Source organism: Mycobacterium aquaticum (assembly GCF_002086485.1).
In the GTDB taxonomy this organism is placed as follows: Bacteria; Actinomycetota; Actinomycetes; order Mycobacteriales; family Mycobacteriaceae; genus Mycobacterium; species Mycobacterium aquaticum.
This window is the reverse complement of record NZ_MVHF01000001.1, coordinates 1-115,343: the sequence shown is the minus strand read 5'-3', so window position 1 is coordinate 115,343 and position 115,343 is coordinate 1. Positions and strand designations below refer to the sequence as shown.

The following is a 115,343-nucleotide window of genomic DNA, read 5'->3' as shown; positions in this document are numbered from 1 at the left end:
GCTTCTCGACGATATCGATGTCCCGCTGCCCATCCCGTTGACGCACAGCGTCGCGCTGCTCACCCCCGACGCCACCGGGCTGGCGGAGGGTGCCTTCACCGCGGGAACCCCGGGTGTGCGCATCGTGCCGACCGTCCTCGGCAAATCCGGATACACGGGTCCGCGGCCGATAACCGGGCACGGCACGCACCGTTACCGGTTCCATGTGCTGGCGCTGTCGCGATCACCTGCCGACAGCGGTTCGGTGAAAGCTGTGCTGGCCGCGGCGGCCGGTCACGTGTTGGCGCGGGGCACCCTCACCGGTACCTACCGCCGGTGATCGTCAGCCCTCCGGGATCTCGCGGTCGATCTCGTCGAGCCAGATCCGCGCCGACATGTCCGACGGCGCCCGCCAGTCTCCGCGCGGCGACAGGGATCCGCCGGCCGCCACCTTGGGACCGTTGGGCAGCGCCGAACGCTTGAACTGGGCGAAGGAGTAAAAGCGCTGCGCGAACACCTGCAGCCAGTGCCGAATCTCTTTGAGCGAGTAAGCCGGTCGCTTGTCCTCGGGGAAACCGGCAGGCCAGTCACCGATACTCGGATCGTGCCAGGCGTGCCAGGCCAAGAACGCCACCTTCGACGGGCGAAACCCGTAGCGCAGCACCTGGAACAACGAAAAGTCTTGCAGCGCATAAGGTCCGACCTTGGCTTCGCTGCTCTGGATCTGCTCCCCCGCTTCGGCCGGCACCAGTTCAGGGGTGATCTCGGTGTCCAGCACCGATTGCAATACGGCGTTCACGTCGGCTTCGAACTGTCCCGACGAGATGACCCACCGGATGAGGTGCTGGATCAGGGTTTTCGGAACACCGCCGTTGACGTTGTAATGCGACATCTGATCGCCGACACCGTAGGTCGACCACCCCAGGGCCAGCTCCGACAGGTCCCCGGTGCCCAGCACGATGCCACCGCGCTGGTTGGCGAGCCGGAACAGATAGTCGGTGCGCAGACCGGCCTGCACGTTCTCGAACGTGACGTCGTAGACCTTCTCGCCGCGGGCGTACGGATGATCCAGACCGGCCAGCATCACCTCGGCGGTACTCGTGATGTCGAGTTCGGCGAAGGTCACGCCGAGCGCCTCCGCCAGCCGCGTCGCGTTGTTCTTGGTGTGGTCACCGGTGGCAAACCCGGGCATGGTGAACGCCAGAATGTCACTGCGGGGCCGGGATTCGCGGTCCATGGCCCGGGCGGCGACGATCAAGGCGTGGGTGGAATCCAACCCGCCGGACACCCCGATGACGACCTTGGGATAGTTCAGTGCCCGCAGCCGCTGCTCGAGACCCGACACCTGGATGTTGTAGGCCTCATAGCAATCCTGTTGCAGCCGTTGCGGATCGGCCGGCACGAACGGGAACCGCTCGATCTCGCGCAGCAGCCCGATGTCGCCGGTGGGCGGGTCGAGCTGGAACTCGATGCGCCGGAAGGCATCACCGACGGCGCGGTAGTGCCGCGCGTTGTCGTCGAACGTGCCCATGCGCAGCCGCTCGGCGCGCAGCAGGTCCAGATCCACATCGGCGACCGAACGCCGCTCGCCACGCGGGAACCTCTCGGTCTCGGCCAGCAGCAGCCCGTTCTCCCAGATCATCGTCTGGCCGTCCCAGGCCAGGTCGGTGGTGGATTCGCCTTCCCCCGCGGCCGCGTAGACGTAGGCCGCCAGGCACCGCGCCGACGCCGACCGGGCCAGCAGGCAACGATCCTCGGCGCGGCCGACGGTGATGGGGCTTCCCGAGAGGTTGGCCAGCACCGTGGCACCGGCCAGCGCGGCTTGCGCGCTGGGCGGGACCGGGACGAACATGTCCTCGCAGATTTCGACGTGCAGGACCAATCCGGGCAGGTCGGAAGCCACGAACAACAAGTCGGGCCCGAACGGCGCGTCGGCCCCGGCGACCCGGATGGTGCCGCGTACATCGTCGCCCGCCGCGGCCTGCCTGCGCTCGTAGAACTCGCGGTAAGTGGGCAGATACGACTTCGGCGCCACCCCGAGCACAGCGCCGCGGTGGATGACCACCGCGGTGTTGTAGATCCGGTGCCCGTGGCGCAGCGGGGCGCCGACCACGAGCACGGGTGTCAGGACGGCCGAGGCCGCGACGACCTCGACGAGTGCCTCCTGCACCGATTCCAGCAGGGTGTCCTGCAGCAGGATGTCCTCGATCGAATACCCAGACAGCGTCAGCTCGGGAAAGACCGCGACGGCCACCCCGTCGTCGTGGCAGGCCTGGGCGAGTCGCAGCACCGATTCGGCGTTGGCCGGCGGGTCCGCCAATGCCGTGTGAAGGGTGCACGCGGCGACCCGGGCGAAACCATGCCGGTAAGCGGAGTAGAAGTCCATCGCCTCCATTGTCACCCGCGGGCTGTCCGATTCGGGGTATCCGGCCCGATCTGGCCCGCGTCCGCGCGGCCCGGCTCAGCGTGCGCCTATCCTCGTCAGGGTGGATGCCCCCGAACTCGTCGCCCTGTTGCAAGGCCGTCGTGTCGCGGTGCTGACCGGCGCAGGCATGTCCACCGACTCGGGCATCCCCGACTACCGAGGTCCGGATTCGCCGCCGAACAACCCGATGACCATCCGGCAGTTCACGTCCGATCCGGTGTTCCGGCAGCGGTACTGGGCCCGCAATCACATCGGCTGGCGGCACATGGACGAGACGATGCCCAACGCCGGGCACCGGGCATTGGCGGCCCTGGAGTCCGACGGTGTGCTCGTCGGCCTGATCACCCAGAACGTGGACCTCTTACACACCAAGGCAGGCAGCCGCACGGTGGTGAATCTGCACGGCACCTACGCCCAGGTGGTGTGCCTGGACTGCGGGCACACCATGCCGCGCACCGCACTGGCCACTGCGCTCGAAGCCGCCAATCCGGGGTTCCTCGAGCGGGCCGAAGCGGTCGGTGGCATCGCGGTGGCCCCCGACGCCGACGCGGTGGTTGCCGACACCTCATCGTTCGTCATCGTCGACTGCCCGCTCTGTGGGGGCATGCTCAAGCCCGACATCGTGTATTTCGGGGAAAACGTCCCCAAAGACCGCGTGGAACAGGCCTATTCACTCGTCGATTCCAGTGATGCGCTGCTGGTGGCCGGTTCGTCGCTGACGGTGTATTCGGGTTACCGGTTCGTCCGTCACGCTGCCGCCCACGGGATCCCGGTGGCGATCATCAACCGGGGACCTACGCGGGGCGACGACCTGGCCGCCGTGAAGGTCGACGCCGGCTGCTCCGAGATGCTGACCCTGCTCGCCGGGGAGCTGGTCAGAACGTGCACGGCATCGCCCGGATAGCGTGCACGAAATTGCCCTGGAGGTAGGCCGGCTCGCCCGCCGCGATGTCGGGTAGCCGGCGCAGCAGCTCGCCGAACAGCGCCCGCAGTTGCGTCCTCGCGACGTGGGCACCGAGGCAGAAGTGCCGTCCGCCGCCGCCGAAGCCCAAGTGGGGATTGGGCTTTCGACTCAGATCGAAGCTTTCCGGGTGTTCGAAGACCTCGGTGTCCCAGTTGCCCGACGCATAGAACATCACCACCTTTTCCCCGGCCGCGATGTGCCGGCCGGCGAGCTCGACGTCGACCGCCGCGGTGCGACGGAAGGTCATCACCGGCGTCGCCCACCTCACGAACTCCTCGACCGCGCCACCGATCCGGTCGTCGAAATTCGCCATCAGCCAAGCCCGCTGGTCTCCGAAGTCGGTCAAGGCCTTCAGCGCGTGACTGGTGGCCTGACGGGTGGTGTCGTTGCCCGCGACGGCGAGCAGCACGAAGAACGCCGCGACCTCGGCATCGGTGAGCCGGTCCCCGTCGACCTCGGCGTGGACCAGGGCGCTGATCAGATCGTTCCCCGGGTTCCGCCGCCGATCGGCCGCCAACGCGTGGGCCACCTGGTGCAGGTAGAACTGGTTGGCGCCCAACACCTCCAGCGGATTGCGCCCGGCCAGATAGATCGGGTCGGCCCATGACACGAGCGCGTCGGCGGCGTGCGCAACCTGTTGCCGCTCGGATTCGGGGATACCGACCATGTCCGAGAGCGTGCGGATGGGCAGTTCCTTGGCGCACTGGTCGGCGAAGTCGGTGCCGCTACCTGCCGCCGCGAGCTCCTGGACGATCTGGCGGGCGTTGTCCTTGATCGAGGATTCGATGCGGGCCACCTGCCGCGGGGTGAATGCCGAGTGCACCACCTTGCGGATCAGCGTGTGCCGCGGCGCATCCATGGCCAGGAACGACTGCGACGCCTCCAGCAGCTCCTGCGGCACCGTGTCGAACAGCACGCCCTGGCCTGACAGGAATGTCTCGCTGTCCCGGCTGACGGTGAGGATGTCGGCGTGCCGCGTGACGGCCCAGAACCCGGGGTCCTCGGGGTCGGGCATGAGCGTTTCCTCGACCGGCCGATGCCAGCTGACCGGTCGTTGCTGCCGCAGCACGGCGAACGACTTCTCGCGTTCGGCGGCGGTGGTGGACCAGAAGGCCTTCGAGGAGATGTCGATCGGATCGTAGGCACGCGAACCGGCTGATGTGATCGGTGACACAGACATGAAGCTGACGCTACGTCTAGACACTATGTCTAGTCAAGATGTGACCAGGCCCGATAGGCTGAGGCGCATGGCATCGGTGACCCGGAAGCCGCAGGCCAACCGTGAAGAGCGGCGCGGACAGATCGAGCGGCAGCTTCTGGACGCCACCGATCGATTGATGGCCGACGGCACGAGCTTCACCGAGCTCAGCGTGGACCGGCTGGCCACCGAGGCAGGAATCTCGCGGGCCAGCTTCTACATCTACTTCGAAGACAAGGGGCACCTGCTGCGCCGGCTGGCCACGCAGGTTTTCGCCGACCTGTCCGGGGCCGCCGCACAGTGGTGGGACGTGGCCGACCGCACCGATCCAGCCGACGTGTATGCCGCCATGGCAGGCATCATCGCGAGCTATCGACGCCACCAACCGGTGCTCATCGCACTCAACGAGATGTCCGGTTACGACTCCCTCGTCGGCGAAACCTATCGCGAGCTGCTCGTCGGGATCGCCGCCCAGCTGACCCGCGTCATCGAAGCCGGGCAGGCCTCAGGGGCCATCCGGGCCCGGCTGTCCGCCCAGACCACCGCCAGCACACTGACCTGGATGGTGGAACGCACCTGCCACCAGAATCTGCCGTCACAGCCTGGCTCCTACGATGCCGAGCTCGCCCGGACCCTCACCGACATCATCTGGGGTGCGCTGTATCTGCAAGCTCCCGACTTGTGATTTGCCGCTTACAGGGCGACCAGATCGTCGGCGTGTACCGCGGGCCGGCGCATCTCGACGGGCAGATCGCGAGTGGACCGTCCCATCATGGTCGCAAGTTCCGATGCCTCGTAGGCGACGACACCACGGGCGACCGTCTGCCCGTCGGGCGCACGTAGATCGACCACATCGCCGCCGTGGAACCGGCCGGACACCTGGGTGATCCCGGCAGGCAGCAGCGATCGCCGCTGCCGGATGACGGCCCGCACTGCGCCGTCGTCGAGGGTGAGCGCCCCCGCCGACTCGGCGGCATACCGCACCCAGAAGCGCCGCGCCGACATCCGTTCGGGCCGCGGTGCGAAGACCGTGCCCACCGACGCATCGCGCAGTGCCGCAGCGGCATCGGCGGCCGCGGCCAGCAGCACCGGCACGCCGGCATCCGCGGCCAACAACGCCGACGACAGCTTCGAGGCCATGCCGCCGGTGCCGAGATGGCTGCCCCGGCCCGCGACGACGCCGTCCAGGTCACCTTCTGCGGCGACCTCAGAGATGAAGCGCGCGTTGCCTTTCCGCGGATCCGAGTCGTAGAGCCCGTCGATGTCGGACAACAGCACCAGGGCGTCGGCGCCGACCAGCTGCGCCACCAGCGCCGAGAGCCGGTCGTTGTCGCCGAACCGGATCTCGTTGGTCGCCACGGTGTCGTTCTCGTTGACGATCGCGACCGCGTGCAGCGCCCGCAACCGGTCGAGGGTGCGTTGGGCGTTGTTGTGCTGCACCCGCATCGAGATGTCGTGCGCGGTCAGCAACACCTGACCGACGGTCCGGTTGTAGGCGGCGAACGCAGTATTCCAGGCATTGATCAAGGCCACCTGACCGACGCTGGCGGCGGCCTGCTTGGTAGCCAGATCCGTCGGGCGCTTGGTCAGCCGCAACGGCTCGATGCCCGCGGCGATCGCACCCGAGGACACGATCACCACATCGGAGCCGGCCTTCATCCGGCCCTCGATGGCCTCGACCAGGTATGCCAGCCGGGCCGCGTCGAACACGCCGGTGGACGTGGTGAGCGCGGTGGTTCCAATCTTGACGACGACGCTGCGCGCGGTGCGGATCGCCTCCCGATGAGCAGAGGGCGTGCCGGTCACTCGTCTTCGCTTCCGGGCCTGCGGCGCTCGCGACGGGCGGCCTTGCGCTCAGCAGCACCGACGCGCTCCGTCTGCTCCAGCCGGATGTCGGTGCCGCGACCGGTGAGCGGCACGTCGATACCGGCCGGGGTCTGCGGCTCCCAGTCGAATGTCATGTCGCCGATGGTCACCGCGCAACCCGGCCGCGCACCAAGCTTGAACAGCTCGTCCTCGACACCCAACCGGGCCAGCCGGTCACCGAGATAGCCGACCGCCTCGTCGTTGCCGAAATCGGTCTGCGCAATCCAGCGTTCGGGGCGCACACCGCGAACGATGAAGCCGCCTTGACCGTCGGAGGTCACGGTGAACCCGCTCTCGTCGACGGCGATGGGCCGGATCACCGGGCGTCGCGGTGCGATCTCAGGCTGCGCGTCGCGGTAGGCCTTCACCATGTCCCACAACGCAAAGGTCAAGGGGCGCAATCCCGCACGGCTCACGGTCGACACCTCGAACACCGGCCAGCCGAACCGGCGGGCCACTTCGTCGCGGACGAAGTCGGCGAGCTCATGCGCGTCCGGAACATCGATCTTGTTGAGCACCACCGCGCGTGGCCGTGAAGCCAGGTCACCCAGCGCCGAATCGCCTTGCAGCGTAGGGGTATACGCGGCGAGTTCGGCCTCGAGGGCATCGATGTCTGAGATCGGGTCGCGGCCGGGTTCCATTGTGGCGCAGTCCACGACGTGCACGAGCACCGCGCAGCGCTCCAGATGCCGTAGGAACTCCAGGCCAAGCCCGCGTCCTTCGGATGCACCGGGGATGAGACCGGGGACGTCGGCCACCGTGTAGGTGTGGTCGCCGGCCGACACCACGCCGAGATTCGGCACCAGGGTGGTGAACGGATAGTCGGCGATCTTCGGTTTGGCCGCCGAGATCGCCGACACCAGTGAGGATTTGCCTGCCGACGGGAATCCGATCAGGCCGACATCGGCGACGGTCTTGAGTTCCAGGGTGAGATCGCGGGCCTGGCCCTTCTCACCGAGGAGTGCGAAGCCGGGGGCCTTGCGGGCCCGGGACGCCAACGCGGCGTTGCCCAAGCCGCCCCGACCGCCTGCGGCAGCTTCGAAACGGCTGCCGGCTCCGACCAGGTCGGCGAGCATGCGCCCATCTTCGTCGAGGACGACAGTGCCGTCGGGTACGCGGACTTCGAGATCGGCGCCCGATGCGCCGTCACGGTTGCTGCCTGCGCCCTGCTTACCGGAGGGCGCCGCGACATGCGGATGAAAGTGAAAGTCCAGCAGGGTGTGCACCTGCGGATCTACAACAAGGATGACACTGCCGCCGCGGCCACCATTGCCGCCATCAGGGCCACCGAGGGGTTTGAATTTCTCGCGGTGCACCGAGGCACACCCATTGCCGCCGTTACCGGCCCGCGCGTGGATGACGACGCGGTCGACAAACCGGGACATCGGACATCCTCTCCGTCGAATGTGAAGCTATCGCGATATCTCAGTCGAGAACTCGCAGCTGCTTCACATTCGCGGAGAATCCTCGATGTCTCAGGCCTCCGGGCGCGCCACGGGAACGATGTTCACGTTCTTACGGCCACGCTTGGAGCCGAACTCCACAGCGCCGGGAGCCAGCGCGAACAGCGTGTCGTCGCCGCCACGGCCGACGTTCACGCCGGGGTGGAAGTGGGTGCCACGCTGACGGACGATGATCTCGCCCGCCTTGACGACCTGGCCGCCGAAGCGCTTGACGCCGAGCCGCTGCGCTGCGGATTCACGGCCGTTACGCGAGCTGGAAGCGCCCTTTTTGTGTGCCATTTAAATGTCCCTCGCCCTGTGCTGTCGGTTCTTCGCCTGACGGCGCATCACTTGATGCCGGTGACCTTGAGCACGGTCAGCTGCTGACGGTGCCCCTGGCGCTTGTGGTAGCCGGTCTTGTTCTTGAACTTGTGGATACGGATCTTGGGGCCCTTGGTGTGCTCCAGCACCTCGCCGGTCACGGCGACCTTGGCCAGGTCATCGGCCTTGCTCGTGACCTTGGCACCGTCGACCACCAGCGCGACCGGCAGCGACACAGACGCGCCAGGCTCGGCGTCGAGCTTCTCAACCTTCACCACGTCACCGGCTGCAACCTTGTACTGCTTGCCGCCGGTCTTGACGATTGCGTATGTCGCCATCGTGTCCTCTGCTGTGCGGGCGCGCGCTACCGGTCGGTGCGTGCGCGGGTCTTGGGTGGCGGGGGTACCCCGCCGTCACCGGCCTGCGACTGCAGACACTGGCGACAACTGGTCAAGGGTACGTGACCAGCGGGTAGAGGGTCAAACCGCCCGGACACCCCTGCTAATCATGGGTGGGCGGGCCCGCAGGGCGGGCCGCTGCCCGGCGACGCGGTCGCCGGGCGACGGTGATCACCTGCGGAAGCTCGACCTCGTGGTCGTCCTCGTCGTCGGAGTCGTCATCGATGACCTCGATGTCATCGTCGATGTCGACTTCCTCGTCATCGGAGTCCAGGTCGATCTCGTCCTCGTCCGACTCTTCGTCGGAGTCGTCGTCCTCGTCCGATTCTTCGTCGTCCTCCTCATCGGAGTCGACGTCTTCGTCGTCGGAGTCCTCGTCGTCGGTGTCCTCGTCGTCGAGGTCTTCCTCGGCGGTCTCACGCGCCACCTGCTCGGCGGTGTCGTCGCCGTGGGCGGTCTCGACCACGCCGTCCTCGGCGCTCTCGAGGTCGTCGAGTTCCTCGTGCTCCTTGGCGTGCTCATCGTGCGACTCGTCGTCGTGATGGCGACCGTTGGCCGCAGCCATGGCCTTGAACATCGGATGCTCGCCTGCCGGATGGTCAGGCACCTTGACCACCGGAACGTCCTCGGGCTTGCCGGTCTTCTTGCCACGCTTGCTGCGCCGACCACTGCCGCTCGCAGGCTCGGACTTGCGTCCACCGCCGCCTGCCGACACGGAGTCGACCGGATCGCCGTGGAGCACGATCCCGCGGCCACCGCAGTGCGTGCACGACGTGGAGAACGCCTCGATCAGCCCTGTTCCCAACCGCTTACGCGTGAGCTGCACCAAGCCCAGCGAGGTCACCTCGGAGACCTGGTGGCGCGTGCGGTCCCGCGCCAGCGCCTCGGTCAGCCGCCGCAGCACCAGATCACGGTTGGACTCCAGCACCATGTCGATGAAGTCGATCACGACGATGCCGCCGATATCGCGCAGCCGGAGCTGCCGGACGATCTCCTCGGCGGCTTCCAGGTTGTTGCGGGTGACGGTCTGTTCGAGATTGCCGCCCGAGCCGGTGAACTTGCCGGTGTTGACGTCGACGACGGTCATCGCCTCGGTGCGGTCGATGACCAGGGTGCCGCCCGACGGCAGCCACACCTTGCGGTCCATGGCCTTGGCCAACTGTTCGTCGATGCGGTGCACGGCGAACACGTCCGGGCCGGACCCGCCGTCGGCGCCCGCGGCCTCGTACTTGGTCAACCGGCCCACCAGATCGGGGGCCACGGTGTTGACGTAGGAGTTGATGGTGTTCCAGGCGTCGTCGCCGGACACGATCAAACCGGAGAAGTCTTCGTTGAACAGGTCCCGGATGACCTTGACGAGCACATCGGGTTCCTCGTAGAGGGCGACGGCCGCGCCGGCCTTCTTCTCGGTGATCTCGGCGGCTTTGGCCTCGATCCCTGCCCAGCGCTCCTGGAGCCGGTTCACGTCCGAACGGATGTCGTCTTCGCTGACACCTTCGGAGGCGGTGCGGATGATCACGCCGGCATCGGCCGGGACCACCTCGCGCAGGATCTCCTTGAGGCGCTGACGCTCGGTGTCGGGCAACTTGCGGCTGATGCCGGTCGAGGACGCCCCGGGGACGTAGACCAGATAGCGGCCGGCGAGCGACACCTGCGTGGTGAGCCGCGCTCCCTTGTGCCCGACCGGGTCCTTGCTGACCTGGACGACGACGTAGTCGCCGGGCTTGAGGGCCTGCTCGATCTTGCGCTGAGCCCCGCCGAGGCCTGCGGCCTCCCAGTTGACCTCGCCGGCGTAGAGCACACCGTTGCGGCCACGACCGATGTCGACGAACGCAGCCTCCATCGAGGGCAACACGTTCTGCACGATGCCCAGGTAGATGTTGCCGACCAGGCTTGCCGACGCGGCCGAGGTGACGAAGTGCTCGACCACCACACCGTCTTCGAGCACCGCGATCTGGGTGTAGCGGGCGCCTTCGTGCGGCGGTTCGGTGCGCACCTTGTCGCGGACGATCATCGTGCGCTCGACGGCCTCACGGCGCGCCAGGAACTCGGCTTCGCTCAGGATCGGCGGACGGCGCCGCCCGGCGTCGCGACCGTCACGCCGGCGTTGACGCTTGGCCTCCAGCCGGGTCGACCCGGAAATGCCCTGGATCTCGGATTCGTCTCCCGTGGACTTGTCCGACCGGTCGGCACGCGGAGCCCGCTCGTGCACGACGGTGTTGGGCGGATCATCGGGCGACCCACTGTCCTCGGAATCACCCGAGCCGGTCTTACGGCGCCGACGACGACGCCGCCTGCGGGTGCCGCCGTCGGTGCCGGTGCTGTCCTCGTCGCCGCCTTCGTCGGAGTCTTCGGACTCGTCGCCGAAGTCCTGGTCGGACTCGGCCTGGTCGTCACCGGATTCGGTCTCGCCCTCGGATTCGGGGCCGTTGTCGTCGCTCTGCTCACCGCGGCCGCGACCCCGGCCCCGGCGCCCGCGGCGGCGCCGGCGAGCGGCAGGCCGGTCAGCCTGGTCATCGTCGGAGTCGCCGTCGGAATCACTGTCGGAGGACGCATCGAAGTCGTCGTCCTCGTCGTCGGTGTCGACGGGCTCGAAAACGATCGGCTGGGGTGCGACGAACAGCGGCAGGTAGTCGGCACGTTCGGTGTGCGCCTCACGCGCCGGGGGGATGTTCGCGGTCTCCAGGATCAGCCGGGACTCGGGCTCGTCACCCACCACGACAGCCTCGGCCTGCGCGGCTTCAGGTGCCGGCTCAGGCTCTTGTCCCGCTGCCTCGGGCTCCGGCTCGGATGCCACGGACAGGGGCTCGGCGGGCGGTTCCGATTCGGTCGCCGGTTCCGGCGCGACGTCCGTCGGGAGCGTCTCGGTCACCGCGGCGGGCTCCGTCACCGTCGCCGGTTCGACGGACTCGACCACGACGGCCTCGACCACGCTAGGTTGGACGACGGATTCGCTCGGGGCCAGGGCCGCACGGACTCGCTCGGCGTCAGCCTTGTCGACGGTCGAGTGCGCACTGCGCTGGCGTCCGTCGAACTCGGCGAGCGCGTCGAGCACCCGCCGGCTCGTGGTACCGAGCACTCGGGCGAGCGAATGGACCCTCAGGCGTTCTGGGAGTCCGTCCTGCTGCGGAGTCTGGGTGGATTGGTCTTCGGTATGGGCATCTTCGGCCACGTATTCTCCTCAAGCCCCCGGGCGCGTCATAGTGACGCGGCCACGCGAGGGCTTCCGCTATGGGCCCGGGATACTTCACCCGGACTTGTTGTGGTCTCGCTCCGGGCGGCTCGATAGTGAACCCACCCGGTGCCTGGCTGAATGATGGCTGGACGGTCGGCGCCGCACCGGATTGCGGTGGTCGCGCTCGTCGAAGTCTTCATCCGGGTGTTCAGCCTCGGTTGAGGCTGGCTACCCGCGACCAGTATCCCACATCACCGCGGCTGTACCGACCAGACCGCGTGAGGAGTTACTCCCCGGCAGATTCTCCGGGGAACCAAAGGGCGATCTCGCGGGCCGCCGACTCGAGCGAATCCGAGCCGTGCACCAGGTTGTCCTGGGTCACCAGGGCCAGGTCGCCACGGATCGTGCCCGGCACGGCCTTCTCCACCGGATCGGTGCCGCCGGCGAGCTGACGGAACGCGGCCACCGCGCGGGGGCCCTCGACGATCGCGGCGACCACGGGACCGGACGTGATGAATTCGAGCAGCGAACCGAAGAACGGCTTCTCCGCATGCTCGGCGTAGTGCTGCCGCGCCAGCTCATCGCTGACGTTCTTCAGCTCCAGGGCCGCCAGGGTCAGGCCCTTGCGTTCGATCCGGCTGATGATCTCCCCGACCAGGTGGCGCTCTACGCCGTCGGGCTTGATCAACACGAGGGTCCGCTCAGTCACGGCGCACAGCGTACCGGCTGCCGTTCAAGCGATCGTCGCCACTCCCGTATCGAGGCTGTAGTACGCGGTGACGACCTTGACCGCACCGGAATTCAGCCGGTCACGGATCACCGATGTCGCCACGATCGCGTCCTTCGACAACTCGGCATTGGCCCGCACGGTGTTGTCCAGCAGGTCGCCCTGCCGCTGCTCGGCAACGGCGATGGCAGGCGTGATCGCCGAGACCAACGCCTTCATGTCTTCTTCGGGCGCCTTGTGGTCCTGAACGGTCTTGAGCGTCGCCGACACCGCACCGCAGCTCTGGTGGCCCATGACGACCACCAGAGGCGCGCCCAGATGCGCGACGCCGTACTCGATGCTGTCCAGCAACGCGGCGTCGACGATGTTGCCGGCGACGCGCGCGACGAACAGGTCGCCCAGACCCTGGTCGAAGATCACCTCTGGGGGCAGCCGGGAGTCCGAGCAGCTGAGCACCACCGCAAAGGGCTGCTGAGACTTCGACAACGACAGCCGGATGGCCGGATCCCGGTTCGGGTTGCGCATCTGGGCGTCGACGAACCTGCGGTTGCCGTCGCGCAATTGCTGCAGCGCCATGTCGGGGTTGGTGATCACCGGTCGCGGGGACTCGGTGACGAACACCTCCCCCGGTGGAACGGTCACCGTGTCGGCGCCGCCCTCCGATGCGGGCTTGCCGCAGGCTGCCAACGCTGTCGCCGCACCGACGCCGACGAGCCCGAACCAGCGGCGCCGCGAAAATGTAAGGCCCACCGCACCACTCCCGTCGCCGGCGTCAATATCTGACAATCATCGGCGGCCGGTGGCGGCGTCGTCAGCTTTCCGGAGAATCCTGTTGGCCGGGCAACAGGCCACGGGCCTGCCGCCGCTTCACCTCTCCGCGCAGATACAGGATCAGCAGCCAGACCAGCAGGAACACCAGGCCGATGAAGCCGATCCCGGCGTGGATCACCACCCCGGCGATCACCACGAACTGCAGTCCCAAGTTCACCCAGAGCGCCCACGGCCTGCCCTGCATGCCTGCCATCAGGATGAGGACCACCGCAAGCCCGACCAGATAGCCTCCGGACCACACGGTCAGCCCGTTTGCGCCGGTTGCGACAACCGGCAGGGCCAGCAGCACGACGATGGCTTCGAGGATCAGGGTTCCGGCCATGACGCCGCGGAAGCTCTTCCACGGATCAGGTGGCGTACTCACTGTGGGTCCTTCCCGAAGAGGGTGCGTGCGGCGCCGGCCGTCACCACCGAACCGGTGATCACCATGCCCGCCCCGGACAGGCCCTCGCCCTCGGCTCCGGCGTCCTCGACCAGCGCGGTGGCGATTTCGATGGCGTCGGGCAGCGTGGCCGCCGTAATGACCCGGTCCTGGCCGAAGCGCTCCTCGGCACGTTGCGCCAGCGACTCGACGTCGAGGGCGCGTGGTGAGCCGTTGTGGGTCACCACGAGTTGATCGAACGCCGGCTCGAGCGCGGTCAGGATGCCGTCGACGTCCTTGTCGGCCAGCACCGACACCACCCCCACCAGGTAGCGGAAGTCGAACTCCTCGCGCAAGGCTTCGGTCAGCGCCTGCGCGCCGGCGGGATTGTGTGCGGCATCGATGAAAACCGTTGGCGCACTTCGCATCCGCTCCAGTCGGCCGGGGGTGCGCACCGCCGCGAAACCGGCCCGCACCGCGTCGATGTCGAGTTGGCGGTCGGCGCCTGCACCGAAGAACGCCTCGACCGCCGCCAGTGCGACCACCGCGTTGTGCGCCTGGTGCTCGCCGTGCAGCGGCAGGAAGATGTCGGAGTACACCCCGCCGAGGCCCTGCAGTTCCAACAGCTGGCCACCGATGGCGACCTGGCGACCCAACACCGCGAACTCCGAGTTCTCCCGGGCCACCGCGGCGTCCGCGCGCACCGTCTCGGCCAGCAGTACCTCCATCGCCTCGGGCGGCTGCTGGGCAATGACCGCAACGGTGTCGGTCGGCACCAGATCGTCGGGCTGGCGGGTGATGATCCCCGCCTTCTCCCCCGCGATCTCGGCGAGCGTGTCACCGAGGTAGTCGGTGTGGTCGAGACCGATCGGCGTGATCACCGCGACGGGCGCGTTGACGACGTTGGTGGCATCCCATCGGCCGCCCATACCGGTCTCGATGACGGCGACGTCGACCGGCGCATCGGCGAATGCCGCGAAGGCCATCGCGGTGAGCACCTCGAACTTGCTCATCTTCGGCCCGCCCGCCGCTTCGGACTGCTGATCGACGAGCAGCACGAACGGCTCGATCTCGCGGTAGGTCTCGACATAGGTGGCGGGCGAGATCGGTTTGCCGTCAATGGAAATGCGCTCCACCGCGGACTGCAGGTGCGGGCTGGTGGTGCGCCCGGTCCGCCGGTGCAGAGCGGTCAGCAGCGCGTCGATGATCCGGCACACCGAGGTCTTGCCGTTGGTACCCGCGACGTGGATGGACGGGTACGCCCGCTGCGGTGAACCCAGCAGCTCCAGCAGCGCGACGATCCGGGTGGTGCTGGGTTCCAGCTTCGTCTCCGGCCACCGCTGGTCGAGCAGATGCTCGACCTGAAGCAACGCGGCGATCTCGTCCGGCGATGGAATCGGGTCGGTCCCCGGATCCGTCATTTGAGCCCGGCCAGGCGCGCGGTGATGCGTTCGACCTCCTCGGTGGCCACCTGCTGGCGACCACGGATCTTGTCGACCACCTCGGCGGGCGCCTTGGCCAGGAACGCGTCGTTGCCGAGTTTGGCTGCGGTGGTGGCCATTTCCTTCTGCGCGACGGCCAGGTCTTTTTCCAATCGGCGGCGTTCGGCGGCGACGTCGACGGCGCCCGACGTGTCCACCTCGACCACGACGGTGGTCTGCGACAACCGCACCTCGACGGCGGCCGACGGCGTGAACCCGTCCCCTGCCTCGGTCAGCCACGCCAGGGACGTGATCGCGGGGAGCTGCTCGGCGAGCTGCGCCGCGGCGATGTCGGACAACCGCGCGGGCACCTTCTGCCGGTCGGCCAGCCCCTGATCGCTGCGGAACCGCCGCACCTCGGTGATGAGCTTTTGCATATCGGTGATGCGTTGTGTCGCAACAGGATCCGGGGCGAAGCCGGACGGTTCCGGCCACGCCGCGATCACCACCGACTCGCCACCGGTGAGGGTCTTCCACAGCGTCTCGGTGACGAACGGCATCACCGGATGCAGCAGCTTGAGCAGCGTGTCGAGGACTGCCGCGAGCACTGCCGTGGTGTGCGGCAAACCGCCGAAGATCTGCACCTTGGCCAGCTCGACGTACCAGTCGCAGAACTCGTCCCAGGCGAAGTGGTACAGCGCCTCGCAGGCCCGGTTGAACTGGTAGGAGTCGAGCGCTTCGTCGACCTCGGCGCGGACCTCTTCCAACCGGCCGAGAATCCAGCGGTCGGCGTCGGTCAACTCGGCCGCCGGCGGCAGCGGCGCCGGGGCCGCGCCGTTCATCAGCGCGAACCGGGTCGCGTTGAACAGCTTGGTGGCGAAGTTACGTGAGGCACGGGCGTGGTCCTCGCCGATCGAGAGGTCGCCGCCGGGGCTCGCACCGCGCGCGAGGGTGAACCGCAGCGCGTCGGCGCCGAACTTCTCGACCCACTCCAGCGGATCGATGCCATTGCCCCGCGACTTGCTCATCTTGCGGCCGAACTCGTCGCGAATCAGGCCGTGCAGGAACACATTTTCGAACGGCACCTGGCGGCCACGCTTGCCCTCCAGCGTGATCGCCGGGTCGTCACCGACGAAGGTGCCGAACATCATCATGCGGGCCACCCAGAAGAAGATGATGTCGTAGCCGGTGACCAGCACGCTGGTGGGATAGAACTTGGCCAGGTCGGCCGTGTGGTCGGGCCATCCCATGGTCGAGAACGGCCACAGCGCCGACGAGAACCAGGTGTCGAGCACGTCGGGGTCCTGCTCCCAGCCTTCCGGCGGGGTCTCGTCGGGCCCGACGCACACCGTCTCGCCGTTCGGGCCGTGCCAGATCGGGATGCGGTGGCCCCACCACAGCTGCCGCGAGATACACCAGTCGTGCATGTCGTCGACCCAGGCGAACCACCGGGGCTCCAGGCTCGGCGGGTGGATCACGGTGTCGCCACCGCGCACCGCGTCACCGGCGGCCTTGGCCAGGCTCTCCACCTTGACCCACCACTGCAGCGACAGCCGCGGTTCGATGGGCTCGCCGCTGCGCTCCGAGTGCCCCACGCTGTGCAGGTACGGACGCTTCTCGGCGACGATCCGGCCCTGCTCGGCCAGCGCCTCGCGCACCTTGACGCGGGCCTCGAACCGGTCCATCTCGTCGAATTGCGTTCCGGTGTCGGCGATCCGGCCCTTGCTGTCCATGATGGTCGGCATCGGCAGCTGGTGGCGCAGCCCGATCTCGAAGTCATTCGGATCGTGCGCGGGCGTGACTTTGACTGCGCCCGTACCGAATTCGGGGTCGACGTGGGTGTCGGCGACGATGATCATCTCGCGGTCGAAGAACGGGTGCGGCAATGTGGTGCCGACCAGATGGCGGTAGCGCTGGTCGTCTGGGTGCACGGCAATCGCGGTGTCGCCCAGCATGGTTTCGACGCGAGTGGTGGCCACCACGATGTGGGGCTCGTCGTCGTTCATCGAGCCGTACCGGAACGACACGAGTTCGCCCTCGACGTCCTCGTACTTGACCTCGAGATCGCTGATCGCGGTCTCCAGCACGGGTGACCAGTTGACGAGTCGCTCGGCCTGGTAGATCAGCCCGGCGTCGAACAGGCGCTTGAAGATCGTGCGGACCGCGCGGGACAGGCCGTCGTCCATGGTGAACCGGTCGCGGCTCCAGTCCACGCCGTCGCCGAGGCGGCGCATCTGGGCGCCGATGGTGCCGCCGGACTCACGCTTCCAGTCCCACACCTTCTCGACGAACAGTTCCCGGCCGAAGTCTTCCTTGGTCTTGCCGTCGGTGGCGAGTTGCTTCTCGACCAGGGTCTGAGTGGCGATGCCGGCGTGGTCCATGCCGGGCAGCCACAGCACTTCATAGCCCTGCATCCGCTTACGCCGGGTCAGCACGTCCATCAAGGTGTGGTCCAGGGCATGGCCCATGTGCAGGCTGCCGGTCACATTCGGCGGCGGCAGCACGATCGAGTAGGCAGGCTTGTCACTCGAGGCGTCCGCGGTGAAGTAACCGGCATCCACCCAGCCCTGGTACAGCTCGGCTTCTACCGCACCCGGCTCCCAGGACTTGGGGAGGGCGTCGGCGCGATTGTCAGGGGTGGAGGTCACCGCGCCATTCTAGGAAGGAGTCGCCCGGATACGCTAAAGCCCCCGACGTCGCGTTATTCGCCGACGACAGGGGGCTTGCGCGGAAACCGATCGCCGGAGCTACTTCTTCCCACCCAGCAGGCCGCCGAGGATCTCGCCGATCGCGTTGCCCTGGCCTCCGCCGCCACCGCCAAGCACGCTGCCGAGGATGCTGCCCAGCGGATTGTTCGCGGCGCCGCCGCCTGCGTTCGCGCCGCCAAGGATGCTGCCGAGGATGTCCCCGAGCCCGCCGCCGCCGGATGCCTGGGCCGCCGGCTCGGCAGGCGCGTTCTTCTGGGCGAACTGCTTGCCGATGTAGGCCAGCACGATCGGGGTCAGGATGGGCAGCAACTTCTTGATGAGGTCGCCACCGCCGGCACCCGTGCCGGCCAGCGCCGAGGCCACCTGCCCGCTGTCGTTGCCGCCGAAGATGTGGGCGACCAGCTGGTCGCCCTCCTTCTGGTCCACGTCGTCGACCTTCACCCCGCCGTCGAGCAGACCGCTTGCGCCCTGCGCGGTGACCGCGGACTCCAGGTTGCTCGAATCGATGTCCTCGGCCTGCACGTTCTGCTGCACGCCGCCGACGAGCGCGGGAACCAGCGTCTTGATGGCGTTGTTCACCTCGCCTTCATCGGCGCCGAGCTTGTTTGCAATCTCCGCTACGGGAATCTGTGCGAAGAGGTCGTTCAGATCGGCCATATTGTTCCCACCTTCGTTGCTGGCGTTGATGAAGTCCTCGCCGACGACCCTAGTCGAATTGATCTTGTTACACAGGTGTTCCGCGCGCCCCGATCATTTCGGTTCTCCTCAGCGCGGTGGTCTCCAATTGCACGTCGGCAGCAGGGAATCGGGCCAGCAGCGCATCGCCCATCGCGGCCGCCGGAGTGAGCACACCGCGCAGGTCGGAGAGCTTGTCGCGATCCAGCGCCAGGGCCAATCCGCATTCGCCGAGCAGCACCGCGGTGGCCTGATATCCGGGGTCGCCCTGCTGGGCCATCGACGCCACGTAGCGCGCACCCGACGACGTTGTCGTGTACGTCTCGACGCGGTAGCGCCCACGCATGCGAGTTTGTTCGCTGGGGCCGGTGCCCGGTTTGGGTGCCACCCGTTCGACCAGGGTGGCGGGCAGCCGGTCGAAGTAGCGGCCGCCCAGCCCGAGGGCCACCGCACTGGATCCGGTGACCACGGCGGCCGCGAGCGGTGCAGCGAGGGAGCGGCCCAGGCTCATCTGCTCGCTGTAGGCGAACCGGCGGCCGTAGGCATAGTCGAGGAGCGCGTTGCTGCGCCGCACGATTCGGGTGTTCGGCCCCGCCATCGCGAAGGCGCCCGTCCAGTAGCCCGCCAGCTCGGGTGCGATCTCGCCGCCGCGGCGCCACCGGATGTCGGGCTGGCCACCGAGTTCGGGCTCGGCAGCACGGTCGGGGCTCAGCGTGTATGGGTCGTTCATCAGCTGTCGGGCGTGCGGGTCCCGCGACGACGTCCGCATGAACTCCATCGTCGAGGCCACCGTGCCGCCCGACACGCCTCCGGCCAATGTACGCACCACCAGATCGGTGTCGCCGAGGTGACCCGCGCCGTCGGCCGCAGCCCGCCGGTACAGCGCATAGGTGGTGAGATCCGATGGGACCGAATCGAATCCGCACGAGTGCACGATCCGGGCCCCGGTGTCGAGCGCCTGTTTGTGGAACTGATCGATGCTCTCGCGGATGAACATGGTCTCGCCGGTGAGATCGGCATAGTCCGTTCCGGCCTCGGCACATGCCGCCACCAATGGCAGGCCGTATTTCGTGTAGGGCCCGACGGCGGTCACCACCACCTGAGTGCGGGCGGCCATCGCGTCCAGGGTGGCCGGCACCGACGCGTCAGCGGTGAGCAGCGGCCAATCCCGGGCTCCCGCACCGAGGCTGTCACGGACCGCCCGCAACCTTTCCTCCGACCGGCCTGCCAGGGCGATCCGCGCCTGGGCACCCGACCGGGCGAGGTATTCGGCCGTGAGCTTGCCTGCGAACCCGGTCGCCCCGTACAGCACCAGATCGAACTCACGCTGGGTCATCACACCGACGCTACCCGAGCAGATCAGGCAACCGAGCGTCCTCGTCGCGCAGGTGCTGACCGAGAAACGCCGTCACCACCTGGTACCAGATCTTGGCGTGTTGCGGCGCGAGCACCCAGTGGTTCTCCGTCGGGTAGTACAGGAAGCGGTGCGGGCTCTGGCCGTTCTCGTCGGCGGGTAGACCCGAGGACGACAGCAGCTCGTACCAGAGCCGCAGGCCTTCGCCGATGGGTACGCGATAGTCCTTGTCCCCGTGGATGACGAGCATCGGCGTGTGGATCCGTCCGACGTGGGAGTGTGGTGAATTGCGCTGCGTCATTTCGGGTGTCATCTCGCGAGCCCACCAGAACGCGCTGTCGGTGGTCGGCCCGAACTGGTCGAGCGCCCACAGGCTGGCGTGCGTGACGATCGCGTCGAACCGGTCGGTCTGCCCCGCGATCCAGTTGGCCATGTAGCCGCCGAACGAACCGCCCATCGCCGCCGAGCGTGATTCGTCGATCCGCGGGTGCTCAGCTGCCGCGTCGACGGCGGTCATAAGATCGGTGTACGGCTCGGCACCCCATGCGCCCCAACCTCTTTGGATGAACCGCTGCCCATAGCCCGTCGACAGGCCCGGATCGGGCATCAGCACCGCATAGCCGTGCGCGGTGAGCAACCACGGATTCCACCGCCAGTGCCAGGTGTTCCAGCTGCCCAACGGTCCCCCGTGGATCCACAACACCAGTTCTGCCGGTTCGTCGCCCTCGGGCAGCGTCAACCATGAACGGATCGGGGTCCCGTCGGCGGCGGTGGCGACCAATTCAGTGAGGGTTCCGGGGATTTCGGGAATCTCGACGCACGGCAACTCGGTGATCGTGCCGTCGGGGTCGAGCCGTATCGGATGCGGCGGCACGGCATACGAGCTGCGCAGTGCGTAGATGACGCCGTCCGGTGCGGGGCACACGTCGGTGTAGGCGTAGTCGTCGTCGGTGAGTTTGGCGACCGTGCCGCTGAGCGGGTCCACCGCGAAGATGGGCCGACGCCCGGCATCGTCGGCGGTGACGATCAACGCCGACGAGTCGGCCGCCCACGCCACAGACGCGGGCCAGCGATCCCAATCCGCGGTGATCTCGACATGGTCTTCGCCGAAGCGCATGCAGCACAGCGTGATCCGCGGCGCTTCCGTCGGGGTCGAATGGGTCTCCCTGGTGAACGCCACGGAACTGCCGTCGGGCGCGATGACGGGGTGCTCCAGCTCGGCGTCGGGGTCCTCGGCGATGACGGTGTGCGTCCCGGACACCCGGTCGACACGCACCAGCACGGACCGGTTGGACACGCCCGGCCCGGGCACATGCCAGGACGTGACGAGGAAATCCCCGTCGCTGCTGAGGTCGAACGTGGTCTCGCGCAACGCGTCAGCGGGATGCGGGGTGAGATCGTTCGGCCCGTCGGCATCGATCAGGTGGGGCTGGTCGGGACCGAGGTCATGATCCCAGAACCGGACGGGATACCCGGTGTGCAGCACCGCCGACACCGCATTGTCCTTGCGCCGTTCGCGCAGGGCCTTGTCCTCGTCAATGCTCTCGGCCGAGGCCAACTGTGCTGCGGTGGCCACGGTGGCCTCGGCGGCGCGCGCACTGGCCACAGCACTCACGCCGCCCGGCATGCTCAGCATCTCGGCCGCTTCACCGCCTGCGGCAGGCAATCGCCACACCGCCGCAGGCGCCTTGTCGTCGTCGCCGCCGGGCGCCGGGCGGGCAGCCAGGAACAACAGGTCACCGGTGCTGGTGAACGTCGGTGCGGACTCCCCCTTGGCGCCGTGGGTCAACCGACGCGCGGGCTGGTTCCCCATCGCGTCCAATTCCCAAATCGCCGTGGTGAATTCGGTGTGTTTGTCATTGAGCACGCTGACCGTGGTGACCACGCGCGAACCATCCTGCGACACCGCAAGGCCGGAAACCCGGGGCAATGCAAGGTACTCGTCGAGATCGTGAAACGGCGTCATGGTCACTCACGGTAGCCGCGTGGCCTCAGCCCACCTGGGTGACCTGGCCGGTGCGGTCGGCACGAACCTGCGTGCTCCCGTTTGGCTACATTCGAGCCATGGCTCAGTCCGTACTCGTCGTCGGAGCCGGGATCACCGGCCTGGCCACCGCAGTCGCGTTGCAACGCCAAGGATTCGAGGTGCACGTCCTGGAGGCCCGCGACGACACGTCGGCGGGTACGGGAATCAGCATCTGGCCCAACGCTTTGGCCGCCCTCGACGAGCTGGGCCTCGGTGACGCGGTTCGCTCGGCGGGTGGCCGGGTAACGGCCGGGGCGGTGCGCCGGCACGACGGCACCTGGCTACGTCGTCCCGAGCCCGAACGGTTCATCCGCGCCCTCGGCGAACCACTTGTGGTGATCCGGCGCGCCGATCTCACCGACATCCTGACCGGTCCGTTGTCACCCGACACCGTGGAATACGGCGTCGGCGTGCGCGCCCTCACGACGACCGCCGACGGCGTTCGCGTCACCTTGTCGGACGGTTCGACGCGCGACGCGGCAGCCGTGGTCGGTGCCGACGGTGTCGATTCTGTGGTGTCGCGACATCTGAACGGACCGCTCGCTCGGCGCTACGCCGGCTACACCGCGTGGCGCGGCGTGGCCAAACATCGGATCGACCCGGACATGGCGGGCGAAACGATGGCCGCCGGACGAGAGGTGGGGCACGTGCCGATGGGCTCCGAGCACACATATTGGTTCGCGACCGAGCGGGCGCCCGAGGGGCGCACCAGCCCTGGCGGGGAGTTGGCCTATCTGCAGCGTGCCTTCGCGGCTTGGGCCGAGCCCATCCCCGCCTTGCTCGCCGCCGCAGACCCGGCCGAGGTGCTGCGCAACGATCTTTATGACCGCGCGCCGGCCAGGTGCTGGGCGCGTGGACCCGTGGTGATCGCCGGGGACGCCGCGCATCCGATGCGCCCCCATCTGGGCCAGGGCGGATGTCAGGGGCTTGAGGACGCAGCGGTCCTGGGTGAGCTGGCGGGCCGGGCTCCGGACCTGCCGACAGCTTTCGCGCAGTTCGCGATGCAGCGGCGCCGCCGCGTGCAGATGATCGTGCGCGAGTCGCGGCTGATCGGGCGGATCGTGAATCTGCGCCCGGCGGTCCTCGGCGCGGCAGCAACCCGGGCCAGCGTGCTGATTCCCGAGTTCGTGCTGACCCGGCACCTGGCGAGCATCGCGGCGCGCTCGGCGTTCACCACCGGGCGCTGACGTCTCAGCGGGGCGCGCCGAGCGAGGCGAGCGGATCGAGCAGCGTCGAGCAGAGCCGGCGCAGGTCCAGGATGCCGAGCACGGAGCCCGGGCGGACGGCTGCACACCCGCTGGTCGCCGCGGGGGCCGGAGCGGCCCAGCCGGCGGGTGCTCCGGCTTGCGCGCCGCATTTCGGCCAGGCCCCCAGGCCCTGTGTGGCCAGGACGTTCTCGGCGACCCTGATCTGTTCCTCGCGCGACGCGGTGGCCGGGGATCCGACGCCGCCGTGGGCGGCCCATGTGGCCGGTTTGAACTGCAGTCCGCCGTACGCGCCGTTCCCGGTGTCGGTGGACCAATTGCCGCCGGATTCGCATGCGGCGATGGCGTCCCAGTTGACGGTGTCGGCGCCGGCGGTCGCCGTGGATACCGCCAATGGGGCCAGCATCAGCCCCGCGGTGACTGCGGCGAGCCAGAAACCCCTGATCAATGCGCTCCGGATGGTGCTCATCGTGGTCCTTCCCCGACCCTCGACTCCAGGACCCACACCAACAAGGTCACGATCTTGCATCTGTGCGGTCACTGTTTGCATCGTGTGACCAAATTCACGCGTTACAGGGGAGGCTGAAGATTTTTTTGAGGCCAGAGCAACCCAAGGGCCTGCTGAGCAAAAAAGGAGCGGTGCCGGGACGATTTCCCGGCACCGCTCCAATTACCAAGCGTCTGGCTTGCGCCTGATCAGCCGCGACGGCCGCACACCGGCCACGCGCCGATGCCCTGGGAGTGCAGCACGTTCTCGGCGACGCGGATCTGCTCCGAGCGCGACGCGTTGTGGGGCGAGCCGGAGCCACCGTTGGCGCGCCAGGTGCTCATCGTGAACTGCAGGCCGCCGTAGTACCCGTTACCGGTGTTGGTCGACCAGTTGCCGCCGGATTCGCAGGCTGCAACGGCGTCCCAGTTGACACTGTCCGCATTGGCGGTGCCGGAGGCCAGCGCCATCGGGGCCACAGCGAGGGCTCCGGCGATAGCGGCCATGCCGAACGTCTTGCGGATGTTCTTCACTTCGTTCCTTTCGCCAAGCGCGCGCCACCCACACCCGCTCACGCGGGTGCGGCAGCCTGTGACAGGCCAGAGGAGTTGGTTCGTGCCGTCTCGGTCAGGCACGAAAGGGGGGGCCGAAACGCCCGGCGGGCATGACACCCGGCCTCCGCATGGGCGCTCTCGCCGCCGCGGCCCCGCTCACACGCAGGTTCTTGGTTTTGGAATTGTTTGCTCCGTTTTGGAGACGCTAGGGACCGTACAAAGGTCTCGAAGAGAAGTCATATCGATCTAGAACCGATCGCGGAAAGATAACGGTCAGATCACGGGACGATGAGAGATTCGTTTATGCAGGTCAACTCTGCATTTGTCCGGGTTCCGCCGTTAAACCTTCTACCAGCATAAAGTGACGCATATCACCGCCATTTTGTGACCTGAGCCACCGGAAAACCGCATGAAAACCGACCCAGACAGCCGCGAACCGGCACAAAACGACTGGTCAGTGCCATTGACGAGTGCTACAAACGCTAGGCCGTCGAATTTGTTCGCTGCGAGCACCGCGGCAGAGTGGCCTCACTTATCGCGAAAAGCGTTGATACACAACGGATGTTGTATCGCGGCGCGATCACCCCGAAACCGGAGGCGAGGTAGGTCGATCCGTTAATCTGTTATCGCACAGTTCGTTTCACTCACTCCGGAAGCGCCTCCGCCACATCAGACGGCGCGTCGGATTCTCAGATTCTCTTAGACAGCGCGGTCAACGCCACTTTTTCCGGCGTTCCGGGCGGCATGTTCGATGACCGTCACCTCGACCCGATCGAGTCGAATCGACCAAACCAACACGGGCACAAGAACTTTCGTCGACCCTCAAGGCCTGCACCGACCGCGGGGCTCCGGATCATCCGAAATGGGCGCCCATCAAATATGAATAGAAAATTGCCGAATAATATCGAAACGATAAATTCAGCTTTATAAGACTGCAAATGCGTTATTTGCTGACCTGCAGAACGCCAGCGCCGGACCCCTCACGGCAGGTCTGCGGTGGTGTTGACGTTGGTCAGCGCGGGCTCTTCGGCGGCCAGCACCACTCGCTGGGTGTCGACGGATTCGGCCAGCGCCCGCATGCTGCGTTCACCCGCTGCCACCAACTCGGCGATGCGGTCGGTAAGCGCACTGCGGTAGATGCCCGCCAGGTAGTGATCGCGACCGTCCCACGGCAGCACGATGTCGGCATGGAGCCGGACAGCCGGGGCGACCAGCTCATCGATGAGCGCGGCGGACAGGTACGGCATGTCGACCGCACAGACGAAGGCCAGCTCACGGCCGGCATCAGCGGCCGCGCGCAGCCCACGGCCCGTCGCGACCAGCGGACCCACGCCGCGGATCTCGTCGCGAAGCACCTGCGCAGTGAGGGTCGGTAACGGCTGGCCGGGCGCGGCGATGACGAACACCGGTGAACAACGAACGCTGACCGCGGCGACCACGCGCTCTACCAGCGTCGAACCCTCGAACGGGAGTGTGGCCTTGTCGCGGCCCATACGGCGGGAGGCTCCACCCGCAAGGACCACTGCAGCCAACGGCACGGGCGATGTCACGCCCGTGACGTTAGCGCACGCGCACGCGAGGAGCGGTTAGACAGGCGCGCACGCGAGGAGCGGTTAGACAGGCGCGCACGCGAGGAGCAGAAGGCAGGTCCGCGAACTCGAGGAGCACAAGGGTGAACCGACGCAGCTCAGTCGACAGTCCAAGTATCTTTACCGCGCAGCAGCGCCTGCAGGGCTGCCGTGTCGTGAGCCTTGGCCTCGCGCGCCGAGCTGATCTGTGCACGGGCGGCGTCGTCATAGGTCGGCTTGGCGACCTGACGGAAGATGCCCATCACCATGTGCTCGAGGTTCTGCTCCGAGAGCCGCGACAGCGCGAACGCATACGCCGGATCCTCGATCTGGGCGTTGTGCACCACGATCTGCTCGGCGGACACGTCGGCGGTCTTGGCGACTTCGAGGCCGTAGCCGGACTGGACCACGCAGTACTCGCCGTCGGCGCCGAAGGTGATCGGCTCGCCGTGGCGCAGGTTGATCAACCGGTCCTCGGCGCCCTCCTTGCGCAGCGCGTCGAACGAACCGTCGTTGAAGATCGGGCAGTCCTGCATGATCTCCACGAGCGCAGCGCCGCGGTGGGCGGCGGCGGCGCGCAGCACCTCGGACAGGCCCTTGCGGTCGGAGTCCAGCGCGCGGCCGACGAACGTCGCCTCGGCGCCGAGGGCCAGCGAGACCGGGTTGAACGGGTAGTCGAGCGAGCCCATCGGGGTCGACTTGGTGACCTTCCCGGTCTCCGACGTCGGCGAGTACTGGCCCTTGGTGAGACCGTAGATCCGGTTGTTGAACAGCAGGATCGTGAGATTCATGTTGCGGCGCAGCGCGTGGATCAGGTGGTTGCCACCGATCGACAGTGCGTCGCCGTCACCGGTCACGACCCAGACCGACAGGTCCGGCCGGGCCAGCGCCAAGCCGGTCGCGATGGTCGGGGCGCGGCCGTGGATGGAGTGGAAACCGTAGGTCTCCAGGTAGTACGGGAAGCGGCTGGAGCAGCCGATGCCACTGATGAACGCGATGTTCTCGCGACGCAGGCCCAGCTCCGGCAGGAAGTTGCGGATGGTGTTGAGGATGACGTAGTCACCGCATCCGGGGCACCAGCGGACCTCCTGGTCGCTGGTGAAGTCCTTGCCCTTCTGCGGGGTGTCGGTGGTGGGCACCAGCGCGGTCTTCGTCAGGCCGGCGGTCAATCCGAGGTCTGCACCGATCAACTGACTCGATGCGCGATCCGTTTCGCTTCTCGCTGTTGTCATGCGTTGGCTCCCACAGACTCGACAGTGGCCGCCGCCAACCGCGCGAACTTGCCCTTGTCACTTTCCTTTTCACCCAATGTTCCGTCCAGGGCGGCATCGATGATGCCTTCGACCTCGTCCGCCAGGAAGGCCATGCCCTCGACCTTCGTGACCGACTGGATGTCGACCAGGTACCTGCCGCGCAGCAGCAAGGCAAGCTGGCCCAGGTTCATCTCCGGCAACACGACCTTGGGGTAGCGCTTGAGCACCTCGCCGAGGTTGGCCGGGAACGGGTTGAGGTAGCGCAGATGCGCCTGGGCGACCTTGATGCCCTTGCGCCGGGCACGCCGGCAGGCTTCACCGATCGGCCCGTAGCTGCTCCCCCAGCCCAGCATCAGCAGTTCGGCGTCACCGCTCGGATCGTCGACCTCCAGATCGGGCACCGCGATACCGGCGACCTTCTCCTGGCGCAGCCGAACCATCAGGTCGTGGTTCTTCGGTTCGTAGGAGATGTTGCCCGAACCGTTGGCAGCCTCCAGGCCGCCGATGCGGTGCTCAAGACCGGGGGTGCCCGGGACGGCGAACTGCCGCGCCAAGGTTTCCGGGTCACGGGCGTAGGGCTGGAACGGCTCGCCTTCCTTGGCGAAGGTGTGCTCGATCGGCGGGTAGGTGGTCACGTCGGGGATGCGCCACGGCTCCGAGCCGTTGGCCACCGCGCCGTCGGACAGGACGATCACCGGAGTGTGGTAGTGCACCGCGATGCGTGCGGCCTCGACTGCGATGTCGAAGCAGTCAGACGGTGAGCGGGGTGCGAGTACCGCGACCGGCGATTCACCGTTGCGGCCGAACATCGCCTGCAGCAGGTCGGCCTGCTCGGTCTTGGTCGGCAGGCCCGTCGACGGACCACCGCGCTGCACGTCGATGACCAGCAGCGGCAGCTCGGTCATCACGGCGAGGCCGATGGCCTCGGACTTGAGCGAGATGCCCGGGCCCGAGGTGCTGGTGACGCCGAGCGCCCCGCCGTAGGAGGCGCCGATGGCAGCGCCGATGCCTGCGATCTCGTCCTCGGCTTGGAAGGTGAGGACGTTGAAGTTCTTGTGCTTGGACAGTTCGTGCAGGATGTCCGAGGCCGGGGTGATCGGGTAGGTGCCCAGCACCACCTGGATACCGGCGAGCTGGCCCGCGGTGACGATGCCGTAGGCGAGCGCGGTGTTACCCGAGATCTGCCGGTACTCGCCGGAGTCGAGCTTGGCCGGGGAGACCTCGTAGGTGGTGGCGAAGGCCTCGGTCGTCTCGCCGTAGTTCCAGCCCGCCTTCAGCGCCAGGACGTTGGCCTCGGCGATCTCGGGCTTGCGGGAGAACTTCTCCCGGATGAAGTTCTCGCTGTGCTCCAGCTCGCGGCCGTACATCCACGACAGCAGCCCGAGCGCGAACATGTTCTTGGCGCGCTGACCGTCCTTTTTGGTGGCGCCGATGGCCTCGACCGCCCCCAGCGTCAACGTGGTCATCGCGACGGACTGCACGACGTAGTCGGACAGCTCGTCGGACTCAAGCGGGTTGTTCTCGTAGCCGACCTTGGCCAGGTTGCGCTTGGTGAACTCATCGGAGTTGGCGATGATCAGGCCACCGCGCGGCAGGTCGGAAACGTTGGCCTTGAGGGCGGCCGGGTTCATCGCGACCAGCACGTCGGGGCGGTCGCCCGCGGTGAGGATGTCGTAATCGGCGATCTGGATCTGGAACGACGACACACCGGGCAGCGTGCCCTGTGGCGCGCGGATCTCGGCGGGGTAATTCGGTTGCGTGGCAAGGTCATTGCCGAAGAGCGCCGCCTCAGAGGTGAAGCGGTCACCGGTCAGCTGCATACCGTCGCCGGAGTCTCCGGCGAACCGGATGACGACCTTCTCCAGCTTCTGCCTCGGCGCGGCTGCATTGCCGTTGCCGTTGTCACCCACGGCTCCCGCCTTTCACGCTGTTCGGCCGCCTCACCGTGTCGCTGCCCCGCAGGGGCGCGCCGTCGGTTCGGCGTGCGCCAAAATTTTGATGTCACTAGCAGTACCGATTATTGCACTGCTCTTAGGTTGGCCTTTACCGCGGCGTAGCCCGACACGCGGGCGATCCCTGATCGAAGGTGCTGTTCAGTGACGTGAAGCTCGCTGAAGTGAGACACAATTGTGGTATTCGTCACGTTCAGGAGAATGTCATTCTCTAAGGAAAAGCTACCGATGAGTAGCTGTGGGCTAGCACTTGGCCAGCGGGTCATACCTACAGTTCCGGTACCACCTGGACACGTTTGTCGAGCTCGCGCGCCACCAGCTCACTGGCCAGCTCAGCGGCGCGGCAGGGACTTGCCCCGGCAGCCCGGTTGGCGACGTAACACGCGGTGAACATGTCTCCGGCCCCGGTGGTCTGCACGCCCATCACCCGCCAGGCCGCGGGCACGCGGACCACCGTGCCGTCGGTATAGATGTCGCAGCCCTCGGAGCCGTAGGTGACCACGATCTCCGGCACCCCGAGCCGCTCGGCGACCGCGGCGTCGAACGGGCCGTCGGCGACGATCACCGCCTCGTCCTCGGCCAGTTTGAGCACATCGAGATGACGCAGCAGATCCCACGAGAAGTTCCGGTCCTGGACCAGAGGGCCCAGCCGGTCGGCACGAACCAGTCCCTGGCCGTCGTAGGCGATGCGGTGGCCACGGGCAGCCAGGTGCGCGAGCGTGTCAGCGGGGAAATCGGTGCGCAGCAGCGGGGCCAGGTGGATCCAGGTGGTCTGCGGGTCATCGGCGTCGATATCGGCAGGCGTCCACACCGGCCCGAGCGCGTCGACGGACATGTGCCGGTGATCGGTGTCGTCGTAATCGAGGCGGAAGCCGCTCGTGCGGTCTGCGGGCAGGAACCGCACCATCGACCCGAAGCGGTCCAGCACGCCGTCGAACAACTCATGGTCGGCCTCGGCGCCCATCGCCACGATGTGCCGCATGCCCATCGCCGACTCCAGCGCCACCCCGGCGAACGACGCACAACCACCAGGACTGGGCGGCGCACCGTCGATGACGTCGATCGCCAGATTCCCCAGCACGGTCACGCCCGGGACTAGCTGTTTCGACATCGAACGGATCTCCCCCGGGCTGGTCTATGTGGTCTTGGCGCACGCGCGTGGCCGTGGGGCGAAATGGTAGCGGGATGGACTGTGAGCTGAACAATTGATGATCAAGGCAGGTTGTACGGCGTGACGATCTGGATCGGCGTCGGCTTGGCAGCCTCGGCAGGCAGAGCGCCGTTCTGCTGCAGGATCAGCCGCACCGCCGTCCGGGCATCGGCCCGCAGGTCGTTGTGCAGCACCGCCGAAATCCTGCCGTCGCGCAGCAGACGCCGGTTGTCGGCGTCCAGGTCGTGGGCGATGAAGACGCTGCAGTCCCGGCCGAGCCGGTCGAATGCCGCCAGGGTCGCCGTGTTGCCGCCACCGGGCGAGTACACCGCGCGCACCGACGGATGACGCTGCAGGGCGTCGAACACCAGGCGTTCGGTCGTCGCGTCGATACCGTCGCTGTCGGTGACCTCGACGACGGCCCGCCCCGACGCCCGCAAACCTGACCTGAACCCCATCTCCCGCTCGCCCTCGCCGCGGAAAACCGTGCGGCTCACGGTGATCAAAACATCCGCTGCGGTGGCGCCGAGCCACTGATCCACCAGGTATGCGGCGGTGAGCCCGGCGCCGTGGTTGTCGATCCCGACATAACCGCAGCGCATGCTCGTCGGCACGTCGGTGGCGTAGGTGACCACCGGTACACCCGATCCGACGAGCCGATCGATCGCCTCGACCACGTCGGGTTCGTCCTGCGCCTTGAGGACCACCCCGTGGCTGCCGCGGATCCGCGTCAGCGCGTCGACCATCTGCGCGGTTGTCCCCGATTCCCACAGGTGGAACCGCGCACGCACCAGCGCGGGCGCAAAGGCAGGCAGTTCGGCCTCGACCGCCGACCGGAAGGCATCGGAAAACCGTTGCGGCGTATGCATGATCACGTCGATCAGGAAACGTCGGCCGTTGAGCCGCAGCTGCGCCCGCTGTTTGTCCAGGTCAGCGATCGCCTGCTGCACCTCGGCGCGGGTGTTCTCCCGCACACCGGGGCGATCGTTGAGCACGCGGTCGACAGTGGCCTCGCTCAGCCCGCACTGTTGCGCGATCTCGCGCACCTTGTACCGGTGTGCCATGTGGCCTCTCGCTTCCTTCTTCTCGCGAGCAGTCGCTGCGGTACGCGACACGCCGCCGTTCGCGGACCCCAGTGTCTTTTCGCCGGGAAAGGTGATGGTTTTTTGAGGGCTTTTTGCCGTTGATTGTGTCACAGAACACCGCAAGACTGTCTGTCATGGCCGCTCGACTGACCACCGTCCATCGCCCGTGGATCACCGAATCCGATTGTTCGCTGGATGATTTCCGTGAGCAGGTGTCCCGCGAAACCGACCCCACCGATTACCCGCACGCCGTGGACATCCGCGCGAACGTGCCGGTGTACGCGGCATCCGCACCCACCGACCGCAAGGCCCTGCAGTCCGAGCTGATCCAGGCGCTGACCGACGGTCCCGGTGTGGTCGTGTTCACCGACGCGTTCGACCACACGGTGATCGACGCCGCAAGCGCCGCATTCACGGAATTGATCGAAGCCCAGCACGCCGAGGGCGCCGCCGCGGGCGACCATTTCGGCAAGGCCGGCGCCAACGACCGCATCTGGAACGCAGCGCAGAAGCTGGCATTGCACTCCCCCACGGTGTTCGCCGAGTACTACGCCAACGACACGCTCGCGTTGGTGTCGCAAGCCTGGCTGGGTCCGCGCTATCAGGTGACCTCCCAGGTCAACGTCGTCAATCCCGGTGGAGCAGCGCAGGTTCCGCACCGCGACTATCACCTGGGGTTCGTCAGCCCCGATCAGCTGGCCGACTATCCGGCCCATCTGCACCGGCTCTCGCCCGCGCTGACCCTGCAAGGCGCAGTGGCTCATTGCGACATGCCCCTGGCGAGCGGCCCGACCATGCTGCTGCCGTATTCGCAGCGCTTCGAGGCCGGCTACATCGCGTTCTACCGGCCCGAGTTCATCGAGTTCTTTGCGACTCACCAGGTGCAGATTCCGTTGGCCAAGGGCGATGCGGTGTTCTTCAACCCCGCGCTCTATCACGGGGCCGGCGCCAACACCTCGACTGGCATCCGGCGGATGGCCAACCTGCTGCAGATCTCCTCCCCGTTCGGCCGGGCGATGGAATCGCTGGACCGCACCGCGATGGTCCGCGCGGTGTACCCGGCGCTGCTGGCCATGAAGAAGTCCGGCCGCTCCGAACAGGAGCTGGCCAACGTCGTCAACGCGACGGCGGAGGGCTACGCGTTCCCCACCAATCTCGACCATGACCAACCCATCGGCAGCCTGGCCCCGCCCAGCCAGGTCGACACCGTGCTGGCCGGGCTGGCCGACGACCTCGACGTGAACGAACTCGACACCATCCTCGCCGCACAGAACGAACGGAGAACCCCATGACCACCCTCGGCGTGATCGGATTGGGCCGCATCGGCGCCTTCCACGTGGACACCCTGTCGAACCTCGACGGCATCGACCGGCTGGTCGTTGCCGACGAACGGCCCGACGTGGTGGCTGCCGTCGCCACCAAACATGGTGCCACGCCTGCTGATTCAGTCGAAGACCTGCTCGACTCAGGTGTCGACGGCGTCGTCGTCGCGGCCGCGACCCCGGCGCACGCCGAGCTGACCCTGGCCGCCGTGCACCGCGGCCTGCCGACCTTCTGCGAAAAGCCCATCGCCGCAACCGCCGCCGAGAGCGCACATGTGGCCGACGTGATCGCCAGATCAGGGGTCCCGGTCCAGGTCGGTTACCAGCGTCGGTTCGACGTCGCGTTCGCCGCGGCCAAACAAGCCGTGGATTCCGGCGCGCTGGGCCCGCTGCACACCGTGCGCAGCACCACGATGGACCCGGCTCCGCCGCCGATGGAGTACATCGCCGGATCCGGCGGCATCTTCCGCGATTGCGCCGTCCACGACTTCGACGTGTTGCGCTGGATCACCGGGCAGAACGCCGTCGAGGTGTACGCCACCGGAACCAATCAGGGCGACCCACGGTTCGCCCAGTACGGCGACGTCGACACCGCCGCAGTGGTGGTGAAGTTCGATGGCGGCGCCATGGGCATCGTCTCCGCGGCGCGGTACAACGCGCGCGGCTACGACTGCCGGCTGGAGGTGCACGGTTTCCACGACACGGTCGTCGCCGGCTGGGACCAGGGTGTGCCGATGCGTAACACCGACCCCCACAACGACTTTCCGACCGGTCCCTACCATCATTTCTTCATGGACCGCTTCACCGACGCGTTCCGCGCCGAGCTGGCCGGTTTCGTCTCGGTCGTCAAGGGCGAGGCGATTCCGGGTGCCACCGTGGCCGACGCCGTCGAGGTGGCCTGGCTCGCCGAGGCGGCCACCGAGTCGTTGCGGCGCGGAGTTCCCGTGCGAATCGAGGAGGTTCGGAACGCGTGAGCACCATAAAGATTGCCGGAGCGCCGATCTCGTGGGGCGTCTGCGAGGTGCCCGGCTGGGGTTACCAGCTGCACCGCGACCGGGTGCTCGCCGAGATGCGCGACACCGGACTCACCGCAACCGAACTGGGACCCGACGGATTTCTGCCCGCCGATCCGGCCGAGCTGACCGAGGTCCTTGACGCACATGGGCTCTCGTGTGTCGGCGGGTTCGTCCCTGTCGTGCTGCACGACGCGGGCCACGACCCGGCCGACGATCTGGCCGGGCCGCTGGCCTCCCTACGTGCGGCCGGCGCGGGTGTCGTGGTGCTGGCCGCCGCCACCGGAGCCGACGGGTATGACTCGCGGCCCACACTCGATGAGGACCAATGGGCCACCCTGCTGGCCAATCTGGACCGGCTCTCAGATCTGGCCGCCGCGGCAGGCCTGCTCGCGGTGCTGCACCCGCATGTCGGGACCATGGTGGAGACCCGTGGCGACGTCGATCGCGTGCTCGCCGGCTCGGCCATCCCGCTGTGCCTGGACACCGGGCATCTGCTGATCGGCGGAACCGACCCGCTCGAGCTGGCGAAGGCCGTGCCGCACCGCATCCAGCACACGCACCTCAAGGATGTCGACGCCGCCCTGGCCGCCCGCGTGCAATCGGGAGAGCTCACCTACACCGACGCCGTGCGGGCGGGCATGTACACGCCGCTGGGCACCGGGGACGTCGATATCGCCGGGATCGTTTCGGTGTTGCGGAACAACGGTTTCGACGGCTGGTTCGTCATGGAGCAGGACACGATCCTCGACGGTGAGCCGACCGACGAAGGACCGGTCCGCGATGTGCGCAGCAGCGTCGCATACCTGACCGGCGTCGTGGCGTGAGCTTGCGGATCGGGGTGCTGGGCGCCTCACGCATCGCCGAGAAGGCGATCGTGGGGCCGGCTCAGCAGTTGGGCCATCGGCTGGTGGCTGTCGCGGCCCGCGATCCGCACCGGGCTGCCGCCTTCGCCGACAAGTACGGCGTCGAACGCACACTGGCGTCCTACGCCGAGGTGATCGAGGATCCCGAGGTCGACGTCGTGTACAACCCGTTGGCCAATTCGCTGCACGCACCGTGGAATCTGGCCTCGATCGCGGCGGGCAAACCGGTATTGAGCGAAAAGCCGTTCGCCCGCAACCGATCCGAAGCGAGCGCGGTCGCCGCGGCAGCGGAGTCCGCCGGGGTGCCGGTGTTGGAGGGGTTCCACTACTTCTTCCACCCGGTCACCCAGCGTGCCTTCGCGCTGGCCGCCGACGGATCGCTGGGCCCCGTCACGCGGGTCGAAGTGCGGATGGCCATGCCCGCTCCCGCCGACGACGACCCGCGGTGGTCGCTGGAGCTGGCGGGCGGGGCGTTGATGGATCTCGGCTGCTACAGCCTGCACATCATGCGGTCGCTGGGCCGGCTGACGGTCGACGGCCTGCAGGGGCAGCCGTCGATCACCCGGGCCCACGCCGAGGAACGCACTGCGGGCGTCGACGCGCGGTGCGACGTGGAACTCGACTTCCCCGGGGGTGCAACGGGATTCGGCAGCCACTCGATGGTGGCAGAGGAATACTCCTTCACGCTCAGGATCAGCGGTACGGCCGGGGCCGTGTTCGTGCACGACTTCATCCGGCCCGATCTCGACGATCGGCTGACCGTCACCGGGCCCACTGGCCAGCGGGTGGAACGGCTCGGGACGCGGTCGTCGTACAGCTACCAGTTGGATGCGTTCGCCGCTCACCTGCACGACGGCGCACCGCTGCCGTACGACCTCTCCGATGCGGTGGCGAACATGTCGTATGTCGATGCCGCCTATCGGGCGGCGGGCTTGGCACCGCGCTAGGTTCCCGGCGCGGTCGTCGAGCTCCGCACCACCAATTTGGGCTCACACACCACGTCGACCGGGACCCCCGGTGTGTCGATGCGTTCGATGGCCCGCGCGACGGCGAGTTCGGCCAGCCGCCCGCTGTCCTGCCCGACGGTGGTCAGGTCCACGTGGGCGAGGCCGGCCAACGGGCTGTCGTCGTAGCCGACGACCGAAACCTCTTGCGGCACCTTGATACCCGCGCGGATGGCGACGTCGATGAAGCCGACGGCGCAGCGGTCATTGAACGCGAAGACCGCTGTGGGTAGCGGCAATCCGGCGCCGACGAGGGCTGTGGCGGCGGCCGCTCCGGCGTGTTCGGTGGTGCCGCCGGCGACGGTCGTGACCGTCACACCGGCTGCTGCTGCCGCGCGCCGGACACCCTTGCGCCGCTCGGCGGCACCAGGTGCGCGGCCACCGTCGAGGTAGGTGATCGCGGTGTGCCCGAGTTCGGCGAGATGGTCGACCGCCAGGCCGGCCCCGACCGCGTCGTCGCTGCGCACTGCGTCCACGCCGCGCACCTTGCGGGCCAGCGCCACCACCGGCAGCCGGCTGTCGAGATCGGTGAGGTCACGCGCAGCCAACTCACTGCCGATCAACAGCAGTGCCTCACACCGGTCGTCGAGCAGAGTGCGGACGGCCTTGGCTTCACCGTGGTGCGGGGTGACGCAGCTGAGCAACACGTCGTAGCCGTAAGCCTCGGCCGCGCAGTACACCCCGTCGACCAGACCGGCGTGGAACTCCTGTCCCGCGGTGAACACCACGCCCAGCAGGTTGGAGCGCTGCGAGCGCAGCAACCGGGCGCGCGGATCGGGCCGGTAGCCGATCTCGTCGGCAGCCTGGCGCACCCGAGCCCGGGTGGCCTCGCTCGCGCCCGGCACGTCGCGCATCACGATGGACACCAGGGCGCGGGACACCCCGGCCCGTTCGGCGACGTCCTGCAGCGTCGGTCGATCCCGCATGACGATCAGTCTAGAACGTTCTAGCAATTTTCTTGACGAACCTTCCCCGCACGGGCTTTACTCATCACAGTTCTAGAACGTTCTAGTGGCTCAGGAGTCCGTCATGTCCCACCCTGTTCGCTTCGGCCTCATCGGCACCGGATGGATCGGCCGGTTCCACGCCGAGTCCCTCGCAGGCCGGGTTCCCGGCGCGTGCCTGGTTGCCGTCGCCGACCCGAATCTCGAAGCCGCACAAGCGGCTCTGTCCCCCGTCGCCTCGCTGGCCCGGCCCGGAGCACCACGCGCCTACGCCGACCCGGCCGAACTGATCGCCGACCCGACGGTCGACGCCGTCGCCATCAGCTCCCCCGCCGCCACCCACACTGATCTGGTGGTCGCTGCCGCGCAGGCCGGCAAGCACGTGTTCTGCGAGAAGCCCATGGCGCTGACACTCGATGACGCCGACCGGGCGATCCGCGCCGCAGAGACCGCCGGAGTGGCACTGCAGGTCGGGTTCAACCGCCGCTTCGCGACCGATTTCGCCGCGGCTCATGACGCCATCGTGGCGGGTGCCATCGGCACACCGCAGTTGCTCCGCTCGCTGACCCGCGACCCTGGGATCACCGCCGAGGTGGCGGCGCGGGTGAAACCGAGGACCATCTTCAACGAGACCCTGATCCACGACTTCGACACACTGTGCTGGCTCAATCCGGGCGCCCGGGTCACCGAGGTCTACGCACAAGCCGCGGCGCTGATCCACCCGCAGTTCGCCGACGCCGGGTTCCTCGATACCTCGGTGGTCCAATTGCGCTTCGACAACGGCGCGTTCGGCACCGCGGAGGCCAGCTTCCAGGCGGTGTACGGCTACGACGTGCGCGGGGAGATCTTCGGCCCCAACGGCGTCCTGCTGGCCGGACGCGAACCGGCGCACGCCGGCAGGCTCAACACCGAACTCTTCCACGATGCCTACGTCGCACAGTTCGTCCACTTCGTCGACAGCGTCGTCGCAGGCACCACCCCGTCCGTCACCGGGCACGACGCCCGCGTCGCCCTCGAAATCGCTTTGGCGGCGGCCGAATCCGTACGCACCGGCGCTCCGGTGACACTCACCGAGGCGGTGCCCGCATGAGTTTCGAGCTGGCCGTATGCGCCGAGATGGTATTCACTGATCTCGACATCGCCGACCGCGCCCGACGGATCTCCGACCTCGGTTTCGCGGTGGAGATCTGGAGCTTTCACGACAAGGATCTCGACACGCTGGCCGCCACCGGCGCCCGGTTCTCGTCGATGACGGGGTATCTGCACGGTGATCTCTACGATCCGCAGGGAGCTCAGGAAGTCGTTCGCACTGCCGGGCAGGCTGTCAAAGCTGCTGCATTGCTCGGTGTTCCGCGTCTGGTGGTGCATCCCGGCGAGCTCGTCGACGGAAAAGCCGCCCGCCCGCAGCACCGACCAACCGGCCAGATGTGGCTCGCTGCGCAGCGTGGTCTGGAAGCCCTCGGTGAGCTCGGCGCCGACGCCGGCGTGACGTTCTGCCTGGAGAACCTCAACACCCTCGTCGACCATCCGGGTGTTCCCCTGGCGCGCGCCAAGGACACGCTGGCACTGGTCGAGGCGGTCGGGCATCCCAACGTCAAGATGATGCTCGACCTCTATCACGCTCAGATCGGCGAGGGCAATCTCGTCGAACTCGTCCGCAGGGCCGGCACCGCGATCGGCGAGATCCAGGTGGCCGACGTGCCCGGGCGATGTGAACCGGGCACCGGCGAGATTCACTACCCCGCCGTAGCAAAGGCATTGCGCGACAGCGGATACACCGGAGTCATCGGCATGGAGGCCTACGCGGCCGGTGACAGCGTCGTAGCGCTTGAAGCGTTCCGCGCGGCCTTTTCCTGATCCGCCGAAACTACGCTTTGTGGCGTAATTCGGTCACGCCACAAAGCGTAGTGTCGGTGCGATTGATCTCTGGTCATGCAGCGTGATCGTGGTTGTGGCTGACCACCTGCGGTTCGGTGACAGCCACCGGAGGCACCGGCGCGACCGCCGGCTGCGGAGCCGGTTGCAGCGGTTGGCCGGCGTCGGCCGGCAGCACGTTGCGTCGTTTTGCCCTGCGCAGCAACACGAATAGCACCGGCGAAACGATGAGCAGTAGCGCGGCCAGCCCGCCGCCGATCCCGACCCACAGCCACGGGAACGGTTTCGCCGGTGCGGCAGGAGTCACCAACTGCACACTGTTCTTGACCAGGAAGGCCCGCAGCGCCGCCGCATCTGTGACGAAGTTGAACGGCTGGTTCTCCCCCGAGAGGCTGAAGTCGTTGAGACCCACGACCTGGCCGGTCGTGTTGTCGACTGTCGGCCCGCCGCTCATTCCCCCGGAGATGGCTGCGCTGATCTCGGTGCGGGCCGCACCGCTCGGCGTCACCTGCTGACTGGATGCCGAACCGTCCTTGAAGCTGGGCTCCTGCAACCGCGACGCGTCCATGTTCTCGCCGATGTCGCCCGGGAATCCGGCCGAGGTGAGGCTGGTGCCCGGTGCGGGGGCCTTGTCGGCGACGGGCAGCGCCGGCAGCGCGGGCTGGTTGGCGACCTTGATCAACGCGTTGTCCCCGTCGTCGAACTTCTGGAAGTCGACGACCTGGGCGGTCACGAAGTGATCGATGACGCGGCCTTGCCCCTCGGGCTGGATCACCTCGACACTGCGGTCGATGGGAGATCCCGGCTGCTGTCCTTCGATCTGCCATTCCTCTGCGAAGGCGTTGTCGGCATCTTTGGTTGCGGCATCGATGTCTTCGCCCGAGTTCAGGTACAGCTGAGTGAGTATGGCCTGCTTGACTTCTGCGTTGTTGGGGTCGACACAGTGCCCCGCCGTCGCGATGTAGCCGGCCGGGTCGACGATCACCCCGGAGCAGGAGAAGTCGGCCTTGATCACTTTTGACCAGAAGCCTTGGCCGTCGGTGGTGGCGGACGCCGGGACATAGACCTGCCCGGAGTACTCCGTCGAGATGTAGACCAGTGACTGCTTGACGTGCTGGTCGATCTCCGTTTGGTTCTGGGCGTGCGCATACGGCGTACCGAGTGCAACTCCGAGCATCGTCAGCGGCATAGCCGCCATTGCAACGGCGGGTCCCGGCAGAAAGGTAGACATGTCACTTTTCCCCTTGGTGATGTGGTTCGTATCGGTCGATACCCGAGCAACGTATGGCGGCCGGCGGCGGGAATCGCGAGTAGTCGCTACTCGTATGGGTACGTGCCCGCCACGGCTCGCAGGGGTACGGATAGTTGCTGACGGTGAGAGTTGGCCAGCGAATTGTTCAGCAGTTCCACAGCGTATCTACAGCATTCGGCGCCGGGTGTGCACTTCGCCCAGAATTGCTGACCATCGAGCGGCGTTCCGCTTCTTCCCGCGTGGTAGGTGATATTGACGCCTACACTTTTGAACGTGGCCCGCCGTTGGCAGCTACTGGATCGTCGCGCCGAGCACGATGCGATCAGATCGGCACTGACCGCCACCGACAGCTGCGGCGTCGTCCTGGTGGGCGCGGCAGGTGTCGGTAAGACAACGCTGGCCCGCACCGTCACGGCGTCGTTGCGTTCGAACGTCCGCTGGGCTGCATGCACCGAATCCTCGCGGAACATCCCACTCGGCGCTTTCGCGTCGTGCGTGAGCCCGTTGGCCTCCCGCGACCCGGTCGCCCTCATCGCGTCGGCCCGGGCCTCGGTCCTCGATGGTGACAGCACTGTGATCGGCGTCGACGACGCCCATTTGCTCGATCAACTGTCAGCGATGCTGCTGCACCAGATCGCCGTCGATCGGGCCGGACACATCGTGGCCATCATTCGTAGCGGCGAACCGGTGCCCGATGCTGTCACGTCGCTGTGGAAGGACGGTTACCTGGAGCGTTTCGAACTCCTGCCGTTCTCCAAACAGCAGAGCATCGCACTCGTGGAGTCGGTGCTCGGCGGGACGCTGGAGGGCTTGAGCGCCGACGTGATGTGGGAATCATCGGGCGGAAATCCGCTCTTCCTAAGGCATCTGGTCGAAGGGGCATTGGAGGCAGGCACCCTCGCCGAGGTCAACGGCGTCTGGCAGTGGCGCGGGCGCACGGTGGTCCCTTCGGGTTTGGCTGCGCTGATGAAGAGCAGGCTCGACCACGCAGATGCTGATGTGATGAATGCGCTGACACTGTTGGCGCTGTGCGAACCGCTCGACATCGACGCGCTCTACGAACTGGCCGGTGAGCAAGCCGTGGACGCCGCCGAGGCGCAAGGACTGATCCGACTTGCCCCCGACGGCTCGCGAATCGTCAACGCGCGGTTCAGTCACCCGCTGTACGGAGACGTCATCCGATGCCACGTGCGGACCGGAGTGGCGCGCAAGCTCAGAGGTCGCCTCGTGCAGGTTTTGCGTGACCGCAAACTGGACTCGCCCGTCAGCCGCATCCGACTGGCACAGCTCTACGTCGACAGTGATCAGCCAGTCGACACCGACCTGGTCGTCGCCGCAGCCAAGGATGCGATGTTCCTGTCCAACCTGCCACTCGGTCAGGAGTTGGCTCGAACGGCACTCGAATGCGGCGGTGGTCTGCGGGCGGCCGCGCTCTTGTCGCGGGCACTGCTGTGGCAGGGCCATCCGAAGCAGGCCGACGAGATCCTCGCAGGGTTTGATCCTGCGAGCCTGGACGAACTGCAACTCGTCCAGTGGGGCATTCCCCGCCTCTCCCTGCTCTTCTGGTCTATGGGCGATGTCACGCGGGCGCATGAAGTGCTGGACGTGCTGTGCGCGCGAGTCACCAATCCCAGCCTCAGGTTGATCGTCGATGCGACAGCGTCGGCACTGGCGGTGCACGAGAACCGAATTGCCGACGGGCTGGCCGCAGCTGAGCGCATCCTCGCCGATACCGGCGCGCCCGACCAGGCATTTGAATTCGCCGCTTTCAGCGCAGGATTGGCCATGCCGGTCGCCGGCCGCGGTAACGACTTCGAACCGATCGCAGCCAGGTGCCGTGCCGAACAGAAGGCCACCGACGGCATGATCCGCATCATGGTGCGGTACTGCGACGTGCTGGCGCTGACCTATGTCGGTCAACTGGATCTGGCCGATCGCCGGGCAGCCGATTACGTGGATTTCTCGTCACCCGGTCAGTTCGCGGGATGGGCGATCGCGAAGATCATCGCCGGGCTGGTCGCCACATATCGCGGCCACTTCCCGCAGGCCATAGCGTCCATCGAGCAGGCTTTGGCGGCGCTCACCGCCGAGGCTTCGTTGCCCTGGCGGCTACCCGCGCGGCTGCTGCTGGCCCGGGCGTACGCCGCGCTGGGCAGGGCGGAGCAGGCCGAACGGGTGCTCGACGATGCGATGGAGCATGCCGGAGAGTTCATGGCACTGCACGAACCGCAACGGTTGATCGCCAGATCGTGGCTGGCCGCCGCCAAGGGCCACGATCGTTCGGCTGTCGAATTGTCCTGCGCTGCTGCTGATCTCGCAGAGTATTCGGGCCAGTCCGCCGCCGCAGCCGAGGCGCTGCACCACGCGGCACGCTTCGGTTCCCGCACTGTCGCGACCCGTCTCGCGGCGCTCGCGGAGCGCGTCGACGGCCCGGTGGCGGCCGTCTATGCCCGCCACGCCGCCGCGGTCGCCGCATCGGACGGCCAGGCTCTCGACGCGGTCAGCGCCGAATTCGAGAAGGCCGGCTTGCTCTTGTCGGCCGCGGATTCGGCCGCGCAGGCCGCGCCACTGCACGACCGCGCCGGGCTCCGGCGGCAAAGCGCCGAGTCGGCGGCGCGGGCCCTGCGGCTGGCGGCCGACTGCGGCGGGGCCACAACGCCTGCCATCAGATCGGCCGCGCGTCCGCTGCCGGTGACGTCCCGGGAGCGGGAGATCGTCGCGCTGGTTGCCGAGGGGTTGTCCAACCGAGAAATCGCCAAGCGGTTGACGCTCTCGGTGCGCACTGTCGAAGGACACCTGTATCGCGCGTGCACCAAGCTCGACGTCACCGACCGCGACCAGTTGGCCAAGGTGGTCCTGCACCACGCCGACTCGAATGCGGTACCGAAAACGAACTGACGCGGGTGTGCGACGAGCCCCTACTTGCGGCCCAACTCGTGGCTGAGGGCCTCCAGTTCGTCGCCACCGGCCATCTGCTGGGTGAGGTGCTCGAGCGTGATCTCGTCGTAGGTGCAGTCCAGCTTCTGCCTGCCACGGTTGAGCAGCACGAAGTGGTCGCCCACCATGTGCGCATGGTGCGGGTTGTGGGTGATGAAGATGACCCCGAACCCCTGTTCTTTGGCGGCGGTGATGTAGCGCAGCACCATTCCCGACTGCTTGACGCCCAGCGCCGCGGTGGGCTCATCGAGAATGAGGACCCGCGCACCGAAGAACACCGCCCGCGCGATCGCCACACACTGGCGCTGGCCGCCGGACAGCGACCCGATCGGCGCGTCCACGTCAGGCAGGTCGATTCCCATCTTGTGCAGTTCGGAGATGGTGGTCGCCCGCATGGCGCTGATGTCCAGGGACTTCAGCAGGCCCTTCTTGCGCAGTTCGTTTCCGAGAAAGAAGTTGCGCCACACCGGCATCAGCGACACCACCGCCAGATCCTGATATACGGTGGCGATGCCGGAGTTGAGCGAGTCCTTGGGCGACTCGAACACCGTGGGTTTACCGTCGATCAGCAGCTCTCCCTCGGTGGGCTTGTGCAAGCCGGCGATGATCTTGATCAACGTGGACTTGCCCGCGCCGTTGTCGCCCAGCACGCCCGTCACCTCACCGGCACCCACCCTCAGGTTGATGTCCTTGAGAGCGATGATGTTTCCGTAGCTCTTGCCGACGTGCTTGAGCTCGACCAGCGGCACCTCGCCACCCGACGGAGTCTCGGCGATCGGTGCCTCAGCAGTTGTGCTCATCTACTTACCTTTTCGCTGCGTAGTTACGGACGACGTTGTTGGCGATCACCGCGAACAGCAGCATGGCGCCCAGGAAGAACTTGAACCAGTCGGGGTTCCAGCCGGCGTACACGATGCCCTGGTTGGTCATGCCGAAGATGAATGCGCCGATCAAGGTGCCGACGGCGGTGCCGTAGCCACCTGTGAGCAGGCAGCCACCCACGACCGCGGCGATGATGTAGAAGAACTCGTTGCCGATGCCCTGGCCGGATTGCACGGTGTTGAAGGCGAACAGCAGGTGCATGCCCACGAACCAGGCGCAGAAGCTGACCAGCATGAACAGACCGATCTTGACCTTGGTGACCGGGACACCGACCGCACGGGCACTGTCCTGGTTGCCGCCGACCGCGAAGATCCAGTTGCCGATCCGGGTTTTGAACAACACGTAGGTGGCGATGACGGTGAACAGGATCCACCAGATCACCGTGATGCGCACGGACACCCCGAAGAGCGTGAACGACGACGCGAAAACGGCTCGGCCGGAATCGAATCCCTGCATGTCCGACACGCTGGGGGTGGCCACCTGGCCCGAAAGCAGCTTGGTCACGGCCAGGTTGATACCGGTGAGCATGAAGAACGAACTGAGCGTGATCAGGAACGACGGAATCTTGGTCCGCATCACCATGTAGCCGTTGAAGAACCCGACGGACAGTGCGATCACCAGCGACAGCGCCGCTCCGGTCCACAGGTTGAGGTGCAGGTTGTAGCTGAGCATCGACGCCGACAGTGACGCGGTGGTGACCGCGACGCCCGAGGAGAGGTCGAATTCGCCGCCGATCATCAGCACGCCGACACCGACCGCCATGATCCCGATGGTCGAGCTCGCGTACAGCACGGTGGCCAGCGCCTCGGGGGTACGGAACGGCGGCGCCACGATGAGGAACAGGACGAAGATTCCGACGGCGCCGACGAAGGCACCCATCTCGGGCCGGATCAGTAAGCGCTGCAGGCGATTCTGCTCCTTCACCCGTTCGTCGCGGACGACCTTGTGGGTCTCGAGATTGAGGTCTGCCTGGGTACTCATGTCTAGCGGGTTCCGTTCTTTGCGTATTCGGCGACCGCGTCGATGTTCGACTTGTCGATGAACGACGGCCCGGTCAACGTCGGCTGGCCGCCGCCGATGACGTTGCCGTTGTTGATGTAGAGCCACAGCGAGTCGACGGACAGGTAGCCCTGCAGGAACGGCTGCTGGTCGATGGCCCATTGCACATCGCCGTTCTGGATCGCACCCACCAGCGCGGCGTTGGTGTCGAAGGTGCCGACCTTGGCCTTGCTGTTGGCGTTCTTCACCGATTGCACCGCGGTCATCGCGAACGGCGCACCGAGGGTGATCACATAGTCGATGCTCGGATCCTGCTGCAGTTTCGCGGTGATGGTGGACTCCACGGACGGCATGTCCTTGCCGTTGACGTTGAGCACCTCGGCACCGGGGAACGTGTTCTTCACACCGGCACAACGGGATTCGAGGCCGACGTGGCCCTGTTCCTGGATGACGCAGATAGCCTTCTTGGCGCCTTCGGCGGCGACGCGCTTGCCGGCCCCCTGACCCGAGATGTACTCGTCCTGGCCGAAGAACTCCTTGACGCCCATGGCCCGCCACGCGTCGGCGCCGGCGTTGAAGGCGACCACCGGAATGCCCTTGGCCGTGGCATTCTCGATCGCCGCCTTCATGGCATCCGGCTTGGCCAGCGTCACCGCGATGCCCTTGACCCCGCTGTCGACGGCGGTCTGCACGAGATTCGCCTGGTTGGGCGCCTCGGGGTCGTTGGAGTAACGGAGCTCGATGTTGTCTTTCTTGGCCGCCGTCTCGGCACCCTTGCGGACCAGGTCCCAGAAGGAGTCACCCGGCACCTCGTGGGTGATCATCGCGATGGTCGCCCGCGGGGTGTCGGCCGTGCCCGAGCCCATGCCCCCGCCGTTGCTGGCAGGCTTGCCGCCGGTGCTCGAACATGCGCTGGCGCCGAGCACGAGCACACTCGCCCCGGCCGCCGCGATGAGCCGACTGAACCTCATTGCTTCTCCTCGTCCTCGACTTCACCGCGGGCTTGTGCGCCTGGACTCCAGTGGCAAGCGACACGGTCTCGCCCATGATGTAATACCGCTCACATCTGAAAGTCAATACTTTGTTCGGACATTAGGACTGCATATCAAATGCATGGGAGGGTACGGTAAGAAGCCCGGACGGTGCGGCGGCGGCCGGGTTCAGCGCGAGATACGCTAGGGCACAACTGATTTCGTGGCAGGTTAGCGATCCACCAGCGTGGTGTCGAAGTAGTACCGCGACGCGCGGTAGACGTGACTGCCGTATTCGACGATCCGGCCGGAGTCGTCGAACGCCGTGCGCTCCATGACCAGCAGCGGCGCCTTGGGCTTCTCGTCGAGCAGCCGGGCCTCTTCGCGGTCGGCGGCCCTGGCGCCGATGCGCTGACGGGCCAACCGGATGTGAACCCCACGTGCGCGCAGCGACTGATACAGCCCGGAATGCTCCAAGTCAGCCTGGTCGGGAGCCACCGCGGCAGGCAGATAGTTGGTCATGAGCGCCAGAGGCTGACCGCCCGAACTGCGAAGTCGACGCATCATCACCACCTCGCTGCCGGGCGCGAGATTCAGCCGTTCCGCGATGTCGTCGGCGGCGGGGCCGGCCACGTAATCCAGCACCCTGGTGGCCGGTTCCTGACCCGCCCGTGCCAGATCGTCGTACAAGCTGGTCAGTTCGACCGGCCGGTGCACGGGCGTCTGCACCACCTGGGTGCCGACCCCGCGCTTGCGCACCAAAAGCCCCTTGTCCACCAGCTCCTGGATGGCGCGCCGCGTCGTCGGCCGCGACAGATTGAGCCGGCTGGCCAGCGCAAGTTCGTTCTCGAAGCGGTCCCCCGGCTTGAGTTGCCCGTCCAGAATGGCCTTTTCGAAGACCTGGGCCACCTGGAAGTACAGCGGTATCGGACTCGAACGGTCGAGTTCGACAGACAGCGTCGGGGTCACTCTCGCTCCGATCCTCGGGGCCTCCGCGCGGGTTCGCTGGAGTGACTACACAGAGTACCTGCAAATGACGGAAAGTAAGAATGTCCGAACAAAGTCTTGACAGCATGCGGTGACGGGGCGCACAGTCGACACCGACAGCAGACGCAGCCGATCGCCGTGCGCGCCGTCCCGCCGAAACCGCATATGCCCACACCACACTCGGGAGTTCCCTCGTGACCGATACCCCCAACCAGGCCTTCGATGTCGTCGCCATCGGCCGCAGCGGCGTCGACGTGTATCCCCTGCAGGTCGGAGTCGGTTTGGAGCATGTCGAATCGTTCGGCAAGTTCCTCGGCGGCAGCGCAGCCAACGTGTCGGTGGCCGCGGCCCGGCTCGGCAACCGGGCGGCACTGATCTCCGGGGTCGGCGACGATCCCTTCGGCCGCTTCGTCCGCAACGAGCTCGCGAGACTCGGCGTCGACAACCGTTTCGTCACCACCCACGGCGAGTACCCGACGCCGGTGACGTTCTGCGAGATCTTCCCGCCCGACGACTTCCCGCTCTACTTCTATCGCAAGCCGTCCGCACCCGATCTGCAGGTCCGGGCCGACGAACTCGACCTCGACGCCGTACGCACCGCCCGGTTGTACTGGTCGACGGTCACCGGGCTCTCCGAAGAGCCCAGCCGCAGTGCTCATTTCGCGGCGTGGGAGGCCCGTGGGGCGAGCGCAGCGACGGGGAATCAACACAGCCGCAAGCCGCTGACGGTGCTCGATCTCGACTACCGGCCGATGTTCTGGGCCACTCCTGCCGCTGCCACCGAGCAGGTGCAGCGTGCCCTGCAGTACGTCACCGTCGCTGTCGGCAACCGCGAGGAATGCGAGATCGCCGTCGGTGAGACCAACCCGCACAGGGCCGCCGACGCGCTGCTCGACCTCGGCGTCGAGTTGGCGATCGTCAAACAGGGACCGCGGGGCGTGCTGGGCAAGACCAGGCACAGTGCGGTCACGGTGCCACCGAACCAGGTCGACGTGATCAACGGGCTCGGCGCCGGAGATGCCTTCGGCGGCAGCCTGATTCACGGCTTGCTGCACGACTGGCCGCTGGAGAAGACGCTGCGTTACGCCAACGCCGCCGGTGCCATCGTGGCGTCCCGGCTCGAATGCTCAACCGCGATGCCGACCGCCGCCGAGGTGGCCGACCTCGCCGAACAAACCGCCGTGGAGGCCGTCAATGTCTAAATGCCGAGACTATGCCGAAGTGACCCAGCTTCGGGCCACGGAGCCTGGTGCCGTCGCAAAAGCCTGGCAGGAACGCACCGCCCGCCCGACCGTACGTGGTGACGGCAGGCTGATGATCGTCGCCGCCGACCACCCGGCCCGCGGCGCGCTCGGCGTCGGGCCCCGGCCCACCGCGATGAACAGCCGCACCGATCTGCTGGACCGGCTGCGCGCGGCCCTGGCCGTCCCCGGTGTCGATGGCGTGCTCGCGAGCTCCGACATCCTCGACGATCTGGTACTGCTCGGCGCGCTTGAAGACAAGGTCGTGTTCTCCTCGTTCAACCGCGGCGGTCTGGCGGGCGCATCGTTCGAGCTCGACGACCGGATGACCGGGGCCACCGCCGCATCGACCGCCGCCGCCCGGATGAACGGCGGAAAGATGCTGTGCCGCATCGCTCTTGACGATCCCGGTACGGTGTCCACGCTGACGGCATGCGCACAGGCGATCGACGATCTGGCAGCTCATGGTCTGATCGCGATGCTCGAACCCTTCATGTCGGCCCGCGTCGACGGCAAGGTCCGCAACGACCTGTCCCCCGACGCCGTGATCAAGTCGGTCCACATCGGTCAGGGACTCGGATCGACCTCGGCCTACACCTGGATGAAACTGCCGGTGGTCCCCGAGATGGACCGGGTGATGGAAGCCACCACCCTGCCGACGCTGCTGCTCGGCGGCGATCCCGCCGATCCCGACGAGGCGTTCGCGTCCTGGGAGAAAGCGCTGGCGCTGCCGTCCGTGCGAGGCTTGGTGGTGGGCAGAACCCTGCTGTATCCCAACGACGACGACGTCAGCGGCGCCGTCGCGACCGCCGTGAAGATGGTGCGCTGACATGCAGGACAAGTTGTACATTCCCGCCAACAGCGCAACAGCCCCGTACACCGTCGACATCACCCCGGAATCGGCAGGCTGGGCGGAATGCAGCCTGCATGTGGTGGATCTCGACGGCGTCGAATCGATCACCCGCAGCACCGGCGACACCGAAGTGATGATCCTGCCGCTCGCCGGCGGCGGCACCGTGCAGTGCGGCGACGAGACGTTCGAATTGTCGCCTCGCGCATCTGTGTTCGACGGTCCCGCCGACATGGTCTATGTCGGTACGGGTCAGACCTACACGTTGCGCGGCCACGGCCGCGTCGCGATCTGCGGCGCCCGCGCCACCCGCTCCTACCCCAACCGGCGGGTCGCCGCCGCCGACGTCGCGGTGGAACTGCGCGGCGCGGGTAACTGCAGCCGGCAGGTGCACAACTTCGGCACGGCGACGGCGTTCGAAGCCGACTCGCTGATCGCCTGTGAGGTGATCACCCCCGGCGGCAACTGGTCGAGCTACCCCGCGCACAAGCACGACGAGAACACCGACGTCGAGACGCAGCTGGAGGAGATCTACTACTTCGAGATCGACGACAGCCCGGCTGGGACACCGGGTTTCGGCTACCACCGGGTCTACGGCACGCCGCAGCGTCCGATCGAGGTGCTCGAGGAGGTGCGTTCCGGTGATGTCGTCCTGGTGCCACACGGCTACCACGGTCCGTCCATCGCCGCACCCGGCCACCACATGTACTACCTCAACGTGATGGCCGGGTCCGGTCCCGAGCGCGCGTGGAAGATCTGCGACGACCCCGCTCACACATGGCTGCGCAGCAGCTGGGAACACCAGTCCGTCGACCCACGCCTCCCCTTCACCGCCTCCGAAGGAGCCTGAACATGGTTTCGACCGCACCCAAGTCGACCGAGAAGTACACCGACACCGAACCCACCGTGCGACTCACCGTGGCGCAGGCGGCCATCCGGTTCCTCGCCAACCAGTACGTCGAACGCGACGGCGAGCGCACCAAGTTCTTCGCAGGCTGCTTCGGCATCTTCGGCCACGGCAACGTGGCCGGCCTGGGCCAGGCGCTGCTGCAGGACGAGGTCGAGGCCCGCGAGGCCGGGCGCGAACCAGGTCTGAAATACGTGCTGGGCCGCAACGAACAGGCCATGGTGCACAGCGCCGTCGCCTACGCCCGCCAGAAGGACCGCCTGCAGGCCTGGGCTGTCACCGCCAGCGTGGGCCCCGGCGCCACCAACATGCTCACCGGTGCGGCGCTGGCCACCATCAACCGCCTGCCTGTGCTGCTGCTGCCTGCCGACACGTTCGCCACCCGGGTCAGCGCGCCCGTGCTGCAGGAACTCGAGCTGCCGTCCTCCGGGGATGTCACCGTCAATGACGCCTTCAAGCCGTTGTCCCGGTACTTCGACCGGGTGTGGCGGCCCGAGCAGCTGCCCGCGGCGCTGTTGGGTGCCATGCGGGTGCTGACCGACCCCGTCGAAACCGGGGCCGCCACGGTGGCGATCCCGCAGGACGTACAGGCCGAGGCCCACGACTGGCCGGAATCGCTGTTTGCCGAACGAATCTGGCATATCGCCTGCCCGCTGCCCGAGCGCTCAGTGATCGCGCGTGCGGCCGAGGTGATCCGCTCGGCGCGCAAGCCGCTGATCATCGCCGGCGGTGGCGTGCACTACTCATTCGCCGAGGACGCACTCGCCGCGCTCTGCGAGCAGACCGGTATCCCGGTGGCAGAGAGCCAGGCCGGTAAGGGATCCCTGCGCTACGACCACCCCCAGTCGGTCGGTGCCGTCGGCTCCACCGGAACCACGGCCGCCAACGCCCTGGCCGCCGAAGCCGACGTGATCATCGGTATCGGTACCCGCTACAGCGATTTCACGTCGGCGTCGCGCACCGCCTTCAACAATCCCGACGTACGTTTCGTCAACATCAATGTGGCGTCACTCGATTCGGTCAAACAGGGCGGCATCAGCGTCGTCTCCGACGCGCGGGAAGCCATCGAGGCCCTGGGCCCCGCACTCGGCGACTACGCCGTGAGCGACGAATACCGCTCGCGGATCACCGAACTCGCCGCCGACTGGGAGGACAACGTGTCCTCGGTGTACGCCACCTCCGACGACGGCGCCGCGCTGAACCAGAACCAGGTCATCGGTCTGGTGAACACGCTGTCGGATCCGCGCGACGTGGTGGTGTGTGCCGCCGGCTCGATGCCGGGCGACCTGCACAAGCTGTGGCGCACCCGCGATCGCAAGGGCTATCACGTCGAATACGGCTACTCCTGCATGGGATACGAGATCGCCGGCGGCATCGGGGTACGGATGGCTGCGCCCGACCGCGATGTGTTCATCATGGTCGGCGACGGTTCGTACCTGATGATGGCCACCGAGATCGTCACCGCCGTACAAGAAGGCATCAAGGTGATCCCGGTACTGGTGCAGAACCATGGATTCGCTTCCATCGGTGGGCTTTCTGAATCGCTGGGCTCGCAGCGGTTCGGCACCTCCTACCGCTACCGCAGCGCCGACGGCCGGCTCGACGGCGAACTACTGCCTGTCGATCTGGCTGCCAACGCGGCGAGCTTGGGCGCCGACGTCATCAAGGTCGGCACCGCAGCCGAGTTCACCGATGCGGTCAAGGTCGCCAAGGCTGCCGACCACATCACCGTCATCCACGTGGAAACCGATCCGCTGATCTATGCGCCCGACAGCCAATCCTGGTGGGACGTCCCGGTGTCCCAGGTCTCCACGCTGGAGTCCACCCAGACCGCATATGAACGTTATGCGGACTGGAAGAAAGTGCAACGCCCCCTCATCAACCCGTCAGATCGTTAGAAGGACCCCGTAGTGAGCAAGATTCTCGTTGGTTCGGCCCCCGACTCCTGGGGCGTGTGGTTTCCCGATGACCCCAAGCAGACGCCGTACCCGCGCTTCCTCGACGAGGTCGCCGAATCAGGTTACGAGTGGATCGAACTGGGACCGTTCGGCTACCTGCCGACCGACCCGCAACAGCTGGCCGACGAACTGGCCAAGCGCAACCTGAAGCTGTCGGCGGGCACGGTGTTCGAGCACCTGCATCAAGACGACGCGTGGGATGCGGTCTGGACCCAGATCGAGGACGTCGCGCGCCTCACCGCCGCGGTCGGCGGCAAGCACGTCGTCGTGATCCCCGAGATGTGGCGCGATCCGGCGACCGGCGCGGTGCTGGAGGACCGCACCCTCACCCCCGAGCAGTGGCGCAAGAAGACCCAGGGCATGAACGAACTGGGCAAGGCCATGTTCGAGAAGTACGGTGTGCGTGCGCAATACCACCCGCACGCCGACAGCCACGTCGACACCGAGGAGAACGTGTACCGGTTCCTCGACGGCACCGACGGTGAGTTCGTCAACCTGTGCCTGGACACGGGTCACATCAGCTACTGCGGCGGCGACAACATCGCGATCATCCGCCGCGCCCCCGAGCGCATCGGCTACCTGCACCTCAAGCAGGTCGATCCCGAGGTGCGGGCCAAGGTCGAGGCCGAGGACCTGCCGTTCGGTGAGGCCGTCAAGCTCGGCGCCATGACCGAGCCGCCGCTGGGCATCCCGGAGATGCCGCCGCTGCTCGCCGAGATCGAAAAGCTCGGCATCGACGTGTTCGCGATCGTCGAGCAGGACATGTATCCCTGCGAGGTTGACGCACCCCTGCCCATCGCCAAGCGGACCCAGTCCTACCTGGGGTCCTGTGGTGTTCCGTCTGTGAAGTTCCGCTAGGAGAACAATGTCCGACCTGCGTATCGCCGTGCTCGGCGTCGGCATCATGGGTGCCGATCACGTCGCGCGGCTGGCCACCCGCATCTCTGGTGCCCGGGTGACCGTGGTGAACGACTTCCTCACCGAGAAGGCCGAGGCCGTCGCCGCGGGCGTCCCCGGCTGCCGCGCCGTCGGCGACCCCTTGGACGCGATCGCCGATCCCGACATAGACGCGGTGGTGCTGGCCACGCCGGGGCCCACCCACGACAAACAACTGCTGGCATGCCTGGATCACGGCAAGCCGGTGTTGTGTGAAAAGCCGTTGACCACCGACGTGGAGTCGTCGCTCGAGATCGTCAAGCGCGAGGCCGAACTGGGCAAGCGACTCATCCAGGTCGGGTTCATGCGCCGTTTCGACGACGAGTACGTCCAGCTCAAGGCACTGATGGATGCCGGCGAATTCGGCCGGCCCCTCGTGCTGCACTGTGTGCACCGCAACCCGGCCGTGCCGCCGAGTTTCGACAGTTCGATGGTGGTCAAGGATTCGCTGGTCCACGAGGTCGACGTGACGCGGTTCCTGTTCGACGAAGAGATCGCGTCCATCCAGATCATCAAACCGGCCACCAATCCGGGTGCGCCGCAAGGCATCCAGGATCCGCAGATCGCGATCATGCGGACGAATTCAGGCAAACACGTCGACGTCGAGCTGTTCGTCACCACCGGCGTGGCCTACGAGGTGCGCACCGAGCTCGTCGGCGAAAAGGGTTCGGCTTTCATCGGACTCGATGTCGGGTTGATCCGTAAGGGTGGAGCCGGTACCTGGGGCGGGCAGATCACACCCGGCTTCCGGGAGCGGTTCGGCCGGGCTTACGACACCGAGTTCCAGCGGTGGGTCAATGCGGTGCAGCGTGGGAACGCCACCGGGGACTACACCGACGGGCCCAGCGCGTGGGACGGCTACGCCGCCGCGGCTGTGTGCGCCGCAGGCGTCGAATCCCTGCAATCCGGACAACCCGTCACGGTGGATATGGTCGACCGCGCCACCATCCCCGGCGCCTAGCCCCTCCACCGTTCACCTCTGCACCCCTGCACCCCTGCACCGCGAGCGTGCGTGTCTGTCCCCCGACACGCCGCTTGCGGTCGGCATTTTGCGCACACTCACGGGAGACGACAGTGACACAAGCGCGCTTGGTGGCAACGGCATGGACCAGCGCCGGCGACACCTCACCGATGCACAGTCCCGCGACGAGCCCCGTGCCCATCGCCGAACGCGTCGCGGCCGCGGCCGAAGCCGGGTACACCGGCCTCGGTCTCATCGCCGACGATCTGCGTGTGATCCGGGATACGTTGGGCTACCAGGGTCTTCGTGATCTGATCGCCGAGGCGGGGCTCACCCACATCGAGATCGAACTGCTCGAGCGGTGGTGGCTGCCCCGCGGGACGGCCGGCGATTCCTACGACGTCCGCGAGCTGTTGTTCGAGGCCGCTGACACACTCGGCCCGGCATTCATCAAGATCGGCTCCGAACTCGGGTCCCGCACAGCGCATCCCGAGGCGCTGGTCGCCCCACTGCGGGAACTCGCCGATCAAGCGGCCGAACACGGCACTCGCATCGCCATCGAGACCATGCCGTTCTCGATCATCTCGACGGTGCAGCTGGGAGCCGACATCGTCACGGCCGCAGCCCATCCCGGCGTCGGGCTGCTGGTGGACGCCTGGCATGTGTTCCGCGCGGGCACGTCCCTGGACGAGCTGCGCAGCACCTTGTCACCCGGGATGGTGTTCGGGGTCGAGCTCGACGATGCCGCCGCCACCGTCGTCGGATCGTTGTTCGAGGACACCGTCGAGCGCCGGTTGCTCTGCGGCGAAGGCATATTCGACCTTGCCGGCCTGGTGGCGGTGTTACGCGACCAAGGTTTCGACGGTCCGTGGGGGGTGGAGATCCTGTCGGCCCCATTCCGAAAGCTGCCGGTTCGCGAAGCGCTCAAACTGGCGGCCGACTCGGCGCGTTCGGTGCTCTGACCCGGCGGATCGCCGGATGTGGGGCTGCGGTTACCGGGGTCCCGGACGGGACCAACCCCACACCCGGCGACGACCACCTCAGAGGATGTAGAGCATTTCCTGGTAGGTCGGCAACGGCCACAGGTCGTCTGCCACCACACCCTCCAACGCATCTGACGCAGCCCGCACCTCCGCCATCGCGGGCAGCAGCGCGTCCCGGGCATTGCCCGCCTCTTCGAAGGCATCGGCACTGTCGTGGGACAGCCCCGCCTTCAGCTTGGCCAAGGCGGCCGTCAGGGCACTGATCGATTCCGAAACCTGTTGCAGCAGCGTCATATCCGGCTCAACACCGACGGCCTTGAGGGAAGCGGCGTTCTGTGCCAGCTCAGTTTGGTACCGGATCGCCGCGGGCAGGATCACCGTTGACCCGATCTCGAGTGTCAGCTTTGCTTCGACGCCTATGGTCAGCGCGTACTGCTCCAACCGGACCTCGTAGCGACTGTGCAACTCACGCTCGTTGAACACCCCGTACTTCTCGAAAAGCTCGACAGAATCAGGCGCGATCAGCGCAGGCAACGCGTCCAACGTGGTCTTGAAGTTGGGCAGGCCCCGAGCGGCGGCTTCGATCTGCCAGTTCTCCGAGTAACCGTCACCGTTGAACACCACCGCGCCATGCTCAGTGATGATGTCGGTGAGCAACTTCTGCACTGCGGTGTCGAAGTCCTCCCCTTCGGCCACCGCATGCTCCAGGAGTGTCGCGATGTGATCGAACGACTCGGCCATGATGGTGTTGAGAATGATCATCGGCACCGCGACGGTCTGGCCCGAACCCGGTGCCCGGAATTCGAAACGGTTGCCGGTGAAGGCAAACGGGCTGGTGCGGTTGCGGTCACCCGGATCGGTCGGCAGGACTGGCAAGGTGTCGACGCCGATGATCATCGAGCCCTTACCCTTTGACGACGTCGCCGCGCCCTTGGCGATCTGGTCGAACACGTCGGCCAGCTGGTCGCCGAGGAAGATCGAGATGATGGCCGGTGGTGCCTCGTTGGCACCCAACCGGTGATCGTTGGTGGCCGAGGCCACCGAAACACGCAGCAGCCCAGCGTATTTGTGCACCGCACGGATGACCGCCGCGCAAAACACCAGGAACTGGGCGTTCTCGTGAGGAGTATCACCGGGCACCAGCAGCGATCCGAGTTCGGCGTTGCCGACCGAGAAGTTGACATGCTTGCCCGACCCGTTGACGCCGGCGAACGGCTTCTCATGGAACAGGCATTCCATGCCGTGCTTCTTGGCGATGGTCTTGAACACCGTCATCAGCAACTGCTGGTGATCGGAGGCGAGGTTGGCCCGCTCGAACATCGGGGCCACCTCGAACTGGCCGGGCGCCACCTCGTTGTGCCGAGTCTTGGCGGGGATTCCGAGTTTGAACAACTCGCGCTCGGTGTCCATCATGAAGCCCAGCACCCGCTCGGGTACCGCGCCGAAGTAGTGGTCGTCGAATTCCTGTCCCTTGGGCGGTTTCGCGCCGAACAACGTCCGCCCGGCGTTGATGAGGTCCGGCCGAGCCAGGAAGAAGTGCCGGTCCACGAGGAAGTACTCCTGCTCGGGACCGCAGAACGATACGACCTTCTCCAGGTTCTTGTGGCCGAACAGCTTCAGGATGCGTTCGGCATGGATGCCCATGGCCTGTTGGCTGCGCAGCAACGGGGTCTTGTAGTCCAGGGCCTCACCGGTCATCGATACGAAAACCGTTGGGATACAGAGCGTATTACCGTTCGGGTTCTCCAGGATGTAAGCGGGGCTGGTGACGTCCCAACCGGTATACCCCCGCGCCTCGAAGGTGCTGCGCAGCCCGCCGGAGGGGAAGCTCGAGGCGTCGGGCTCACCCTGGATGAGCGTCTTGCCGGCAAATTCAGCCAGCGTCTGGCCGTCGGAGACGGGTTCCAGGAAGGAATCGTGCTTCTCGGCGGTCAGCCCGGTCATCGGGTAGAACACATGCGCGTAATGGGTGGCACCCATCTCCAACGCCCAGTCCTTCATCGCCGCGGCGACTGCATCCGCCACCGACAGGTCGAGCTTGGCGCCCTTCTCGATGGTTGCGACGACGGACTTGTAGACCGATTTCGGCAGCCGCGCTTGCATCTCGGCCTTGGTGAACACGTTGGCGCCGAAGATCGAGCCCGGCGCTTCGCCAGGGACGAAACTGATTGCCGGCGGTACGTAGGCTTCGACGTTGGTGATGGCCTGCAGACGGGCTGCGTTTGCGCTCAATGGACTTCCTTATCGCTACATGTGCGTGACCGGCCAACAGTAGGAAGGCTCGATGGCGGGCCTGTTACTTGCACGTCAAGGGCGGAATACCGACGTTAACGCTGGCGTCAGGGCTGTCGGCCCGCCCTGAACCGCACACCCGGTGCACCAACCGCCCCCGCCGCGCGAGGGACTAAGTTGGAACCATGACCGGGAGGCGGCAACCGTGGGCCGAGTGACCACACGACGCCGGGCCACCCACCTGAACGCGACCGGGGTGGAGAAGCGGCCGGAGACGCTCGTCGTCGAAGAGCCACTGGAGATTCGGCTCAACGGGACACCCATCACCGTCACCATGCGCACGCCCGGCTCGGATGTCGAGCTGGCACAAGGCTTTCTGCTCACCGAAGGCGTCATCGGCAGTCGCGACGACGTGCTGACCGTGCGGTACTGCCGCGGCGCGACCGAGGACGGCACCAACACCTACAACGTGCTCGACGTGACCTTGGCGCCCGGCGTGGAGGCACCGGCGGTCGACGTCACCCGCAATTTCTACACCACCTCGTCGTGCGGGGTGTGCGGCAAGGCGTCGCTGGAGGCCGTGCGACTGATCAGCCGCTACTGCCCGGGTGACGATCCGTCGACGATAGCGGCCGAGACGCTCTCGGCGCTGCCGCCCCGGCTGCGGGAGGCGCAGAAGGTTTTCGCCAGCACCGGTGGTCTGCACGGGGCCGGCCTGTTCACGACCGACGGCACCCTACTCGTGGTACGCGAAGACATCGGCAGGCACAACGCGGTCGACAAGGTCATCGGCTGGGCTCTCGAACAGAACCGGATACCGCTGACGGGCACCGTGCTCCTGGTCAGCGGCCGGGCCTCGTTCGAACTCACCCAGAAGGCCGTCATGGCGGGCATCCCGGTGCTGGCCGCCGTGTCGGCGCCGTCCTCGCTGGCTGTGGACCTGGCCGCGCAATCGGGTCTCACCCTGGTCGCGTTCCTGCGGGGCGATTCGATGAACGTCTACACCCGCCCGGACCGGGTCCTCTCTTCGTAGGTCGTCGAAAATGCACTGAGGGTCGTGATCCGCTTGGAATCACGACCCTCAGTGCAATCTCGACGAAAGCTAGGCGCTCTTGTCGCGGCGCTCGGCCCGCGAGGGCTTGCGCGGCACGATGGTCGGCAGCACGTTGTCCTGCACGGTCTCCTTGGTGACGACCACCTTGGCGACGTCGTCGCGGCTGGGGATGTCGTACATGACCGGCAGCAGCACCTCTTCCATGATGGCGCGCAGGCCGCGGGCACCGGTGCCGCGGTGGATCGCCTGATCTGCGATGGCTTCCAGCGCCTCGTCGGTGAACTCCAACTCGACGCCATCCATCTCGAACAGCCGCACGTACTGCTTGACCAGCGCGTTCTTGGGCTCGGAGAGGATCTTGACCAACGACTCCTTGTCGAGGTTGATCACCGACGCCACCACGGGCAACCGGCCGATGAACTCGGGGATGAGCCCGAACTTGATCAGGTCCTCGGGCATGACCTCGGCGAAATGGTCCTGGGTGTCGATCTCGGCCTTGGACCGCACCTCGGCACCGAAGCCGAGGCCGCGCTTGCCGACGCGGTCGGAGACGATCTTCTCCAGGCCAGCGAAGGCACCCGCCACGATGAACAGCACGTTGGTGGTGTCGATCTGGATGAATTCCTGATGCGGATGCTTGCGACCACCCTGCGGGGGCACCGAGGCCTGCGTGCCTTCGAGGATCTTCAGCAGCGCCTGCTGCACACCCTCACCGGAGACGTCGCGCGTGATCGACGGGTTCTCGCTCTTGCGGGCGATCTTGTCGACCTCGTCGATGTAGATGATGCCGGTCTCGGCCCGCTTGACGTCGTAGTCGGCGGCCTGAATCAGCTTGAGCAGAATGTTCTCGACGTCCTCGCCGACGTACCCGGCCTCGGTGAGCGCCGTCGCGTCGGCGATGGCGAACGGGACGTTGAGCATCTTGGCGAGAGTCTGCGCCAGATAGGTCTTACCGCAGCCGGTGGGCCCCAGCATGAGGATGTTCGACTTGGTCAGCTCCACCGGTTCCGAGCGCGAGTCGCGGGACTTCTCGCCGGCCTGGATGCGCTTGTAGTGGTTGTAGACGGCCACCGCCAGGGTCCGCTTCGCGGTGTCCTGGCCGATCACGTAGCCCTCGAGGAATTCGCGGATCTCCGCGGGTTTGGGCAGCTCGTCGAGCTTGACGTCGTCAGCGTCAGCGAGCTCTTCCTCGATGATCTCGTTACACAGGTCGATGCACTCATCGCAGATATAGACGCCGGGACCCGCGATGAGCTTTTTGACCTGCTTCTGGCTCTTTCCACAGAACGAGCACTTCAGCAGGTCACCGCCGTCTCCGATGCGCGCCATTCGGGGGGTCCTACTTCCTGTTCACGGTCAGTCGTTTCGCCATTTCGAGGGTTTCCCCGGGCGTTAAACCCGACGCTACCCGTTCGCTCCTCCGCGGTGCGACCGATAAAGCCGAATCGCGTCGGTGATATTTACCTGTGCAGGAGAACATATCGTCTCCGGCCGCTCACGGCCCTCAGTGCGCTGACTGTTTCGGGGGCGTGTCGCTGCCGGAGACGATCGGTCGGGCCTACGACTTCTGCGCCGACAGCTTCCGGTACTCCAGCACCGTGTCGATGATGCCGTAATCCTTGGCCTGCTCGGCGGTGAGAATCTTGTCGCGGTCGGTGTCCTTGCGGATGACCTCGGGATCCTTGCCGGTGTGCCGCGCCAGCGTGGTCTCCATCAAGGTACGCATGCGCTCGATCTCGGCGGCCTGGATCTCCAGGTCGGAGAACTGGCCCTGGATGACGCCACCCAGCGAGGGCTGGTGGATGAGCACCCGGGCGTTGGGCAGTGCGAGACGCTTGCCGGGGGTTCCGGCGGCGAGCAGCACCGCGGCGGCCGACGCGGCCTGACCCAGGCACACGGTCTGGATGTCGGCCCGCACGTACTGCATGGTGTCGTAGATCGCCATCAGCGAGGTGAACGAGCCACCGGGCGAGTTGATGTACATGGTGATGTCCCGGTCGGGATCCAGCGACTCCAGCACCAGCAGCTGCGCCATGATGTCGTTGGCCGACGCGTCGTCCACCTGCACGCCGAGGAAGATGATGCGCTCCTCGAACAGCTTGTTGTACGGGTTCGACTCCTTGACGCCGAAGCTGCTGTGCTCGATGAACGACGGCAGGATGTAGCGGGCCTGCGGCTGCAGGCGGGGATCAGTGTGGTCGGTCATTTGTCTAGTCCTGCTCCCGGTCCGGTGCCGTTGACGTTGGCGCTGGTGATGATGTGGTCGACGAACCCATACTCCAGGGCTTCCGGTGCGGTGAACCAGCGGTCGCGGTCGGAGTCGGCCTCGATGCGCTCGATCGTCTGCCCGGTGAACTCGGCGTTGAGGCGGAACATCTCCTTCTTGATGACCGTGAACTGCTCGGCCTGGATCGCGATGTCGGCCGCGCTACCGGTGACACCGCCGAGCGGCTGGTGCATCAGGATGCGGGCGTGCGGCAGCGCGTAGCGCTTGCCCTTGGTCCCCGCGGCGAGGAGGAACTCCCCCATCGACGCGGCCATGCCCATCGCGTAGGTCGCGATGTCGCACGGCGCCAGCACCATGGTGTCGTAGATCGCCATGCCCGCGCTGATGGAGCCGCCGGGCGAGTTGATGTACAGGTGGATGTCCTTGGTCGGATCCTTCGCCGACAGCAGCAGAATCTGCGCGCACAGCCGGTTGGCAATGTCGTCGTCAACTTGGGAGCCCAGGAAGATGATCCGCTCGGAGAGCAGTCGCTCGTACACCGAGTCGACAAGGTTGAGCCCTGCCCCGGCGCCACGCATGTCAGTCACGACTGGATACCTGCTTTCTCTTACGTCTTGGTACTGACGACATTAACCAACCTGGAACGCCACGCACTCCCAGACAGGGGCGCGTTCGCTCACAGCGTCACTCGGCGCTGTCGGCGTCCTTGTCGGCCTCGTCGCTGCTGACCTGCTCACCCTCGGCTTCGCCGTTACCGACCGGACCGAAGAGTTCGGTGGTGTCGACGACCGTGCCCTCGGTGTCGGTGACAGTGGCGGCGTGCACGACGGCGGCGATGGTCAACGCGCGCCGCACATCGGCGAACATGGCCGGCAGCTGGTTGTTCTGCTGCAGGAGCTGGATCAACTGCTGCGGCTCGATGCCGTACTGACGCGACATCAGCACCAGCCGCTCGGTGAGGTCGTTCTGGCCCACCTGGACGTCGAGCTTGTCGGCCAGCGCATCCATCAGCAGCTGGGTCTTGATGGCCTTCTCCGCGTGCGTGCGGTTGTCGGCGTCGAATTCCTCACGGCTGCTGCCCTGTTCGGTCAGCTGCTCGGCGAACTTGTCCTCGTCGTGGTCGAGGGCGTGGATCCGGTTGTGCAGGGTGTCGTCGATCTGGGCCTGCACGATGTTCTCCGGCAGCGGAACCTCGGTCTGCTCGAGGAGTTCCTCAAGCGCCTTGTCCCGGATCTGCTCGGCCTGCTGCACGCTCTTGACGCGCTTCACCTGCTCGGCGAGGCTTTCCTTGAGCTCTTCGAAGGTGTCGAATTCGCTTGCCAGCTGGGCGAATTCGTCATCGGGCTCGGGCAGCTCGCGCTCCTTGACCGACTTGACGGTCACGGTCACCTCGGCGTCCTTGCCCGCGTGCTCGCCTGCGGCCAGCTTGGTGGTGAAGACCTTGGACTCACCCGCGGTCAGGCCGATGATGGCGTCGTCGAGACCGTCGATCAGCTGTCCCGAACCGACCTCGTGCGAGAGCCCCTCGGTCTTGGCCTCGGGCACATCCTCGCCGTCGACGGTGGCCGACAGATCGATGGAGACGAAGTCGCCCTCCTGCGCGGGGCGCTCGACACCGGTCAGGGTGCCGAACCGGGCGCGCAGCGACTGCAGCTCGGCGTCGACCTCTTCGTCGGTGACCTCGATCGGATCGACAGTGATCTTCAGCGCCTCCAGGTCGGGCAGCGTGATCTCGGGGCGGACATCCACCTCGGCGGTGAACACCAGCTCCTCGCCGTCCTCAAGCTTGGTGACCTCGATCTCGGGCTGGCCGAGCGGCTTGATGTCGGACGTCGACACGGCCTCGCTGTAGCGGCTGGGCAGGGCGTCGTTGACGACCTGCTCCAGCACGGCGCCGCGGCCGATGCGGGCCTCCAGCAGCTTGCGGGGGGCCTTGCCGGGACGGAAGCCGGGCAGGCGGACCTGCTTGGCCAGCTCCTTGAACGCCCGGTCGAAGTCCGGCTCCAACTCGGTGAAGGGCACCTCCACATTGATGCGCACCCGGGTGGGGCTCAGCTGCTCGACCGTGCTCTTCACTCTTGTTGCTCCTAGATAGTTCTGTCGTACTGGCGGGTGAGTCGGGGTGACAGGATTTGAACCTGCGGCCTTCCGCTCCCAAAGCGGATGCGCTACCAAGCTGCGCTACACCCCGTGTGCATCGTTTGTCTGCGTGGCCGATCGCGGGCGCGAACCCACAAAAGGACCACGCGAGATACTACGGCCTGACCACCTGAAGCCTTCAATTGGATTTGATTGGGGGCACACCGGTACAGTGCTGGTGCTGCACATGCGGGCGTAGCTCAATGGTAGAGCCCTAGTCTTCCAAACTAGCTACGCGGGTTCGATTCCCGTCGCCCGCTCCACAGAGACCGCCCTGCCAGGGCGGTTTTTTTGTGTGTCACCGTGCGCCCCGTGTGGCAACTGCGCATCAGAGTTACCGATGTTGCGCGTCATCACGGCCCGCTGACGTATGCCGAAGGGCTCACCGGCGGACAGTATTGGTTCGGGCTCGGTACGCACGTGGGTGGCGCGGGCGATTCGGGTGCCCGCAGCATCTCCTCCCAGCGCAGCCTGGTCTTGCTGCTCTGGTTCAGTGACAGCGTGACCGTGTTGGGGCACACGGTGGTAGGCCCGAAGTAGCTGCCTGACCCGTCCGGCCCGCACAGTTGCTCGCCGGCCGCATTCGTAGGGCCCAGGACGGTCGGCAGTAGCGTCACCGGAACGATCTGCCTGGTGTTGTCGTCGGCCAGCCGCTCGAGCCGCAGCATCGTCCCGTAGAACACCAGGCCGTCCTCGGCGCGAACCGCCAGGATCTTGACGTAGCCCAACTGGAAGTTGTCCGGGTTGGCACTGTCATTGTCGATCTCCCACCGGTCGGGCCCGAGGTCCGCCGAGACGGTCGACTGCCAGCGCAACGTCCCGGCGTTGCCGCTGTGGGTCTTGAAAATGTCCCGGAGTCGCGGCGTACCCGGTCGGGCGAGTACGGCCTTGGCGCCTGCCTTGGTGTACCCCAGCCACACATTGAAGCCGGCACCTTTGGAATCGATGACCTGCCAGGCGTCGGTCTCGGTGGTCGCTTGAATCTTGGCACCCACCGGCAGGGTCAGGCCACGCTTCATCAGGATCGGGCCGGCGTTTACGATGTCGCCCTGCTTCAGGTAGGTAACGAGCTGATCGACCGGCGTCCGGTCCGGGCCGGGCGCGAGCTCCACCGGGAACATCGCGGCGGCCGCGGCTGTCAACTCCCCTACGACGTCCTTGACCACACCAGCGTCAGAAATCTTGAAAAGGTAAGCACCTGAAGTCGTTCCAGACAGCCTCACCGACACGGCGGCGTATTCCAGGTTCGCGCCGTCCATGTGGCAATCGGTGAAATCGGTGCCCTGCAGGCTGGCGTAGGACAGAACCACGCCGTGGGTCAGATCCACCCCCTTAAACGTTGAGTTGACCAGATTGGCATAACTGAGGTTTACGCGGTGCAGCGCCTTTACCCCCAGGTGACTGCCAGCCAGATTGGCGTTCGAGAGCGTGGCCTCGTCCAGGATCGCTCCCTCCAGATGAACCTCCCCGTATAGCTGAACACCACTTGCCGCTACGCCGTTCAGATTGGCGTCGGTCAACCGGGCATTCGGCATATAGGCACCGGTCAAGGTGGCGGCCTTGGTCTCGGTCGAGACGACCAACGACTTGCTGCCGCCCGACGATGTCCAGTTCAGCACGGTGTAGGGCGTCGGCCGGGAACGATGAGACAGCCGCCATGACCGTTGTGGCACATGCGTTTTGATCTCCAGGGCGGTCACGCCCTCGAGCGGATGGCGGAAGGCCTCGAAGAGGCTGACCACCTCGGCACCGTCGGCTCGTTCCAACGCTGTCAGCAGTCTGTGATAGTTGCCAGAGGTTTCCGGAACAGCGAATTGCGCTGCCAGCGAGCCGAGCTGGGCGCCGCTGAGGTCGGCGCCTTTGAGGTTGGCGCCGGCGAGATTGGCGCCGTGTAGGAACGACTGAGCGAGATTGGCTCCGACCAGAGCCGCCTGACTCAAGCCCACTCCGTTCATCTTCGCACCCACGAACTTGGCACCGGTCGACGGATCATGAGGATCGACGGGTCCGAGGTCTGCCTTGCTCAGATCTGCACCTGCCAGTTCCGCGTTCGTGAACGTGGCACCCCGAAGTACCGTTCGAATCCCTTTGTCGGGGCCCAGCCTCGCGTCGGTGAGCCTTGCGTTGTCGAACCGGGTGATCCGATTGGGATCCGTCACCACCAGACTGTTGGCACCGTCGACGGCGATAGTCCTGACTTCGTAGCTGCGTTTGGCCGAAGGGTCGGTGACGATCCACCCATGATCGCCATCGGAGCGAATTGCCGTACCGGAAGGCGCAACGGTATAGCCGTGGACGGCAAAGATTTTCGCTACCGCGGGCACCGTACGCTGCTGCAGGGCCGACAAGAACTCGTCGTACTCGCCGCGCGCGGACACCCGGAAGGCTTCGTACGTGCTGTGCACGCCGCACATCTGGGCATTGTCCAGCGTGGCGCTGGTGAAGTTCGTACCGGCGAGCGTCGCTCCCGTCAAGTCGGACTTGCTCAACTTCGCATTGGACAGATCGAGACCGGTCAGCGCGCTGTACTGCGCGCGCAGCGTCAGCGAGGCACCGTCTTTGATGGCGTCGGCCAGGCCGACGATGGTGGCGTCCGTGAGGTCAAGGTACGACCACGCCGTCCCGATGGACATCAGCTTCAGCTTCGCCCCACGGAACGACGTCAGTTTGGTCGTGCTCGTCGCCCGGGTGGCGTTGGTCAGGTCGCATCCCACCAGATTGGTTCCGTCGAAACAGGTGCCGTCGATGGCACTGCGGGCGAACGACGGCTTTCCCACAGCGGAGTCGGAGAAGTCGGCGCGAGTGAAGTCGGCGCGGCTCAGGATGCAGTCTGCAAGGCTTCCGGAAGCCATGGTGATGCCGGTCAAATTGGCGCCGGTGAGGTCGCACCGCGCGCTCAGTGCCGGATCGAACCGTGCGCCGGTCAGCGTCGCCTTGGCGAAGTTGGCGCCGCGCAGGGCCACCCCCGCGAAGCGCGCGTTGGAAAGTATGCGACCGGCGAAATTGAATCCCGCCAGATTCGAACACGTGACCTTCAGATCGCCGAGTTGGTTCGGCAGGTCCACGACGACAACGTCGGTGAGGTCAAGGTAATCCCAGTGCAGCCCCACCGCCTGCGCCGGAACCTTTGCGCCGACGAGTTTAGTCAGGGCGTAAGGACTTCCGCCGAGCCCCGGCGTGGACCCGAAGTTCACCTGGGACAGATCACAGCCGGTGAAGTCCGTGCCGTCGCCGATGATCGCTCCGGAGAGGTCCGCTCCCACAAGGCTGAGCACACCATTGAAGACCGTCCCGAGCAGCTTCGCGTTCTGCAGCTTGGCGTTGGTCAGGTCCTTGCCACCCAGATTCATTCGGCTCAGGTCGCAGCCACGGAGGTCATACGGTGGTGGTCCGCTGAACGGCCCGGTTGGTGCGGTCATGCGGGGTGCGCCTCGCTTCGTGGCAACGTATTCCATTGGCTCACAGTGGGTTCAGCCCTTCCATCGCGACCGAGCATTTGCTCGTAGTTGAGTGTGAAGATGGTTCGCCACCGGTCGACCTGCAGCCGGGCGGCGTTGACCTGGCCCTGATGAGCGTTCGCGCTCAGTGGTGTGCCGTCGGGCTTGTAGATGTCGATTCGGTAATCCGTGGGACGGGCCCCGTCGTTCACGTAGGACAGCACATAGATGAAACCTTTGGCCTCCACAGCGATGTCGAGATAAGTGACCGTGGCCGACGATTCCTTCTTGAGGGGCAGGCACGATGTCAGGTTCCGGAATCTCAGGCCACCATCCCGCGCGGTGACAGCGAAACTCAGCGTGTGCGTCTTGTCCTGCAGTAGCCATTCGGCGCCCGGCGCCCTGACCTCGACCATCGGGGTGAAGCAGCGGTACACGTCGATTTCGCGGGCACCCTCGCCGCTCAGTCGAACGTCATAGTCGAGGCCCTCATCGGCGTCGAACACCAGCCAGCAACCCGGCGCGGTACGCACAATGGCGGCATCGCCGTTGAGCGTCAGACCGTGATCATCGAACCGCTTGGCCAGGTCCTCGGTGACCCGGCCCGCATCGAGAAGCGGCGCATCACTGCTCGGCAGGCTGAGAACGGGCGCACACAGGTAACGCGGCTGACAGGCGTTCGCCGACGCCTTGCCCGCCGGGACATTGAGCTGAAGTGCCTGCAACAGCGCGGGTGTTACTGCGCCCCTGTCCAATTCGGCCGCGAGGTCACCGTCGGCGACGCTGAATTCCAGCGTTCCGGAAAAGCATCGGACCGGGTTGGCCTGCGTGTCGAAAGCCTGAATGCGAGCGTTGGTGCGCTCGAGCACCAGGATGCGGCCGTCCAGGGAAATGGTCAGGCCCACCGGACCGCCCAGCAGCCCCTCACGCACACCACTACCGCAGTGCGGTAGCGCCTGCGGGGCGTCCGCTTCGGACACCTGTGCGGTGGGCAGTTTGAGGATCGCCAGTTTGTCGTCGTGATAGCTGACGGCGACCACGTACCCGTTCGGATGCACGACCATGGCGTGCAGGCCCAGAAATCCGAATGCCCCCCAGCTTTGAGTGGAGTCGTAGCGAAAGACCCTGTCGCCGTTGGCTGCTAGGTCGACCCGACGCAGGTGGGTCAGACCGGTGCAACCGTACGTCCGGGTGTCGAGGTAGAAGTTCTGGGCTCCGGAGATCACAGAGCCGTCGGCTGTCTCACTGCCGAAGTGGTCGTAGGCAATCTGGGGTTGCAGCGAGAATCCCCGCGCGGGCGACAGCATGCCCTCCATCGGATTCACCAGTGTGGAAATGCTCCGGAACACATACATCGGATTCGCGCGACTCGCGGCGTCGTAGTCCATCGGCAGGTTCTGATTTCTCGCCTGGTAGCAGTAGCCGAGTCGGTGCGCCGGATCGTTCATCGTGACCCCGGTCAGCTCAACCAGATCCTGCCCCGGCGTGGCGAGGCTGGCGGTGGTCTGAGATGGCGCGGTTGCGGTCGCTTTCCAGAGGTAGCCCTTGGTTGCCGCGTCGAAGTCGAGCTTCTTGGTGTGCGTATACCGGGTATTCGCGTCCAGTGGCACTACTTGCTCGGTGATGGCACCGGTCTCGCTCCGGGAGGAGCCGTCGTTGGGCACCGCGTCGATCTCATCGCTGACCCACTTGCCGCACAACCAGTTCGACGCCGTATAGACGGAGGCGACGATGCGGAACTTCTGACCTCGTGCGGCAGGCACGGCGTCGCCGGTGTCCGACGAGTAGGTGACCCTGATCGGCGTGTCACCGCCGACGGGCATGGCTCCGGTCTTGGTCAGGGTGGTGCCGCCGGGGTAGCAGACATCGATGACGAAGTGGTCGGCTCCGTTCGGCCAGATGCGATGTGCTGAGTCTGGGGTCACCGAGATATCAAGGGTCATCGAGCGTTTCGCCTCAACCTTGTAGGTGGCCGGCGAGAGGCTGACCGCCACACTCGTGGCCGCCATATCGGCGACGGTGCCCGCGACGGCCGCGACGCGCAGCGCCCAGCCGACGAAGGGGGCGTTGTCGACGATCTCCGATACGGTCACGTAGCCGGTGATCGCTTTGGCGAGTTTCTCCAGCGCCTTCGAGAAGATGATGCCGGCCACCTTGCCGGAAGCCCATATCAGCGTCTGCTTCGGACCGACGATCCCGTATTTCACCAAGATCATCCCCTCGGCGATCAAGCCCTTGATGACGTCGTTGTCCTCAAGGACCGTTCGGTACCACTTGGTGCTTTTCACGCCGATCGAGAGTGCGGAAAGAAAGGCAGGTATGCCGTAGCTGGCCACGCAGGTGTAGATCAGACCGACCTTGTCGACGTCCATGTCCGTGTCCCCGCTACCGAGGCCACCCACGAGGATGTTCGCACCTGCCGCCCCGACGGGAACGACAAAGGAGATCGATTGTCTGTCCGTCCAGACCGGAATACCGAACACAGTGTTGCCCGCACCGATATGGCGCAGGTACTTCTTGCTGGGACTGGGCTGAAGCTGCTCACTCAAACTACGCGGCCAGCCCGACAGCCGGTCCTTCCAGCCTTCGGGGTTGTCCATCGGCGCGCCCGCGACGTCGATGAACTGAATGTAAACGCCAAGTCCGCGGTTGGGCCAGTTCTTGACGTCGAACGTCAGTGTCTGGGCCGACTCGTCGAATGCAATCGAATCCTGATACAGGTCGAGACCGTACATGGAGGTCTTGTTGACCAGCGTCCAATGGGTCTGCGCCGGCACTCCCGCTTCGGATGTTTTCGGTTGGGGCGCATGCGCATTCGTCCGTACCTGGTTGGTCACGCCGTGCTGGGTGGACCATTGTTGCCCTTTGAAGCTCGGTTCTTGTGCCACTGCCCGGACCACCTCTTCGATCACCGGCCTGAGCAGGTCATCGAGATCCTTGACGAGTCGGTGTTGAGGTATGACGGGAATCTCTCGGCCGTCGACCATCGTGGTCGGCCAGGGTGCGGGCGGAGCGTCTGCGTCGGTGAGCTGGGCTGTCGGCTCCACGGGATTGCCGTCGTCATCGGTCACATAGGTGTTCTCATACCACGCATCGTCACCCTCGGGCGGGTGCCGAGACACGTACGTCCACAGCGCCGTGAACGAGGGCTGTTTGGAGACAAGCCTTTCGGCGATGGACCAGTGATCTTCTGGTATCAACGTTGCGATGGCGGGATGCTGCATCACCATGGTGGTCGCCGTCTCCGCAGGGGTGACCAGAAGCGACGCGTCGAGGTGCACCGCCTCGACGTCACCCTCATCGCCAATCACGTCGACCCCGATCGCCTGCAGCCGATGCGGCACAGTCAACTCGCCGGTGCGGCGCGAGGTGCGGAGCGCGCGACGAGCCGCACTGCGGGGAACATGCTGAAAGATGACGGCGCTTTCTTCCGACACCGCACCCGGGCGGCGAGCCGGATAGCCGACCCAGCAGAAGCTGACGGCGTCCGTCGGCAGGAGGACCCTCTCCGCGTAGTGCGTGAAACGGCTCCGTTGGTCCTGGTTCAGTTGTGCCAATGCGGAATTCGACTCGGCATTACGGCTGAGCGTCTGGGCGGTGTGGCGCATCAGCGTTCTTCGAGCGCCGGGCATCTTGAGCGTGAAACCCTGCTCCGGCCCGAGGTGGCCCAGATGCGTGAGGTCGAAGTGCAGTGTGACCGTTTCCATCTCGCGCGCCATCGCGATCCCCTCGATCGGCCAAGCCACTGGACTCGGCGATGTCGACGCCGATAGCACACTGTGTCATAGGAAATTGACGTCGGGGACAACAATTGCAAATGCCATCCGAACCTGAGAGCCTGATCACGGCCCGGTCTCGAATCGCTTCCAATCGATTTCGGCCCTTGTGGTGGTCATGGCCACGGCCCGTACATTGGTGGTCGTCCCCGACTCACCGGCCAACGGCTCCGGTCCAACACGCAGGAGCCCGCATGATCACCACAGCTGCCCCGATATCCGGCACGTGCCTGCCACAATTCGTCCGGGTCCGAGACGAGTTCGAACGCAACTTCGCCGAGCGTGGCGAGGTCGGCGCTGCCGTCGCGGTCTGGGTCGACGGCGAGCTGGTGGTCAACCTGTGGGGCGGATCTGCCGATGCGGCAGGCACTCGCCCGTGGCGAGAGAACACGCTGGCCAGCGTGTTCTCCGGATCCAAGGGCCTGTTGAGCAGCTGCGTGCATCTGCTGGCCGATCGCGGTGAGATCGACCTCTACGCACCGGTCGCTCGGTATTGGCCGGAATTCGCCCAGGCCGGCAAACAGGACATCACCATCGCCATGGTGCTCGGGCACCGGTCCGGGGTGATCGGCCCGCGCGAACCCATGGACTGGCGCGATGTGACCGACTGGGACGGCGTCTGCGCGCGCCTGGCCGCGGCCGAACCGTGGTGGGAACCCGGCACCGCGCAGGGCTATCACACCGTGAGCTTCGGCTTCATCCTCGGCGAGGTGATCCGCCGGGTGACCGGCCGGACGTTGGGCCAGTATCTGCGCACCGAGATCGCCGAGCCGCTGGGCATCGACGTTCATATCGGCCTGCCCGCCGACGAGCACCACCGCTGCGCAGACATGCTCAACAAGCCGACCGTGCGCAGCGTGCTGGCCCAGAACAAGGTAGATGCGCCGCCGCAGCACCTCAACGACCATCCGTGGGCCGCGTTCGCGGTGTCGATGGACTTCGTGCCCGACGACGAACTGGGCGCCCACGCCCTGAGCACGTGGCGCTCGGCCGAGTTCCCCAGCACCAACGCGCACGTGTCCGCGCTGGGCATGGCGACGTTCTACAACGCGCTGGCCCAGGAGAAGCTGATCAGCCGCGAACACCTGGAGCGGGCGCGGGTGTCCCAAGGCGGTTTCGACCCCGACGTGGTCCTCGGCCCACGCGTCGCCGACCACGGGTGGGGTCTTGGATACATGCTCAACCAGCGTGGGGTGGCCGGCCCCAACCGACGAATCTTCGGGCACGGCGGCTCCGGTGGTTCATACGCGTTCGTCGACCTCGAACACCGCATCGGCTACGCGTACGTGATGAACTACTTCGACGCGACCAAGTGCAACGCCGACCCCCGCACGGTCGCGCTCTCGGACGAGGTGTACTCCGCTCTCGGCGTAATCTGACGCCCGCTCCGAAGACGGGAAACCCCGTTTCCGCTCGGTACCCTGGACGCCATGAACAGCGTTTTGCTGGTACTCATCGTCCTGGTCATCGCCGCCATCGCGTTCGCGGTCTACAGCTCGTCGAAATCGGCCGGACGAAGGACCGCCGAATCTCTCGCCGACGCCAAGGCCGACGCCCGTCGCATCATCGAACGGCTCGGTGGCCAGGTGCTCAACCTGACCGGTACCGACGACGCATCCAAGCAGGCGCTGGCCGACGCATCGGAGCGCTACACCGCCGCGTCCTCGCAGATCGACCAGGCGACCACCGCCAAGCAGGCAGCGCTGGCCAAGGAAAGCGCCATCGAGGGGCTGTACTACGTCCGAGCCGCACGCACCGCGATGGGCATGGATCCCGGTCCCGAACTGGAGACACTGACCGGCCAGCGGTCGGCCGGCGCGGTCACCGAGGACCGCACCATCAACTTCGAGGGCCGTCAGCTCGAGGCCTCCCCCACCCCGTCGCCGCGCACGCCGAACTATTACCCCGGCGGCCGCGTGGCCGGCCGCCCGGTGCCTGCCGGGTGGTATTCCGAACCGTGGTGGAAGACCGCCTTGGTGGCCGGCGCCTGGGGCGTGGGCTCGGCACTGCTGTTCGACTCGTTGTTCAGCGGCATGCACGGGGTCAACTACGGCGCACAGGGTTTCGAGAGCGGATACGGTGACGGCTACTCCGACGGGTACGCCGCCGGTCAGGACGCCGGCGGATACGACGGCGGTGGTTACGACAACGCCGGCTACGACAGCGGCGGCTCCAACGACTGGGGCGGCACCGACGCCAGTGGCTGGGACAGCGGCGGATTCGACGGCGGCGGGTTCGACTTCGGTGGCGGCGACTTCGGCGGCGGGGACTTCTGACCCAGCGCGAGCAGACGCGAAGGTCCGCGACACGCCGCGGTTCGGGGACTTTCGCGACTGCTCGCCGGTCTTCAGAACCGGCTGTCGAGCCGCGCGGACACCCCGGCCTCCTGCAGGTCGAGCCGCTCGAGCATGGCCCGCACCGCTTCGTCCTCGATGCCTCCCGCGTCGCGCTCGGCGATCAGCGCCCGCCGCTGAGCCGCCAGTACGTCGCGGTACAGCGCCGAGAACACCTCCGACCGCCTGGTGTGCGCCTCGGGGTCGGGCATCTCGTCGGCGTCCTGTGAATGCCGCGCGATGATGGTGCGGATCTCGGTCAGCACCATCGGGTTCATCCCCTCGGGCGCCTGGAACCCCGCAAGCACTTCCTCGGCGGCATCGTGCACCAGCCGCTCGGCCTTGAGTTCCTCGGCCCGGTCGACCTCGTGGTCGTCAGAGAACCGCGACAGGTGCAACCGCCGGATCAGCAACGGCAGCGACCAGCCCTGGATCAACAGGGTCCCCACGCTGACGACGAAGGCAATGGCCTGAATGGTGGCCCGCTCCGGGAACGGTTCGCCGGTGGCGGTCGTGGCGGGGATCGCGGCGGCCGCAGCCAAGGTGACCACGCCGCGCATACCGGTCCACGAGACCACCACGCTCTCCCGCCAGGACAGCGGCCTGCGGTCCACGCGGGAGCGCCACTTGCCCATCGGCTTGCGTCGTACCTTCGTGCCCAGCGCGCCACGGCCACCACGGTCGGGCACCGGCACGCTCAGCCGGTTCTCGACATGCCTGAACAGTTTGTTGCGTCCGAACATCACGAACACCGACAGCGGCCGGATCACCAGGACGATCAACAGCACGATCGCCGACGCGACGGCCACCTCCATCAGCGATTCATGCGCGTCGTTGAGGTGCTCAAGCACGAAGCGCAGGTGCAGACCGATGTAGGCGAAGACGAACGCCTCCAGCAGCACGTCCACCGAGTTCCACACGTAGCGTTCCTGCAGCCGGGTCTGATACCCGGCACCCAGCGAACCGTGGCCGACGACGAAGCCTGCGACGACGACCGCCAGCACACCCGAGGCATGTAATTCCTCGGCGGCGATGTACGCCGCGAACGGCACCACCAGCCCTTGAACGGTCTCCAGCCCCGGGTTGGCGAGCCGCCGCCGGATCCACAACGTCACGTAGCCCAGCAGTGCTCCCACCAACGGGCCCACCAGTGCGCTGAAGGCGAACAGCAGGAATGGGTCCTCGATGAACGTATGGGTGCCGGCGACCTGGGCAACCGCGATGGTGAACAGCGTCAGCGCCGCGGCATCGTTGATGAGGCTCTCCCCGGTCAGGATCGCCATCACCCGCTTCGGCAGGCCCAACTTGCGACCCACCGCGACGGCGGTGACCGCGTCCGGGGGCGCCACGATCGCGCCGAGGATCAGCGCCAGCCCGAACGTCAGCGGCACCAGCACCAGCCAGGCAGATACCGCGGCCACCGTGAACGCGGTCACCACCACCAACCCGACCCCGAGACCCAGGATGGGCCGGATGTTGCGCAAAAAGGTCGGGAACGAGAAGCCCAGCGCCGCCGAATACAGCAGCGGCGGCAGCACCACCGTCAGCAGGATGTGCGAATCGAGTTCGGGCGGCTCGAAATCCGGGAAGAACGACACCGCGATGCCGACGACCACGATGATCAGGGCGGGTTCCAATCCGCGCCGGTGGGCAATGGCTGTGACGACAATCGCTCCGACGACGACGAGGATCAGTTCCACTCGTCAATTGTCCCGTGCCGAATACGATCCCGCCGCACTACCTCTGGCAGGCCGGGCACCAGAACAGGTTGCGGCCTTCCAATTCGGCCGTGCGCACCGGGGTTCCGCACACACGGCACGCGTCGCCCGCCCGCCGGTACACATAGGTGCGGGGCCGGCCGGGTCCGTAGGACGGGGCGCCGTGGTCGTGCTCGGGCCGCACCACGACGATCTTGCCGCGCCGCACACCGACCTTCATCAGCGCCACCAGATCGGTCCACATGTCGGCGAATTCGTCCTCGCCGAGGTGGACGCCGGGCCGGTAGGGGTCGATGCGATGACGGAACAACAGCTCGCTGCGGTACACATTGCCGACCCCGGCGATCACCGACTGATCCATCAGCAACGCGCCGATCGATCTGCGCGACTTGGCAATCCGCGTCCAGGCGATTGCTGGATCAGCATCGGCACGCAGCGGGTCCGGGCCGAGTTTGGCAACGACGTCGGCGATCTCGGGTTCGCCGATCACCTCGCACACGGTCGGACCGCGCAGGTCGGTGCCGTACTCGGTGCCGACCATGCGCATGCGGACCTGGCCCACCGGCAGCGGCAACGGCACGGCTGCCTCGGTGAACGTGCCGTACAACCCCAGGTGGATGTGGACGACGCGACCGCCCTCGTAGTGATGGAACAGGTGCTTGCCCCAGGCATCGGATTTGCGTAGGACTCGCCCGCTGACGTCGGCCGCGCCGGCGTCGAACCTGCCCTGCGGGCTCGACACGACGACGGGGCTGCGGCCGAACCGGCGTTGATGCAGCCGGGCCAGCCGGTGCAGAGTGTGTCCTTCAGGCATGGCTCGGGCGGCGGTGCTCGGGGCCGGGGTTGACGCGCATGCGGTAACCCTAACGAGTGCGGCGTGCCCGCTTACCGATGGCGCAAGATGGCGGCATGCAGATCGACGTCGATCAGATCTACCCGTACCTGGTTCCCGAGGACTATCCCGACGCTCTCTCGACCGGCGCGCAGGCTCAGCGCCAGATTGGCCATGGCCTGTCAGTGGCCCTGGTTGCTCCGACCGGTCCACCCGATGCCCTGATCCTGGCCGCGGTGGGAGCCGAGCAGCTGGCGACCGTCCGGATCGACTTGCCGACGGCATACGCCCACGCGGATCGGGCGTTGTCCCGGTCCCTGTCGGCGGGGCGGGTCGCGATGGAGTTCTTCGAGCGCGGACCCGCCGGGGCGCCGACGGTGGTGATGAGCGGAAGCTGGCTGGCGGCAACCACACTGGTGGCCTCAGGGCTTCATGAACGGATGGTCCGGCTCGTCGGCGACGACATCGTCGCGGCCGTGCCGCACCGGGATCTGCTGTTCCTGTTCGGTGCCGATAGCTGCGCAGGCATGGGCGAGATCATCGAAGCCGAATACCGCACCGCCCGAAAGCCGTTGACCACCAAGCTCTTCACACTCGGCCCCGACGGTCCGGCGCCCAGGCCCTGGCTCAGCCGATCGTGATGGCGTCGAGTCGCTCCTTGATGAAGTCCGACGATGTGACGGGAGTCAGCCCAGCGACCCGCCCGATCGGCGGATCCAGCGGCGTCACCAGCGCGTCGTGGTTGGCCTCGTAGAAGTAGATCAGCGACACCAGATCCTCTTCGGGGGCGTGCGGCTGCGGCGGCAACACGCGGTGGCGGCCCGACGGCCAGCGCTTGCCGCTCCAGTACTCCAGCAGATCACCGATGTTGACCGTCAGCGCACCGGGCTCCCACGGCGCGTCCTCCCAGCCTTCGGCTTCCGAATACACCTGCAGCCCACCGGCTCCCGGCTCGCGGTCCAGCACGGTGACGGTGCCGAAATCGGTGTGCGGGCCGATGCGGAACTGGCCCGGCTCCGGTTCGCCCACCACGCTCACCGGCGGGTAGTGGTTGATGTTCATGGTCCAGGTCGGCCGGTCGGCCAGCGTCGCAAAGGGATTCGACGGCAGTCCGAGTGCGTGGGCGAACAGTGCGAGCAGATCGTCGGACAGCTTGCGCATCGCCGCGGTGTATTCACTGACCAGCGGCTGCAGCGCCGGCACCTCTGCCGGCCAGACGTTGGGCGCGAACCAGATCCGATCCACGTCCGGGTCGCCGGTCGCGGTCTCGGCGCCCAGGCTGTAGCTCTCCTTGAGATCGGGCGGGGTCTCGGTGCCCTCGGCGTAACCGTTGGCTTCGGCGCCGGGGCCGATCCAGCCGTGACCGCCGACCGGCACCGAGTAACGCTGCTTGACCTCATCTGGCAGGGCGAAGAACTCGCGGCTGGCCGCACGCACCCGCGCCGCCAGATCGGGATCGACGCCGTGGCCGGTGACGACGATGAAGCCGGCCCGCTGCAGGCCCTCGTCGACCTCGGCAGCCACCGCGTCGGCGTCGGCCCCACCGCGGTACCACCGCGAAATATCCACTGTCGCAATGGCGCTCATTCGCCAATATCCTCCGCCCACAGCTCCGGCCGGTCGGCGATGAAGTCTTCCATCATCGCCACGCAGCGCTTGTCATCAAGCAGAGTAACGGCAACCCCGTGTTCAGACAGCCAATCGTGACCACCCGAGAAAGTACGGGCCTCGCCGATCACCACGGCACCGATGTTGAACTGCCGCACCAGCCCGCTGCAGTACCAGCACGGCGAGAGCGTGGTGACCATGATGGTCGAGCGGTAGCCGCGCTGGCGGCCTGCGGCGCGGAAGGCGTCGGTTTCGGCGTGAATCGAAGGATCGTCGTTCTGCACCCGCCGGTTGTGTCCGGCGCCCAGCAGCTCGCCGGTATCCCGGAAAAGGGCCGCTCCGATCGGAATACCGCCCTCGGCCAAGCCTTTACGCGCCTGCTCGACCGCGACGTCGAGCATCTGCTCCGGGGTCATGCCGCCACCCTTTCTGATGCGAGCTTGGACCGGCACAACACCAGGTAGCAGCCACCCGCGATGAGGAATCCGACGAAGAAGGTGATGTCACCGAGTTGGGGCACCGCCCGGGCCACGTAGCCGACGAAGTTCGTCTGATTGCAGAACAACGCCACGGACACCACCAATCCGATCAGGAACGACAACAGGCCCGGCCAGTTACTGTAGGTCCGGTCGTAGAGGAAGTGCGCCACGGGTTGGTCGCCCCGCAGATACTGGTCGGCGAACACCACGCCGAGCCACGGTCCGATCCAGTAGGCGATGATCAGCAGGAACGCCTCGTAGCTGGCGGCCGCGTCGGCCAATGCCCACCACGCGATGAGGAATCCGACCACCCCGAAGAACACCGTGGCCGCCGCACGCGCGACGTGATGCGGCAGCTTGACCCCGATGGTCACGAAAGCCATTGCGCCCGAATAGATGTTGATGGCGTTGGCGGCGATGGCGCCGATCGCGATGGCCAGCAGCGTGAGGTTGGCCAGCAACGGTGCCAGCTCGGCGGTGAACGCAGCGGTGGGGTTGTCGGAAACGGCGGGCCCGATGGTGACCGACGCCGCACCGACGACCTGCAGCACCAGGCAGGACACGAAAAGCCCCGCGGCTGCGAAGAACCCCGTCCTCGCGGTGGCGTCCGACTTGGGCAGGTAGCGCGTGTAATCGGCCGCGTAGGGCGCCCAGCCTGCGACATACCCGAACGCGGTGCCGACGGTCAGCAGAAAGCCACCGGTTCCGCCCACACCGCCGGCCACCGCCGGAGCACCGAAGTCGGCCTTGCTCAGGATCACCACCGATGTGACCGCGAAGATCACTGCAAGCACCGGGAAGGCCCACCGCTCGAAGGCCTGTACGAGGTTGTGCCCGAACACCGCCAGCGCTGTCTGCACCACGACGACGAACACCAGGGCCAGCACCGGGGCCACCCCGACCAGGGTCGACAACGCGAACGCGCCGCTGACGCTGTTGGTCGCGAACCAGCCGATGCCGGCGGTCACCGTCATCAGCAGCGACGGCACCGCGTTGCCCCGGAACCCGAAGGCCAGCCGACCCAGCACCATCTGCGGCACGCCGTGGCGCGGTCCACGTTTGGACAGGAAGTAGTGCGCGAGCGCCCCGAGCCCGGTCCCGACGGCCATGCCCGCCAGCGCCTGCCAGAAGGTCATGCCGTACACGGCGACCGCGAGCACGCCCAGGAAGATGGTGGCGAATTCGAGATTCGGCGACGTCCATGTCCAGAACAGCTGGCTGGGCTTTCCGTGCCGGTCGGCCTCGGCGATGAACTCGTTGCCACCAGGCTCGATGGCCGCGATGCGATCCCGATAGGAACCGTCGGTACTGGGCTCAGCCGCTGTCATGCGTTACACCGTGGCGTGAACCGCGGTGTAACGCAAGCTGAATGGGAATATTCGGTCGGGGGTGCCGCTCAGTCGAATTGGGGCGCCTCGGTGCGGGTGCGCTTGAGTTCCCAGAAATGCGGATACGACGCGAAGGTCACCGAGGCGTCCCAGAGCTTGCCTGCCTCTTCCCCGCGCGGGATCTTCGAGAGCACCGGGCCGAAGAACGCCACGCCGTTGACGTGGATTGTCGGGGTGCCGACGTCATCACCGACGGCGTCCATGCCCTCGTGATGGCTCTTACGCAGCGCCTCGTCGTACTTGTCCGTGGTGGCCGCCTCGGCCAGCTCGGCGGGCAGGCCGACTTCTTCGAGCGACTCCTTGATGACGGCGTCGAAGTCCTTGTTGTCCTGGTTGTGGATGCGGGTTCCCATCGCGGTGTAGAGCGGTGCGAGGATCTCCTGACCCTTGAGCTGCTCGGCGGCGATGGCCACCCGCACCGGGCCCCAGGCCTTCTTCATGAGCTCGACGTAGTTCTCGGGAAGGTCACGGCCTTCGTTGAGCACGGCCAGGCTCATCACGTGGAACTGCACGTCGATGTCACGGACCTTCTGCACCTCGAGGATCCAGCGCGAGGTGATCCAGCACCACGGGCACAACGGGTCGAACCAGAATCCTGCAACGTCTTTCTGAGTCATCAATGCGTCCTCTCGAGGGTCCGGGCCAGAGCTCCGTTCAGCACAACTGCACACCCGCATAGAGTGTTCCCGAGTCGGTGGTAACCAACTCACCGCGTGCTCCGATAAGCATGTCGACGTCACGGTAGTGGCACAGGAAACGCATAGTGTGCAGATTTTTATCGAACCGTGTTGTTCCTGTGACCCTGGTGAACCACTGTTTCCCAAGTGAGTGGGGCGCTGCAAGTGTCCTACGTGACAGCTGAGGAGCTGAATTATGGCCGCACGTGCCTTCCTGACGACCATGGGCGTCGTCGCCGCTGCCGGCCTTGCGCTGGCCGTGCCCGCCCAGGCCGACACGAACGACTCGTTCCTGAACGCCCTGTCCAACGCCGGCATCGGCTACAACGACCCGGGTTCGACCGTTCAGCTCGGGCAGCAGGTGTGCCCGATGCTCGTCGAACCCGGCAAGAACTTCGCATCGGTGGCCTCTCAGATGCGGGGCAACAACGGCATGTCCCCCGAGATGGCGTCGTTCTTCACCGGCATCGCCATCCAGATGTACTGCCCACAGATGATGTCGTCGATCACTGACGGCTCCATCCTGAACAACCTGGGCGGGCTGAACGCACTGAGCGGGATCGCCGGCTTCCCCGGCTTCGGGCAGTAGGCCGGGACGGTCACGCGGCCAGCCGATAGGTTGGACGCGTGGCTCTTCCGAATCTCACCCGCGACCAGGCCGTCGAGCGCGCCGCCCTGGTCACCGTCGGCAACTACCGCATCGAGCTCGACCTCACCGACGGTGAGGGCCGGCCCGGCGACCGCACCTTCCGGTCCACCACGACGGTGGAGTTCGACGCGCTTGCCGGCGCCGACACCTACATCGACATCGCGGCCGAGGCGATCCGCAGCGCGACCCTCAACGGCGTCCCGCTCGACACGTCCGACTACGACGAATCCACCGGCATCGCCCTGCCGGGCCTGGCCGCACACAACGTGCTCGTCGTCGACGCGGACTGCCTGTACTCCAACACCGGTGAAGGGCTGCACCGCTTCGTCGACCCGGTCGACGACGAGGTGTACCTGTACTCACAGTTCGAAACGGCCGACGCCAAGCGAATGTTCGCGTGCTTCGACCAGCCGGATCTCAAGGCGACCTTCGACATCCAGGTCACCGCGCCGTCGCACTGGGAAGTGATCTCCAACGGAGCACCGGTTTCCGCCGAAACCTCGGGCAGCGCAACGGTTCACGTCTTCGCCACCACACCGAAGATGAGCACCTACCTCGCGGCGCTCATCGCCGGGCCCTACGCGGTGTGGCGCGACGAGTACTCCGACGACCACGGCACCATCCCGCTCGGCCTGTTCTGCCGCAAGTCGCTCTCCCAGTTCATGGATGCCGAGCGGTTGTTCACCGAGACCAAACAGGGATTCGGCTTCTACCACAAGAACTTCGGCACGCCGTACGTGTTCGGCAAGTACGACCAGCTCTTCGTCCCGGAGTTCAACGCGGGCGCGATGGAGAACGCAGGCGCGGTGACCTTCCTGGAGGACTACGTCTTCCGCTCCAAGGTCACGCGGTATTCCTACGAACGCCGCGCCGAGACCGTCCTGCACGAGATGGCCCACATGTGGTTCGGTGACCTCGTCACCATGCAGTGGTGGGATGACCTGTGGCTCAACGAATCCTTCGCGACGTTCGCGTCGGTGCTGTGCCAGGCCGAGGCCACCGAGTACACCGCGGCATGGACGACGTTTGCCAATGTCGAGAAGTCGTGGGCCTACCGGCAGGACCAGTTGCCGTCGACGCATCCCGTGGCCGCCGACATCCCCGATCTGGCCGCGGTCGAGGTCAACTTCGACGGCATCACCTACGCCAAGGGCGCCTCGGTGCTCAAGCAGCTGGTGGCCTACGTCGGGCTCGAACAGTTCCTGGCCGGTCTGCGGGACTACTTCCGCGACCACGCGTTCTCCAATGCCACCTTCGCGGACCTGCTGGGCGCGCTGGAGAAGTCGTCGGGGCGCGACCTGTCCGGCTGGGGCCGGCAGTGGCTGCGGACGACGGGATTGAACACGCTGCGCGCCGATTTCGATGTCGACGAGTCGGGTGCGTTCACCCGCTTCGCCGTCACCCAGTCCGGTGCGGCCCCGGGCGCCGGAGAGACCCGCGTGCACCGCCTGGCCATCGGCATCTACGACGACAGCGGCTCCGGCAGGCTGACCCGCGTGCACCGCGTGGAACTCGACGTCGACGGCCCGGTCACCGAAGTGCCCGAGCTGATCGGGATTTCACGCGGCCAGCTGATCCTGGTCAATGACGACGATCTGACCTACTGCTCGCTGCGGCTGGATCCCGTGTCGCTGCGGACCGTGTTGTCCCGCATCGCCGACATCGCCGATTCGCTGCCGCGGACGCTGGCCTGGTCGGCGGCGTGGGAAATGACCCGCGAGGCCGAGCTGCGGGCCCGCGACTTCGTGGCCCTGGTGATGAGCGGGCTGCACGCCGAATCCGAAGTTGGCGTGGCACAGCGGTTGCTGCTGCAGGCCCAGACCGCGCTCAGTTCCTACGCCGACCCCACCTGGGCCCACGAGATCGGCTGGCCGGCCTTCGGCGATGCGCTGCTCGATCTGGCGCGGGACTCCGCCCCGGGTTCCGATCACCAGCTGGCCTTCGTCAACGCGCTGTGCTCGTCGGTGCTGGCCCCCAATCACGTCGCCGTCCTCTCGACACTGCTCGACAACGAACCGGCCGCGGTCAACATGGCCGGTCTGGTGATCGACACCGATCTGCGGTGGCGGATCGTCACGGCGCTGGCGCGCTCCGGGCATCTCGACGCCGACGGTCCCGAAACCCCGTTCATCGACGCCGAGGCCAAGAACGACCCGACCGCTGCCGGCAAGCGCCAGGCCGCGGCAGCCTCGGCCGCGCGGCCGCAGGACGTCGTGAAGGCGGCCGCGTGGGAAGAGGTGATCGAGAACGACTCCCTGGCCAACATCACCACCCGCGCGATCGTCGGTGGTTTCGTGCAACCGGGTCAGGAGGAGCTGCTCACGCCGTTCACCACGCGCTACTTCGCGGCTATCTCCGGAGTGTGGGAGCGCCGGACGAGCGAGGTCGCCCAGACGGTGGTCATCGGCCTGTACCCGTCGTGGGACATCAGCCAGAACGGGCTCGATGCGGCGGACACCTTCCTGTCCGACCCCGAGGTGCCGCCTGCGCTGCGCCGCCTGGTCCTCGAAGGCCGTGCCGGGGTGGAGCGCTCGCTGCGCGCCCGGGCGTTCGACGTGAGCTGAGCCCTTTGCACCGCGAGCGTGCGCGTCTGCTTGCCGACACACCGTCACTGGCCGGCAGTCTGCGCACGCTCGCGGTGTGTTGAGCTGTCTTGGAAAGCACAAAGCCCGGTAGCGAAACCGTGGTCTCGATACCGGGCTCTACGCGCGAGCGTGCGCGGAATGCTGATGGTCAGCGGCGTGTCGGGCAGCAGACCCGCACGCTCGCGGTGCAAATCTCGAGGTGCAGGCGTCAGGCAGGGGCAACGCCGGCGGACAGCACGCGCACAGCGCTGATCAGCCCGTCGATCAGGTTGCCTTCCTTGAACGAGGCGGCAGCCGCGGAGACACCCAGGGGTGCGGCCTCTTCGATGCCACGGCCTTTCACGTCGGCACCGTAGACGACCTCGATCGCGTGCTGGTCGGGCGATACCGCCAACAGCACCGCGTTGTTCGGGGTCGGCACCTTGGCCAGGATCTCGCGGGCCGTGGCGGCGGTGTCGGCACCGAGCCCACCGATGTAGACCGCGAAGCGGGCCTTGGCAGCGCGCGAGCCGTACTTCAGCGCGTCGTCGAGGACCACGAGATCCATCGTCGGGAAGGGGTAGTGCACCGACAGCTCGCCGGGCTCGGTAACCCCGGAGATGCGCCCGCTCGACGTGATCGCGTAGCCGTAGGGCAGGTCGAGTTCGGTTGACGAGGTAGTCGCGACAGTCGCGACCTCACCACTTGCCACTTGCGCCCCCTCCAATGGTCACTCCATGCGAATCGTGGCCGCCATGCCCATGATCGGCAGGTTCGGCAGCTGCCCACAGAATCGGCTCGTGGGTCCACGGGTCCGACATCTTGTAGGTGGCCGGGTGCGGTCCCCTGCGGGTCAGGAAGATCAGCGCCAGGATCACGAACAACAACAGCGGAACCCCTCCGAGGAGGGAATGGGTAAGTGCTGTGCTCACGGCCAAACCGTATCAGCCGCACGCACCCGACGCGCCGACAGTGAACACTCCGCTACGCCGCGCCCTCGCCCAGGTAGCGGACCCACGCCGGATCGAGCTCCTTGATGGTCGACAACAACCGCCAATGCTGGCCTTTCGGGGGCATCGGCACCGTGCGCAGCGACCAGCCGAGCTCGGCCAGCAGCTTGTCGGCCTTGCGGTGATTGCATGCCGCACAGGCGGCCACACAGTTCTCCCACGAGTGTTCGCCGCCACGGCTGCGCGGCACCACATGGTCGACAGTGTCGGCCCGGCCCCCGCAGTAGGCGCAGCGGAAGCGGTCGCGGTGCATCAGCGCGGCCCGGGTCATCGGGATGCGGGCCCGGTACGGCACCCGCACGAAGGTGCGCAGCCGGATCACCGACGGCACGACGATGGTGCGGGTCGCGGAATGGATCACCGGCCCGGCCGGGTCGTCGTGCACGACGTCGGCCTTGCCGCACATCAGCATGATCACCGCCCGGCGCAGCGGCAGCGCCGTCAGCGGTTCGTAGGTCGAGTTGAGCAGCAGTACCCGGCGGCGGCCCCACACCGATGCGTCGGGGCTGGCCGGGGCCAGTGTCTCTACGCTGTGCAGCGGCCGATTTGGCGCGTGAGGCCCCGAAGGGCCGGATATGTGACCGGTCCGTCGTGAGTGGCCTTTTTTGCTGTGCGCCATAGAGCCTCCGAGCACACAGTCCACCACGGATCGGGTGCAATAGCACGACAAATTTGAGTGAGTTCACTGGTCGGGTTGGTGAACAGCGCATGACAATGCCCCTAGACCAGCTAAGTGCCGTTCGTCTGACCTGGGCTCGTTCGAGCGCCACGGACCGCGACGTCGTCGGCCCGCCGCCCGTGCACGGCGGTTGATCTGCACAATGGAGGGCGTGACGCAGGCTCAACAAACCTTCTACGACGAGGTCGGTGGCCACGACACCTTCCAAGCCATCGTGGCGCGGTTCTATCAACTGGTCCGCGAAGACGAGATTCTGCTGCCGCTGTACCCCGAGGACGACATCGACGGGGCCGAGGAGCGGCTGCGGATGTTCCTCGAGCAGTACTGGGGCGGCCCCAGGACGTACTCCGACCTGCGCGGACACCCGAGGCTACGGATGCGGCACGCACCCTTCCGCATCGGCCTGCTGGAACGCGATGCGTGGCTGCGGTGCATGCACACCGCGGTGGCGTCGATCGACTCGGCGACGCTGGACGACCCGCATCGCAAGGCGTTGCTGGATTACCTGGAAATGGCCGCAGACGCGATGGTCAATTCGGCGTTCTGATGGCCACGTGGTGGGAGCACGCGGTGTTCTACCAGGTCTACCCGCGCTCGTTTCGCGACAGCAACGGTGACGGGGTCGGCGATCTCGACGGGGTGACCGCGGGCCTGGACTATCTGAGCTCTCTGGGCGTCGACGCGCTGTGGCTCAACCCGGTGATGGTCTCGCCGATGGCCGACCATGGCTACGACGTCGCCGACCCACGCGATGTGGACCCCCTCTTCGGCGACCTCGACGCGCTCGACCGGCTGCTGGACTCGGCGCACGCACGCGGTATCCGGATCACGATGGATCTGGTGCCCAACCACACCAGCTCGGCGCATCCGTGGTTCGTCGAGGCGCTGGCCAATCCGGCCCGCCGCGACCGTTACATCTTCCGCGACGGCCGCGGGCCCGATGGATCGGTGCCTCCCAACAACTGGGTCTCGATATTCGGCGGCCCGGCCTGGACCCGGGTGACCGAACCCGACGGCACGCCCGGGCAGTGGTACCTGCACCTGTTCGACGCGGCACAGCCCGACCTGAACTGGGACAACCCCGAGGTGTTCGACGATCTGGAGAAGACGCTGCGGTTCTGGCTGGATCGCGGGGTCGACGGGTTCCGTATCGACGTGGCGCACGGCATGGCGAAACCGCCGGGCCTGCCCGACATGTCGGTGGTCGACACCGCGGTGCTGCGCAACAGTGACGACGATCCGCGGTTCGACAACGAGAGCGTCCACGACATCCACCGGTTCATCCGGACGGTGTTCGACGACTATCCCGACGCGGTGGCCGTCGGGGAAGTGTGGGTGCGCGGCAACGAACAGTTCGCCAAGTACCTTCGGCCCGACGAGCTTCACCTGGGCTTCAATTTCCGCCTGGTGCAAGCAGATTACGACGCTGACGAGATCCGCGACGCGATCGACAACGCGTTGGCCGCGGCCGCACTGGCCGGTGCCACCCCGACCTGGACGTTGTCCAACCACGATGTCGAGCGTGAGGTCACCCGTTATGGCGGCGGTGCTCGCGGGCTGGCCCGGGCCCGGGCCATGGCGCTGGTGATGCTGGCCCTTCCTGGCGCGGTGTTCATCTACAACGGTGAGGAGCTCGGCCTGCCCAACGTCGAGCTGCCCGATGCGGTGTTGCAGGATCCCGTGTGGGAACGCTCCGGCCACACCGAACGCGGACGCGACGGCTGCCGCGTCCCGATGCCGTGGCAGGGCTCCGAAGCACCGTTCGGCTTCTCCACCAACCCCGATACGTGGCTGCCGATCCCGGCCAACTGGGCCACGCTCACGGTCGCCCATCAAGAACACGACCCCGATTCCACGCTGGCGTTCTACCGGCGGGCGGTGCAATTACGCTCCAGCCGAAGCGAATTCGGAGGCAATGGGATCGACTGGCTCGACGGCCTGACGTTCCGCAGGCCCGGCGGGCTGGTGTGCGTGCTGAACGCAGGCGCCACTGCCCTACCGCTGCCGGCCGGTGAGGTACTGCTGGCCAGTGGACCGCTCGTCGACGGCACCGTGCCCCCGGACACTGCGGTCTGGCTGGTCTAGTTCCTCCGGCGAGCAGACAGAAAAGTCCGCGACACGCCGCGGTTTCGGTACCTCCGCGACTGCTCGCGAGATGGTCTAGCCCAGGACCAGCGCGGGGGCGCCGCGCCTGCGGTACACCGAACCGAAGCGGGCATCGATCCGCAGCCACGCAGCGTGCGCGCGTACCCGCACCATTTCCCCGGCGCTGAGTGACTCGCCCGACGCCGGCAGGAAACCCATTGCCGTCAAAGCGAATACGCAGCGCATCGGGATGCCGACAGACAACTCGTCAGAGCTGACCACCACGACATCCTGATCGAGCAGCGAGGTCGGCGGACCGTGCGCACCACCGTGCTCCTTGGCCAGGGTCGTGCCCTGTTCCGCGAGATCGAGCATCACCTTGGCGGGCACATCGTCGACATGGACGAATCCGGTGTCCGGCGGCAGTCCCCCGCGCCATGCCGAATCCATCGGCATCCCGGTGTCGACGTAGCCATGGTGCGACACCGAGAGCCCGGCCCTAAGCGCGTCGGCCCCCGCGGACAGATCACCGGGGCGGAGCCGGGCAGCGAGCACCCGGCTGGCCAGGACGTCGAATCCCGTTGCGACCCAAGCAACTACCTGCTCGCCGTGACCGCCCCGGACCCGCAGCCGCACCACCGCCGCATCGTCGAGCCGCAGCGCCCGGTCGACGAACGTCGCGAGGTCAGCGCGTTGGTGCGCGTCGTCGACCCACAGCCCGCGTTCCGGACCGCTCACCGCAGGTAGCGCTCCAGATACGCCCGTTGTTCAGACGAGAGGCGTTGCAGCCGTTGTTCTTCGATATGGACGGCGGCCAACTGCGTCTCGGCGATCACTGATGGTTTGCAGTCGGGATCGGCGTGTACGGGCCGCACCTCGTAACCCACAGTGAAGTCCACCGCACGTACCCGCTTGGACCACATCGTGACCTGCAGCGGCGAATCCACCAACCGCAGCTGTCCCTTGTAGACGATGTTGACCTCGGCGATCAGCAGACCGATCGTGGTGATCTCGGCGCCGAACGGCTCCCGCAGGAACGGGATCCGTGCCTCCTCGAGAATCGTCACCATGGTGGCGTGATTGATGTGCTGGTACATGTCGATATCCGACCAACGCACATGCACCGGCGCCGTGAAACCTGCACTCACCCGGTTGTTCCCGTCCCACTCGTCCTCGTCATGCTGCGGATCTGACGGGCCGCCACCGACAGCGTCGCCAAGTCCTGCAGCTCTCCCGCATAGATCTCGGTCAGCGTCCGGCGGGCACGCGCGACGCGGGAGCTGTTGGTCAACTCCCATTCGGCGATCTTCTGCTCACCGTTCTCGTCCGGCTCGCCAACCGCCATGACATCGAAGCACAATGCCCGCACCGACCCGTAAATGTCGTCGCGAATGGCCAACCGCGCCAACGAATGCCACCGGTCGTCACGACCCAGCATCGAGACCGCCGTGAGCAGCCCGTCGGCGCCCAGATGATCCATCAACGCGAAGTAGGCGTCGGCCACCTCGACCGGGTCCCGCTCGATGATGTCGGCGATGTCGATCACGTCGAGCAGGCTGTACTGGTAGAGCCCGGTGGCCACCAGATACGCCAGCTCCGGGGAGACTCCGTGCGAGACGAGCTCGCCGGCCTCTTTGTCGACGATGGCCTTGTCGGCGCCGCGCAGCCACTCCCCGATGCGCGGCGTCAGCATGGCTACCTTGTCGGCGAACCGGTTGATCTCGGCGCCGACGGCCAGCGGCTGGGGCCGGTAGTTGAGCAGCCATCTACCCGCGCGGTCGACCAGCCGGCGTAGATCCAGTGTCATGCGGTCGGTCACCGCGACAGCGACGCCCTGGTCACCAGCCGCGCGGATCTGGCGCCAGACGTCGCCGATCCGGAAGATCGCGTTGGTGGCCACGTAGCTGCGTGCCGCGTCCACCGGCCCGACCCCGACGTCCTCGGTGATGCGGTAGGCGTAGCTGATGCCGCTGGTGTCGACCAGATCGTTGACCAGCATGGTGGTGATGATCTCGCGGCGCAGCTGGTGCGATCGGATCTCGCTGTGGAACTCGTCGCGCAACCTGGCCGGGAAGTACCGCGGCAGCCGGGAGGCGAACACCTCCTGGTCGGGCAGGTCGCTGGCCAGCACGTCCTCTTTGAGAGCCAGCTTGACGTGGGCCATCAGCGTGGCCAATTCCGGTGAGGTGAGCCCGATTCCGGCTTCCGTACGGCGCCGGATCTCCTTCTCCGACGGCAGTGCCTCCAGCTCACGGTTGAGCCCGCGGTCGGCCACGAAGTCCTTGATCATGCGGGCGTGCACCGAGAGCATGCTCGCCGAGTTGGCCCGGCTGGTGCCCATCAGATCGTTCTGGTCACGGTTGTCGCCAAGCACCAACTCGCCGACCTCGTCGGTCATCGACAGCAGCAGGCCGGTGCGCTCCTCGGCACTGACCCGGCCCGCGGTGACCAGCGAGTCGATCAGGATCTTGATGTTGACCTCGTGGTCGGAGCAGTCCACCCCGGCGGAGTTGTCCAGCGCGTCGGTGTTGATCCGGCCACCGGCCAGATCGAACTCGATCCGGCCCAGCGGAGTCACGCCGAGGTTGCCGCCCTCGCCGATCACCTTGGCCCGCACCTGGTTTCCGCAGACCCGGATCATGTCGTTGGCCCGGTCGCCGACATCGGCGTCGGCTTCGGTCTCAGCCTTGATGTAGGTGCCGATACCGCCGTTCCACAGCAGGTCCACCGGGGCCTTCAGGATGGCCTTCATCAACGCAGGCGGGGTCAGCTCGTCGACGTCGCCCTCGATGCCCAGCGCGGCGCGCACCTGCGCGCTGATCGGGATCGCCTTCTGATCGCGGCTGTACACGCCGCCGCCCTCGCTGATCAGCGACTTGTCGTAGTCGTCCCAGCTCGACCGCGGCAGCTGGAACATCCGGCTGCGCTCCGCCCAGGACGTCGCGGCGTCCGGGTTGGGATCGAGGAAGATGTGCCGGTGGTCGAACGCGGCGACCAGCCGAATATGTTGGGACAGCAGCATTCCGTTGCCGAACACGTCGCCGCTCATGTCCCCGACGCCGACGACCGTGAAGTCTTGCGTCTGAGTGTCGACACCCATCTCCCGGAAGTGCCGCTTGACCGATTCCCAGGCTCCCTTGGCGGTGATGCCCATCGCCTTGTGGTCGTAACCGATGGAGCCGCCCGACGCGAACGCGTCACCCAGCCAGAATCCGTACGACTTGGCGACCTCGTTGGCGATGTCGGAGAACGTCGCGGTGCCCTTGTCGGCCGCCACCACCAGGTAGGCGTCTTCCCCGTCGCGGCGCACGACGTCCGGCGGGGTCACGACCGCACCGGTGGCCTTGTCGACGTTGTCGGTGACGTCGAGCAGGCCGGAGATGAAGAGCTGGTAGCACGCCACGCCTTCAGCTCGCGTCGCATCCCGGTCGACCGCCGGGTCTCCGGTGAGTTCCGGGGGTTGCTTGACGACGAAGCCGCCCTTGGCCCCGACCGGCACGATGACGGCGTTCTTGACCGCCTGCGCCTTGACCAGGCCCAGGATCTCGGTGCGGAAGTCCTCTCGGCGATCCGACCAGCGCAGCCCGCCGCGGGCCACGAACCCGAACCGCAGATGCACACCCTCGACGCGCGGCGAGTACACGAAGATCTCGAATTTCGGTCGGGGCAACGGCAACTCGTCGATCAGCCCGGGGTTGAGCTTCATCGCCACCACACCACGCTGACGCGCCGAATCAGGCCGCTGCACATAGTAGTTGGTGCGCAGCGTGGCCTGGATCAGGCTGGCGAACGCGCGGAGCACCCGGTCGGTGTCGAGACTGACCAGGGCATCGATGTCGGCAGCCACTGCCGCGGCGGCACTCTGGGCGTCGCGCGGCGCTGCGCCGTCGCGTTCGGCGCCCGGCGGGGTGAACAGTGCCTCGAACAGCTCGACGAGTGATCGCGCGGTGTGCGGGTTGTCGTTGAGCACCGACTCGATGTGGTTCTGGCTGTAGGGGAATCCCGCCTGGCGCAGGTATTTCGCGTACGCCCGCAGGATCACCACCTGCTGCCAGGTCAGCCCGGCGCGCAGCACCAGCTGGTTGAACCGGTCGATCTCGGCATTGCCCTGCCAGATGGCGGTCACCGCGTCGGCGAAGCGCTGCGCGGTGGCTGCCTGGGCTTCGGCATCGGGCGCGTCGGGCATGTTGCGTTGCCGCGAGACCTTGAACTGGTAGATCCAGACCGGCAGACCATCCGCGCGGGTGACGGTGTACGGCCGTTCCTCCAGCACGACGACGCCCATGGACTGCAGCATCGGCAGCAGCTCGCTCAGCGACGCCGAATGCCCGCCGAGGTACCAGGTCAGCTGGGCGATGCGGTCGGCCCCTTCGCTGAACACCAGCTTGACCGAATTGTCCTGCAGTTCTTCGATGATCGCGATGTCGGTGATGGCGTCGGCCGGCGTGACCGCCTGCTTGTAGTCCTGCGGGAAGGCGGTGGCGTAGTGCTCGACAGCGGCAGGGTTGAGGCCCTTTGCCGAACCGATCAGCCGGTCACCCCAGTTGCGAGTGGCCTCGGTCAGCAGATTCTGGATCCGCGACTCGTTCTCGATCGAGGTGTCGACCCGGTGCGCGCGTTCGCCGTCGGGCAGCCGCACGGTGAAATGAACTACTGCCCACGGGGATTCACTGACCCGCGCGGAGTAGTCGATGCTGACCCCGCCGAGTTCGCGGACCAGGATGTCCTGCATCTCCAGGCGTACGGCCGTGGTGTAGCGATCCCGCGGCAGGTACACCAGGCACGAGACGAAATGGGCCAGTTGATCGGCACGCAGAAACAGCAGGGTGCGGCGTCGGGAGCCCAGATCCACCACGGCCATGGCCATTTCGAGCAGCTCTTTGGAGCTCAGCGCGAACAGCTCAGGCCGCGGAATGGTCTGGATGATGTCGCGCAGCAGCTGCCCCGGATGGCTGGGGTCGCGGTGGGCCATCGCCAGGGCTTCCTCGGCGCGCCGTGAGACCAGTGGGATCTCAAGCACATTGGCGTTCATGGCCGCGATGGTGAACAGACCGACGAAGCGGTGCTCGATCGCACCGGCAGGACTGCCGCTCTCGCGGACCACCACCAGGTACGGATAGGCGCCGTAGCGCAGGTAGCTCGGGATGGTCGCCTGGGCCAGCACCAGCAGATCGTCGGGATTGGTCAGCGGCGGCAGGACATCCTGTCGCAGCCGCAGCACGCCCAGCCGGCTGGCCGGGTCGACCACGGCCTGGCCGTCACCCACCGCGCACTGCTGGTAGCCCAGGAGCACGAAGTGACCGTCGGCCAGCCAGCGCAGCAGCGCCGCGACGTCCTTGCGATCGGCGTTGGGGAAATGTCCCTCGACATCGGTGGCCAGGTCGTTGGCCAGACCGTGCAGCGCGGCGGCCATGGCCCCGGTGTCCAGGCCGACCTGGCGGGCATCGGCCAGGATTCCCGGCACCAGGCGGGTGGCCTCGGTGAGGGCCCCGCCGTCCGCCGCGCCACTCACGGGAATGAGGATCCAGCACTCGTCGACGCCGTCTCCGGGCACCGCGTCGGCCACCGGCCTGATGTCGAGCAGTTGCCCGTCGGCATCCCGGCGGACCCGGAACACCGGGTTCATGATGGCGCTGTAGGCGATGCCGAGCCGGTGCAGCAGCACCGTCACCGAGTCGACCAGCATCGGCGCCTGGTCGGTGACGATCTGCAGAGCCGGTCCGGTCTCGGCGTCACCGGGGTACACCGCGACGTTCGTCTCGCCGGGTGCGCGCCGGGCACCCAACCGGTAGTGGGCCGCCACGGCGCCATCCGACACGAGCCGTTCGGGCGCGCTGATTGCGATCGGCCCGGTCGTGGTGGCGCCCGGCGCGTCAGCCTGCGGCCCCCGATAGGTGGACAGCAGGGCCACTGCAAGGCGTTGGGTGATGTCGGGCGTTGGCTCCGGACCTCCTGGGACGCTGGTTGTCTGGTGTCCCTGAGATTGCGGCCATGCCGTCATACCGAATACTCCTGACTCACGCCCACACACCGGCACTGGTGCGTAGGAGCGACACTAGTCGTACCCCGACTTGCTGCGCTTGATCCTCGCGAACTATCCCCGCCTACTGGTCAGTCACGGGTCAGGCGGCGATGCGTGACCCGGTGCGGGCGAGCCGCTTCGGCGCCGAGCCGGTCGATCTTGTTCTCCTCGTAGGCGCCGAAGTTGCCCTCGAACCAGAACCACTTGGCGTCGTTGTCGTCGTCACCCTCCCACGCGAGGATGTGCGTGCAGGTGCGGTCGAGGAACCACCGGTCGTGCGAGATGACCACTGCACAGCCGGGGAAGTTCTCCAGCGCATTCTCCAGCGACGACAGCGTTTCCACGTCGAGGTCGTTGGTCGGCTCGTCGAGCAGGATCAGGTTGCCGCCCTCTTTGAGGGTCAGTGCCAGGTTCAGGCGGTTGCGTTCACCGCCGGAGAGCACGCCTGCAGGCTTTTGCTGATCGGGGCCCTTGAAACCGAACGCCGACACGTACGCCCGCGACGGAATCTCGTTCTGGCCGACCTCGATGTAGTCGAGCTTGTCGGAGACGACCTCCCACACCGTCTTCTTCGGGTCGATGCCCGCGCGGCTCTGGTCGACGTAGGACAGCTTGACCGTCTCACCGACCCTGACCGTGCCGCTGTCCGGCTGCTCGAGACCGACGATGGTCTTGAACAGAGTCGTCTTGCCGACGCCGTTGGGCCCGATCACCCCGACAATGCCGTTGCGCGGCAGGGTGAACGACAGATCCTTGATCAGCTGGCGGCCGTCAAAGCCCTTGTCGAGGTGCTCCACCTCCACCACCACATTGCCCAGCCGTGGCGGCGTCGGGATCTGGATCTCCTCGAAGTCGAGCTTCCGCGACTTCTCGGCCTCGGCGACCATCTCCTCGTACCGGCCGAGACGGGCCTTGTTCTTGGCCTGACGCGCCTTGGCGCCCGAGCGGACCCACGCCAGTTCGTCCTTGAGCCGCTTCTGCAGCTTCTGGTCCTTCTTGCCCTGGACCTCGAGCCGCTCGGCCTTCTTCTCCAGGTAGGTGGAGTAGTTGCCCTCGTACGGGTAGGCCCGGCCGCGGTCGAGTTCGAGGATCCACTCGGCGACGTTGTCCAGGAAGTACCGGTCGTGGGTGACGGCCAGGATGGCGCCCTTGTAAGCCGCCAGGTGCTGCTCCAGCCACAGCACGCTCTCGGCGTCGAGGTGGTTGGTGGGCTCGTCGAGCAGCAGCAGGTCGGGCTTGGACAGCAGCAGCTTGCACAGGGCGACGCGGCGGCGCTCACCACCGGAGAGGTGCGTCACGGGCTCGTCGGCCGGCGGGCAGCGCAGCGCGTCCATGGCCTGCTCGAGCTGGGAGTCGATATCCCAGGCGTCGGCCGCGTCCAGCTCCTCCTGCAGGTGGCCCATCTCTTCCATGAGCTCGTCGGTGTAGTCGGTGGCCATGAGCTCGGCCACCTCGTTGTACCGGTTGAGCTTGGCCTTGATCGCCACGCCGGCTTCGACGTTCTCGCGGACGGTCTTGGTTTCGTCGAGCTCCGGCTCCTGCATCAGAATGCCGACCGTGGCGCCGGGGGCCAACATCGCGTCACCGTTGTTCGCCTGGTCGAGCCCGGCCATGATCCGCAAGACGCTCGACTTGCCCGCCCCGTTGGGACCGACGACGCCGATCTTCGCGCCCGGAAGGAAATTCAGCGTGACGTCGTCGAGGATGACCTTGTCGCCGTGCGCCTTGCGGACCTTCCGCATCGTGTAGATGAATTCGGCCATGCCGTGATGTGCCTTTCTGAAGCTGTCCAGATCTTTCTGACGAGGCCCGCGCGGGGGAAGCACAAGTCCTGTCACTCGCGGCCCATCCTAGGCGTGACCGAGCGACGTCAAGCCGACAGTGGCAGCGCCCCGGGCTCAAGCGCCGATACATCCGACTCGTCGACGTCGTCGTCGACGGTGTCGGGACGTTCGTCGTCCGTTGCCGCCGGCCGATCCCCGTCGGGCGCGGTACCGGTGCCGCCCGGTCTGGGCAGCTGCTCGACCTTGGCGCTGCACCGGGACAGGTCAGGCCCGACCGCGGTGGCGCGGACCTCCACCGACGACCGCCGCACACCTTCTTTGTCCTCGTACTCACTGGTGTAGAGGTGCCCGACGACGACCACGGCGTCACCCTTGCCGAGCGACGCGCTGACCCCGCGGGCCAGGTTTCCCCAGCAGTTGACCGTCACGTACAACGAGTTTCCAGGTTCCCAAGTTCCGCCGGCGCCGCGGCGGCGCGAGTTGCTCGCCACCCGGAACTTGAAGAGCTCCTGATCTCCGAACCGGAGCCGGACCGGATTGGTGACGATGTTGCCGACGACGGTGAACGGTGTCTCGAACATTGCTGATTCCCTTTCGCTGGTGATCTGGCGCCGGGCCGGAAAGCCGCGATGCCTGCACCGCCATTGACCGCCGCGGCACCGACAAGGACGGCTCCACAGCACCGGCCGGAAAGGGAGGCTGTGGATGAACTACAGGTTGGGGATAACTCGTCAGTCCGCCGGCTTGTTGCGCCGGGCCATCTCGGCGAGCATCGCGTTGTACGCAGCCAGCTCGGCGTTGTCGTCGCGGTCGGCGGCCCGGTCGAGACGCTTGGCGGTGCGCTGATCACTGCGCCGCCACTGGATCAGCAGCGCCAGCATCACGATGACAAGCGGGACTTCCCCTGCCGCCCAAGCGATTCCACCACCAAGATGCTGATCGCCCATCAAGTCGGTGTGCCAGGGCAGCTGTAGGGACCGGTAGAAGGTCGCGCCGAGCACGGTCTGCATGCCCATCATCACCACCCCGAAGAACGCGTGCAGCGGTAGCGAGGCGAACACCATCCCCATCTTGGCCAGATGCGGAATGGGCCGCGGGGTGGGGTCCACGCCGATCACCACCCAGTAGAACAGGTAGCCCGACACCAGGAAATGCATGTTCATCAGCAGGTGCGCGGCGTGATTGCTGACCGCCGCGTCGAAGATGCCGCCGAAGTACAGGCCGTAGAACCCGGCCACGAACAGGACCGTCGCCACCACGGGCTGGGTGAGGAACTTCGACACCGGGGAATGCAGAGCCGCGAGCAACCACTCCCGCGGACCCGGCGCAGCGCCGCGGCCCGCGGCGGGCAACGCACGCAAAGCCAGGGTGACCGGCGCCCCGAGCACCAGCAGGATCGGCACCAACATCGAGAGCAGCATGTGCGCGATCATGTGCATGCTGAACATCGCAGGCATGTACCTGCCGAGCCCCGACGACGTGGTGAACAACAGCGTCGCGCAGCCGAGCAGCCACGCCGCGGTCCGACCCACCGGCCAGGCGTCTCCTCGCTTGCGCAGTCTGCGTACCGCGAGCAGGTACACGACCGCGCCGATGATCGCGGCGGTTCCGAAGATCAGGTCGAAACGCCAGTCGAACAGCACGCGGGCCGCTGTCGGCGGTCCGGAGAAGTCGTACCCGATAGCCACCTCGGTGGCGCTGGGGACCCTGGTCTCCGGTGGTGGCGGTGTGCGGCCCAGCCCGACGGCGATCCCGAACGTCGCCCCGAACAGCGCCGCCTCGCCCAGCGCCAGCCGGATGAGGGGGCGGCGGGCGTCCGGGTCGGCCTGCAGCGCGGCCACGCCGGTGCGGCGCTGCGCCCAGCCGAGCACGCCAAGCAGGCCGAGGGCCACCATCTTGCCGACGACCAGCAGGCCGTACGGCGTGCGCAGGAGATCAGCCGGTTGAATGCGCACCAGTGCGTTGATCACGCCGCTGAGCGCCATCGCGACATAGCACCACAGCGCCAGGGCCGAGAACCGACGGGCGGCCAGGGCGGTGTTCTCGCCGAGTTGGCCGCGCAGCGCATGCACCAGCAGTGCCAGCAGCCCGCCGGCCCACAGCGCGGCGGCCATGAGATGGATCAACAGGCTGTTGGTGGCCAGGTCGTGGGCGCCGCCCGCAGACGAGTGCCCGGTCAGCGCCAACGGCACCAACGTGAGCATCGATCCGGCCAGCAGTACCGGGGTCCAGCCCCAGCGCAGCACGGGCAGGCTGGCGATCGTCACCGCGGCGGCAAGGATCGCTGTCCACCGCCACGCCCCGGCCGTGTCGATCAGGCTGGCCACCGACCACACATCGGTCGGGCCGAGGTGCTCGAGCAGCGGCTGCCCCGACACGTCCGACACGGTCAGCGGGACCAGCAACGCGGCGCACACCGTCCATACCGCCGACGCCGCCGACCCCAGCCGCAACGCGCGGTAGCCGGACACGTCGAGCACGCCGTTGGCCTGCGGCGGCACCAGGAACGCCGCGAACAGGAACGCACCGACCGCGACCACTGCGGCGATCTCGCCTGCCGCGCGCACGAAGGGCAGGCCGTAGGTGGTGATGGGGCCGGGGTTGGGCAGCCCGGTCGCCGTGAGCGCGTCGGCCAGCGCGAGCGCCCCGATCCCGGCGGCGATGAGTCCGGCCAGCGCCCCGACGCCGACGAGCACGGGCCACACAGCACTGGTGCGCACGCCTGATACGGCCGGCGCGCCGGGAGAAGTCATGTTCCCAGCGTATGGCGTGGCCCGGCCCACTCTTCGCGGGCTAGGCCGAACCGGCGCGCTCCCGGTGACGACGCCGCTCCTCGGCGAAGAAGCGGTCGCGGGCGATCTGTTCGACGTGGGTCATGTCGGCCAGGATGCTGCGGATCTCGCGCAGGAACGCTGTGCGTCGCTCGGTGAGGTCGGCTGCGGGCGTCAGCAGGTTCTGGTCGGCGGCCACCTGGCGTGCCGTCGCGAACAGCAGGGCCGACACCGCCTCGTTGCTCTGGATCCGGCCTTGGGCGACCTGCTGCGCACCGAGTCCCAGCGCCCGCTTGGTGAGTTCTTTCTCGGAGATCTCGGCGGGTGCGTCCCGCAGTACGTCCGCGACGATCTCGTCGGCTTCGAAGAACGGCCGCAGCATGGCACCCGCGATCAGGGGTCGCTTGGCGCGCAGCAGTTGGAAGATCTCCTCACCGCCGGCGGAGACATGCTTTTCCCAGTTGTCATGCCAGGACATCTCCTCGGCGATGTTCTCCCGGAACGCCGCCGAATCGGCGAAATAGAAGTCGAACTTGAGCAGATCGCGCAGCCGCATGACCTGGTCCCAGAACGCCTGCAGCGGGTCGTCTGCGGCGTGCGTGGCGTGGACGAGGGCGAGCTCGACGATCGACGTCTCGAGGAACGCGTGGATGAGCGAGTTGCGGTAGAACGCCGCTTCCAGTTCGTCCTCAGGGGCGATCCGCCACACCGGCTCGCGACCGCCGTCGACCAGCGTCACCGGGTGACCATTGGACAACGCGTCCACCGCCGAGCGCACCCCCTCGAGCGTCCGCAGCCGCAACGCGCTGTTGGTCACCGGGGTGTTCTTGCGCTCGAGGTAGTCCAGCGAGTCCTGCAGGGTGTGGTGCAGCTGCTCGAGCGTGAGCGCGACGCCCTTGGTGGTGAGCAGCAGCGCGGACACCAGCCCGGTCGCGTTGACCGGCGTGACCCGCAGGATGCGCCACGCCACCTCGAAGGCCATCTTCTGCATGGCCAGCCGTTTGGCGGCCTCGTCGGTGACCATCGGGCCATGTGGCTCGCCGAGGTACTGGCGCATCGAAACCGCCTCGGGGAACCGCACGTAGATCTTGCCGTAGTTGCGTTCGCCCTGAGCCTTGATGAAGTCGTAGAGCCAGCTGAAGCTCTCGGGGCGCTTCTCCCCGCCGCGGGCGTACGCCGCGTACTCGGCGGTCTCGTGCAGCTGATCGAAGCTGATCGACACCGGCTGCAGCAGGATGTCGTCGCTGCGGCCGTCCAGATAGGCGTCGGCCACGTAGGCGAGCAGACCGAGCTTGGGCGGCAACATCTTTCCGGTGCGAGACCGCGTACCCTCGATGGCCCAGCTGAGATTGAACCGCTTCTCGACGATGTAGCCGACGTACTGTCGCAGCACGTATTTGTACAGCGGGTCGTCGAGCTTGCGGCGCAGGAAGATCACCCCGGAGTGGCGCAACAGCGGGCCCATGACCCCGAAGGACAGGTTGATGCCTGCGAAGGTGTGCACCGGGGGTAACCGGTTCTCCTGCATGGCCAGTGGCACGATGCCGCCGTCCAGATAGGACCGGTGGGAGAACAGCAGGACCGCGGGGTGGGTCTCGAGGTTGTGCCGCATCTTCTCGACCTGGTCGCGGTCGTAGTCGATGCGCGGGTCGAATCCACGGCTGAACAGCCGACCCAGCGCGGGGATCAGGTCGACCGAGAACCGGCTCCACCCGGTGGACAGCTCATCGAGCATCTCGCCGGCCTTTTCCACTGTAGCGCCGGGGATCTTCTCCAGGCCCTCACGGAATCGCGCCGAGGCCAACATCTCCGGCTTGATCAAGCGCGGCGACTTGTACTCCGGGCCCAGCAGCCGCAGTTCCACCCGCTCGATCGCCAGCGCCGCCCGCCGCAGCACGAAACGTGCGAACTCCCTTGGACTTTCGGCTGTCGTCTGCTCGCTCCACTGCCGGTGCAGCTCGGAGACCTTGGCCGGCTCGCCGGCCACCACCCGTGCGCGCGACGGGTCCTTGCGCAGAATCCGCCGCTGCAGGATCTCCGGTGGCCGGTAGGTGTCCCGGCCCGAGATCAGCCCGACCACCTTGAGCCGGGTCGGCAGACCTGCGGGCACCCAGAACACCCGCACCGGCACCACCAGCCGGTCCTCGTCGGCCTCCAACTCCTCGACCAGGCTGGCCAGCACGCCGGGTGCCGGCTCGTCGGTCGCGGGCAGTTGCAACACGTCGATCTTGGAATCGGGATGCTCGCGCCGGTGCGTCCTGAGCCAGTCGTTGAGCAGTTCCAGCTCCGCAGGCGAGGACACCGACGCGAGCACCAGGGCATCGTCGGCGGTGCTGAAACTGGCGAAGTAGTCCTGGGGCGCCGTCACGGCCGACCCTTCACAACCCGGCCCGTGCCCGAATCGGTTCCTGCCGCACCGGTTTTCTTGGGCACGCTACGGATCTTCGGTTTGAGCGAGCGGGGCCGGTCGTAGATGGGGAAGGTCGGCAGCTCGTCATCGGGCCACGCCTTGAGCGTGTCGAGGTAGATCTGCCGTACCTCGGCGATGCGGTCCGGCAGTTCTTCGAGCGTCCAATCGTCCACCGGGATCGGTGGATACACCGCGACGTCGACCGTCCCGGGATTGAAGGTACTGGAGTCGCGGGCCGCGATCACTTCCGCGTTGCGGATGACGATCGGGACGATCGGGATGCCGGCGGCCATGGCGATCCGGAACGGCCCCTTCTTGAACGGCCCCACCTCGGTGGTGTCGAGCCGAGTGCCCTCGGGGGCGATGAGCACCGAAAGACCTTTGCGGGCAAGCTCTTCGATCTTGTGCAGGCTCTCGACCGCCTTCTCCGGGTCATCGCGGTCGATGAACGCGGTGTCCATCACCTTGCCGAGCGTGCCGACCAACGGGTCGTTGGCGAGTTCCTTCTTGCCGACGCCGGTGAAGTTGTCACTGACCAATGTTCCGGCGATCACCGGGTCGGCCTGGTTGCGGTGGTTGAAGATGAAGACCGCCGGCCGCTTGGCCGTCAGGTTCTCCTTGCCCAGCACGTTGAGGTTGACGCCGGTGACGCCCAACAGGACCCGGCCCATCAGCGATGTGAAGAGGTTGACGCCGCTGCGCTTGCTGCGGTTGAGCAGGCCCCAGCTGACAGCGCCTGCGGCCAGCGGCATCATCGAGGCGAAGCCGGCCGCGGTGCGCAACTGCGAGACCGGGCTGCTTCCGCTGCGGCTGCTGAACCGCAGGATCGGCCATCCGCGTTTGGCGGCGACGGCGGCCAGTTTGCCCGCGGGGTTGGTCGGCCGTGGATTGCCCACCAGGTACATCAGGGCGACGTCCTCGTCACCGTCGGCGTAGAAGTAGCTCTTCGCCAGGTCGACGTCGTTCTCCGCCGAGAACTTCTGCACCGCATGGGCTTTGCCCGGCCCCCAGATGACCGGTGTCTGTACCTCGCCGGTGATGAGGCCGTCGTCGTCGGTTTGGAACTTGTTGCACAGCACGTTGTCGATGCCGAGGAATCGTGCGACCGGTTCCACCTGGACCGTCAGGGCCGACGAGCTGAGGACCACGGTGTGGCCGCGGTCCATGTGGGCCCGCACCATGGCCCGCATCTCGGGGTAGATCCGGTCCCGCACGTGCTGGACGAACAACCGCTCCCCCAGCTCGTCGAGATCGCTCATCGAATTCCCGCGCAACATGCGGGCGCCCTTGCCGATCAGATCCTCGAATTCGGACCGTCCGAGCTGATGGTTCAGGCCCGCCTGGACCATCCCGATGAACTCACCCACACTCATCTGCCCGCGCCGCAACCGGTCCTGGGTCATCAGCACCCCGGTGAACCCTGCCACCAGGGTGCCGTCCAGATCGAAGAACGCACCGATCTCGGGACCTTCTGGGCTCGCCTCGATTTCGGCCAACGAGCCCGGCAGCCGCTGCTTCAACTTTTCTGACCGCCCTGGTGACGTCACTGTGCTGTGCTCCCATTCGATGCGGTTTCGGCCGGAGCAGACGCCTCGGCAGTGAACGTGGCCGGGGCGGCGCGACCGTCTCCCCCGAGCGCGAGCACCTCGTTGAAGCCGTCGAGCAGGCATTGCGCGAACAGTGGCTCGTTGGTGATCGACGCGCGGTCGTAACGCGTCGTGACAGTCACGTAGCCGCCCCGCGAGATCAGCACGGCCATGATCGCGACGCCGGGCAGCGGCCCAATGCCGTAGTGCCGCAGGATCTTCGCGCCTGCGATGAACGTGTCGCCCGGGTACATCGCCACATTGCTGGCCTGCACGTCGGAGTGCACCACGTTGCCCGCCACCGATTCGAGGAAGTTGTCCGGCAGGAAGCTCAGCACCGGGGCGATCGCTCCGACCATGTCGATGGCACGCTCTTCACGCTTGCTGGTCATCTGGGCGCGCACCGCTTTCATGCGGTGCTCCGGATCGACGATGCCGACGGGCGCGGCGATGTTCACGCCCGCGAAGCGGTTGCCGCCGGCCGGATCATCCTCCGAGCGCAGGTTCACCGGCACCGCCATCGGCAGGTTCTGGATCGGGATGCCCATCGCGTCGTGATAGAGCCGAAGCGCTCCGCACAGCCCGGCCAGGTACGCGTCGTTGATCGAGCCGCCCACCGCCTTGGACGCCCGGTGCAGGTCACTGAATTTGATGTCGATCGCCTCGGTCCGCGACGACAGGCTGCGCCGCCGCAGCAGCGGTGACGGGTCGGCCGCCGGGCCCATCACTCGAGCGCCCGACATGGCGTAATCGACCACACCGCTGACTGCCGAGACCGGGTCGCGGACCACCCGCGTGGCGGCGCGCACCCCGGCGCCCAACGCCCCGAGCACGCTGCCGGCGATGGCGCCAGGAAGCCGGTTGAGCCCTTGGCGCATCAGGTCGTTGGGCGATAGATCCTGCGGGATCGGCAGCGGCGGAGTCGGACTGGGTTCCGGGTCGCGTTCCAGCTCGTAGATGCTGGCGAACATCTCGATGCTGCCGACGCCGTCGGTGACGGCATGGCTCAGATGCAGGATGGTCGCGGCGCGGCCACCCTCGAGGCCTTCCACGAGCGTCGCACTCCACAACGGCCGGGAGATGTCCAGCGGCGACTGCATCGCCACCTCGGCGACGTCGAACAGATCCCGCAGCGTGCCCGGGGCAGGTACCCGTAGCCGCCGCACGTGATAGTCGAGGTTGAAATCGGGATCCACCACCCAGCGCGGTGCGGCCGTCGGCAGCGACGGCATCACCACCTTCTGACGCAAGCGCAGCACCTTGCGCGACGCGTTCTCGAAACGGGTGCGGAACCGCGCCCAGTCCGGGGTGGTGTCGAGGATCTCGACGCCCATGATGCCGGAGCGGGTGCGCGGATTGGCCTCGCCGCGGTGCAAGAGCTGGTCGACGGCACTCAGTTCCTCGGGCAATCCGGCCGCGTCCAATTCCGGCACGTCACTCATAACGCGATCCCTCTTCCTCCCCGGCTGCCAAGTGCAGCGTCCACGCTAGTCCGCCGCCCATGACTGCGGGACAGCTTTGCCGGGTGTCACGATTGGCGGTTCACCCGGGCAGGGAAGATACACTTCAGCCGCGTTGCCTCCGTAGCTCAGCGGATAGAGCAGCCGCCTTCTAAGCGGTTGGTCGCAGGTTCGATCCCTGCCGGGGGCGCAATCTGTCTTCGCAGCTGAAGCCAGCTGCGAAGATGCGCTAACGGCGTTGCCGCCAACCCACGGCTGGGGCAGGTCCACACCGTGGGCGCACCCTTCGCAGCATCGAGAATTCAGCTGCTGCACCCGTACCGGTCACCGGTACGCGGCTTCGGCTTGCCCACGTCGAAAAGATCGTTCGCCCAGATACTTTCGACGGGTGCCGAGCTCCGGCGGCCACGGCGGGCAGGCCCGACGGTCCGACACCACATTTTCCCTTGCCGCAAGACTGATGTGAACGGGGCTGACACGCGTTAATGTCCTGGTTGTCCTCACAAACCGGCAGCTTGGAGACGGCCATGAGCACCTATCGGACGGTAGTTGTCGGGACCGACGGCTCGGACTCGTCAATGCGGGCGGTCGACCGCGCCGCCATGATCGCCGCACAGGACAACGCGAAGTTGATCGTCGCGAGCGCATACCAGCCCCATGTCGAGAGGGGCGGCTGGTCACGGCCGCCGTCCCACGACCATGTCGAAGACCCCCGCGCCGCCGACAGCCTCCGCGGCGATGGCTACAAGATGCACGGGGCAGCCCACATCTACGAGATCCTCCAGGAGGCCCGCGACCGGGCGAAGGCGGTCGGGGTACACGACATCGACGAGCGGGCACTCGAAGGCGCCCCGGTCGACGCACTGGTGAAACTGGCCGAACAGACAAAGGCCGATCTGGTGGTCGTCGGGGACGTCGGCCTCGACTCGGTGGCCGGGCGTCTGCTGGGCTCGGTGCCGGCCAACGTCGCCCGTCGAGCCAAGGTAGACATTCTCATCGTCCATACCGCGGACTAGGCGCTTCGCACGGGTGCCCGTGCGCGAGAATCTCGCTCTGACATGAGCACACCCCCGAAACGAGAAGACGTCCGTCAGCGGCTCGCGCAGCGCTACCGGCAGTTGGCCGAACTCCGCAAGGCGGGCCTCACGGCGGCGGTCGCCTCCCGCTACCGTGAGATCGACGGCGGGACGCTGGGCACACTCGTGTCGGTCCAGCTGTTCACGACCGTCATCCCATTGATGATCATCGGATTCGACTATTTCGCCGGGTTCGCCGAAAACGCCAGCCCGGGCGTTGTTTTCAGCCGCGAGGTGGGCCTGGTGAGCCCGCTGACCGACCGGGTGCGCGCCGCATTCGGCGATTCCTCGGCATTCCGGTCGAGTTGGACGTTCGTCGGGGTCGCTGGGTTCCTGGTCTGGGGCATCCCGATGTCCATCACCATCGCCAGCATCTTCGCCAAGGCCTGGCGCCGCGAACAGTTCGGGCTGGGCCAACGGCTGCTGCGCGGCGTCCTCTGGTTCGTGCTGTACCTGACCATGCTCGCCGTGCGCGGGCTGATCGCGCTCGACCACGACCACCCCGGCTCGTTCCGACCGCTGCTGTTCATCATCGCGCTGGTGCCGGTGTGGATCTTCTGGTCGCTCACACCGGTTCTGCTCGTCCGCGACGGCGCTCGAGGAATGCGATACCTCGCCCTCACCGGACTCGGCGGAGTGCTCATCAACGGCATCGCTCTCCCGCTCGCCGCCCGGGTCGCCTTCCCTCCGTTACTGCGCGGGTGGGAGGGCTTCGGCCCGATCGGCGTGGCGATGGCTTTGATGACGTGGTGCGGCGTCAGCGGCATCGGGTGGGTGTTGACGGCGTGTGTGGGCGCGGTGGTGTGGGAACGTTCCGCCCCGGCCGACACCGTCATCGCCTCGGAGGTCGACGTCGACTCGGAACTGGTGGACGACGCGTAGAGCCGATGTCCACAACCAGGTAGCGTGCCCACCCGTGCATGCCAATGGACTGGACCCTGACGACGAGTACGACCTCGACGAGGATGAGGCGAAGCTGTCCGAAGAGGACTTCAACGCCCACACCCTGGAAATCCGCCGGGCTGACGGCACCGCGGTCGTGACGCTCTCCGCGTTGGGTTCCGGACAGCAGTGGGCCGTGTACATGCAGCCCGGCGGCACGGTGCAGAACGCCTATCTGGGTGAGCCGGGTAACCCCAGCCTCTGGGTGGACACCAACGACGCGGAGGTCACCCGCGACGACGACGGCACCTACGTCATCACCATCGATTAGTCAGCAACGTCACGTCATCTGCGCCAGAACAAGTGGTGGGTGACGCCGCTGGGGCTCGGCACAATGTCGTGGTGGAACCGGTCGTCCAATTCGTCCGCTGAGTGCCACAGGCGGGATCCGGCACCCAACTCGATCGGCGACACCGCCACGTGCAGGGTATCGACAAGGTCGGCGTCGAGGAACTGTCGGATGGTGGTCGCACCGCCACCGAGCCGGACATCCTTGCCCTGCGCAGCCTCACGTGCCTGGTCCAGCACGGTGGCCGGGTCGGCGTTGACGAAGTGGAACGTGGTGTCGGAGAGGGTGAATGACGGGCGCTCGTAGTGGGTCATGACGAAAACCGGGGTGTGAAACGGCGGCTGCTCGCCCCACCAGCCCTGCCAGTCATGGTTCTCCCACGGTCCGCGGTACGGGCTGAACTTGTTGCGGCCCATGATTTCTGCGCCGATATTGTTGGCGAAGTCGCGGGTCATGTAGTCGTCCAGACCGCGACTGCCTCCCGGGTCCGTGCGATTGGGCCAACTGGCCGTGGCGCCGGCCCAGGAGAACATGGTTGCGGGGTCGGCATGGCCGAACGGGCGCTCGCGGCTCTGATTCTCACCGGCGCCGAAACCGTCGCTGGAGACGTTGAAGTTCTGGACTTTGAGCAGTTGCACCACGCGTTCACTCCCGATCGGTCAGTAGTCGATGTCAGTGTGACCCGCGATGGCCGGAGAACTCATCGCGGGCCGCTCACCGAAAGGTGAGCTTGAGGTGGGCGACCAGGGCAGGGCCGTCGATCCGTCCGCGCGACACGTAACCCACGTAGCCGTCCGGTCGGACAACGCACATCGTCGGGTCCGCTGCTGCGTAGGCCCGCGCGAAATCCCCTGCGCTGTCGCAGATCAGCGGCAGGGTCGTGGGGTGCGAAGCCGCGTCGGGGTGGGCGATCAGGTACGCGTCGAGGAGTCCGTAGCAGGCCTCTACTGCGTCGGCGACCACCTGCTCGAGCGCCGCGATCACGTCGTCGTCGCAGCGCGGCCCGACATAACAGAGCAGGGTGTGCCGGGGCCCGGCCAGCAACGTGAACAGCCGTTGGGGCGGTACAACCGCGTCCCGCGTCAGACCGCCGGCATCGGGAGCCCGGGTGCCGGGTCGCGGCGTCGAAGCGTCGTCGCCGGTACTGACGATCGGACTGCCGCCGTAGTCGATGAGCAATTGCGCCTCGCGCCGCATGACCTGCTCGGGATCGGTGGCACCCGCCCCGATGCCCTGGCGGGCGTGGCGGACGGTGCGGCCCACCACCTCCTCCCCCACCGGGCGGCGTTCGGTGTCATAGCTGTGCAGCAATCCCTCAGCCGCAACGCCTGACACTGCCAGCGCGATCTTCCACGCCAGGTTCTGGGCATCTTGGATCCCAGTGTTCATGCCCTGCGCCCCGGTCGGCGGATGGATGTGCGCCGCATCGCCTGCCACGAACACCCGGCCACGACCGTAGGCGTCGACGATGCGGTGGGTGATCCGGAACACCGATGACCATCGCAGATTCCTCGCGGTGGTGGGCTCCGGCGCGAGCCGGTCCAACACCGCCTGGATGTGGGCCAACTCCGGCGCACGCCGACCCTGAAACCCGTGCTGCACATCGCCGTTGGGTGCCACGGCGAGTTCGTCGGGCACCAGCATCGACATGCGGTAACGGTTGCGGCCGGGCAGCGGAATGCAGACCAGCAGGTCATCGGTCTGCCCGGCCGTCTGGCGCATGGCTCGCACGGTGTACCCAGGTGGCAACGACCAGTCGACTTCGACATCGCCGAGCATGTACTGTTCCTCGAACGCCGCGCCCTCGAACGTCAGGCCGAGTTCCTTGCGTACCAAGGAATGTGCACCGTCCGCGCCGACGAGATACTGTGCCCGCACGGTCTGCCGGTTCCCGGTGGCGTCCGTCAGTGTCGCGGTGACGCCGTCGGGGTCCTGCGCGAATCCGGTCAGCCGCCAGCCCCGTTGGACCGCGACGCCGCGGGCAGTCAACTCCTCGCCGAGAACGCGTTCGGTGGCGTACTGCGGTAGCCCGATGAATTGGAACGGCACATCGTCGGGCAGAGCCAGGTCCAGCCGCCCGGCCTGCTCACCGTTGACGTAGACGAGTTGACCACGCAGTTGGACGGCGGCGTCGAGGATCTGCCGCAGCACACCCATCCGCTCGAACAGTTCCAGCGTACGGGGCTGGATCCCAACGGCTTTCGCATACTGCGGCGGTGCCGGCAGCGGGTCGACGATGCGACATTCGATACAGTTGCGGGCGAGTTCGATCGCAGCGGTCACGCCGATCGGCCCTGCTCCCGCGATGAGTACATCCGTGTCGGTCACGCCGAGATTATGCGACCCCCGTCGCCACGGTATCGGCGGTTACCGGATTTCGGTATTCACCCCAGCGCGCGCTGCGGCCGACCGCTGTACTCGCTCAGCGGCCGGATCAGGGCGTTGGAGCCGGCTTGCTCGATGATGTGGGCCGTCCATCCGGTGATCCGGCTCATCACGAAGATCGGTGTGAAGCTGGGAACGTCGAAGCCCATCAGGTGATACGCCGGGCCGGTCGGGAAGTCCAGATTGGGTTGGATCCCGGTGGCGGAACGCATGGCCTGCTCCAGCGTTTCGTAGATGTCGAGCCACCGCTGCCCGTCACGGACTGCGGCGACCTGCTGCAGCGCCGCCTTCATGGTCGGTACCCGGGAGTCGCCGTTGCGGTACACCCGATGCCCGAAGCCCATCACCTTCTCTTTGCGAGACAGCTTGGCGTGCAGCCATTCCGCTGCGCGATCGGCAGAGCCGATCTCCATCATGTCGTGCATGACCGCCTCGTTGGCCCCACCGTGCAGGGAACCCTTGAGCGCCCCGATCGCCGCGGTCACCGCGCTGTAGATGTCGGACTGTGTCGAGGTGACCACGCGCGCGGCGAACGTCGACGCGTTGAAACTGTGCTCGGCGTAGAGGACCATCGACTGCTCGAACGCCTTGACGACCACGGGATCCGGCACGTCCCCGAAGCACATGCGCAGGAAGTTCTCCGAGTAACCGAGATGTGACTGCGGGCCGATGGGCTCGAGGCCGCGCCGCCGACGCATGTCCGCCGCCACGATGGTCGGCAACGCCGCGAACATCCGCAGCGACTTGGCGTAGTTCGCTTCGGCACTGCCGTCGTCCTCGTCGGGGTCCTCGGCGCCGAGGTAGCTGATGGCGGTCCGCACCACGTCCATCGGGTGGCAGTTGTCCGGGAGCTTGTCCAGCAGCGACAGCAGCGACCGGTTCAACCGCCGGGATGCCCGCTCGCGCTGCTGGAAGAGCGCCAACTCCTGGTCTCCTGGCAGTTCACCGTGCCACAGCAGATAAGCCACCTCTTCGAAACTGCACTGCGCGGCCAGATCCTGCACGGGGTACCCGCGATAGGTCAAGGTGTTGGTCTCGGGCACCACTTTGGAGATCGCGGTGGTGTCGACCACCACTCCCGCCAGTCCCTTGTAGATCTTGGGTTTGCTCTCTGTGACGGTCATCGCGTTATCCCTTGCAGCGAGAAGTTGAAGACGTCGGAGTCGAATTGGGTGTACTCGGCGTAGCGCAGCAGCTCGTAGAGCCTGCTGCGGTGCTGCATCTGCCCGAGCAGGCCGGATTGGATACCCGCGGAGTCGATTTCGCGTAGGCCTGCCTCGACGGCGTACATCGCCAGCCGCAAGGTGCTGACCGGGTAGATGACCACGTTGTAGCCGATGTCGGCCAGTTGGCGCGCGGTCAGCAGATCGGACTTGCCGAACTCGGTCATGTTGGCCAGCAGCGGGGTGTCGACCGCGGCGCGGAATTGCTCGAATTCGGCGGGCGTGCCGAGTGCTTCGGTGAAGATCAGATCGGCACCGGCATCTGAGTAGGCCTTGGCCCGGTCGATGGCCGCGGACATCCCCTCGATTCCCGCGGCATCGGTGCGCGCACAGATCACGAAGTTCGAGTCACGCCGGGCCGCCACCGCGGCCCGCAGCCGCTTGACCATCTCCGCGGTCTCGACCACGGCCTTGCCGTCGAGGTGCCCGCACCGCTTCGGGTTGACCTGGTCCTCCAGATGCAGTCCGGCCAGGCCACTGTCTTCGAGTTGTGCGACGGTGCGTGCCGCACTCATCGGTTCACCGAAACCGGTGTCGGCGTCGATCAGCGTGGGCAGATCCGTCGCCGACGCGATCTGCGCACCGCGAGAGCCGACTTCGGTCAACGTGGTCAGGCCGATGTCGGGCAACCCCAGATCGGCCGAGAGCACCGCGCCCGAGACGTACACGCCCTCGAAGCCGATCTCGGCGATCAGCTTGGCGACCAGCGGCGAGAAGGCACCTGGAAAGCGTTGCAGTTTCCCGGATTCCAGGGCGGCGCGAAAGCGCGCCCGTTTCTCGGCTGCCGAACTCGCCGATGCGAGCAGGCCGCTCATTGGAAAATCCCCGAGGGCACCGTCGGCGCCTTCTCCAACACTCGCGCATCGACGCGCACGTTGAGCGCGCCCAGGCCGCCCGGCTTGATGTCGGCGATGCCATCGACGATCGACAGGAACCGTTGCTGTTCTTCAGGTTCCACCACACCATCGGCCAGCTCGGCGAACTTGGCCACGTACTGCTCGCGTTCGAAGGGCCGTGCTCCGAGCGGATGCGCGTCGGCGACGGCGAGTTCGTCGACGATCGTCTCACCGTTCTTCAGCGTCACCACGGCCCGTGCCCCGAACGCCTTCTCGGCGGGATCGGTGGAGTGGTAGCGGCGGGTCCACTCCGGATCCTCGACAGTGCTGATCTTGCGCCACAATTCGATGGTGTCGGGGCGGTGGGCCCGCTCGGGGGCGTAGGACCGCTCGTGATGCCAGGTTCCGTCCTGCAGTGCGACCGCGAAGATGTACATCACCGAGTGATCCAGGGTCTCACGGGAGGCGTCGGGATCGAACTTCTGCGGATCGCCCGATCCCGTACCGATCACCACGTGGGTGTGGTGGCTCGTGTGCAGCGTGATGCTCGCGACCTGGTCGAGATCGCCTATGCGCTCACGCATCCGGCGGGCCAGGTCGATCGGTGCCTGGCTCTGATACTCCGCGGAATGCTCTTTCGTGTAGGTGTCCAGGATGGCCCGCTTGGGCTCGCCGGAACCGGGCAGCGGGACCCGGTAGATGTGCTCAGGGCCCGACAGCAGCCAGGCGATCACGCCGTCCTCGCCCTCCCAGATGGGGGCAGGCGAGCCCTCGCCGCGCATCGCGCGATCGACCGCTTCGATGGCGACCTTGCCTGCCCAGGCCGGCGCGTAGGCCTTCCAGCTGGAGATCAGGCCCTTACGGGATTGGCGGGTGGCGGTGGTCAGGTGCAAGGCCTGGCCGACGGCCGCGTAGATGGTCTCCGGGTCAAGCCGCAGCATGGTGCCGAGACCCGCGGCAACCGACGGTCCGAGATGGGCGACGTGGTCGATCTTGTGCTCGTGCAGACAGATTCCCTTCACCAGGTCGACCTGCACCTCGTAGGCCGTCGCGATGCCGCGGATCAGATCCGCTCCGCGCACGCCGAGCTGCTGAGCAACGGCCACCAGTGCGGGGATGTTGTCACCGGGATGCGAATACTCGGCAGCCAGGAAGGTGTCGTGGAAATCCAACTCACGCACGGCCACTCCGTTGGCCCAGGCCGCCCATTCCGCCGACACGGTGCCGTCGACGCCGAACACTGCAGCACCGTGGCGGGTTTTGTGGGCCAGCGCCTGGGCCCGGGCAACCGTGACGGGCCTGCGGATCACCGACGCAGCCGATACCGCGGCGTTGTCGATGATGCGGTTGATCACCATCGCCTCGGTCTCGGGCGGCACGTCAACCGGATCGGCGGCAACCTCGGCGATCTTCCAGGCGAGGTGTTCGTTACGGGGAAAGTCCTCGGCACTGCGCCGGGTGCGGACGTCGTGAACAAGCATGATCCGCACGGTACGCAGATCCTGGAACACCCAAAAGTCCCTGTAAATGCGTAATTTTGTGTCCTTGGCAGACGAAGTTTGCGAATGTTGCGTAACGCTGTCGCGGTAACCTGAGCGCGGTGGCGAAGACATTCGCGGGCGCCCGACTCAGACGGCTCCGAGACGAACAAGGCCTCACGCAGGTCGCGCTGGCACGCACGCTCGGCCTGTCCACCAGCTACGTGAACCAGCTGGAGAACGACCAGCGTCCGCTCACCGTGCCCGTGTTGCTAGCGCTCTCCGAACGATTCGACCTGCCGACGCACTACTTCGCACCCGACGCCGACGCGCGCCTGGTTTCCGACCTCCGCGAAATCCTCGTCGACGCGACGGCCGCACAGATCGAAGAGCTCGTCGCCCGGATGCCCGACGCCGCCCAAACCATGGTGAGTCTGCATCGGCGCCTGCACGATGCCACCGCCGAACTGGAGGCAATGCACGACCGGACGAGCCTGGACATCCAGACCGGCGCCCAGCAGCCCATGCCCTTCGAAGAGGTGCGCGACTTCTTCTACGACCGCCGCAATCACATCGACGCGCTCGACCGCGCGGCCGAAGAGTTGTTCGCCACGCATCGCTTGCACATCGGCGGTCTGGACAGCCAGCTGGCCGAGTTGCTGTCCGTCAAGTTCGGCATCACGGTGGTGGTCGACGACGGCGGGAGCCTGGGCGCCAACGTAAAACGCCGGTACCACAACGATTCCCGCACCCTTCATGTCGCGCGATGGCTGCTGCCCGGTCAGCGGGCATTCCAGTTGGCAACGCAGATCGCGTTGCTGTCCCACTCAGATCTGATCGATGCCATCCTCGCCACCGATGACCAGTTGAGTTCAGAGTCAAAGGATGTGGCACGGATCGGGCTGGCGAACTATTTCGCCGGAGCGCTGCTCCTGCCGTACCGGATGGTGCTCTCGGCCGCCGAGGAACTGCGTTACGACATCGACCAACTCGCGCGGCGATTCGAGGTCGGCTTCGAAACCGTGTGTCATCGCCTGTCGACGTTGCAGCGGCCCGACGCGCGCGGCGTCCCGTTCATCTTCGTCCGTACCGACAGCGCCGGGAACATTTCCAAACGACAGTCGGCCACGGCATTCCACTTTTCCCGCGTGGGCGGGAACTGCCCGCTGTGGGTGGTGCATCACGCCTTTTCCCGGCCCGGGCAATTCCTGACGCAGGTGGCCCAGATGCCCGACGGCCGCAGCTACTTCTGGATCGCCAAGACCTCGACCTCGACCCCGAGCCGCTACCTCGGCACTCCCAAGAGTTTTGCGATCGGGCTGGGTTGCGATCTGGCGCATGCCCACAAGCTGGTGTACTCGGTCGGAGTGGATCTCGACGATCCCGAGGCCACCGTGCCGATCGGTGCCGGTTGCCGGATCTGCGACCGCCCGGCCTGCCCGCAACGCGCCTTCCCGTACGTGGGTCGGCCCGTTCAGATAGACCCACAGACCAGCAGCAATCTGCCGTATTCGGGCACCGTCTAGGGGGGACGCGGCAGTCCGGCCGTCGTGCCGCCGACGAACGTGTTCACCGGCGACACGACGGATGGCAGGCCCGGGTCAGCCCTCGCGCACCGCAGCGGCAGCAGCGACCATGTGCTGCAGCGAAGCCGTCACCTCCGGCGTGGTGCGGGTCTTGAGGCCGCAGTCCGGATTCACCCAGAGGCGTTCGGCCGGAACGGACTTCAGTGCCTCCCGCAGTGATGTCGCGATCTCGTCGACCCTGGGCACACGCGGTGAGTGGATGTCGTAGACGCCCGGACCGACACTGTTCGCGAATCCGACATCGTTGAGATCACCGAGCACCTCCATACGCGAACGCGCTGCTTCGATGGAGGTCACATCGGCGTCCAGGTCGGCGATCGCGCCGATCACCTCACCGAACTCCGAATAGCATAGGTGCGTGTGTATCTGGGTCGAGTCGGCGACACCTGAGGTCGCCAGCCGAAACGCATCGACCGCCCACCTCAGGTAAGCCTCTTTGTCCTTGGACCGCAACGGCAGAAGCTCCCGCAGCGCCGGCTCGTCGACTTGGATGATCGCGATGCCCGCGGACTCCAGATCAACCGTCTCGTCTCGAATCGCCAGCGCCACTTGAGCCGCGGTATCGGCCAGCGGCTGATCGTCACGGACGAAGGACCAGGCCAGTATGGTCACCGGGCCGGTGAGCATGCCCTTGACCGGCTTGTCGGTCAGCGACTGGGCGTAGGTGATCCACTCGACCGTCATCGGATTGGGCCGGGCCACATCGCCGTACAGGATCGGCGGGCGCACGCACCGGCTGCCGTAGGACTGCACCCAGCCGTTGTGGGTGGAGAAGAACCCGTCGAGTTGCTCGGCGAAATACTGCACCATGTCGTTGCGTTCGGGCTCGCCGTGCACGAGGACGTCCAGGCCCAGCTGCTCCTGCAAGTTGATCACGTCAGCGATCTCGGCCTTCATCCGGCGCTCGTATTCCGCAGCGTCGATCTTGCCCGACCGCAGGTCGGCGCGTGCCACCCGGATGGCCGAGGTCTGTGGGTAGGAGCCGATTGTGGTGGTGGGCAGGGCAGGCAGTTTCAACCGGTCCTGCTGTACCGCCCGGCGCCCGTCGGCGTGACCACGCGTGGCGCCCGACGCGACGATCGCCGAGATCCGCTCGCGGACCTGGCCGTTGTTGAGCCGCGGATCGGCCTTGCGCGACGCGATTGCGGCGTCGGACGCCGCGATCTCTTCGGTGATGGCCTCACGTCCGTTTGTCAGCCCGTGCGCCAGGGCGGTCACCTCACGGACCTTCTCGGCCCCGAATGCCAGCCAGCTGCGCAGTGCCGCGTCGATGTCGCCCTCGGCGTCGAGGGTATACGGCACATGCAGCGTCGAGCACGATGTCGAGACTGCCACTGCGCCAGCGTTTTCCAGTACGCCGGCCAGCTTACCGAGCGCAGCGTCGAGGTCGGTGCGCCAGACGTTGCGGCCGTCGACCACCCCGGCCACCAGCAGCTTGCCAGCGAGTTCCGGTACGGCGGCGACAGGTGCCACATCTCCGGCGACCAGGTCGACCCCGATCGCCTCGATCGGGGTGCGAGCCAACGCCGGGAGAGCATCGGTGAGCTCACCGAAGTACGTGGCGACGAACAACGACGGCCGGTTGGTCAGCGCACCGAGCCGGGCATAGGTGCGCTCGGTCAGCTCGGCTGCGTTGTCCAGGATGTCGGTGACCAGGATGGGCTCGTCGAGCTGCACCCAGGTGACGCCTTTGTCTGCGAGCAACTCCAGCAGCTCGGCGTACACCTCGACGAGCTCGTCGAGCCGGCCGATGGGGGCGGTGCCACCGTTCACGGCCTTCGACAGCGCCAAGAACGTGATCGGCCCGACGATCACCGGCCGCGCCGGAACACCCTGAGCAGCAGCCTCTTCCAGCTCGCCGAGCACCTTGGCCGGGTTCAGCGCGAAGGTGGTGTCTGGCCCGATCTCGGGGACGATGTAGTGGTAATTGGTGTCGAACCACTTCGTCATCTCCAGCGGCGCGATCTCGTCGTTGCCCCGCGCGGCCGCGAAGTAGCGGTCCAGATCGTCGGCCACGCCGGCCACCCGGGGCGGCAACGCACCCACGAGCACGGCAGTGTCGAGCATCTGGTCGTAGTGGGAGAAGGTGTTGACCGGAACGGAGTCCAGCCCCGCCGCGACGAGCGATGCCCAGGTGTCGCGGCGCAGCGTGGCGGCGACGGTCTCGAGTTCTGCGCGGTCGATGCGGCCCGCCCAGTATCTTTCGACCGCGCGTTTGAGTTCGCGGTTCGGGCCGATGCGGGGTGACCCGAGAATGGTGGCGGTGAAGGGTGTTGCAGTTGTGCTCATGACGACGTCCTTGGGCGTGCGACGGGATGGTCACCGCCAGGAGGCATCGAGCCGAGCACGGTCACCCGCCACGAGTGAACCGCATTCGGCCACTGCCCATTCCGCGAGGCGATGAACCACCGGGCGCGGCGCGCCCGGTACGGCTGGCAGGTCTTCGGACTCGCAGGCTCGCACGAGATCTCGTGCACCTAGTGGCCGTCGCTTCCCAGCCGCAGCTACCTGCGGGCCAGTGCTGATGACGGCGGTCGTTCCTGCATACCGCTGCGGGACAGTCCCGGATTCCCACCGGGTTCCCTCTCACGTCGCACCTGTCTGAGCGTGCGGCGTTCGATGTCGGTACGGGCCTGGACCTGTGCCGACAAACCAGCTGCGTGATTCAGACTACCCGTTGCCTTGTCGCGAGCCACCGCTCACCGAGGCATCGCGGCCTTGATCTTGTCGACGATGTCGGCGGCCTGCGTCACCGACGAGCCGTCCGGCTTGCAGGCCTGAACGTCCATGACCAGATTGGCCGCGACGGCAAGTGCGCGCTGACAGGCCCGGGTCTGGTCGCCGTTGACGCGGGTGAACGGCATGGTGAGTTCGGAGTCGGTCTTGGTGAGATCGCCGCTCGTCCACTTGGGTAGGGGCTGACCGTTGAGCGTGATGTTCACATGGTGGTTGGTGCATTTCGACCAGCGGTCCGCCGACTGATTGAGGAAGTCGGTGGCGTCCTGCGCCGACGGGAAGATGACCACCGACTGCACCACCAGGTTGTTCCAGTTGTCGGTGTCGGGTGCACGCAGCAGCACCTGCCGCATGGCGGTCCACTTGGTGCCGTAGATCGCCGACTCGTCGACCTGCCATGCACCCAAGCAGTTCAGATTGGGCAGCAGGTTGCGATGGTCACCCATTTCGGTGGCCGGCGGGTGCGCCACCATCCCTTCGGTTCCCATCAGCGTGTTGACCTGGTCGGTGCTGAGCAGCAGGCCCTCGAGCGCAGATGCGGGCACGTCCTTCGGCGGCCCCGCAGACTTGTCGCCGTTGCCGGCACAAGCAGTTGCCAGCAGCACAAGCATGAGCAACGAAATCGCAAGCCGGATCACGGTTGTCCTTACAGAAGGCGCGCGTGAGCGCGCTGGGTGAGTTTATGTCGAACGCCGCGGATACCGGCGGTGAATCGGGTGTCGGATGAACGCCGTCAGGCGTGTGTGCCCGCAGCAGCGCAGGCCATCTGCGCGTTGGTGGCGTCGTTGTTGAGTTGCGTAGCAGTGTCGTTCAGCGATTGACCACCGGTGCGCAGTCCCATTTTCAGCAGAAGCTTCGTCGCTCCGAAGGACCACGACCGCATCGGGTTCGCGATGTCCGGCGAAAGTCCCGGTGTCCCAGCGGCATTCATCGCGGTCGCGGCGGCTTCGCGCAGCGCGGTCCGACCGCTGGTGTTGGTGGTGCTGATGGTCGGATCCCCGTAGTCGGGGCGCTCCAGGCCTTCGATCGAATCCGCGAAGTCGCCGTAATACGTCGACGCGGAGTCCAGAGCGTTGGCGAACTGCGAACAGGCCGCAACCGCGGGCGCGCCCGGGTCATCCGTTGTGGAGACCGGCATGGACACCGGACCTGCCGCCGGTACACCCCCGGTAACCGGAGGCAACTCGGGAACGGCGGGAGTCGCCGGCCCCGGGGCGCCCGACGCATCTCCAGGGTCCGCGACTGCAGCGGGCATGCCTGCCAACCCAATGCCGAATGCAATGAGCAGCGTCGCAAACCGTCGCTCGTACACCTGAGACGACCTCAAAGCTTCCTCCGTCAGTCCGTTGACAATTTCGGCGCAAGGCGCCCACCTTCGGCGTCCGCGCGTCATCGACACGTCCGCTTTACCCCCGAGACTTCCTCACGGTGGGTGGTTTACATGTCCAGAAGGTGAACAGTCGACTAACCGATCAAATCGAGATGCCATCCATCACGTGCCATGGCTGTTGAACGACGACGGCCGCCGGTAGACCTTCCTTCTAACTGCGCTGTCCTTATATATGCAATGCACGGCAAGCGGAAGGGGGGTTGCGGAATGCCCACTAGATGGGAACGCGGCCCGAATTGTTGGCCGCTCGTTCACCGTTTGGAAACTCGACCCGTCCATGATTCGACGCGACAGATCCCCGGCAGTACCGGGATCCGAAGCACTATGTCGTTCCCCGGATTTCAACCACGAGAGGCGCATAAACCCGCATGTTGAATCGTTTCGCCACCCTGGCTGCTGTGTGCATGTTGGCCCCGGTAGCGGTGACGCCCCTCGCGTCGGCCGACCCGCCCCCACCACCACCGGACCC

General features: G+C 66.7%; 90 protein-coding genes, 3 tRNA genes, 1 pseudogene and 1 riboswitch (1 of these 95 running past the window's edge). Of the genes and pseudogenes, 32 read left to right on the top strand and 62 right to left on the bottom strand.

The window, feature by feature from the left end; genetic code table 11:
* Positions 1-319, top strand: the 3' portion of a protein-coding gene (locus tag BST13_RS00470; protein WP_083159513.1) for a YbhB/YbcL family Raf kinase inhibitor-like protein. 218 nt of this gene lie to the left of the window's left edge; only the last 319 of its 537 coding nucleotides appear in the window; its start codon lies off the left edge, out of view; the stop codon is at positions 317-319.
* A gap of 3 nt (positions 320-322) precedes the next feature.
* On the opposite strand, the gene BST13_RS00465 is transcribed toward BST13_RS00470, so the two are convergent.
* Complete coding sequence (locus tag BST13_RS00465; RefSeq protein WP_083160024.1) at positions 323-2,365, bottom strand: NAD(+) synthase; 2,043 nt, start codon at positions 2,363-2,365, stop codon at positions 323-325.
* A 100-nt stretch (positions 2,366-2,465) separates the two neighbouring features.
* Here BST13_RS00465 and BST13_RS00460 point away from each other — a divergent pair, with 100 nt between their 5' ends.
* Positions 2,466-3,308, top strand: coding sequence for an NAD-dependent protein deacetylase (locus BST13_RS00460; protein ID WP_083159511.1), 843 nt, complete (start codon positions 2,466-2,468; stop codon positions 3,306-3,308).
* On the opposite strand, the gene BST13_RS00455 is transcribed toward BST13_RS00460, so the two are convergent.
* Entirely contained in the window at positions 3,280-4,548 is a 1,269-nt protein-coding gene (locus BST13_RS00455) for a cytochrome P450 (RefSeq protein ID WP_083159509.1), read from the bottom strand. The genes BST13_RS00460 and BST13_RS00455 overlap by 29 nt on opposite strands.
* 67 nt (positions 4,549-4,615) lie before the next feature.
* On the opposite strand from BST13_RS00455, the gene BST13_RS00450 reads away from it, so the two are divergent.
* A complete protein-coding gene (locus BST13_RS00450) occupies positions 4,616-5,251 on the top strand; it encodes a TetR/AcrR family transcriptional regulator (RefSeq protein ID WP_083159507.1) in 636 nt (211 codons plus the stop codon).
* A gap of 8 nt (positions 5,252-5,259) precedes the next feature.
* On the opposite strand, the gene proB is transcribed toward BST13_RS00450, so the two are convergent.
* The 13 genes from proB to BST13_RS00385 form a co-directional block, all read right to left on the bottom strand.
* Entirely contained in the window at positions 5,260-6,372 is a 1,113-nt protein-coding gene (gene proB, locus BST13_RS00445; RefSeq protein WP_083159505.1) for a glutamate 5-kinase, read from the bottom strand.
* Positions 6,369-7,817 carry a GTPase ObgE gene (obgE, locus tag BST13_RS00440; RefSeq protein WP_083159503.1) on the bottom strand — a complete coding sequence of 483 codons (1,449 nt, stop codon included), beginning with the start codon at positions 7,815-7,817 and terminating at the stop codon, positions 6,369-6,371. The genes proB and obgE overlap by 4 nt, the downstream gene beginning before the upstream one ends.
* Before the next feature lie 90 nt (positions 7,818-7,907).
* The gene (gene rpmA / locus BST13_RS00435; RefSeq protein WP_064942652.1) at positions 7,908-8,174 is read right to left on the bottom strand and encodes a 50S ribosomal protein L27; all 267 of its coding nucleotides are present in this window, start codon (positions 8,172-8,174) and stop codon (positions 7,908-7,910) included.
* Positions 8,175-8,221: 47 nt separating this feature from the next.
* Positions 8,222-8,533 (bottom strand): 50S ribosomal protein L21, encoded by a 312-nt coding sequence (gene rplU, locus BST13_RS00430; RefSeq protein ID WP_029367319.1) that lies wholly within the window; start codon positions 8,531-8,533, stop codon positions 8,222-8,224.
* A gap of 163 nt (positions 8,534-8,696) precedes the next feature.
* Positions 8,697-11,765: a ribonuclease E gene (gene rne / locus BST13_RS00425; protein WP_083159501.1), complete on the bottom strand. Its 3,069-nt coding sequence runs from the start codon at positions 11,763-11,765 to the stop codon at positions 8,697-8,699.
* Between the two features lie 289 nt (positions 11,766-12,054).
* The gene (ndk, locus tag BST13_RS00420; RefSeq protein ID WP_083159499.1) at positions 12,055-12,477 is read right to left on the bottom strand and encodes a nucleoside-diphosphate kinase; all 423 of its coding nucleotides are present in this window, start codon (positions 12,475-12,477) and stop codon (positions 12,055-12,057) included.
* A 24-nt stretch (positions 12,478-12,501) separates the two neighbouring features.
* Positions 12,502-13,245, bottom strand: a complete 744-nt coding sequence (locus tag BST13_RS00415; RefSeq protein WP_083159497.1) for a carbonic anhydrase — start codon at positions 13,243-13,245, stop codon at positions 12,502-12,504.
* A gap of 61 nt (positions 13,246-13,306) precedes the next feature.
* On the bottom strand, positions 13,307-13,648 hold the full coding sequence (locus tag BST13_RS00410; protein ID WP_211295984.1) for a DUF4233 domain-containing protein: 342 nt from the start codon (positions 13,646-13,648) through the stop codon (positions 13,307-13,309).
* A 38-nt stretch (positions 13,649-13,686) separates the two neighbouring features.
* Entirely contained in the window at positions 13,687-15,108 is a 1,422-nt protein-coding gene (gene folC / locus BST13_RS00405) for a bifunctional tetrahydrofolate synthase/dihydrofolate synthase (protein ID WP_083159493.1), read from the bottom strand.
* Positions 15,105-17,756 carry a valine--tRNA ligase gene (locus tag BST13_RS00400; RefSeq protein ID WP_083159491.1) on the bottom strand — a complete coding sequence of 884 codons (2,652 nt, stop codon included), beginning with the start codon at positions 17,754-17,756 and terminating at the stop codon, positions 15,105-15,107. The genes folC and BST13_RS00400 overlap by 4 nt, the downstream gene beginning before the upstream one ends.
* 99 nt (positions 17,757-17,855) lie before the next feature.
* Entirely contained in the window at positions 17,856-18,473 is a 618-nt protein-coding gene (locus BST13_RS00395; RefSeq protein ID WP_083159489.1) for a DUF937 domain-containing protein, read from the bottom strand.
* A 67-nt stretch (positions 18,474-18,540) separates the two neighbouring features.
* Positions 18,541-19,827 carry a saccharopine dehydrogenase family protein gene (locus BST13_RS00390; RefSeq protein WP_083159487.1) on the bottom strand — a complete coding sequence of 429 codons (1,287 nt, stop codon included), beginning with the start codon at positions 19,825-19,827 and terminating at the stop codon, positions 18,541-18,543.
* Positions 19,828-19,837: 10 nt separating this feature from the next.
* Positions 19,838-21,811, bottom strand: coding sequence for a S9 family peptidase (locus BST13_RS00385; protein WP_083159485.1), 1,974 nt, complete (start codon positions 21,809-21,811; stop codon positions 19,838-19,840).
* Between the two features lie 98 nt (positions 21,812-21,909).
* On the opposite strand from BST13_RS00385, the gene BST13_RS00380 reads away from it, so the two are divergent.
* Positions 21,910-23,058 (top strand): FAD-dependent oxidoreductase, encoded by a 1,149-nt coding sequence (locus BST13_RS00380; RefSeq protein WP_083159483.1) that lies wholly within the window; start codon positions 21,910-21,912, stop codon positions 23,056-23,058.
* Positions 23,059-23,062: 4 nt separating this feature from the next.
* Here the strand turns inward: BST13_RS00380 and BST13_RS00375 are convergent, their stop codons facing one another.
* From BST13_RS00375 to BST13_RS00345, 7 genes and pseudogenes are all read right to left on the bottom strand, one after another.
* Positions 23,063-23,545, bottom strand: a complete 483-nt coding sequence (locus BST13_RS00375; RefSeq protein ID WP_211295972.1) for a transglycosylase family protein — start codon at positions 23,543-23,545, stop codon at positions 23,063-23,065.
* A gap of 227 nt (positions 23,546-23,772) precedes the next feature.
* A pseudogene (locus tag BST13_RS00370) lies at positions 23,773-24,023 on the bottom strand (transglycosylase family protein); the annotation flags it as partial.
* Between the two features lie 1,074 nt (positions 24,024-25,097).
* A complete protein-coding gene (mobA, locus tag BST13_RS00365; protein ID WP_083159481.1) occupies positions 25,098-25,667 on the bottom strand; it encodes a molybdenum cofactor guanylyltransferase in 570 nt (189 codons plus the stop codon).
* A gap of 137 nt (positions 25,668-25,804) precedes the next feature.
* A complete protein-coding gene (locus BST13_RS00360) occupies positions 25,805-26,917 on the bottom strand; it encodes a 2-oxoacid:ferredoxin oxidoreductase subunit beta (RefSeq protein WP_083159479.1) in 1,113 nt (370 codons plus the stop codon).
* Positions 26,914-28,848, bottom strand: a complete 1,935-nt coding sequence (locus BST13_RS00355) for a 2-oxoacid:acceptor oxidoreductase subunit alpha (RefSeq protein WP_083159477.1) — start codon at positions 28,846-28,848, stop codon at positions 26,914-26,916. Before BST13_RS00355 ends, BST13_RS00360 begins: the two co-directional genes overlap by 4 nt.
* 310 nt (positions 28,849-29,158) lie before the next feature.
* On the bottom strand, positions 29,159-29,977 hold the full coding sequence (locus tag BST13_RS00350) for a PfkB family carbohydrate kinase (protein ID WP_083159475.1): 819 nt from the start codon (positions 29,975-29,977) through the stop codon (positions 29,159-29,161).
* 125 nt (positions 29,978-30,102) lie between these two features.
* On the bottom strand, positions 30,103-31,104 hold the full coding sequence (locus BST13_RS00345) for a LacI family DNA-binding transcriptional regulator (protein ID WP_083159473.1): 1,002 nt from the start codon (positions 31,102-31,104) through the stop codon (positions 30,103-30,105).
* A gap of 155 nt (positions 31,105-31,259) precedes the next feature.
* On the opposite strand from BST13_RS00345, the gene BST13_RS00340 reads away from it, so the two are divergent.
* From BST13_RS00340 to BST13_RS00325, 4 genes are read left to right on the top strand one after another with little or no spacing between them, the layout of a single operon-like run.
* Positions 31,260-32,417, top strand: a complete 1,158-nt coding sequence (locus tag BST13_RS00340; RefSeq protein ID WP_083159471.1) for a phytanoyl-CoA dioxygenase family protein — start codon at positions 31,260-31,262, stop codon at positions 32,415-32,417.
* On the top strand, positions 32,414-33,421 hold the full coding sequence (locus BST13_RS00335; protein ID WP_083159469.1) for a Gfo/Idh/MocA family protein: 1,008 nt from the start codon (positions 32,414-32,416) through the stop codon (positions 33,419-33,421). Before BST13_RS00340 ends, BST13_RS00335 begins: the two co-directional genes overlap by 4 nt.
* Positions 33,418-34,287: a sugar phosphate isomerase/epimerase family protein gene (locus tag BST13_RS00330; RefSeq protein ID WP_083159467.1), complete on the top strand. Its 870-nt coding sequence runs from the start codon at positions 33,418-33,420 to the stop codon at positions 34,285-34,287. The genes BST13_RS00335 and BST13_RS00330 overlap by 4 nt, the downstream gene beginning before the upstream one ends.
* Positions 34,284-35,273 carry a Gfo/Idh/MocA family protein gene (locus tag BST13_RS00325; protein ID WP_083159465.1) on the top strand — a complete coding sequence of 330 codons (990 nt, stop codon included), beginning with the start codon at positions 34,284-34,286 and terminating at the stop codon, positions 35,271-35,273. The genes BST13_RS00330 and BST13_RS00325 overlap by 4 nt, the downstream gene beginning before the upstream one ends.
* On the opposite strand, the gene BST13_RS00320 is transcribed toward BST13_RS00325, so the two are convergent.
* Positions 35,270-36,256 (bottom strand): LacI family DNA-binding transcriptional regulator, encoded by a 987-nt coding sequence (locus BST13_RS00320; protein ID WP_083159463.1) that lies wholly within the window; start codon positions 36,254-36,256, stop codon positions 35,270-35,272. The genes BST13_RS00325 and BST13_RS00320 overlap by 4 nt on opposite strands.
* A 103-nt stretch (positions 36,257-36,359) precedes the next feature.
* On the opposite strand from BST13_RS00320, the gene BST13_RS00315 reads away from it, so the two are divergent.
* Positions 36,360-37,364, top strand: a complete 1,005-nt coding sequence (locus BST13_RS00315; RefSeq protein ID WP_083159461.1) for a Gfo/Idh/MocA family oxidoreductase — start codon at positions 36,360-36,362, stop codon at positions 37,362-37,364.
* On the top strand, positions 37,361-38,131 hold the full coding sequence (locus tag BST13_RS00310; RefSeq protein WP_083159459.1) for a TIM barrel protein: 771 nt from the start codon (positions 37,361-37,363) through the stop codon (positions 38,129-38,131). The genes BST13_RS00315 and BST13_RS00310 overlap by 4 nt, the downstream gene beginning before the upstream one ends.
* 73 nt (positions 38,132-38,204) lie before the next feature.
* Here BST13_RS00310 and BST13_RS00305 read toward each other — a convergent pair whose 3' ends face one another.
* Positions 38,205-39,338 (bottom strand): trypsin-like peptidase domain-containing protein, encoded by a 1,134-nt coding sequence (locus tag BST13_RS00305; protein WP_158087067.1) that lies wholly within the window; start codon positions 39,336-39,338, stop codon positions 38,205-38,207.
* Between the two features lie 336 nt (positions 39,339-39,674).
* On the opposite strand from BST13_RS00305, the gene BST13_RS00300 reads away from it, so the two are divergent.
* The gene (locus tag BST13_RS00300; protein ID WP_083159455.1) at positions 39,675-42,299 is read left to right on the top strand and encodes a helix-turn-helix transcriptional regulator; all 2,625 of its coding nucleotides are present in this window, start codon (positions 39,675-39,677) and stop codon (positions 42,297-42,299) included.
* 20 nt (positions 42,300-42,319) lie between these two features.
* Here BST13_RS00300 and BST13_RS00295 read toward each other — a convergent pair whose 3' ends face one another.
* The 4 genes from BST13_RS00295 to BST13_RS00280 all read right to left on the bottom strand — a co-directional run bounded on the left by BST13_RS00295 (position 42,320) and on the right by BST13_RS00280 (position 46,159).
* The gene (locus BST13_RS00295) at positions 42,320-43,138 is read right to left on the bottom strand and encodes an ATP-binding cassette domain-containing protein (protein WP_083159453.1); all 819 of its coding nucleotides are present in this window, start codon (positions 43,136-43,138) and stop codon (positions 42,320-42,322) included.
* A gap of 4 nt (positions 43,139-43,142) precedes the next feature.
* Positions 43,143-44,201: an ABC transporter permease gene (locus BST13_RS00290; protein ID WP_083159451.1), complete on the bottom strand. Its 1,059-nt coding sequence runs from the start codon at positions 44,199-44,201 to the stop codon at positions 43,143-43,145.
* Positions 44,202-44,203: 2 nt separating this feature from the next.
* Complete coding sequence (locus BST13_RS00285; RefSeq protein ID WP_083159449.1) at positions 44,204-45,190, bottom strand: sugar ABC transporter substrate-binding protein; 987 nt, start codon at positions 45,188-45,190, stop codon at positions 44,204-44,206.
* A gap of 231 nt (positions 45,191-45,421) precedes the next feature.
* The gene (locus BST13_RS00280) at positions 45,422-46,159 is read right to left on the bottom strand and encodes a GntR family transcriptional regulator (protein WP_083159447.1); all 738 of its coding nucleotides are present in this window, start codon (positions 46,157-46,159) and stop codon (positions 45,422-45,424) included.
* Positions 46,160-46,371: 212 nt separating this feature from the next.
* On the opposite strand from BST13_RS00280, the gene iolC reads away from it, so the two are divergent.
* The 7 genes from iolC to BST13_RS00245 all read left to right on the top strand — a co-directional run bounded on the left by iolC (position 46,372) and on the right by BST13_RS00245 (position 53,992).
* Positions 46,372-47,379, top strand: a complete 1,008-nt coding sequence (gene iolC / locus BST13_RS00275) for a 5-dehydro-2-deoxygluconokinase (RefSeq protein ID WP_083159445.1) — start codon at positions 46,372-46,374, stop codon at positions 47,377-47,379.
* The gene (locus tag BST13_RS00270; RefSeq protein ID WP_083159443.1) at positions 47,372-48,247 is read left to right on the top strand and encodes a Cgl0159 family (beta/alpha)8-fold protein; all 876 of its coding nucleotides are present in this window, start codon (positions 47,372-47,374) and stop codon (positions 48,245-48,247) included. Before iolC ends, BST13_RS00270 begins: the two co-directional genes overlap by 8 nt.
* A 1-nt stretch (position 48,248) precedes the next feature.
* Positions 48,249-49,118, top strand: a complete 870-nt coding sequence (gene iolB / locus BST13_RS00265) for a 5-deoxy-glucuronate isomerase (RefSeq protein WP_083159441.1) — start codon at positions 48,249-48,251, stop codon at positions 49,116-49,118.
* A 2-nt stretch (positions 49,119-49,120) separates the two neighbouring features.
* The gene (gene iolD, locus BST13_RS00260) at positions 49,121-51,073 is read left to right on the top strand and encodes a 3D-(3,5/4)-trihydroxycyclohexane-1,2-dione acylhydrolase (decyclizing) (RefSeq protein ID WP_083159439.1); all 1,953 of its coding nucleotides are present in this window, start codon (positions 49,121-49,123) and stop codon (positions 51,071-51,073) included.
* A gap of 12 nt (positions 51,074-51,085) precedes the next feature.
* Positions 51,086-51,991 (top strand): sugar phosphate isomerase/epimerase family protein, encoded by a 906-nt coding sequence (locus tag BST13_RS00255; protein ID WP_083159437.1) that lies wholly within the window; start codon positions 51,086-51,088, stop codon positions 51,989-51,991.
* A gap of 7 nt (positions 51,992-51,998) precedes the next feature.
* Positions 51,999-53,030, top strand: coding sequence for a Gfo/Idh/MocA family protein (locus tag BST13_RS00250; RefSeq protein WP_083159435.1), 1,032 nt, complete (start codon positions 51,999-52,001; stop codon positions 53,028-53,030).
* Positions 53,031-53,143: 113 nt separating this feature from the next.
* Entirely contained in the window at positions 53,144-53,992 is an 849-nt protein-coding gene (locus BST13_RS00245) for a sugar phosphate isomerase/epimerase family protein (RefSeq protein WP_245839221.1), read from the top strand.
* A gap of 78 nt (positions 53,993-54,070) precedes the next feature.
* On the opposite strand, the gene BST13_RS00240 is transcribed toward BST13_RS00245, so the two are convergent.
* Positions 54,071-56,245, bottom strand: coding sequence for a glutamine synthetase III family protein (locus BST13_RS00240; protein ID WP_083159433.1), 2,175 nt, complete (start codon positions 56,243-56,245; stop codon positions 54,071-54,073).
* Between the two features lie 205 nt (positions 56,246-56,450).
* Between BST13_RS00240 and fdhD the strand changes: the two genes are divergently transcribed.
* A complete protein-coding gene (gene fdhD / locus BST13_RS00235) occupies positions 56,451-57,278 on the top strand; it encodes a formate dehydrogenase accessory sulfurtransferase FdhD (protein WP_083159431.1) in 828 nt (275 codons plus the stop codon).
* 69 nt (positions 57,279-57,347) lie between these two features.
* Here fdhD and clpX read toward each other — a convergent pair whose 3' ends face one another.
* The 5 genes from clpX to BST13_RS00210 form a co-directional block, all read right to left on the bottom strand.
* Positions 57,348-58,628 (bottom strand): ATP-dependent Clp protease ATP-binding subunit ClpX, encoded by a 1,281-nt coding sequence (gene clpX, locus BST13_RS00230; RefSeq protein ID WP_083159429.1) that lies wholly within the window; start codon positions 58,626-58,628, stop codon positions 57,348-57,350.
* 229 nt (positions 58,629-58,857) lie between these two features.
* On the bottom strand, positions 58,858-59,505 hold the full coding sequence (gene clpP2 / locus BST13_RS00225) for an ATP-dependent CLP protease proteolytic subunit ClpP2 (protein WP_029372951.1): 648 nt from the start codon (positions 59,503-59,505) through the stop codon (positions 58,858-58,860).
* On the bottom strand, positions 59,502-60,104 hold the full coding sequence (locus BST13_RS00220; protein ID WP_083159427.1) for an ATP-dependent Clp protease proteolytic subunit: 603 nt from the start codon (positions 60,102-60,104) through the stop codon (positions 59,502-59,504). The genes clpP2 and BST13_RS00220 overlap by 4 nt, the downstream gene beginning before the upstream one ends.
* Before the next feature lie 106 nt (positions 60,105-60,210).
* Positions 60,211-61,602 carry a trigger factor gene (gene tig / locus BST13_RS00215; protein WP_083159425.1) on the bottom strand — a complete coding sequence of 464 codons (1,392 nt, stop codon included), beginning with the start codon at positions 61,600-61,602 and terminating at the stop codon, positions 60,211-60,213.
* 41 nt (positions 61,603-61,643) lie between these two features.
* Positions 61,644-61,717 (bottom strand) — tRNA-Pro (locus BST13_RS00210).
* A gap of 137 nt (positions 61,718-61,854) precedes the next feature.
* On the opposite strand from BST13_RS00210, the gene BST13_RS00205 reads away from it, so the two are divergent.
* Positions 61,855-61,928, top strand: a tRNA-Gly gene (locus tag BST13_RS00205).
* Between the two features lie 90 nt (positions 61,929-62,018).
* Here BST13_RS00205 and BST13_RS00200 read toward each other — a convergent pair.
* Positions 62,019-65,084, bottom strand: coding sequence for a pentapeptide repeat-containing protein (locus BST13_RS00200; protein WP_158087066.1), 3,066 nt, complete (start codon positions 65,082-65,084; stop codon positions 62,019-62,021).
* Positions 65,081-68,809 (bottom strand): NHL repeat-containing protein, encoded by a 3,729-nt coding sequence (locus tag BST13_RS00195; protein ID WP_142282697.1) that lies wholly within the window; start codon positions 68,807-68,809, stop codon positions 65,081-65,083. Before BST13_RS00195 ends, BST13_RS00200 begins: the two co-directional genes overlap by 4 nt.
* A 263-nt stretch (positions 68,810-69,072) precedes the next feature.
* Here BST13_RS00195 and BST13_RS00190 point away from each other — a divergent pair, with 263 nt between their 5' ends.
* Entirely contained in the window at positions 69,073-70,257 is a 1,185-nt protein-coding gene (locus tag BST13_RS00190; RefSeq protein ID WP_083159420.1) for a serine hydrolase domain-containing protein, read from the top strand.
* A gap of 51 nt (positions 70,258-70,308) precedes the next feature.
* Complete coding sequence (locus BST13_RS00185) at positions 70,309-71,154, top strand: DUF1542 domain-containing protein (RefSeq protein WP_083159418.1); 846 nt, start codon at positions 70,309-70,311, stop codon at positions 71,152-71,154.
* 71 nt (positions 71,155-71,225) lie between these two features.
* Here BST13_RS00185 and BST13_RS00180 read toward each other — a convergent pair whose 3' ends face one another.
* Both BST13_RS00180 and BST13_RS00175 read right to left on the bottom strand, forming a co-directional pair.
* Positions 71,226-72,911 carry a cation:proton antiporter gene (locus BST13_RS00180; protein ID WP_083159416.1) on the bottom strand — a complete coding sequence of 562 codons (1,686 nt, stop codon included), beginning with the start codon at positions 72,909-72,911 and terminating at the stop codon, positions 71,226-71,228.
* Between the two features lie 37 nt (positions 72,912-72,948).
* Positions 72,949-73,743 (bottom strand): Fpg/Nei family DNA glycosylase, encoded by a 795-nt coding sequence (locus BST13_RS00175; RefSeq protein WP_083159414.1) that lies wholly within the window; start codon positions 73,741-73,743, stop codon positions 72,949-72,951.
* Positions 73,744-73,838: 95 nt separating this feature from the next.
* Here BST13_RS00175 and BST13_RS00170 point away from each other — a divergent pair, with 95 nt between their 5' ends.
* Entirely contained in the window at positions 73,839-74,402 is a 564-nt protein-coding gene (locus BST13_RS00170) for a DUF1444 domain-containing protein (RefSeq protein WP_083159412.1), read from the top strand.
* Here BST13_RS00170 and BST13_RS00165 read toward each other — a convergent pair.
* From BST13_RS00165 to BST13_RS00150, 4 genes are all read right to left on the bottom strand, one after another.
* Positions 74,389-75,348, bottom strand: a complete 960-nt coding sequence (locus BST13_RS00165; RefSeq protein WP_083159410.1) for an isopenicillin N synthase family dioxygenase — start codon at positions 75,346-75,348, stop codon at positions 74,389-74,391. The genes BST13_RS00170 and BST13_RS00165 overlap by 14 nt on opposite strands.
* On the bottom strand, positions 75,345-75,785 hold the full coding sequence (locus tag BST13_RS00160; RefSeq protein ID WP_083159408.1) for a nucleoside deaminase: 441 nt from the start codon (positions 75,783-75,785) through the stop codon (positions 75,345-75,347). Before BST13_RS00160 ends, BST13_RS00165 begins: the two co-directional genes overlap by 4 nt.
* The gene (locus BST13_RS00155) at positions 75,782-77,176 is read right to left on the bottom strand and encodes a purine-cytosine permease family protein (protein WP_083159406.1); all 1,395 of its coding nucleotides are present in this window, start codon (positions 77,174-77,176) and stop codon (positions 75,782-75,784) included. The genes BST13_RS00160 and BST13_RS00155 overlap by 4 nt, the downstream gene beginning before the upstream one ends.
* Before the next feature lie 68 nt (positions 77,177-77,244).
* Entirely contained in the window at positions 77,245-77,853 is a 609-nt protein-coding gene (locus BST13_RS00150) for a mycothiol-dependent nitroreductase Rv2466c family protein (protein ID WP_083159404.1), read from the bottom strand.
* Between the two features lie 256 nt (positions 77,854-78,109).
* Here BST13_RS00150 and BST13_RS00145 point away from each other — a divergent pair, with 256 nt between their 5' ends.
* Both BST13_RS00145 and pepN read left to right on the top strand, forming a co-directional pair.
* The gene (locus BST13_RS00145; RefSeq protein ID WP_064942850.1) at positions 78,110-78,502 is read left to right on the top strand and encodes a DUF732 domain-containing protein; all 393 of its coding nucleotides are present in this window, start codon (positions 78,110-78,112) and stop codon (positions 78,500-78,502) included.
* A 38-nt stretch (positions 78,503-78,540) separates the two neighbouring features.
* Positions 78,541-81,126 carry an aminopeptidase N gene (gene pepN, locus BST13_RS00140; RefSeq protein WP_083159402.1) on the top strand — a complete coding sequence of 862 codons (2,586 nt, stop codon included), beginning with the start codon at positions 78,541-78,543 and terminating at the stop codon, positions 81,124-81,126.
* 229 nt (positions 81,127-81,355) lie between these two features.
* Here the strand turns inward: pepN and BST13_RS00135 are convergent, their stop codons facing one another.
* Genes BST13_RS00135 through BST13_RS00125 form a run of 3 tightly spaced genes read right to left on the bottom strand, consistent with a single transcriptional unit; the run spans position 81,356 to position 82,755 of the window.
* A complete protein-coding gene (locus BST13_RS00135) occupies positions 81,356-81,838 on the bottom strand; it encodes a DUF5130 domain-containing protein (RefSeq protein WP_083159401.1) in 483 nt (160 codons plus the stop codon).
* Positions 81,825-82,058, bottom strand: a complete 234-nt coding sequence (ctaJ, locus tag BST13_RS00130) for an aa3-type cytochrome oxidase subunit CtaJ (RefSeq protein ID WP_083159400.1) — start codon at positions 82,056-82,058, stop codon at positions 81,825-81,827. Before ctaJ ends, BST13_RS00135 begins: the two co-directional genes overlap by 14 nt.
* 52 nt (positions 82,059-82,110) lie before the next feature.
* Complete coding sequence (locus BST13_RS00125) at positions 82,111-82,755, bottom strand: HNH endonuclease (protein ID WP_083159399.1); 645 nt, start codon at positions 82,753-82,755, stop codon at positions 82,111-82,113.
* Positions 82,756-82,957: 202 nt separating this feature from the next.
* Here BST13_RS00125 and BST13_RS00120 point away from each other — a divergent pair, with 202 nt between their 5' ends.
* Positions 82,958-83,362 (top strand): globin, encoded by a 405-nt coding sequence (locus BST13_RS00120; RefSeq protein WP_083159398.1) that lies wholly within the window; start codon positions 82,958-82,960, stop codon positions 83,360-83,362.
* On the top strand, positions 83,362-84,900 hold the full coding sequence (locus BST13_RS00115; RefSeq protein ID WP_083159397.1) for a glycoside hydrolase family 13 protein: 1,539 nt from the start codon (positions 83,362-83,364) through the stop codon (positions 84,898-84,900). The genes BST13_RS00120 and BST13_RS00115 overlap by 1 nt, the downstream gene beginning before the upstream one ends.
* Before the next feature lie 75 nt (positions 84,901-84,975).
* On the opposite strand, the gene BST13_RS00110 is transcribed toward BST13_RS00115, so the two are convergent.
* From BST13_RS00110 to BST13_RS00070, 9 genes are all read right to left on the bottom strand, one after another.
* Positions 84,976-85,638 (bottom strand): DUF8185 domain-containing protein, encoded by a 663-nt coding sequence (locus BST13_RS00110; protein WP_083159396.1) that lies wholly within the window; start codon positions 85,636-85,638, stop codon positions 84,976-84,978.
* Positions 85,635-86,048 (bottom strand): acyl-CoA thioesterase, encoded by a 414-nt coding sequence (locus BST13_RS00105; protein WP_142282696.1) that lies wholly within the window; start codon positions 86,046-86,048, stop codon positions 85,635-85,637. The genes BST13_RS00110 and BST13_RS00105 overlap by 4 nt, the downstream gene beginning before the upstream one ends.
* Entirely contained in the window at positions 86,045-90,829 is a 4,785-nt protein-coding gene (locus tag BST13_RS00100) for an NAD-glutamate dehydrogenase (protein ID WP_083160018.1), read from the bottom strand. Before BST13_RS00100 ends, BST13_RS00105 begins: the two co-directional genes overlap by 4 nt.
* Positions 90,830-91,011: 182 nt before the next feature.
* Complete coding sequence (gene ettA / locus BST13_RS00095) at positions 91,012-92,685, bottom strand: energy-dependent translational throttle protein EttA (protein ID WP_083159395.1); 1,674 nt, start codon at positions 92,683-92,685, stop codon at positions 91,012-91,014.
* A gap of 107 nt (positions 92,686-92,792) precedes the next feature.
* A complete protein-coding gene (locus BST13_RS00090; RefSeq protein WP_083159394.1) occupies positions 92,793-93,287 on the bottom strand; it encodes a single-stranded DNA-binding protein in 495 nt (164 codons plus the stop codon).
* A gap of 150 nt (positions 93,288-93,437) precedes the next feature.
* A complete protein-coding gene (locus tag BST13_RS00085; protein WP_083159393.1) occupies positions 93,438-95,459 on the bottom strand; it encodes a bifunctional copper resistance protein CopD/cytochrome c oxidase assembly protein in 2,022 nt (673 codons plus the stop codon).
* Between the two features lie 40 nt (positions 95,460-95,499).
* The gene (locus BST13_RS00080) at positions 95,500-97,845 is read right to left on the bottom strand and encodes a glycerol-3-phosphate 1-O-acyltransferase (protein ID WP_083159392.1); all 2,346 of its coding nucleotides are present in this window, start codon (positions 97,843-97,845) and stop codon (positions 95,500-95,502) included.
* Positions 97,842-99,434 carry an HAD-IB family hydrolase/lysophospholipid acyltransferase family protein gene (locus tag BST13_RS00075; RefSeq protein ID WP_083159391.1) on the bottom strand — a complete coding sequence of 531 codons (1,593 nt, stop codon included), beginning with the start codon at positions 99,432-99,434 and terminating at the stop codon, positions 97,842-97,844. The genes BST13_RS00080 and BST13_RS00075 overlap by 4 nt, the downstream gene beginning before the upstream one ends.
* Positions 99,431-100,915: a wax ester/triacylglycerol synthase family O-acyltransferase gene (locus BST13_RS00070; protein ID WP_083159390.1), complete on the bottom strand. Its 1,485-nt coding sequence runs from the start codon at positions 100,913-100,915 to the stop codon at positions 99,431-99,433. Before BST13_RS00070 ends, BST13_RS00075 begins: the two co-directional genes overlap by 4 nt.
* Positions 100,916-101,050: 135 nt before the next feature.
* Between BST13_RS00070 and BST13_RS00065 the strand changes: the two genes are divergently transcribed.
* From BST13_RS00065 to BST13_RS00050, 4 genes are all read left to right on the top strand, one after another.
* Positions 101,051-101,123 (top strand) — tRNA-Arg (locus BST13_RS00065).
* Between the two features lie 337 nt (positions 101,124-101,460).
* Positions 101,461-101,949: a universal stress protein gene (locus BST13_RS00060; RefSeq protein WP_083160016.1), complete on the top strand. Its 489-nt coding sequence runs from the start codon at positions 101,461-101,463 to the stop codon at positions 101,947-101,949.
* 42 nt (positions 101,950-101,991) lie between these two features.
* Positions 101,992-102,891, top strand: a complete 900-nt coding sequence (locus tag BST13_RS00055) for a hypothetical protein (RefSeq protein WP_083159388.1) — start codon at positions 101,992-101,994, stop codon at positions 102,889-102,891.
* Positions 102,892-102,925: 34 nt separating this feature from the next.
* A complete protein-coding gene (locus BST13_RS00050; RefSeq protein ID WP_083159386.1) occupies positions 102,926-103,222 on the top strand; it encodes a hypothetical protein in 297 nt (98 codons plus the stop codon).
* 14 nt (positions 103,223-103,236) lie between these two features.
* On the opposite strand, the gene BST13_RS00045 is transcribed toward BST13_RS00050, so the two are convergent.
* The 5 genes from BST13_RS00045 to prpD form a co-directional block, all read right to left on the bottom strand.
* Positions 103,237-103,881: a dihydrofolate reductase family protein gene (locus BST13_RS00045; protein WP_083159384.1), complete on the bottom strand. Its 645-nt coding sequence runs from the start codon at positions 103,879-103,881 to the stop codon at positions 103,237-103,239.
* Between the two features lie 73 nt (positions 103,882-103,954).
* Positions 103,955-105,568, bottom strand: coding sequence for an FAD-dependent monooxygenase (locus BST13_RS00040; protein ID WP_083159383.1), 1,614 nt, complete (start codon positions 105,566-105,568; stop codon positions 103,955-103,957).
* Between the two features lie 56 nt (positions 105,569-105,624).
* Entirely contained in the window at positions 105,625-106,749 is a 1,125-nt protein-coding gene (locus BST13_RS00035; protein WP_083159381.1) for a bifunctional 2-methylcitrate synthase/citrate synthase, read from the bottom strand.
* Positions 106,746-107,663, bottom strand: a complete 918-nt coding sequence (gene prpB, locus BST13_RS00030) for a methylisocitrate lyase (RefSeq protein WP_083159379.1) — start codon at positions 107,661-107,663, stop codon at positions 106,746-106,748. The genes BST13_RS00035 and prpB overlap by 4 nt, the downstream gene beginning before the upstream one ends.
* On the bottom strand, positions 107,660-109,165 hold the full coding sequence (gene prpD, locus BST13_RS00025; protein ID WP_083160014.1) for a 2-methylcitrate dehydratase PrpD: 1,506 nt from the start codon (positions 109,163-109,165) through the stop codon (positions 107,660-107,662). Before prpD ends, prpB begins: the two co-directional genes overlap by 4 nt.
* A gap of 110 nt (positions 109,166-109,275) precedes the next feature.
* Between prpD and BST13_RS00020 the strand changes: the two genes are divergently transcribed.
* Positions 109,276-110,688: a short-chain fatty acyl-CoA regulator family protein gene (locus BST13_RS00020; protein ID WP_211295983.1), complete on the top strand. Its 1,413-nt coding sequence runs from the start codon at positions 109,276-109,278 to the stop codon at positions 110,686-110,688.
* 75 nt (positions 110,689-110,763) lie between these two features.
* Here the strand turns inward: BST13_RS00020 and metE are convergent, their stop codons facing one another.
* The 3 genes from metE to BST13_RS00005 form a co-directional block, all read right to left on the bottom strand.
* Positions 110,764-113,037, bottom strand: coding sequence for a 5-methyltetrahydropteroyltriglutamate--homocysteine S-methyltransferase (metE, locus tag BST13_RS00015; protein ID WP_083159375.1), 2,274 nt, complete (start codon positions 113,035-113,037; stop codon positions 110,764-110,766).
* A gap of 128 nt (positions 113,038-113,165) precedes the next feature.
* Positions 113,166-113,364, bottom strand: a riboswitch (cobalamin riboswitch).
* A gap of 83 nt (positions 113,365-113,447) precedes the next feature.
* On the bottom strand, positions 113,448-114,122 hold the full coding sequence (locus tag BST13_RS00010) for a sensor domain-containing protein (protein ID WP_083159373.1): 675 nt from the start codon (positions 114,120-114,122) through the stop codon (positions 113,448-113,450).
* A 95-nt stretch (positions 114,123-114,217) separates the two neighbouring features.
* Positions 114,218-114,739: a hypothetical protein gene (locus BST13_RS00005; RefSeq protein WP_245839218.1), complete on the bottom strand. Its 522-nt coding sequence runs from the start codon at positions 114,737-114,739 to the stop codon at positions 114,218-114,220.
* Between the last annotated feature and the right edge of the window lie 604 nt (positions 114,740-115,343).

Bases quoted from the DNA above. Each gene is read 5' to 3' on its own strand.
- BST13_RS00310 (WP_083159459.1), top strand. From the start codon at position 37,361: ATGAGTTTCGAGCTGGCCGTATGCGCCGAGATGGTATTCACTGATCTC.
- prpB (WP_083159379.1), bottom strand. From the start codon at position 107,663: ATGAGCGGCCTGCTCGCATCGGCGAGTTCGGCAGCCGAGAAACGGGCG.
- BST13_RS00335 (WP_083159469.1), top strand. From the start codon at position 32,414: ATGACCACCCTCGGCGTGATCGGATTGGGCCGCATCGGCGCCTTCCAC.
- BST13_RS00190 (WP_083159420.1), top strand. From the start codon at position 69,073: ATGATCACCACAGCTGCCCCGATATCCGGCACGTGCCTGCCACAATTC.
- rplU (WP_029367319.1), bottom strand. From the start codon at position 8,533: ATGGCGACATACGCAATCGTCAAGACCGGCGGCAAGCAGTACAAGGTT.
- BST13_RS00145 (WP_064942850.1), top strand. From the start codon at position 78,110: ATGGCCGCACGTGCCTTCCTGACGACCATGGGCGTCGTCGCCGCTGCC.
- BST13_RS00305 (WP_158087067.1), bottom strand. From the start codon at position 39,338: ATGCCGCTGACGATGCTCGGAGTTGCACTCGGTACGCCGTATGCGCAC.
- BST13_RS00155 (WP_083159406.1), bottom strand. From the start codon at position 77,176: ATGACAGCGGCTGAGCCCAGTACCGACGGTTCCTATCGGGATCGCATC.
- BST13_RS00125 (WP_083159399.1), bottom strand. From the start codon at position 82,755: ATGGCGCACAGCAAAAAAGGCCACTCACGACGGACCGGTCACATATCC.
- BST13_RS00345 (WP_083159473.1), bottom strand. From the start codon at position 31,104: ATGGCACACCGGTACAAGGTGCGCGAGATCGCGCAACAGTGCGGGCTG.
- BST13_RS00195 (WP_142282697.1), bottom strand. From the start codon at position 68,809: ATGGAAACGGTCACACTGCACTTCGACCTCACGCATCTGGGCCACCTC.
- clpX (WP_083159429.1), bottom strand. From the start codon at position 58,628: ATGGCGCGCATCGGAGACGGCGGTGACCTGCTGAAGTGCTCGTTCTGT.
- BST13_RS00085 (WP_083159393.1), bottom strand. From the start codon at position 95,459: ATGACTTCTCCCGGCGCGCCGGCCGTATCAGGCGTGCGCACCAGTGCT.
- metE (WP_083159375.1), bottom strand. From the start codon at position 113,037: ATGAGCACAACTGCAACACCCTTCACCGCCACCATTCTCGGGTCACCC.
- BST13_RS00115 (WP_083159397.1), top strand. From the start codon at position 83,362: ATGGCCACGTGGTGGGAGCACGCGGTGTTCTACCAGGTCTACCCGCGC.
- BST13_RS00390 (WP_083159487.1), bottom strand. From the start codon at position 19,827: ATGACCCAGCGTGAGTTCGATCTGGTGCTGTACGGGGCGACCGGGTTC.
- prpD (WP_083160014.1), bottom strand. From the start codon at position 109,165: ATGCTTGTTCACGACGTCCGCACCCGGCGCAGTGCCGAGGACTTTCCC.
- BST13_RS00250 (WP_083159435.1), top strand. From the start codon at position 51,999: ATGTCCGACCTGCGTATCGCCGTGCTCGGCGTCGGCATCATGGGTGCC.
- BST13_RS00160 (WP_083159408.1), bottom strand. From the start codon at position 75,785: ATGACCCCGGAGCAGATGCTCGACGTCGCGGTCGAGCAGGCGCGTAAA.
- folC (WP_083159493.1), bottom strand. From the start codon at position 15,108: ATGACGGATCCGGGGACCGACCCGATTCCATCGCCGGACGAGATCGCC.
- BST13_RS00395 (WP_083159489.1), bottom strand. From the start codon at position 18,473: ATGGCCGATCTGAACGACCTCTTCGCACAGATTCCCGTAGCGGAGATT.
- iolB (WP_083159441.1), top strand. From the start codon at position 48,249: ATGCAGGACAAGTTGTACATTCCCGCCAACAGCGCAACAGCCCCGTAC.
- BST13_RS00285 (WP_083159449.1), bottom strand. From the start codon at position 45,190: ATGAGGTTCAGTCGGCTCATCGCGGCGGCCGGGGCGAGTGTGCTCGTG.
- BST13_RS00035 (WP_083159381.1), bottom strand. From the start codon at position 106,749: ATGACCGTCACAGAGAGCAAACCCAAGATCTACAAGGGACTGGCGGGA.
- BST13_RS00410 (WP_211295984.1), bottom strand. From the start codon at position 13,648: ATGGCCGGAACCCTGATCCTCGAAGCCATCGTCGTGCTGCTGGCCCTG.
- BST13_RS00055 (WP_083159388.1), top strand. From the start codon at position 101,992: ATGAGCACACCCCCGAAACGAGAAGACGTCCGTCAGCGGCTCGCGCAG.
- iolD (WP_083159439.1), top strand. From the start codon at position 49,121: ATGGTTTCGACCGCACCCAAGTCGACCGAGAAGTACACCGACACCGAA.
- BST13_RS00340 (WP_083159471.1), top strand. From the start codon at position 31,260: ATGGCCGCTCGACTGACCACCGTCCATCGCCCGTGGATCACCGAATCC.
- BST13_RS00120 (WP_083159398.1), top strand. From the start codon at position 82,958: ATGGAGGGCGTGACGCAGGCTCAACAAACCTTCTACGACGAGGTCGGT.
- BST13_RS00320 (WP_083159463.1), bottom strand. From the start codon at position 36,256: ATGCGGGATCGACCGACGCTGCAGGACGTCGCCGAACGGGCCGGGGTG.
- BST13_RS00185 (WP_083159418.1), top strand. From the start codon at position 70,309: ATGAACAGCGTTTTGCTGGTACTCATCGTCCTGGTCATCGCCGCCATC.
- obgE (WP_083159503.1), bottom strand. From the start codon at position 7,817: ATGTCCCGGTTTGTCGACCGCGTCGTCATCCACGCGCGGGCCGGTAAC.
- BST13_RS00270 (WP_083159443.1), top strand. From the start codon at position 47,372: ATGTCTAAATGCCGAGACTATGCCGAAGTGACCCAGCTTCGGGCCACG.
- BST13_RS00165 (WP_083159410.1), bottom strand. From the start codon at position 75,348: ATGAGCGCCATTGCGACAGTGGATATTTCGCGGTGGTACCGCGGTGGG.
- BST13_RS00315 (WP_083159461.1), top strand. From the start codon at position 36,360: ATGTCCCACCCTGTTCGCTTCGGCCTCATCGGCACCGGATGGATCGGC.
- ettA (WP_083159395.1), bottom strand. From the start codon at position 92,685: ATGGCCGAATTCATCTACACGATGCGGAAGGTCCGCAAGGCGCACGGC.
- rpmA (WP_064942652.1), bottom strand. From the start codon at position 8,174: ATGGCACACAAAAAGGGCGCTTCCAGCTCGCGTAACGGCCGTGAATCC.
- BST13_RS00170 (WP_083159412.1), top strand. From the start codon at position 73,839: ATGCAGATCGACGTCGATCAGATCTACCCGTACCTGGTTCCCGAGGAC.
- BST13_RS00465 (WP_083160024.1), bottom strand. From the start codon at position 2,365: ATGGACTTCTACTCCGCTTACCGGCATGGTTTCGCCCGGGTCGCCGCG.
- BST13_RS00070 (WP_083159390.1), bottom strand. From the start codon at position 100,915: ATGAGTGACGTGCCGGAATTGGACGCGGCCGGATTGCCCGAGGAACTG.
- BST13_RS00295 (WP_083159453.1), bottom strand. From the start codon at position 43,138: ATGAGCACAACTGCTGAGGCACCGATCGCCGAGACTCCGTCGGGTGGC.
- BST13_RS00380 (WP_083159483.1), top strand. From the start codon at position 21,910: ATGGCTCAGTCCGTACTCGTCGTCGGAGCCGGGATCACCGGCCTGGCC.
- BST13_RS00175 (WP_083159414.1), bottom strand. From the start codon at position 73,743: ATGCCTGAAGGACACACTCTGCACCGGCTGGCCCGGCTGCATCAACGC.
- BST13_RS00220 (WP_083159427.1), bottom strand. From the start codon at position 60,104: ATGCGTGGCGCCGGGGCAGGGCTCAACCTTGTCGACTCGGTGTACGAG.
- BST13_RS00060 (WP_083160016.1), top strand. From the start codon at position 101,461: ATGAGCACCTATCGGACGGTAGTTGTCGGGACCGACGGCTCGGACTCG.
- BST13_RS00450 (WP_083159507.1), top strand. From the start codon at position 4,616: ATGGCATCGGTGACCCGGAAGCCGCAGGCCAACCGTGAAGAGCGGCGC.
- BST13_RS00455 (WP_083159509.1), bottom strand. From the start codon at position 4,548: ATGTCTGTGTCACCGATCACATCAGCCGGTTCGCGTGCCTACGATCCG.
- BST13_RS00290 (WP_083159451.1), bottom strand. From the start codon at position 44,201: ATGAGTACCCAGGCAGACCTCAATCTCGAGACCCACAAGGTCGTCCGC.
- BST13_RS00090 (WP_083159394.1), bottom strand. From the start codon at position 93,287: ATGTTCGAGACACCGTTCACCGTCGTCGGCAACATCGTCACCAATCCG.
- BST13_RS00375 (WP_211295972.1), bottom strand. From the start codon at position 23,545: ATGAGCACCATCCGGAGCGCATTGATCAGGGGTTTCTGGCTCGCCGCA.
- clpP2 (WP_029372951.1), bottom strand. From the start codon at position 59,505: ATGACCGACCACACTGATCCCCGCCTGCAGCCGCAGGCCCGCTACATC.
- BST13_RS00150 (WP_083159404.1), bottom strand. From the start codon at position 77,853: ATGACTCAGAAAGACGTTGCAGGATTCTGGTTCGACCCGTTGTGCCCG.
- BST13_RS00360 (WP_083159479.1), bottom strand. From the start codon at position 26,917: ATGACAACAGCGAGAAGCGAAACGGATCGCGCATCGAGTCAGTTGATC.
- BST13_RS00385 (WP_083159485.1), bottom strand. From the start codon at position 21,811: ATGACGCCGTTTCACGATCTCGACGAGTACCTTGCATTGCCCCGGGTT.
- BST13_RS00005 (WP_245839218.1), bottom strand. From the start codon at position 114,739: ATGCCCGCTGCAGTCGCGGACCCTGGAGATGCGTCGGGCGCCCCGGGG.
- BST13_RS00200 (WP_158087066.1), bottom strand. From the start codon at position 65,084: ATGACCGCACCAACCGGGCCGTTCAGCGGACCACCACCGTATGACCTC.